General features: G+C 74.7%; 93 protein-coding genes and 1 pseudogene (1 of these 94 cut by a window edge). 52 read left to right on the top strand and 42 right to left on the bottom strand.

From position 1 onward, the window contains the following. Positions 1–58: 58 nt before the first annotated feature. Complete coding sequence (locus ACZ7RU_RS28470) at positions 59–937, top strand: geranyl diphosphate 2-C-methyltransferase (RefSeq protein ID WP_470343822.1); 879 nt, start codon at positions 59–61, stop codon at positions 935–937. Between the two features lie 126 nt (positions 938–1063). Here the strand turns inward: ACZ7RU_RS28470 and ACZ7RU_RS28465 are convergent, their stop codons facing one another. Further along, positions 1064–1708 (bottom strand): dihydrofolate reductase family protein, encoded by a 645-nt coding sequence (locus ACZ7RU_RS28465; RefSeq protein ID WP_470343821.1) that lies wholly within the window; start codon positions 1706–1708, stop codon positions 1064–1066. A 299-nt stretch (positions 1709–2007) separates the two neighbouring features. Between ACZ7RU_RS28465 and ACZ7RU_RS28460 the strand changes: the two genes are divergently transcribed. Next, entirely contained in the window at positions 2008–3078 is a 1071-nt protein-coding gene (locus ACZ7RU_RS28460; protein WP_470343820.1) for a phosphatidylinositol-specific phospholipase C domain-containing protein, read from the top strand. A gap of 100 nt (positions 3079–3178) precedes the next feature. Next, a complete protein-coding gene (locus ACZ7RU_RS28455) occupies positions 3179–3529 on the top strand; it encodes a 5-carboxymethyl-2-hydroxymuconate Delta-isomerase (RefSeq protein WP_470343819.1) in 351 nt (116 codons plus the stop codon). A 69-nt stretch (positions 3530–3598) separates the two neighbouring features. Here the strand turns inward: ACZ7RU_RS28455 and ACZ7RU_RS28450 are convergent, their stop codons facing one another. Continuing rightward, a complete protein-coding gene (locus tag ACZ7RU_RS28450) occupies positions 3599–5206 on the bottom strand; it encodes an alpha/beta hydrolase (RefSeq protein WP_470343818.1) in 1608 nt (535 codons plus the stop codon). Between the two features lie 145 nt (positions 5207–5351). Here ACZ7RU_RS28450 and ACZ7RU_RS28445 point away from each other — a divergent pair, with 145 nt between their 5' ends. From ACZ7RU_RS28445 to ACZ7RU_RS28435, 3 genes are all read left to right on the top strand, one after another. Beyond that, positions 5352–6704, top strand: a complete 1353-nt coding sequence (locus ACZ7RU_RS28445; protein WP_470343817.1) for an MFS transporter — start codon at positions 5352–5354, stop codon at positions 6702–6704. 176 nt (positions 6705–6880) lie between these two features. Next, entirely contained in the window at positions 6881–7717 is an 837-nt protein-coding gene (locus ACZ7RU_RS28440; protein ID WP_470343850.1) for an SAM-dependent methyltransferase, read from the top strand. Positions 7718–7809: 92 nt separating this feature from the next. After that, complete coding sequence (locus ACZ7RU_RS28435; RefSeq protein WP_470343816.1) at positions 7810–9444, top strand: purple acid phosphatase family protein; 1635 nt, start codon at positions 7810–7812, stop codon at positions 9442–9444. A 63-nt stretch (positions 9445–9507) separates the two neighbouring features. Here ACZ7RU_RS28435 and ACZ7RU_RS28430 read toward each other — a convergent pair whose 3' ends face one another. The 5 genes from ACZ7RU_RS28430 to ACZ7RU_RS28410 all read right to left on the bottom strand — a co-directional run bounded on the left by ACZ7RU_RS28430 (position 9508) and on the right by ACZ7RU_RS28410 (position 14252). Further along, on the bottom strand, positions 9508–11040 hold the full coding sequence (locus ACZ7RU_RS28430; protein ID WP_470343815.1) for a cytochrome P450: 1533 nt from the start codon (positions 11038–11040) through the stop codon (positions 9508–9510). A gap of 89 nt (positions 11041–11129) precedes the next feature. Then, complete coding sequence (locus ACZ7RU_RS28425; protein WP_470343814.1) at positions 11130–11747, bottom strand: GTP-binding protein; 618 nt, start codon at positions 11745–11747, stop codon at positions 11130–11132. Further along, positions 11728–12090: a DUF742 domain-containing protein gene (locus ACZ7RU_RS28420; RefSeq protein WP_387755754.1), complete on the bottom strand. Its 363-nt coding sequence runs from the start codon at positions 12088–12090 to the stop codon at positions 11728–11730. The genes ACZ7RU_RS28425 and ACZ7RU_RS28420 overlap by 20 nt, the downstream gene beginning before the upstream one ends. Before the next feature lie 78 nt (positions 12091–12168). Beyond that, entirely contained in the window at positions 12169–12555 is a 387-nt protein-coding gene (locus tag ACZ7RU_RS28415; RefSeq protein WP_470343849.1) for a roadblock/LC7 domain-containing protein, read from the bottom strand. A 17-nt stretch (positions 12556–12572) separates the two neighbouring features. Continuing rightward, positions 12573–14252, bottom strand: coding sequence for an ATP-binding protein (locus tag ACZ7RU_RS28410; protein WP_470343813.1), 1680 nt, complete (start codon positions 14250–14252; stop codon positions 12573–12575). A gap of 541 nt (positions 14253–14793) precedes the next feature. Here ACZ7RU_RS28410 and ACZ7RU_RS28405 point away from each other — a divergent pair. The 4 genes from ACZ7RU_RS28405 (at position 14794) to ACZ7RU_RS28390 (ending at position 18127) form a co-directional block, all read left to right on the top strand. Then, positions 14794–15789 (top strand): GlxA family transcriptional regulator, encoded by a 996-nt coding sequence (locus ACZ7RU_RS28405; protein ID WP_470343812.1) that lies wholly within the window; start codon positions 14794–14796, stop codon positions 15787–15789. A 42-nt stretch (positions 15790–15831) separates the two neighbouring features. Beyond that, a complete protein-coding gene (locus tag ACZ7RU_RS28400) occupies positions 15832–16611 on the top strand; it encodes an MBL fold metallo-hydrolase (protein ID WP_470343811.1) in 780 nt (259 codons plus the stop codon). Positions 16612–16886: 275 nt separating this feature from the next. Next, positions 16887–17426, top strand: coding sequence for a SigE family RNA polymerase sigma factor (locus tag ACZ7RU_RS28395; protein ID WP_470343848.1), 540 nt, complete (start codon positions 16887–16889; stop codon positions 17424–17426). Beyond that, on the top strand, positions 17423–18127 hold the full coding sequence (locus ACZ7RU_RS28390) for a hypothetical protein (RefSeq protein WP_470343810.1): 705 nt from the start codon (positions 17423–17425) through the stop codon (positions 18125–18127). The genes ACZ7RU_RS28395 and ACZ7RU_RS28390 overlap by 4 nt, the downstream gene beginning before the upstream one ends. A gap of 206 nt (positions 18128–18333) precedes the next feature. On the opposite strand, the gene ACZ7RU_RS28385 is transcribed toward ACZ7RU_RS28390, so the two are convergent. Together ACZ7RU_RS28385 and ACZ7RU_RS28380 are read right to left on the bottom strand one after the other, a co-directional pair. Continuing rightward, a complete protein-coding gene (locus tag ACZ7RU_RS28385; RefSeq protein WP_470343809.1) occupies positions 18334–20136 on the bottom strand; it encodes a vWA domain-containing protein in 1803 nt (600 codons plus the stop codon). Next, positions 20133–21197: an ATP-binding protein gene (locus ACZ7RU_RS28380; RefSeq protein ID WP_470343808.1), complete on the bottom strand. Its 1065-nt coding sequence runs from the start codon at positions 21195–21197 to the stop codon at positions 20133–20135. Before ACZ7RU_RS28380 ends, ACZ7RU_RS28385 begins: the two co-directional genes overlap by 4 nt. Before the next feature lie 181 nt (positions 21198–21378). Here ACZ7RU_RS28380 and ACZ7RU_RS28375 point away from each other — a divergent pair, with 181 nt between their 5' ends. The 5 genes from ACZ7RU_RS28375 to ACZ7RU_RS28355 all read left to right on the top strand — a co-directional run bounded on the left by ACZ7RU_RS28375 (position 21379) and on the right by ACZ7RU_RS28355 (position 25228). Further along, positions 21379–22314, top strand: coding sequence for a class I SAM-dependent methyltransferase (locus ACZ7RU_RS28375; protein ID WP_470343807.1), 936 nt, complete (start codon positions 21379–21381; stop codon positions 22312–22314). Continuing rightward, entirely contained in the window at positions 22298–22882 is a 585-nt protein-coding gene (locus ACZ7RU_RS28370; protein ID WP_470343806.1) for a GNAT family N-acetyltransferase, read from the top strand. Before ACZ7RU_RS28375 ends, ACZ7RU_RS28370 begins: the two co-directional genes overlap by 17 nt. A gap of 91 nt (positions 22883–22973) precedes the next feature. Continuing rightward, the gene (locus tag ACZ7RU_RS28365) at positions 22974–23387 is read left to right on the top strand and encodes a hypothetical protein (protein WP_470343805.1); all 414 of its coding nucleotides are present in this window, start codon (positions 22974–22976) and stop codon (positions 23385–23387) included. 15 nt (positions 23388–23402) lie between these two features. Next, positions 23403–24623, top strand: a complete 1221-nt coding sequence (locus ACZ7RU_RS28360) for a sensor histidine kinase (protein ID WP_470343804.1) — start codon at positions 23403–23405, stop codon at positions 24621–24623. After that, positions 24620–25228: a response regulator transcription factor gene (locus ACZ7RU_RS28355; RefSeq protein WP_470343803.1), complete on the top strand. Its 609-nt coding sequence runs from the start codon at positions 24620–24622 to the stop codon at positions 25226–25228. The genes ACZ7RU_RS28360 and ACZ7RU_RS28355 overlap by 4 nt, the downstream gene beginning before the upstream one ends. 67 nt (positions 25229–25295) lie before the next feature. Here the strand turns inward: ACZ7RU_RS28355 and ACZ7RU_RS28350 are convergent, their stop codons facing one another. Beyond that, on the bottom strand, positions 25296–26288 hold the full coding sequence (locus ACZ7RU_RS28350) for an alpha/beta hydrolase (RefSeq protein WP_470343802.1): 993 nt from the start codon (positions 26286–26288) through the stop codon (positions 25296–25298). Positions 26289–26430: 142 nt separating this feature from the next. Here ACZ7RU_RS28350 and ACZ7RU_RS28345 point away from each other — a divergent pair, with 142 nt between their 5' ends. Together ACZ7RU_RS28345 and ACZ7RU_RS28340 are read left to right on the top strand one after the other, a co-directional pair. After that, positions 26431–28509, top strand: coding sequence for a hypothetical protein (locus tag ACZ7RU_RS28345; protein ID WP_470343801.1), 2079 nt, complete (start codon positions 26431–26433; stop codon positions 28507–28509). Between the two features lie 117 nt (positions 28510–28626). Then, on the top strand, positions 28627–30075 hold the full coding sequence (locus ACZ7RU_RS28340) for a WGR domain-containing protein (protein WP_470343800.1): 1449 nt from the start codon (positions 28627–28629) through the stop codon (positions 30073–30075). A 93-nt stretch (positions 30076–30168) separates the two neighbouring features. Here the strand turns inward: ACZ7RU_RS28340 and ACZ7RU_RS28335 are convergent, their stop codons facing one another. Continuing rightward, positions 30169–31185, bottom strand: a complete 1017-nt coding sequence (locus ACZ7RU_RS28335) for an NADP-dependent oxidoreductase (RefSeq protein ID WP_470343799.1) — start codon at positions 31183–31185, stop codon at positions 30169–30171. Positions 31186–31461: 276 nt separating this feature from the next. Here ACZ7RU_RS28335 and ACZ7RU_RS28330 point away from each other — a divergent pair, with 276 nt between their 5' ends. Beyond that, a complete protein-coding gene (locus tag ACZ7RU_RS28330) occupies positions 31462–31773 on the top strand; it encodes a Uma2 family endonuclease (RefSeq protein ID WP_470343798.1) in 312 nt (103 codons plus the stop codon). Between the two features lie 61 nt (positions 31774–31834). Here the strand turns inward: ACZ7RU_RS28330 and ACZ7RU_RS28325 are convergent, their stop codons facing one another. From ACZ7RU_RS28325 to ACZ7RU_RS28305, 5 genes are all read right to left on the bottom strand, one after another. After that, positions 31835–32875 (bottom strand): LLM class flavin-dependent oxidoreductase, encoded by a 1041-nt coding sequence (locus tag ACZ7RU_RS28325; RefSeq protein ID WP_470343797.1) that lies wholly within the window; start codon positions 32873–32875, stop codon positions 31835–31837. A gap of 209 nt (positions 32876–33084) precedes the next feature. After that, positions 33085–33474, bottom strand: a complete 390-nt coding sequence (locus ACZ7RU_RS28320; RefSeq protein ID WP_470343796.1) for an SCO5389 family protein — start codon at positions 33472–33474, stop codon at positions 33085–33087. Positions 33475–33586: 112 nt separating this feature from the next. Beyond that, positions 33587–35131 (bottom strand): MFS transporter, encoded by a 1545-nt coding sequence (locus ACZ7RU_RS28315; protein ID WP_470343795.1) that lies wholly within the window; start codon positions 35129–35131, stop codon positions 33587–33589. A 224-nt stretch (positions 35132–35355) separates the two neighbouring features. After that, a complete protein-coding gene (locus tag ACZ7RU_RS28310; protein WP_470343794.1) occupies positions 35356–36753 on the bottom strand; it encodes an NAD(P)/FAD-dependent oxidoreductase in 1398 nt (465 codons plus the stop codon). A gap of 62 nt (positions 36754–36815) precedes the next feature. Continuing rightward, on the bottom strand, positions 36816–37748 hold the full coding sequence (locus ACZ7RU_RS28305) for a PaaX family transcriptional regulator (protein WP_470343793.1): 933 nt from the start codon (positions 37746–37748) through the stop codon (positions 36816–36818). Positions 37749–37983: 235 nt separating this feature from the next. Between ACZ7RU_RS28305 and ACZ7RU_RS28300 the strand changes: the two genes are divergently transcribed. The 4 genes from ACZ7RU_RS28300 (at position 37984) to ACZ7RU_RS28285 (ending at position 41827) form a co-directional block, all read left to right on the top strand. Continuing rightward, on the top strand, positions 37984–38895 hold the full coding sequence (locus ACZ7RU_RS28300; protein WP_470343792.1) for an SDR family oxidoreductase: 912 nt from the start codon (positions 37984–37986) through the stop codon (positions 38893–38895). Positions 38896–38906: 11 nt separating this feature from the next. Further along, entirely contained in the window at positions 38907–39788 is an 882-nt protein-coding gene (locus ACZ7RU_RS28295) for an amidohydrolase family protein (protein WP_470343847.1), read from the top strand. A 9-nt stretch (positions 39789–39797) separates the two neighbouring features. Next, on the top strand, positions 39798–41306 hold the full coding sequence (locus tag ACZ7RU_RS28290) for an acyl-CoA synthetase (RefSeq protein WP_470343791.1): 1509 nt from the start codon (positions 39798–39800) through the stop codon (positions 41304–41306). Positions 41307–41368: 62 nt separating this feature from the next. After that, positions 41369–41827 carry a MaoC family dehydratase gene (locus tag ACZ7RU_RS28285; protein WP_470343790.1) on the top strand — a complete coding sequence of 153 codons (459 nt, stop codon included), beginning with the start codon at positions 41369–41371 and terminating at the stop codon, positions 41825–41827. A gap of 63 nt (positions 41828–41890) precedes the next feature. Here the strand turns inward: ACZ7RU_RS28285 and ACZ7RU_RS28280 are convergent, their stop codons facing one another. The 8 genes from ACZ7RU_RS28280 to ACZ7RU_RS28245 form a co-directional block, all read right to left on the bottom strand. Then, positions 41891–43066, bottom strand: coding sequence for a 4-hydroxybenzoate 3-monooxygenase (locus tag ACZ7RU_RS28280; protein WP_470343789.1), 1176 nt, complete (start codon positions 43064–43066; stop codon positions 41891–41893). 32 nt (positions 43067–43098) lie between these two features. Next, positions 43099–44277: a bifunctional 3-oxoadipate enol-lactonase/4-carboxymuconolactone decarboxylase PcaDC gene (pcaDC, locus tag ACZ7RU_RS28275; protein WP_470343788.1), complete on the bottom strand. Its 1179-nt coding sequence runs from the start codon at positions 44275–44277 to the stop codon at positions 43099–43101. Next, positions 44274–45605, bottom strand: coding sequence for a 3-carboxy-cis,cis-muconate cycloisomerase (gene pcaB, locus ACZ7RU_RS28270; RefSeq protein WP_470343846.1), 1332 nt, complete (start codon positions 45603–45605; stop codon positions 44274–44276). The genes pcaDC and pcaB overlap by 4 nt, the downstream gene beginning before the upstream one ends. Before the next feature lie 76 nt (positions 45606–45681). Next, positions 45682–46269 (bottom strand): protocatechuate 3,4-dioxygenase subunit alpha, encoded by a 588-nt coding sequence (gene pcaG / locus ACZ7RU_RS28265; protein WP_470343787.1) that lies wholly within the window; start codon positions 46267–46269, stop codon positions 45682–45684. After that, positions 46269–47009, bottom strand: coding sequence for a protocatechuate 3,4-dioxygenase subunit beta (gene pcaH, locus ACZ7RU_RS28260; protein ID WP_470343786.1), 741 nt, complete (start codon positions 47007–47009; stop codon positions 46269–46271). The genes pcaG and pcaH overlap by 1 nt, the downstream gene beginning before the upstream one ends. A 71-nt stretch (positions 47010–47080) precedes the next feature. Then, the gene (locus ACZ7RU_RS28255) at positions 47081–48280 is read right to left on the bottom strand and encodes a thiolase family protein (RefSeq protein WP_470343785.1); all 1200 of its coding nucleotides are present in this window, start codon (positions 48278–48280) and stop codon (positions 47081–47083) included. Then, positions 48277–48918 carry a CoA transferase subunit B gene (locus tag ACZ7RU_RS28250; RefSeq protein WP_470343784.1) on the bottom strand — a complete coding sequence of 214 codons (642 nt, stop codon included), beginning with the start codon at positions 48916–48918 and terminating at the stop codon, positions 48277–48279. Before ACZ7RU_RS28250 ends, ACZ7RU_RS28255 begins: the two co-directional genes overlap by 4 nt. Continuing rightward, on the bottom strand, positions 48915–49673 hold the full coding sequence (locus tag ACZ7RU_RS28245; protein WP_470343783.1) for a CoA transferase subunit A: 759 nt from the start codon (positions 49671–49673) through the stop codon (positions 48915–48917). The genes ACZ7RU_RS28250 and ACZ7RU_RS28245 overlap by 4 nt, the downstream gene beginning before the upstream one ends. 102 nt (positions 49674–49775) lie before the next feature. On the opposite strand from ACZ7RU_RS28245, the gene ACZ7RU_RS28240 reads away from it, so the two are divergent. Then, entirely contained in the window at positions 49776–51428 is a 1653-nt protein-coding gene (locus tag ACZ7RU_RS28240) for an IclR family transcriptional regulator domain-containing protein (RefSeq protein WP_470343782.1), read from the top strand. Here ACZ7RU_RS28240 and ACZ7RU_RS28235 read toward each other — a convergent pair. Then, complete coding sequence (locus tag ACZ7RU_RS28235; RefSeq protein ID WP_470343781.1) at positions 51388–52524, bottom strand: LacI family DNA-binding transcriptional regulator; 1137 nt, start codon at positions 52522–52524, stop codon at positions 51388–51390. The genes ACZ7RU_RS28240 and ACZ7RU_RS28235 overlap by 41 nt on opposite strands. Before the next feature lie 198 nt (positions 52525–52722). Between ACZ7RU_RS28235 and ACZ7RU_RS28230 the strand changes: the two genes are divergently transcribed. The 5 genes from ACZ7RU_RS28230 to ACZ7RU_RS28210 are packed head-to-tail and all read left to right on the top strand — an operon-like array spanning position 52723 to position 58072. Beyond that, the gene (locus ACZ7RU_RS28230; RefSeq protein WP_470343780.1) at positions 52723–54375 is read left to right on the top strand and encodes an ABC transporter substrate-binding protein; all 1653 of its coding nucleotides are present in this window, start codon (positions 52723–52725) and stop codon (positions 54373–54375) included. Continuing rightward, entirely contained in the window at positions 54375–55328 is a 954-nt protein-coding gene (locus tag ACZ7RU_RS28225) for an ABC transporter permease (protein ID WP_470343845.1), read from the top strand. Before ACZ7RU_RS28230 ends, ACZ7RU_RS28225 begins: the two co-directional genes overlap by 1 nt. Then, positions 55325–56194, top strand: coding sequence for an ABC transporter permease (locus ACZ7RU_RS28220; RefSeq protein WP_470343779.1), 870 nt, complete (start codon positions 55325–55327; stop codon positions 56192–56194). Before ACZ7RU_RS28225 ends, ACZ7RU_RS28220 begins: the two co-directional genes overlap by 4 nt. A gap of 31 nt (positions 56195–56225) precedes the next feature. Then, positions 56226–57257: an ABC transporter ATP-binding protein gene (locus ACZ7RU_RS28215; protein WP_470343778.1), complete on the top strand. Its 1032-nt coding sequence runs from the start codon at positions 56226–56228 to the stop codon at positions 57255–57257. Then, a complete protein-coding gene (locus tag ACZ7RU_RS28210) occupies positions 57254–58072 on the top strand; it encodes an ABC transporter ATP-binding protein (protein WP_470343777.1) in 819 nt (272 codons plus the stop codon). The genes ACZ7RU_RS28215 and ACZ7RU_RS28210 overlap by 4 nt, the downstream gene beginning before the upstream one ends. A gap of 101 nt (positions 58073–58173) precedes the next feature. Here ACZ7RU_RS28210 and ACZ7RU_RS28205 read toward each other — a convergent pair whose 3' ends face one another. Then, positions 58174–58848 (bottom strand): TetR/AcrR family transcriptional regulator, encoded by a 675-nt coding sequence (locus ACZ7RU_RS28205; RefSeq protein WP_470343776.1) that lies wholly within the window; start codon positions 58846–58848, stop codon positions 58174–58176. A gap of 242 nt (positions 58849–59090) precedes the next feature. Between ACZ7RU_RS28205 and ACZ7RU_RS28200 the strand changes: the two genes are divergently transcribed. The 5 genes and pseudogenes from ACZ7RU_RS28200 to ACZ7RU_RS28180 all read left to right on the top strand — a co-directional run bounded on the left by ACZ7RU_RS28200 (position 59091) and on the right by ACZ7RU_RS28180 (position 64808). Then, entirely contained in the window at positions 59091–60353 is a 1263-nt protein-coding gene (locus tag ACZ7RU_RS28200; protein ID WP_470343775.1) for an MFS transporter, read from the top strand. A gap of 79 nt (positions 60354–60432) precedes the next feature. Continuing rightward, positions 60433–62256: a glycoside hydrolase family 3 protein gene (locus ACZ7RU_RS28195; protein ID WP_470343774.1), complete on the top strand. Its 1824-nt coding sequence runs from the start codon at positions 60433–60435 to the stop codon at positions 62254–62256. Next, a complete protein-coding gene (gene surE, locus ACZ7RU_RS28190; protein WP_470343773.1) occupies positions 62253–63314 on the top strand; it encodes a 5'/3'-nucleotidase SurE in 1062 nt (353 codons plus the stop codon). The genes ACZ7RU_RS28195 and surE overlap by 4 nt, the downstream gene beginning before the upstream one ends. A gap of 19 nt (positions 63315–63333) precedes the next feature. Further along, positions 63334–64221, top strand: a pseudogene (locus ACZ7RU_RS28185) (carboxylesterase family protein); the annotation flags it as partial. Positions 64222–64358: 137 nt separating this feature from the next. Beyond that, complete coding sequence (locus ACZ7RU_RS28180) at positions 64359–64808, top strand: carboxylesterase family protein (RefSeq protein WP_470343772.1); 450 nt, start codon at positions 64359–64361, stop codon at positions 64806–64808. A 102-nt stretch (positions 64809–64910) separates the two neighbouring features. Here ACZ7RU_RS28180 and ACZ7RU_RS28175 read toward each other — a convergent pair whose 3' ends face one another. From ACZ7RU_RS28175 to ACZ7RU_RS28165, 3 genes are all read right to left on the bottom strand, one after another. Continuing rightward, positions 64911–65441, bottom strand: a complete 531-nt coding sequence (locus ACZ7RU_RS28175) for a hypothetical protein (protein ID WP_470343771.1) — start codon at positions 65439–65441, stop codon at positions 64911–64913. A 205-nt stretch (positions 65442–65646) separates the two neighbouring features. Beyond that, the gene (locus tag ACZ7RU_RS28170; protein ID WP_470343770.1) at positions 65647–66255 is read right to left on the bottom strand and encodes an ester cyclase; all 609 of its coding nucleotides are present in this window, start codon (positions 66253–66255) and stop codon (positions 65647–65649) included. A gap of 135 nt (positions 66256–66390) precedes the next feature. Continuing rightward, the gene (locus ACZ7RU_RS28165) at positions 66391–67134 is read right to left on the bottom strand and encodes an SDR family oxidoreductase (RefSeq protein WP_470343769.1); all 744 of its coding nucleotides are present in this window, start codon (positions 67132–67134) and stop codon (positions 66391–66393) included. Between the two features lie 151 nt (positions 67135–67285). Here ACZ7RU_RS28165 and ACZ7RU_RS28160 point away from each other — a divergent pair, with 151 nt between their 5' ends. Then, positions 67286–68230 carry a LysR family transcriptional regulator gene (locus tag ACZ7RU_RS28160; RefSeq protein ID WP_470343768.1) on the top strand — a complete coding sequence of 315 codons (945 nt, stop codon included), beginning with the start codon at positions 67286–67288 and terminating at the stop codon, positions 68228–68230. Between the two features lie 21 nt (positions 68231–68251). On the opposite strand, the gene ACZ7RU_RS28155 is transcribed toward ACZ7RU_RS28160, so the two are convergent. Next, a complete protein-coding gene (locus tag ACZ7RU_RS28155; protein ID WP_470343767.1) occupies positions 68252–68647 on the bottom strand; it encodes an ArsR/SmtB family transcription factor in 396 nt (131 codons plus the stop codon). A 143-nt stretch (positions 68648–68790) separates the two neighbouring features. Between ACZ7RU_RS28155 and ACZ7RU_RS28150 the strand changes: the two genes are divergently transcribed. Both ACZ7RU_RS28150 and ACZ7RU_RS28145 read left to right on the top strand, forming a co-directional pair. After that, complete coding sequence (locus tag ACZ7RU_RS28150) at positions 68791–70770, top strand: heavy metal translocating P-type ATPase (protein ID WP_470343766.1); 1980 nt, start codon at positions 68791–68793, stop codon at positions 70768–70770. Between the two features lie 236 nt (positions 70771–71006). Next, complete coding sequence (locus ACZ7RU_RS28145) at positions 71007–72914, top strand: glycoside hydrolase family 5 protein (RefSeq protein WP_470343765.1); 1908 nt, start codon at positions 71007–71009, stop codon at positions 72912–72914. A gap of 127 nt (positions 72915–73041) precedes the next feature. Here ACZ7RU_RS28145 and ACZ7RU_RS28140 read toward each other — a convergent pair whose 3' ends face one another. The 4 genes from ACZ7RU_RS28140 to ACZ7RU_RS28125 form a co-directional block, all read right to left on the bottom strand. Then, positions 73042–74511: a condensation domain-containing protein gene (locus ACZ7RU_RS28140; RefSeq protein ID WP_470343764.1), complete on the bottom strand. Its 1470-nt coding sequence runs from the start codon at positions 74509–74511 to the stop codon at positions 73042–73044. Next, positions 74508–87731: a MupA/Atu3671 family FMN-dependent luciferase-like monooxygenase gene (locus tag ACZ7RU_RS28135; RefSeq protein WP_470343763.1), complete on the bottom strand. Its 13224-nt coding sequence runs from the start codon at positions 87729–87731 to the stop codon at positions 74508–74510. The genes ACZ7RU_RS28140 and ACZ7RU_RS28135 overlap by 4 nt, the downstream gene beginning before the upstream one ends. A 102-nt stretch (positions 87732–87833) precedes the next feature. Then, positions 87834–89120 carry an MFS transporter gene (locus ACZ7RU_RS28130; protein ID WP_470343762.1) on the bottom strand — a complete coding sequence of 429 codons (1287 nt, stop codon included), beginning with the start codon at positions 89118–89120 and terminating at the stop codon, positions 87834–87836. A gap of 188 nt (positions 89121–89308) precedes the next feature. Beyond that, the gene (locus ACZ7RU_RS28125; protein ID WP_470343761.1) at positions 89309–89767 is read right to left on the bottom strand and encodes a PaaI family thioesterase; all 459 of its coding nucleotides are present in this window, start codon (positions 89765–89767) and stop codon (positions 89309–89311) included. A 398-nt stretch (positions 89768–90165) separates the two neighbouring features. Here ACZ7RU_RS28125 and ACZ7RU_RS28120 point away from each other — a divergent pair, with 398 nt between their 5' ends. The 8 genes from ACZ7RU_RS28120 (at position 90166) to ACZ7RU_RS28085 (ending at position 97978) form a co-directional block, all read left to right on the top strand. Then, positions 90166–90885 (top strand): Phenylacetic acid catabolic protein, encoded by a 720-nt coding sequence (locus ACZ7RU_RS28120; protein WP_401103502.1) that lies wholly within the window; start codon positions 90166–90168, stop codon positions 90883–90885. Positions 90886–90933: 48 nt separating this feature from the next. Further along, a complete protein-coding gene (locus tag ACZ7RU_RS28115) occupies positions 90934–92052 on the top strand; it encodes a radical SAM protein (RefSeq protein WP_470343760.1) in 1119 nt (372 codons plus the stop codon). Positions 92053–92143: 91 nt separating this feature from the next. After that, positions 92144–92398 carry an acyl carrier protein gene (locus tag ACZ7RU_RS28110; RefSeq protein ID WP_387755827.1) on the top strand — a complete coding sequence of 85 codons (255 nt, stop codon included), beginning with the start codon at positions 92144–92146 and terminating at the stop codon, positions 92396–92398. Further along, entirely contained in the window at positions 92395–93645 is a 1251-nt protein-coding gene (locus ACZ7RU_RS28105; RefSeq protein ID WP_470343759.1) for a beta-ketoacyl-[acyl-carrier-protein] synthase family protein, read from the top strand. The genes ACZ7RU_RS28110 and ACZ7RU_RS28105 overlap by 4 nt, the downstream gene beginning before the upstream one ends. Beyond that, the gene (gene fabI, locus ACZ7RU_RS28100) at positions 93645–94457 is read left to right on the top strand and encodes an enoyl-ACP reductase FabI (protein ID WP_470343758.1); all 813 of its coding nucleotides are present in this window, start codon (positions 93645–93647) and stop codon (positions 94455–94457) included. The genes ACZ7RU_RS28105 and fabI overlap by 1 nt, the downstream gene beginning before the upstream one ends. After that, on the top strand, positions 94454–95446 hold the full coding sequence (locus ACZ7RU_RS28095; protein WP_470343757.1) for a beta-ketoacyl-ACP synthase 3: 993 nt from the start codon (positions 94454–94456) through the stop codon (positions 95444–95446). Before fabI ends, ACZ7RU_RS28095 begins: the two co-directional genes overlap by 4 nt. Beyond that, positions 95443–96360, top strand: coding sequence for an alpha/beta hydrolase family protein (locus ACZ7RU_RS28090; protein ID WP_470343756.1), 918 nt, complete (start codon positions 95443–95445; stop codon positions 96358–96360). Before ACZ7RU_RS28095 ends, ACZ7RU_RS28090 begins: the two co-directional genes overlap by 4 nt. 34 nt (positions 96361–96394) lie before the next feature. Next, the gene (locus ACZ7RU_RS28085; RefSeq protein WP_470343755.1) at positions 96395–97978 is read left to right on the top strand and encodes a long-chain-fatty-acid--CoA ligase; all 1584 of its coding nucleotides are present in this window, start codon (positions 96395–96397) and stop codon (positions 97976–97978) included. 91 nt (positions 97979–98069) lie between these two features. On the opposite strand, the gene ACZ7RU_RS28080 is transcribed toward ACZ7RU_RS28085, so the two are convergent. The 3 genes from ACZ7RU_RS28080 to ACZ7RU_RS28070 all read right to left on the bottom strand — a co-directional run bounded on the left by ACZ7RU_RS28080 (position 98070) and on the right by ACZ7RU_RS28070 (position 101179). Next, complete coding sequence (locus ACZ7RU_RS28080; RefSeq protein WP_470343754.1) at positions 98070–99158, bottom strand: branched-chain amino acid aminotransferase; 1089 nt, start codon at positions 99156–99158, stop codon at positions 98070–98072. 160 nt (positions 99159–99318) lie between these two features. Continuing rightward, on the bottom strand, positions 99319–100095 hold the full coding sequence (locus ACZ7RU_RS28075) for an NAD(P)-binding domain-containing protein (protein ID WP_470343753.1): 777 nt from the start codon (positions 100093–100095) through the stop codon (positions 99319–99321). 64 nt (positions 100096–100159) lie between these two features. Continuing rightward, complete coding sequence (locus tag ACZ7RU_RS28070) at positions 100160–101179, bottom strand: alpha/beta hydrolase (RefSeq protein ID WP_470343752.1); 1020 nt, start codon at positions 101177–101179, stop codon at positions 100160–100162. Between the two features lie 167 nt (positions 101180–101346). On the opposite strand from ACZ7RU_RS28070, the gene ACZ7RU_RS28065 reads away from it, so the two are divergent. After that, positions 101347–102024: a TetR/AcrR family transcriptional regulator gene (locus tag ACZ7RU_RS28065; protein ID WP_470343751.1), complete on the top strand. Its 678-nt coding sequence runs from the start codon at positions 101347–101349 to the stop codon at positions 102022–102024. A 178-nt stretch (positions 102025–102202) separates the two neighbouring features. Here ACZ7RU_RS28065 and ACZ7RU_RS28060 read toward each other — a convergent pair whose 3' ends face one another. After that, positions 102203–103078 carry a universal stress protein gene (locus ACZ7RU_RS28060; protein ID WP_470343750.1) on the bottom strand — a complete coding sequence of 292 codons (876 nt, stop codon included), beginning with the start codon at positions 103076–103078 and terminating at the stop codon, positions 102203–102205. 10 nt (positions 103079–103088) lie between these two features. Continuing rightward, on the bottom strand, positions 103089–103481 hold the full coding sequence (locus ACZ7RU_RS28055) for a DUF302 domain-containing protein (RefSeq protein WP_470343749.1): 393 nt from the start codon (positions 103479–103481) through the stop codon (positions 103089–103091). A 193-nt stretch (positions 103482–103674) separates the two neighbouring features. Here ACZ7RU_RS28055 and ACZ7RU_RS28050 point away from each other — a divergent pair, with 193 nt between their 5' ends. Further along, the gene (locus ACZ7RU_RS28050) at positions 103675–105732 is read left to right on the top strand and encodes a GAF domain-containing sensor histidine kinase (RefSeq protein WP_470343748.1); all 2058 of its coding nucleotides are present in this window, start codon (positions 103675–103677) and stop codon (positions 105730–105732) included. Between the two features lie 159 nt (positions 105733–105891). On the opposite strand, the gene ACZ7RU_RS28045 is transcribed toward ACZ7RU_RS28050, so the two are convergent. After that, complete coding sequence (locus ACZ7RU_RS28045; protein ID WP_470343747.1) at positions 105892–106107, bottom strand: hypothetical protein; 216 nt, start codon at positions 106105–106107, stop codon at positions 105892–105894. Between the two features lie 340 nt (positions 106108–106447). Here ACZ7RU_RS28045 and ACZ7RU_RS28040 point away from each other — a divergent pair, with 340 nt between their 5' ends. After that, on the top strand, positions 106448–107065 hold the full coding sequence (locus tag ACZ7RU_RS28040; protein ID WP_470343746.1) for a TetR-like C-terminal domain-containing protein: 618 nt from the start codon (positions 106448–106450) through the stop codon (positions 107063–107065). Between the two features lie 112 nt (positions 107066–107177). Here ACZ7RU_RS28040 and ACZ7RU_RS28035 read toward each other — a convergent pair whose 3' ends face one another. Next, positions 107178–108542: an FAD-dependent oxidoreductase gene (locus ACZ7RU_RS28035; RefSeq protein ID WP_470343745.1), complete on the bottom strand. Its 1365-nt coding sequence runs from the start codon at positions 108540–108542 to the stop codon at positions 107178–107180. A gap of 450 nt (positions 108543–108992) precedes the next feature. Between ACZ7RU_RS28035 and ACZ7RU_RS28030 the strand changes: the two genes are divergently transcribed. From ACZ7RU_RS28030 to ACZ7RU_RS28020, 3 genes are all read left to right on the top strand, one after another. Next, positions 108993–109751 (top strand): FHA domain-containing protein, encoded by a 759-nt coding sequence (locus tag ACZ7RU_RS28030; protein WP_470343744.1) that lies wholly within the window; start codon positions 108993–108995, stop codon positions 109749–109751. After that, on the top strand, positions 109748–111142 hold the full coding sequence (locus ACZ7RU_RS28025) for a serine/threonine-protein kinase (protein WP_470343743.1): 1395 nt from the start codon (positions 109748–109750) through the stop codon (positions 111140–111142). The genes ACZ7RU_RS28030 and ACZ7RU_RS28025 overlap by 4 nt, the downstream gene beginning before the upstream one ends. A 225-nt stretch (positions 111143–111367) precedes the next feature. Next, entirely contained in the window at positions 111368–111730 is a 363-nt protein-coding gene (locus tag ACZ7RU_RS28020; RefSeq protein ID WP_470343742.1) for a hypothetical protein, read from the top strand. A gap of 127 nt (positions 111731–111857) precedes the next feature. On the opposite strand, the gene ACZ7RU_RS28015 is transcribed toward ACZ7RU_RS28020, so the two are convergent. Continuing rightward, positions 111858–113360: an FAD-binding oxidoreductase gene (locus ACZ7RU_RS28015; RefSeq protein ID WP_470343741.1), complete on the bottom strand. Its 1503-nt coding sequence runs from the start codon at positions 113358–113360 to the stop codon at positions 111858–111860. Positions 113361–113659: 299 nt separating this feature from the next. Between ACZ7RU_RS28015 and ACZ7RU_RS28010 the strand changes: the two genes are divergently transcribed. Further along, positions 113660–114310: a pyridoxamine 5'-phosphate oxidase family protein gene (locus ACZ7RU_RS28010; RefSeq protein ID WP_470343740.1), complete on the top strand. Its 651-nt coding sequence runs from the start codon at positions 113660–113662 to the stop codon at positions 114308–114310. Positions 114311–114566: 256 nt separating this feature from the next. Continuing rightward, positions 114567–114843 carry the 5' portion of a styrene monooxygenase/indole monooxygenase family protein gene (locus ACZ7RU_RS28005; protein ID WP_470343739.1) on the top strand. It continues 962 nt past the right edge of the window, so only the first 277 of its 1239 coding nucleotides appear in the window; the start codon lies at positions 114567–114569; its stop codon lies off the right edge, out of view.

Below are 114843 nucleotides of genomic sequence, written 5' to 3'. Positions count from 1 at the left end.
TGCCGGCGGCACATTCCCCTTGATGAACGATTCTTGACCATCCGCTAGGAGCTGACCCATGTCCGTGACCGACGACATCACCACCCCCGGCAACGCCATCCCCGGCCCGGCCACTCCGTACCAGGGCGACATCGCACGCTACTGGGACCACGAGGCCCGTCCGGTCAACCTCCGCCTGGGTGACGTCGACGGCCTCTACCACCACCACTACGGCATCGGTGCGATCGACCAGGCCGCGATCGGCGACCCGGCCGACAGCGAGCGCGAGAAGAAGGTGATCGCTGAGCTGCACCGCCTGGAGTCCGCCCAGGCGGAGGTGCTGCTCGACCACCTCGGCGACATCCGCGCCGACCAGACCCTGGTCGACGCCGGCTGCGGCCGCGGCGGCTCGATGGTGATGGCCCACCAGCGCTTCGGCTGCCGGGTCGAGGGCCTGACCCTCTCCACCCAGCAGGCGGAGTTCGGCAACAAGCGCGCCGCCGAGCTCGGCATCGGCGACCTCGTCCGCTCCCGGGTCGCCAACATGCTGGACATGCCCGTCGAGACCGGTACGGTCGCGGGCTCCTGGAACAACGAGTCCAGCATGTACGTCGACCTGCACGACCTGTTCGCCGAGCACGCCCGGGTGCTGAGCGTCGGCGGCCGGTACGTGACCATCACCGGCTGCTGGAACCCCCGCTACGGCCAGCCGTCGAAGTGGGTCTCGCAGATCAACGCCCACTTCGAGTGCAACATCCACTCCCGCCGGGAGTACCTGCGGGCGATGGCCGACAACCGCCTGGTGCCGCAGGCCGTCATCGACCTGACCCCGGACACCCTGCCCTACTGGGAGCTGCGGAACACCACCTCGCTGGTGACCGGCATCGAGGAGGCGTTCATCGAGTCCTACAAGGACGGCTCCTTCCAGTACGTGCTGATCGCGGCCGACCGGGTCTGATCCGGCGGCCCGGGCCGGACCGCCCCGGCCCGGTGGTGAGGAACCACGACGGCGGCCTCCCCGCACCCGCGGGGAGGCCGCCGTCGTCCGTGCTGGGCCGGCCTGTCCGGGGCCGGCTACGGCTCGCTACGGCCGGGTGAAGGTGAGGTGGGTGACGCCGCTCGGCGAGGCCACCGCCTCGGTGCGGAAGCGCCGCTCCAGCCCCTCGAGTCCGGTCCAGAGCGGCTCGCCCCGGCCGAGCAGCACCGGCACCACGACCACGTGCAGGTGGTCGATCAGATCGGCCGCCAGGAAGGCCCGGACGGTGCTCGGGCCGCCGCCGATCCGCACGTCCAGGCCGCCGGCCGCCTCCCGGGCCCGGCGCAGCGCCTCCTCGGGGGAGGCGTCGACGAAGTGGAAGACCGTCCCGCCGTCCATCTCCAGGGAGGGGCGCGGGTGGTGGGTGAGCACGAAGACCGGGGTGTGGAACGGCGGGTTCGGCCCCCACCAGCCCCGCCAGTCCTCGTCCTGCCAGGGGCCGCGCTGCGGGCCGAACTTGTGGCGGCCCATGATCTCCGCGCCGATGCCGTCGCCCCAGGTGCGGGCCATCGCGTCGTCCACGCCGGTGCTGCCGCCGTCCTTGCCCTGCATCCGCCGGAACGTCCGGGTGTGGAAGAACCAGGTGTGCAGCCGGTCGGCGGCGTGGCCGAACGGCGCGTCCAGGCTCTGGCCCTCGCCCGTGCCGTAACCGTCCAGGGAGATCGAGAAGTTGTGGACCCGGACCAGGGACATCGTTCCTCCGCCGCGCTGTGTCTCGCGGGTGCCTCGGGTGCGGACCGCCCGCACCCCCGCGCGCGGGCCACGCTAGCCGGGGGCGCCGGCGTCCCGACGTTCCGTCACCCGCTCCGGGCGTGGCGGGAGCGGTGGACGGGGAACGGGTGGAGGAAGGGGAGGGGAGCGGGGGAGAAGCGGTGCAGCCGTCACGCTATTGTCGTGCCTTCTTCATCCTGAGCACGCCCGGGCGGGCGATGCTTCGTCAGGCTGCCCGGGAGCCGGGCGGCCGGCATCCACGACTTGGGGGGACCGTTCCGATGACCGTACGCCGCACCCTGACCGGATTCCTGGCCGCGGGCCTGATGGCCGCCGCGGCGGCGCTGGTCCCGACCGCCCCGGCGGACGCCACCACCAGCGGGCCGGGCGACCTGCCGTTCGGTTCCGCCACCACCGTCGGCCTCCACAACACCTACGACCCGGCCGCCTTCCCGTACCTCGCCCAGGGCCTGGACACCGGCACCGGGATGATCGAGCTGGACGTGTGGCCGAACGTCGTGACCAAGAAGTGGCAGGTCAGCCACTCCAACCCGTTCGGCAACTCCAACAACTGCACCGCCGCCGGCACCCCCGCGCAGCTCTACAGCGGCAGCACCGACCAGGACCTGGGCAGCTGCCTGGACGACGTCCGGGTCTGGCTCGCCGCGCACCCGGGCGCCGGGCCGCTGGTGGTCAAGCTGGAGCTCAAGCCCGGCTACTCGGCCAACCTCGGGATGGGCCCGGACCAGCTGGACGCGCTGATCGCCCAGCACCTCGGCTCCGCCGTGCTGCGCCCGGCCGACCTGCTGGCCAGGCCCGGCGGCGGGTCGTACGCGAGCGTCGACGAGGCGGTGCGGGCGGGCAACTGGCCGAGCCGCTCGGCGCTGGCCGGGAAGGCGCTGCTGTACGCGATACCGGGCACGGTCGAGCTGGACAACCCCTTCGACACCCTGCACACCGACGTCGAGCAGGGCCGGCACCTGCGCGACCTGGCGGCGGCCGGCCGGATCGGCCAGGCCCAGGTGTTCCCGTCCGTGCTGGGCGCCGCCACCGGCGACCCGCGCGGCCGGTACACCGGCGCGGACGCCTCGATCCGGCCCTGGTTCGTGGTCTTCGACGGCGACGCCTCCACGTACGTCGACACCGTCGACACCGCGTGGTACGACAGCGCCCACTACCTGCTGGTGATGACGGACTCCCACCTGGTCGCCCCGGCGATCAGCGGCACCGACCCGACCGCCGACCAGGCGCGGGCCCGTACCGAGCAGTTGGCGAAGGCGCACGCGAGCATCGTCTCCAGCGACTGGCGCAGGCTCGCGTCGGTGCAGTCGCTGGTGCTGTCGCGCGGCTGAGCGGGGACGCTCCGGGCCCCGGCGCCGCACCCCGCGCCGGGGCCCCGGCGCGTGTCCGGTACCCTCGGCCGCGCCCGGAAGACGACTCCTGGAGGTTCCCGTGCCGCAGATCCTGGTCGACCACTCGGCCGAACTCGACTTCGACCGGGCGGCCCTGGCCGCCGAGGTCCACCAGGCGATCACCGAGGTGATCGACACCACCGTGGCGGACTGCAAGACCCTCTTCCGCCCGGCCGGCGGGTACCGGGTCGGCGACGGGACCGGCGGTGAGGCCGTGGTCCTGGTCGAGGTGAAGATCCTGGCCGGCCGCAGCACCGAGCAGCGCGCCGAACTGAGCGCCCGGGTCCTCGCCGCCCTGCGCGCCCGGATCGCCCGGCCCGCCGCCATCGGCGTCCAGGTCACCGAACTCGACCGGGACACCTACCGCATCGTCCACCACCCCGGCCACTGAGCGAACCCGGGAGGACGGCGGCGGCGCCGGGCCCGCGGGCCCGGCACCGCCGGTGGGGTGCGGCCCGGATCAGTCCGTCGGGCAGTGGATGCCCGCGGCCGGCACGGTGCCGTCCACCAGGAAGGCGTCCACCGAGGCACGGACGCACTTGCTCGCGCCGTACCCGGTGTGGCCCTCGCCGTCACGGCTGAGCAGGACGGCGTTGCCGAGCTCGGCGGTGAGCTTCTCGGCCCAGGCGTACGGGGTGGCCGGGTCGCCGGTGCTGCCGACGACCACGATCGGGGTGGTGGCGGCGGACTTGATCACGTGCGGCTTCTCGGTGGCGCGGAACGGCCAGATCCGGCAGTCCGGGTCGAACAGCCCGGCCATCGGGTCGTGCTTGCTGATCAGCGGGGCCTTGGCGGCGAGGTCGGTCAGCGCGGCCTGCAGCTGCTCGCCGGCCGGGGCGTCGGTGGCGCCGTCGGCGCAGTGGATCGCGGTGTAGGCGTCCGCCGAAGAGCGGTAGTGGCCTTCCTTGTCACGGCCGTTGTAGCTGTCGGCGAAGGCGAGCAGGTTGTCGCCCTTGCCGCGGACCATCGCCCACCCGATGCCGTTGCGCAGCGTGGGCCAGGCCTTCTCGCCGCCGTAGAGCAGGCCGAGCACGCCGTTCCAGGCCGCCGAGGAGCCCAGGGTGCGGCCCTTCTCGGTCGTGAGCGGCTTGTCCTTGAGCCCGTCGAGGAACGCGGCGAGCTTCTGCGGGGCCTGCTCCGGGTCCTTGCCGAGCGGGCAGTCGGTCTTGGTGACGCAGTCGGCGGCGAAGGCCTTCAGGGCCCGCTCGAAGCCGGCCTGCTGCTCGATGTTGTGCTGGATCAGCGAGGTGGAGGCCGAGGTGGCGCCGTCCAGGACGAGTCGGCCGACCCTGTCCGGGAACTCCTCGGCGTAGAGCGAGCCGAGGTAGGTGCCGTAGGACATGCCGAGGTAGCTGAGCTTCTGGTCGCCGAGGGCGGCGCGCAGCACGTCCATGTCCCGGGCGGTGTTGCGGGTGCTGACGAACGGCAGGACCTGCGCGTACTTGGCCTGGCAGGCGTCGGCGAGCTGCTTGCCGTGGTCGGAGCCGGGCTGGTCGGTGTTCAGCCAGGCGTCCCGTGCCTGGTCGTCGAGGCAGTTGAGCGGGCTGGTGCCGGTGGTGCCGCGCGGGTCGAACCCGACGATGTCGTAGCGGTCGTGCACCGGGCCGTCGAAGCCCTTGGGTTCGTAGGTGACCGAGCTGACGCCGGAGGCGCCCGGGCCGCCGGGGTTGAGCAGCAGCGAGCCGATCCGCTGGTCGGGCTTGGCGGCCGGGTTGCGGACCACGGCGACGTCCAGGGTGCCGGTGGCCGGGGCGGTGTAGTCGAGCGGGACCTTGAGGGCGGCGCACTGGAGCGCCGAGGTGTCCTCCTCGTTCTTCGGGTCCTTCGCGCAGGGGCCCCAGGCCAGCTGCTGGCCGTAGAAGGCCTTGAGGGCCGGGTCGGCGGCGCCGGTGGGCTTGACCGTCGGCGTCGGTGTCGGGTTGGCGCTCGGCGTCGCGGCGGTGGCGGCCGGGGTGGTCGCGGGTGCGGCGGTGGTGCCGCTCCCGCCGCTACAGCCGGCCAGCAGGGCGGCGGTGGCGACGGCCGCGACGGCGGCGGGCAGGGCACGCCTCGGGGTTCGGGTGATCATGGAATGCACGGCACAGGAATATCACCCGGCTGACACATCAGTCACATGGGATTCTCGGAACCCTCCCGGCGTCGAACCGTGCGACGGCGGACACCGGTTGCGACGCATGATTCCGCGGCGGTCCGAACGGTGCCATGCTGAGGTCATGACAGAAAGCAGTGCGGTGGCCCCGCTCCGTGATCAAGTGGAAGTCGGCGGCCGGCGGCGCGAGTTGGCCGCGGCGACGGTCGGATCGGTGGTCGAGTCCTTCGACTGGAGCATCTACGCCGTCCTCGCGCCCTACTTCGCGGCGGACCTCTTCGGGCACGGCAAGCACGGCGTCAGCGACGTGCTCGGCGCGTACGTCACCTTCGCGGTGGGCTTCGTCGCCCGCCCGGTCGGCTCCTACCTGATCGGGCGGCTCAGCGACACCCGGGGACGGCGCTTCGCGCTGAGCTTCGGCATGGCCGTGATCGCCGTCGCCAGCCTGGGCATCGCCGCCATCCCCGGGCGGGAGACGATCGGGGTCTGGGCCGCGGTGCTGGCCGTACTCGCGCGGGTGGTGCAGGGCCTCGCCTTCGGCGGGGAGGCGCCGAGCGTGGCCGCGTACGTCACCGAGACCGCCCCGCCGCGGCACCGCTTCGCGTTCAGCTCGGTCTCCTACGGTGGGATCGTCCTCGGCTCGCTGCTCTCCTTCGGGGTGCTCACCGTGCTGATCCGCACCATCGGCAAGTCCGGTCTGGAGAACGGCGGTTGGCGCTGGGGCTTCGTGATCGCCGCGCTGCTGGGGCTCGCCGCCGTCTGGGTGCGGCGGTGGGCGCCGGAGAGCGCGGAGTTCCGCCGTGCCCGGGAGCGCGCGCGGCGCACCGCCCGCCCGCCGTTCCTGCGGACGCTGCGCGACCACCGCTGGGCGGTGCTCACCGTCTTCCTCAACACCCTGGGCGGGACGGTCGGTTACTACTTCGCGCTGGCCTACCTGCCGCAGTACGCCGCCGCCTACCACGTGATCAGCAAGGAGGAGGCGGCCTCCTTCATGACCGTGGTGCTCGGCGTGGTGCTGGTCACCATGCTGCTCACCGGCGCCGCCGCCGACCGCTTCGGCCTGCTGCCGGTCGCCCGGATCGGCTTCGGCCTGCCGATCCCGCTGGTCGGCATCCTGCTCGCCGGGCTGCGCCAGGGCTGGCTGCCGTTCCAGGTCGTCGCCGTGCTGCTGGGGATGCTGGTGGCGACGGTGCTCGGCACGCTCAACGTCTTCACCGGACTGCTGTTCCCGACCGAGGTGCGGGCGGTCGGCCTCGGCGTGGTCAACGCGTCCACCATCGCCGCGTTCGGCGGCACCTTCCCGCTGCTCGCCGAGTGGCTGAGCGACCGGCACTGGCTGGGCGTCATCCCGGCGTACGTCACCGTCTGCACGGCGGGGCCGGCCCTCGCGCTGCTGACCGCGATGAAGGCGCCGTCCTTCGCCGCGGCCGTCCGGGAGGCCGACACGCCGGTTCGGCGGACACCGGGAACCGCCTGACGGACAGTCATCCGCTGTGGTTGAGTGGTCCGGACCATCGCTGAACGGGGAGGGCGAGCGTGGACACCGACGCATCGGGTACCGACACACCGGGCACCAACGCACCGGACGGCTACATCCCGGACGGCTTCGGAGCGGACGGCTTCGGAGCGGACGACCGCGACCTGGCGGCCGACCTGTCGGAGAGCTGGCTGACCGAGGCCGGGTTCGAGGAGCCGCCGCAGGTGGACCTGCGCACCGACCGGGCGCACTCCGCCCGGGTCTACGACTACCTGCTCGGCGGCAAGACCAACTTCCCGGCCGACCGCGAGGTCGGCGACCGGGTCATCGCCGACCTGCCCGGTGTGCGCGAGGACGCCACCGCCGCCCGGGCCGTGATGCACCGGATGGTCCGCCGGCTCGCCGAGGTGCACGGTGTCCGCCAGTTCCTGGACGTCGGCACCGGCATCCCCACCGCGCCCAACCTGCACGAGGTCGTGCAGGCCGTGGACCCGGCCTGCCGCGTGGTCTACGTCGACAACGACCCGATCGTGCTGGCCCACTCGCGCGCCCTGCTCACCAGCGCCCCCGAGGGTCGCACCGCCTACGTCCAGGGCGACCTGCGCGACCCGGAGCGGTTCCTGGCCGACCCGGGGCTGGCCGCCACCCTGGACCTCGGCCGGCCGGTCGCCCTGACGCTGATCAACATCGTCCACTTCCTGTCCGACGAGGCCGCGCACCCGCCGGTCCGCAAGCTCCTGGACGCCCTGCCCGCCGGCAGCTTCCTGGCGCTCTCCGCCGGTACCGCCGACATCGCGCCGGAGCGCATCGCGACCGCCGGCCGCCGCTACGCGGAGGCCGGGATCTCGCTCCACTTCCGTTCCCGCGAGGGCGTCGAACGCTTCTTCACCGGGCTGGAGTTGGACGACCCGGGAGTGGTATTGATCAACCGTTGGCACCCGGAACTCGCCGAGGATCCGGCCCAGGTCGAGGGCGAGGTCTCGGTCTACGGGGGAGTCGGCCGCAAGCCGTAGAAAACCGAAGCTCTGTCAAAACGATCGTCTTTACGTGTACATGTCATTAAGGTGACTGCTTGTCGATCCCCCACTCGGCAGGCGGAGTTTTCATGACCATCGCACGCAGGTCCATCCTCAAGGGCACATCGGCGGCCGGAGCCGCCCTGGTGGCCGCGGGTTCGGCGGCGGCCGCGCAACCCGCGGCCGCCCGACCGGCCGACGACGAGCCCACCAGCCCCCTCCTGCAGACCACCCCGCACCGCGCCGGAACGGCCGGAGTGAGCGGACTGCACCTCCAGTTCGGCACCGACGCCGGTACGGAGATGACCGTCTCCTGGATCACCCCGCAGTCCGTGCGCCGCCCGCAGGTGCGGTACGGCTCACCGGACGGCGGCCTCGGCCGGGTCGTCCAGGCCGAGACCCGCACCTACCGGGACTCGATCGACAAGACCGAGGTGTACGTCCACCACGCGCGCCTCACCGGCCTGCGCCCGGGTGCCACCTACCTCTACAGCGCCGGGCACGACGGCGCCGTCCCCGAGACCGGCACCTTCACCACCGCCCCGCGCGGCCGCGCCCCCTTCACCTTCACCAGCTTCGGCGACCAGGCCGCGCCCAACCTCCGCCGCCGGATCACCTTCCCCGACGGCATGCCCTCCCCGCTCGGCAAGTACCCGGTGTTCATGAGCAGCCAGGTCGGCACCGCGGCCTCCGCCGACATCGTCGCCGCCGTCGAACGCGTCGGCCCGCTGTTCAACCTCGTCAACGGCGACCTCTGCTACTCCTCCTACGCCGGCCGGCACGGCCAGAGCCGCACCGCGACCTGGGCCGACTGGTTCATCAGCAACAGCCGCTCCACCCGGCTGCGGCCCTGGATGCCCTGCGTCGGCAACCACGAGAACGAGGGTGGCAACGGCCCGATCGGCGCCACCGGCTACCAGGCCTACTTCTCCCTCCCCGACTCCTCGGCCTCCTCCGACGAGGAGACCCGGGGCATGTGGTACGCCTTCACCGTCGGCTCGGTGCGCTTCATCAGCCTTGCCAACGACGACGAGGCCATCCAGAACTCCGGCGACGTCTACCTGCGCGGCTACTCCGGCGGCGCCCAACGGCGCTGGCTGGAACGGGAGTTGCGGGCCGCGCGGGGCAGCCGGGCGATCGACTGGATCGTGGTCTGCATGCACCACCCGATGATCTCCAGCTCGAAGCACGGCTCCGGCAGCGACCTCGGCCTCCGGGAGGCCTGGGGCCCGCTGTTCGACGCCTACGGGGTCGACCTGGTGGTGTGCGGACACGAGCACTACTACGAGCGCTCCCACCCCGTCCGCGGCACCCTGCCCAACGACACCCGCACCCCGGTGCCGACCGAGACCCGCACCGACCTGGTCGACACCGGGCGGGGCACCGTCCACATGATCATCGGCGCCGGCGGCAACGCCGCCACCACCCAGGACGACCTCTTCGAGCAGCCCAAGGGCCGGGTGGTCGTCGGGCTGGAGGACCCGAAGCCGGGGGCGCCCTACCGGGAGTCGGTCTGGCTCACCGAGGACGCCCCCTGGGCCGCCGTCCAGGACCGCGAGCACAGCCACGGCTTCGCGGCCTTCGAGGTCGATCCGGGCGACCGGCGCGGCGGCACCACCACCATGAAGGTCACCTACTACACCTTCGACGGGCCGCACGGCGACCTCATCCCGGTGGACACCTTCACCCTGTACCGGCGCCGGACCGACGGGCGCGACGGCTGATCCCGGGGCCGGGGCCGGGGCCGGGGCCGGGGCGTGAGAGCTGAGGCCTGGGGGACGGGCCGTTCAGCGGCGGAACAGGCCGGTCAGCACGTCCCACCAGCCGCGGCGCTGCGCCGGGACCGCCGGGGCCGCCGCCCCGGCCGGCCCGGCGCGCTCGGCACTCCGGGCCGCCGGGACGGCCGGGTCCGGCGCCTGCCCCGACTCGGCCTCGGCCACCGCCTTCGCCTGGGCGGCCTCCGCCTGCTCCGCCTCGGCCACCGAGAGCGGGTCCGGTTCGATGTCCCGGGCGGTGAACTCCACCGGCAGCGCCGTCAGATGACGGGAGATCCAGCCCGAGCTCCAGGTCAGCTCCTCCTCGGGAACCGCGAGCCGGACGTCCGGCAGCAGGGTGAGCAGGATGTCGATCCCGGCCTCGGCGACGTGCCGCCCGATGTCCTGGCCGGGGCACTCGTGCGGCCCGGCGCCGAAGGACAGGTGGGAGCGGTTGCCGTACAGCGGGGCCGCCAGATCGGGCCGGACCACCGGGTCGACGTTGCCCGCCGCGAGCCCGAGCAGCAGCAGGTCCCCGGCCCGGATCTGCCGGCCGCCCAGCTCGGTGTCGGCCGTCGCCCAGCGGCCGGCCACCAGGGACATCGGCGGGGAGTCCCAGAGCACCTGGTCCAGCGCCTCGCCCAGGGTCATCTGGCCGCCGGAGAGGTGGGCGCGGAAGCGCGGGTCGGTGAGCACCATCTTCAGCGAGTCGGCGATCAGGTTGACGGTGGTCTCGTTCGCGGCCAGCAGCACCACCCGCAGGTGCTCCATCACCTCGTCCTCGGACAGCCCGGCCGGGTGCGCCAGCAGACGGCTGGTCAGGTCGTCGCCGGGGCTCTCGCGCCGGATGGCGATGGTCCGGCGCAGCCCGGCGACCACGTACTCGTTGCTGGCGATCGCCGTCTCGGTGCCCTTCATCAGGTCCCGGGCGGCGGTGACCAGCTGCGGACCGTACTCGTCCGGCATGCCGAGCAGCTTGGTCATCACCAGCATCGGCAGGTGCTCGGCGAACTGGGAGATCAGCTCGGCCCGGCCGGTCGGTCCGACCACCTGGACCAGGTCGGTGGTGAAGCGGCGGACGTGGCGGCGGATGCCGCGCCGGTCGAAGCCGTTCAGGCCGTCCAGCAGCGCGCCGCGCAGCCGGCGGTGCTCGTCGCCGTCCGCGAACACGCAGATCGGCTGCCAGGCGACCACCGGCAGCAGTGGGGAGTCCGCCGGGACCTCGTTGTTGCGGAAGGCGTTCCACAGGCGCGAGTCCCGGGAGAACAGCGAGGGGGTGCGCATCGCGGCGATGTTGGCGCCGTGGCCGAGCACCAGCCAGGCCCGGTGGTCGCCGTGCAGCAGTACCGGGGCCACCTCGCCGTACTCGGCGCGCAGCTTCTCGTACAGGGCCGCCGGGTCGGCCTCGGCCTCCGGACCGTACAGGCGGCGCAGGCCGCCGGGGCCGGTCGGGGCGACGCCGCCGCCCGCGTGGGCCGGGCAGCCGGGCGGCGGGGCGGCGGCCGGCGCGGGGGCGGTACGGGGTGCGGGTTCGGCGCCGACGGGTTCGGGGATCGGGGGGGTCACGGGCTCTCCGGTCGCGGGTGGGGTTCGGTGACGGGCATCGGGTCGGCGGGCTGCGGGGGCCGGCGCTCGGCGGGCACGGCTCCGGTGGGCTACGGGGCCGGCGGGGCGGCCAGCTCGTACAGGTAGTGCATCAGGGTCATCAGGGTGTCCCGGCTGGACTCCCGGCTGCGCGCGTCGCAGGCGACGATCGGCACCTCGGGCGGCAGGTCGAGCGCGCCCCGCAGCTCGTCGAGCGGGACGGACGGCGCCTCCGGGAAGCCGTTGACGGCCACCACGAAGGGCACGCCGCGCTCCTCCAGCCGACCGATCACCTCGAAGCTGACCTCCAGCCGGCGGGTGTCCACCAGCACCACCGCGCCCAGGGCGCCCTCGAACAGGCCGTTCCAGAGGAACCAGAACCGCTCCTGGCCCGGGGTGCCGAAGACGTACAGCACGAGCCGGTCGCTGATGCTGATCCGGCCGAAGTCCATGGCCACGGTGGTGGAGGTCTTCTGCTCGACCCCGGTCGGGTCGTCCACCCCGATCCCGGCCTGGGTCATGGTCTCCTCGGTGGTCAGCGGCCGGATCTCGCTGACCGCGCCGACCAGCGTCGTCTTGCCGACGCCGAAGCCGCCGACGACCACCACCTTGACCGCCGTGGTGACGGTGTCCGGCAGCAGGTCCGTACCGGCCGGCCCGACCACCGGGTCAGAGCCGCTGAAGTCCATGGATCACCGCCTCCAACAGGGCACGGTCGGGGAGCTCCGCCGCGGGCACGGCGGCGCTGCGGGCCTCGATCAGCCCGTCGTCGAGCAGGTCCGCCAGCAGGACGGTGACCACGCTGACGGGCAGCTCCAGGTAGGCGGAGACCTCCGCGACCGAGAGCGGGGAGCGGCACAGCCGCAGGATCGCGGCGTGCTCCGGCTGGTGGGCGGGGGTCGGCTCCGCGAGGGAGACGATCAGGGTGACCAGGTCGAAGACCCCCGGCCCGGAGGGGCCGCTGCGGCCCCGGGTGATGACGTACAGCCGGTCGGGCTCGGGGCCGTCCCAGCCACCCTGCTCGGCCGTCATGCCACCGCCTCACTGTGTTCGTTCATGTGCCCGCCCCGCCGCCGGAGCCCGGTGCGGCGGGCCGGGCCGGATGCCGGGTCACACGACCGCCTCGGGGTTGCGCGGCGGTGTGGACAGGTGCTCGCCGATCCGGGCGACCAGGTCGCGCATCTGGTGGCTCACCAGCCCGGCGTCCACGCCCTCGTCGGCGAGCACCGCGAGGTAGGCGCGGTCACCGGCCGCCATCAGGTAGAAGTAGCCGCCGTCCACCTCGATCACCACCAGGCGCATCGAGCCGTCGCCGTGCGGGAACTCGTGGCCGATCGCGCCGGCCAGGCTCTGCAGCCCGGCGCAGGCGGCGGCGAGGCGGTCGGCGGTGTCCGGGTCGGTGCCGTACTGGGCGATCCGCAGGCCGTCGGCGGACAGCACGATGACGTGGCGCACGCACGGGACGCTGTGCGCCAGGTCGTTGAGGATCCAGTCCATGTTGCTGCGGTGCGGAATCACTGCTCGCCTTTCCCTGCCGTCTCTTCACTGGTGTGTGCGGCGCTGGTGTGTCCGGCACCCGTCTGTCCGGTGCCCGCGGTGCGGCCGGTGTCGGTAGCCCATCCGGGATCCGTGGCGCGTCCGGGGATTCCCGGCTCCGTCGGGCCCGGCGCTCCCGTCGGGCCCGACGGCCCCTCCGGTCCCGGCCCGGTGCCCTTGATGCCGTCCATGAACGCCTCCAGCCACAGGCCCGGCTGCTTGGGCTCCTTGGGCTCCCTGACGGGGCGCGGCGCCTGGGCCGGCGGCCCGGGCACGGGCCCGGCGGGCCGCGCGGCGGCCCGGGCGCCGTAGCCGCCCCGGGGCACCATCGGGCGGCTACGGCGGCGCTGCGGCAGGCCGTTGGGCGTCCACTCGGTCACGATCACCTCGTCGTCCCCGGCGCCCGGGCCGGACGGGCCCCACGGGTTGGTCGAGCCGTAGGACGGCCCGACGCCGGCCGAGGTCGTCCGGGTGCCCCACGGACGGCCCGGGGCCGCGTGCCGGGGCGGGTTCGCGGGGAGCGGGCGGGGGCCGGAGAAGGCGCCGATGCCGTGCGCCCGGCCGGTCGGCGGCGCGGTGGTGAGCAGTTCCTGCGGTACCACCAGCACCGCCCGGACGCCGCCGTACGCGGAGCGGCGCAGCGAGATCTGGAAGCCGTACGCCTGGCAGAGCCGGCCGACGATGGCGAAGCCCAGCCGGGGGGACTCGGTGAGGTCGTCGAAGTCCTTGGAGACCATCGCCTCGCGGATCGAGCGCTCGGCGCGGATCCGGGCCTCGTCGGTGAGGCCGAGGCCGCCGTCCTCGATCTCGATCGCCATCCCGCTCTGCACCTCGGAGGCGCTCAGGTGCACGTGGGTGTGCGGCGGGGAGTAGCGGGTGGCGTTGTCGAGCAGTTCGGCGACGGCGTGGATGAGCGGCTCGACGGCCGGTCCGGTGACCGAGATCTGGGCCACCGGGTGCAGGTCGACCCGCTGGTACTCCAGGATCCGGGACATGCCGCCGCGCAGCACGCTGTAGAGCGCGATCGGGCGGGTCCACTGTCGGCCGGGGCGGGCGCCGGACAGGACGGCGATGCTGTCGGCCAGCCGGCCGGTCAGCGCGTTGCCGTGGTCCAGGCGCAGCAGGTCGTCGAAGACCGCAGGGTCGTTGCCGTGCCGGTCCTCCATCTCCCGCAGGTCCTTGGCCTGCCGGTGGATGATGGCCTGCACCCGGCGGGCGATGTTGACGAAGGCGCGCTCGGCCGAGTCGCGCCGGCTGACCTCGTCGTCGACGGCCTTGGCGACGGCCTCGGTGACGGCGACCAGGGAGCGGCGGAACCTCGGGGAGACGGGGGCGTCGCCCTGCTCGAGCGGGCGGGTCAGCACGTCGAAGGAGTACCCGTACCGGGCTCCGGCGACCACCCTGCGCATCTCGACCCGGGCGAGCCGGTCCAGCTCGTCCTCCTGCCCGGCCAGCCGGCGTTGCAACTCCTCCACCTGCCGGGTGTGCCGGTCGCGCGACTCGCTCAGCGCCCGCCCCCGGCGGGCCGACTCGGCGGCCACCACGGCCACCAGCACGGTGCCCGTCGCCCCGCACCACAGCACCCCGGCCCGGGCCCCGGCGGACACCACCAGCGCGGCGACCGCCACGGCCGCCGCCATCACGGCCGTCGGCAACAACCAGCCGAGCAGGGGCGCTCGGCGCCGTCTGGCGGGTGACGATCCAGCTCGAAGCATTCAGCATCCTCAAACGATCGGAACGGTACGGGGGGACAGGCGGGGGCCGGCTCCGGAGGCGTGGTGGTGCAGCATAGCCAAGTTCAGGACATCCTGACCGAAAGTCAAAAATACCGTCCTGCAAACGACTTGTCGCAAACTGCCGGACAACACCGACATCTCGCACACCAGTCGTAACCCGGGACGGCCGCCGCCCTCCCACCAGGCTTCTCGCCCCGCCGCCCGCGCGCCGCCGACCAGCCCCGGATTCGCTCATGTGGAGGGTTTCCGCTCCAAGTCCCTGCACCGTTCGCCGAGTTCGTGCTACGGCGGTGGCGCCGGTCAATGGGTGGTGCGGCAATCACCCGGAAGGGGATCCGCGGCCGGGACCGGGCAGGCGGGGGGCCCGCCGCCCTGCCGCTCCGGCCGTGGCCGATCGCCGATGGCCGGATGTGACAGAACCCCGGCATTGCGGACACGGCCCGGGCGGCGGAAGGATCGGGGCATGCCCGAACCGCGTACCGTCGTCATCGCCGCGTTCCCCGGGGTCGAGTTGCTGGAGGTGACCGGCCCCGCGGAGGTGTTCTCCGTCGCCTCCCGACTGGTGGAAGGCGACGCACCCGCCTACCGGGTCGAGATCGCCGCCGTGCGGGCGGGCCGGCTGCCCACCGCCGCCGGGATCAGCCTGGTCGCCGGCCGGTCGCTGGCCGAGGTGGGCCCGGGTGTCGACACCCTCCTCGTGGCCGGCGCCATGGACCACGCCGGCGGCCGGTACCAGGCCGTCGTCGACCCCGACGTCGTCGGATGGCTGGCCACGGCGGCTCCGGCCGCACGGCGCGTCGGCGGCGTCTGTGCCGGCGTCCACCTGCTCGCCGAGGCCGGACTCCTCGCCGGCCTGCCCGCCACCACCCACTGGCTCACCGCCGACCAACTGGCCGCGCGGTACCCGGACATCGCGGTCGACCCGGAACCGATCTTCATCCGCGCCGGGCGGATCTGGACCTGCGCGGGCGTGACCGCCGCCATGGACCTCGCCCTCGCCATGGTGGCCGAGGACCACGGACCGGCGGTCGCCCTCGACGCGGCCCGCGCCATGGTGATGTACGTCAAACGCCCCGGCGGACAGAGCCAGTTCAGCGTGCCGCTCTCGCTCCAGGCGAGCTCCGACGACCGCATCGACGAACTCCGCCGCTGGATCGACGACCACCTCGCCGAGCGGATCCCGGTCGAGGCGATGGCCGCCCGGATGAACCTGAGCGTGCGCCACTTCGCCCGGGTCTTCCGCGACCGCACCGGCCGCACCCCGGCCGACTACCTGGAGGCGGTCCGGGTGGAGGCGGCCCGCCGCCTCCTGGAGGAGACCGTACGCAGCCTGCCCGACATCGCGGCCGCCAGCGGACTCGGATCGGTGGAGACCCTGCACCGGGCCTTCCGCCGACGCCTGGGCGCGACCCCGGCCGAATACCGGCGCCGGTTCCGCCCGCACGCCACCGCCCGCTGAACCCCCCCACCACCCGCACCCCTCTCCCTCAGGAGCACCCAGTTGTCCCGCACCGAGGTCATCCCGATACCCGTCCTGGGCCGGCACGCCGTCAACGCCTACCTGCTGCTCGGCCGCCACCCGGTCCTCGTCGACGCCGGAACCCCCGGCAGCGCCCGGCGGATCACCGATCAGGTCGCCGCCCACGGCGTCGACCCGCAGGACGTCCGCCTCGTCGTCGTCACCCACGGCCACATCGACCACTTCGGCTCCGCGGCCGAGCTGCGCCGCCTCACCGGCGCCCCGATCGCCGCCCACGCCGCCGACCTGGGCCCCTACCGCACCGGCCGGGTCCGCGAACCGTACCTGCCCACCGGCCCGATGGGGCGGCTGATGGCCCGCAACCCGAAGCTCCACGAACAGGCCGAACCCTTCGAACCGGACCTCCTCGTCCACGGCGAGACCGCCCTCGCGGACTTCGGCGTCGACGGCCGCATCATCCCCACCCCCGGCCACACCGCCGGCTCCGTCTCCGTCCTCACCGACGACGGGGACCTGGTGGCCGGCGACCTCATCGCCAACTCCTTCATGGGGCTCATCCAGGGCCGCCCGGCCAACCCGCCCTTCCACGACGACCCGCTCGCCAACCTCGCCAGCCTCCGCGCGATGCTCGACCTCAAGCCCACCCGGCTCCACGTCGGCCACGGCACACCCCTCGACCCGACCCGCGCCGACCGCTGGGCGACGGCCGAACGCCGCAGGCTCGACCGCCGAGCAGCCCGCGGCCGCCTGCGGACCAGACCCCAGACCCCGGACTCGGAACCGGCCGCAGGAGGCCGGTGACCGGAACGCGGACGGGGGCCTCCTCCGGTCACCGTGATCAGCCGGCAGGTGATTCCTCGCTCGGCGACGGAGCGCGAGAACGAGCGCGGCCCGTTCTCGTGGACAGTGCCGTGCAACCCTTGCGCCGGCGCGGCGGTGAGTAGGGCAGAGCGATGGTCCGGTCGGGCCGTCGCGTGGACGCGAAGAGGAATCGGATGACCGCGAGCGCATTGAACATTCCGGTGGAGGACCGGCCCAGGCCTGTCACGGCATCGGCTTCCGCGGGCGGTCCCGGACTGCGGGAGCTCGACTTCGAGGCGTTCGCCGCCACACGCTGGAGGCGGCTGGTGCGCACCGCCTACCTGCTCACCGGCGACCACCACGAGGCCGAGGACGTGGTGCAGGCGACGTTCGCGAAGGTCTTCAGGAACTGGTCCCGGATCAGCCGCCTGGACGAGCCGGACGCCTACATCCACCGGGCCCTGGTGAACAACAACCTGAGCCGTCACCGGCGGCGCCGGGTCAGGCAGCTGCTCACGCCCGTCCTGCCCGACCGGGCGGCCACCGCGGGCGGTGGGCACGGCGACGTCGAGGAGCGCTCGGTGCTGCTCCAGGCGCTGGCCGAGCTGCCGCAGCGCCAGCGGGCCGTGGTCGTCCTGCGGTACTGGGAGGACATGAGCGAGCGCCAGGTCGCCGAGGTGCTCGGCTGCTCGCTGGGCAACGTGAAGAGCCAGGCCAGCCGAGGCCTGGAGAAACTGCGCGGCCACCCGGCGCTGGCCTCGTACGCGGCGGACACCGGTTCAACGATCGACGGCACGAACGGAGGCAACAGGTGATGGACACCGAGGACATGGTGCGCGGGGCTCTGCGGGACGAGGCGGCCCGGGTCGAGGTGGCGGACTGGTCCGCCGGGCCGGTGCAGGCCCACGTGCGCCGCCAGCGGCGGGGGCGCCGGGTGGCGATGGGCGCGTCGGTGGTGGCGGTCGCGCTCGCGGTGGTGGCCGGTACGGGCGCGGTCCTGTCCGCGAACCGCGGAGCCCAGGCCGTCGGGCCGGCCTCGCAGGCCCTGCGGGAACCGGCCGGGCCCGCTCCCGAGGCCGTGGTGGTGGAGCCCGGTCAGCAGCTGCCGTTGGGCCGCGAGGGCTGGTGGATGCAGCTGAAGGACCAGGAGATCTGCATCCACGACGCCCCCGTGTACGGAAACTCCCCGGGGTGCGCCGGGTACTCGTGGGCGGGGGGATCGACCGAGATCACCATGCAGTACTACGGGAACCCCGGGCAGTTCCAGGACGCCCTGTACAACCTCGTCTACCACGGGCCCGGGCAGGTGGCCCGGATGGCCATCGAAGTGGACGGCCAGTCGCACTGGGCCACCGTCGCCTCGCTTCCCGGCACCCCGGGCTACGCCACCGGCTACGTCTGGGGGCCCAGCCAGAAGACCCCCGAGTACCCGAAGGCGTACCCGATCATGGGCATCAAGCTCGCCGCGTACGACGCCCAGGGGACGGTACTGGCGAGCAAGACCGTGTCGCCCTGACCCACGCGGGTCGGGGTGTCGGCGAGCGGCCGTCGGAACAGAGGGGCCGCCGCCGGTGGGCGGAGCCCGCCAGGACAGGGCAGGACAGGGCAGGGCGACGGTGACGCCCACGCCCTGGCCGGGCTCCGCGCCGCCCACGGCGGCTTCGAGCTGGCCGAGGGCGCCACCCTGCGCGATGCCACCCGGCAGGCGGAGGTGAGCACGCCTCAGCTCATCCGGAAGACCGGCCCGCGCGGGGTGAACGGCAGTGCGGCGCCCCGGGGGACGAGGAAGGCGTGCTCGCGGCGCAGCCGCAGCACGTCGCACTCGCCGTCGGTGATGACCAGGACGGGCGCGCCGGGCGGGAAGTCGTCGGCCCGTTCCAGCAGGTCGATGCCCGGCTGGAGGACGGTGCCGCCGCGCCCGTGCACCCGCAGCCGCCCGGCGATCTCCTCGACCGGGAGGTAGCCGGCGTCGTGCGGGGCGGCGTCGCAGTGCACCACCCGGGCGGCCGGGACGTCCCGGGCGGCGGCGTAGGAGGCGATCGCGCCGAGCGCCTTGCCGAGCAGCGGCCGGCTCATCGAGCCGGAGGTGTCCAGGACGACCCCGAAGGTGCAGCGCGGCACCTCCTCCTCGGGGCGGTAGCGGCCGGCCCGGGGGATGTCCGGGGTCGCGGACTGCCGGCGGGCGGGACGGGAGTAGCTGCGCACCGGCTCGGGGCTCGGCACGAACTCGTCGAACCAGCGCGCCAGTCGCGCGTCCCAGGGGAGCGGCGGGTGGGCGAGAGCGCGGATCTCCTCGACCAGTCCGGCCGGGAGGAGGCCGCGTTCGCGTCGGTGAAGCTCGAAGCCCTGCTGGAGGCCGCGCCGGTAGAGGTCGTCGAGGTCCACGTAGTCGCGCGGGCCGCGGTCCAGCGGTGCGCCGAGGACGTCCGGGCGGTTCTTCCCGGCCAGGGTGGCGAGCCGGCGGATCCGGCGCTGGTCGCGGACGATCCGGTCGTACACCTCCTCGGCCGACAGGCCCGTCAACTGCGGGTCGTGCAGCAGGCCTTCGGGCATCTCGCCGACGCCCATCTCCAGCAGCCAGCCGTTGATGACGTAGTCGGCGGCTACGTTGAACAGGAACGGGTCCCGCCCGCCCCGGCGCTCGCCGTGCCGCAGGGCGGCGTGCAGCATCTCGTGGCCGAGGATGAACCGCCACTCCTCGTCGGTGTACCGGCGCAGCGGGTTGACGTAGACCTCCCCGGCGTCGGCGTTGACGGCGGCGATGGCGATGTCGTGCGCGCGGGCGAGTTCGGCGTCGGCCACCAGGGTCAGGCCGGCCGCGATGCCGCCGAGCAGCGGGTACGAGGAGACGAACCAGTTGAGCGCCCTGGTCCAGGGGCGTTCGGGCAGGCGCTGGCCGGTCTTCTCGTCGATCCGGCCGCCGGCCCGGTCCATCGCGGCGGACACGGTGCGGGTGAGCGCGGCCGCGAAGGCGCTCTCCCAGTCCTCGGGTGCCCGGCCGTGGCCGTGCCACTCGACCAGCAGCTGGTCGCGATCGGCCGTGCCGGCGGTGCCGGCCGTGCCGGCGGCGTCGGCCGGCGGCAGGCCGTCGCGGCGCCAGCGGGCGGCCAACTCCTCCTCGTCGCCGCCCGGGTACTCCTGCGGGAGTACGACCGGGGCGCGGCCGACCGGGAAGGTGGCGAGGAAGCGGTTGACCACCGCGCAGCGGGCGGCGGCCGCGTGGTCGTCCGGCTGGACCCGGGCGCCGCGGGCGGCCGGGACGTGGCCGAAGCCGAGGTGCAGCAGGCTGTGCGCCAGCACCCAGGCCCACTCCTCGGGATCGGCCCGGCGGCGCGGGTTGACGTGCACGGTGCCGTTGGAGTCGGCCACCGCCCAACCGCCCGGCGGGGCGACCCCGCAGGTCTCCGTGCGGCAGAACTCGGCGGGCAGGGCGGCGAGGGCGGGATTGCGGCGCAGCAGCCGGACGCCTTCGGCGAAGGACTCGGCGCCCGGATCGGGCTTCCCCTTCGCGGCGGCGGGCTTCACCGGCGGGCCTCGACCAGGCGCGGCATGTCCCGGGCGGCCTCGATCAGGAACCAGGAGGGCAGCACCGGATTGCCGTCCGCGCCGTCGGCGATCACCGTCTGGGCGACCTCCACCGAGATCTCGGCCAGCTGCACCAGCAGCGACTTGGCCCGGAAGGCGGTCTGCCGCTGCGCCCCGGAGGCGTGCTCCTTGCTGGCGGGCAGCTCCTTGACCAGGCGGCCGCGGAAGGAGTCGGCCAGGTAGTAGAGCAGGTCGCGGTCCTCCACCCGGTGCGGCCAGCGGGCGTCGCCCTTGAGGATCGCCTCCAGGCCGTACGAGTTGCGGACGATCTTCGCGTAGCCGCAGAAGGCGACCGCGTGCTGGGCGGTGAGCAGGCCGTACGCGATGACCTTGAGCGTCTCCTCGTCCAGCGTGGGGCCGAAGGAGTGCAGCGCGTCGGAGAGCATGTGCCAGGCGCGCGGGGTGGAGAACGGCTCCTCGGTCTTGGGCGGGGCGGACCACAGGTGGTCGGGCCGGTCGGTGAGGTGGTCGACGACCCAGGGGTGGATCCCGGCGCCGGCCGCCCAGCGCAGCCAGTCCTCGGCGCTGGCCCGCAGATGGACGTGGATCATGCGGTTGACCAGCGCGGACGCCATCGGGCGGGCGAGCGCGCCGTCGGTGGCGCGGTTGCCCGCGCCGATCACGATCGAGCCGGGCGGCAGCTCGTACGAGCCGATCCGGCGGTCCAGGATCAGCGAGTAGAAGGCCTTCTGGACGTCCGGCGAGGCCGCGTTGAGCTCGTCCAGGAACAGGCAGTACGGCTCGTCGCGGGCGATCTGCTCGGGCGGGCAGAACCGGGAGCGGCCCTCGGGGGTGAGCTGCGGGACGCCGATCAGGTCCTCCGGGGCCAGCTGGGTGCCGACCAGGCTCACGCACTCCAGGCCGAGCGAGTCGGCGAACGCCCTGACCAGGGAGGACTTGCCGATCCCGGGGGCGCCCCAGAGGAACACCGGGCGGACGGTGGCCAGGCCGAGCAACAGCTCGGGGATCTGGGCGGGCGAGACGCTGACTGCTCCCTGCACGGGGCTCCTTCGCGGTACGGCGGACGACCGGCCCAGTGTGCGGGCTGTAGTTCACCGGGCGCACCGGATTTTCGGCGGCGGGGAGGGGCGGGGCACCGGTGGCGAACCGAGGCAACGGATGTTGCGCGACAGAGCAACGACCGTTGACGTCGCTCGCCGCCGGTCCGTAGAGTGCCGGGCCATGGACACGGGTGATCTCGGGCGACGGGTGGCGGCGGATGTGGCTCATGGGGGCGGAGTCGAGGGCCTGCGGCGGTTGTCGGGGGTGATCGAGGCGCTGGAGGAGCGGCGGACGGAGCTGGTGGAGGAGCTGCGGCGCGGACGTGAGGCGACCTGGGAGGAGATCGGGCGGGCCTGCGGGATGACGCGGCAGGGGGCGACCCGGCGGTGGGCCGGACGGCTGCGGGCGCGGTCGTTCGGGGTCGCGGCGGACGCGTACCAGCACGGCCGGCCGGGCTATCCGCAGGCGCTGATCGGCTCGGCGGTGCCCCGGGACGCCCGCCGGGTGCTCGATCTGGGCGCCGGGACGGGCAAGTTGACCGGGCTGCTGGTCGAGGCGGGCCTGGACGTGGTGGCGGTCGAGCCCGACGAGGGCATGCGGGCGCGGCTGGCCGCGGCGGTGCCGAGGGCGGCGGTCCGGGCGGGCTCGGCCGAGCACATCCCACTGCCGGACGCCGGCGTGGACGCGGTGGTGGTGGCGCAGGCCTGGCACTGGTTCGACCCGGCGGTCGCGGTGCCGGAGATCGCCCGGGTGCTCGCCCCCGGCGGAACGCTCGCCCTGGTGTGGAACGTCCGGGACGAGTCCGAGCCCTGGGCCGCCGCCCTGGGCGTGCTGATGCACCGTTCGGCGCCGCAGCGGATCGACACCCGCCCCGTCCTCCCGGCGCCGTTCGGCGCGCCCGAGCGGCTGGAGATCCGCTGGGAGCACGTCACCACCCGGGCCGGGATCGTCGACATGGTCGCCTCGCGCAGCTATGTGATCGCGCTGCCGGAGGAGGAACGGGTCCGCCTGCTGGCCGACGTCGAACAACTGCTGGCCACCCACCCGGACCTGGCCGGCCGGGAGGAGATCGCCCTGCCGTACGTGACGAGGTGCACCCGTGTCCGTCTCGGCTGAGCGCGGGCGGCGGCCGGTGCTGCTGCGCCGCCTCGGCGTCGCGGACGCCGGACCGTACCGGGCCTTCCGCCTCCGGGCGCTGCGCGAGACGCCGAGCGCCTTCACCTTCAGCCACGCCGAGGAGGCGGGCAGGCCGATGTCCGTGACGCTGCGCCGGCTGGCCGGGGCCAAGGACGGGCCGGGCGCCCTGATCGGCGCCTTCGACGGCCCCGGCGCCCTGGTCGGCACCGCCGGGCTGAAAGTCCCGCAGCGCAGCCAGGAACGGCACAAGGGCACGCTGTACGGCATGGCGGTGGCCCGCGCCGCCGCCGGCCGGGGGATCGGCCGCGCCCTGGTGCGGGAGGTGCTGCGCACGGCGGAGGACGGGCGGTTGCGGCAGGTGCTGCTGACCGTCTCGGAGGGCAACGAGCCGGCCCTGCGGCTCTACACCGCCTGCGGCTTCGAGGTCTGGGGGCGGGAACCGAGGGCCGTCCTGGTCGACGGCCGGGCGGTCGCGAAGCTGCACATGGTGTGCCTGCTGGATGGGTCACGGGCGGAGGCGGCCGGGGCCCTGACGACGATCGACTGATCCACTGACGACGGTCCGCTGACAATTGTCACGGTGCAGGGGTGCGTGAACACACTGCCTGTGACGCGGGCCCGCGACCAGCATGGATGCCATGACCTCCACCGACCTGCATCACCCCGACACCCGTCGGGCCTTCCGCACCCTGCGGCGGCTCGTGCTCGCATACCTCGGCCTCAGTGTCGCCACGCTGGCGGCCGCGATCACCCTTCGTGACCACCACGCGCTGGTCAACGAGGCGGTGCTGGTCCGCGGCACCATCGTCGTGGCCAGCGCCGCCCTGACCCTCCTGCTCACCGCCCGGGCCGCCAACGGCTCCCGGGGCGCGTTCCGGCGGCTGCGTATCCTGTCGGCCGTCATGCTCGTCGCCATCGCCGTGATCATCGCCCTGCCAGGGACGTTCCCGGTGTGGATGAAGGTCGAGCAGGGCATCTGCGGTCTCGCCCTCCTGGGTGTGGCCGCGACGGTCAACGGACGGCACCTGCGTAGCCTGTTCGCCGGGCGCTGAGGAGGAGGACGCGAGGTGATCGGCCGTGATCGCGCAGGCGACGAGCGCGAGAGGACGTTCCCCGGCGAGGAGGCATGGTCGAGCCCGGTCCAGCGCTGGGGCCCGGGCTGGCGCCGCCTCCTGCTGGCCAGCGGGATGATGGTCTTCCCCGGGCTCACCGCAGTGGCCGTGGGCAACACCGTCTCCGGGACGGCCGCGTTCGCCGGGTACGCCGTGGTCGTGGCGTTCTGCCTCTGCTACGGGCTCCTGGCCCTCGCCGCCGGGCTGGGCCGACGGCGCTGGACGCCGCCGCTGTTGGCGGTGATGACGGCGCTGTTCCTGGCCGCGCTGCCGTTTGCCCACGAGAACGCCTTCTTCCTCGCCACCGTGGTCGTCTCCGCGGTCGCGATCCAGTGGCGCGTGCACGCCGTCCGGGCGGTGGCGGCCGGCACGGTGGCCGCGCTGGTGGTGCCCTGGGCGGTGCGCCCCTGGCACACCGGGCCCGGCGGATTCCAGGCCCTGGCCCTGCTGTTCACCTCGCTCACCTGCGGCGCCTTCGCCGAGATCGCCACCACCAACAGCGCCCTGGTCGCCGCCCGGGCCGAGGTGGCGCGGCTCGCGTCGGAGGCCGAGCGCAACCGGATCGCCCGGGACCTGCACGACCTGCTCGGGCACTCGCTCACCGCGATGACCGTCAAGGCCCGCTTGGCCCAGCGGCTCGCGGGCCAGGACCTGGACCGGGCGGTGGCGGAGATGTCGGCGGTGGAGACGCTGTCTCGCCAGGCGCTGTCCGACGTCCGCGCCGCCGTCAGCGGCTACCGCGAGGTGACCCTGGCCGGCGAACTCGCCCGCGGACGCGAACTGCTGCGCGCCGCCGGGGTGGTGGCCGACATGCCGTCGGCGGCGGACGCGGTCGCGCCGGGGGAGCGCGAGCTGTTCGGCTGGGTGCTGCGGGAGGGGATCACCAACGTGGTCCGACACGCCCGCGCCGAGCGCTGCTCGGTGCTGCTCACCGCCGGCTCGGTGGAGATCCGCGACGACGGAACCGGGGGCGGACACGGCGCCGATGATGGTACGGGTGACGGCAAGGGCCTGACCGGGCTGCGGGAACGGGTCACGGCGGCGGGCGGTACGGTCGAGGCCGGCCCGCTCGACCCGCGCGGGTGGCGGCTGCTGGTCACCGTCCGGCCGGACGGCTCGAACCCTGGCGGTCCGACCACCGACGGGCCGGCACCCGGCGACGAAGGGACGACATGACGATCCGCCTGCTGCTCGCCGAGGACCAGGAGCTGGTCCGCACCGCACTGCGCACCCTGCTCGACCTGGAGGACGACTTCGCCGTGGTCGCCGCCGTCGGTCGCGGCGACCAGATCGCGGAGGCGGCCCGGGAGCACCGGCCGGACGTGGCCCTGCTCGACATCGAGATGCCGGGACTGGACGGCCTGGCGGCCGCCGCCGTACTGGCCCAGCAGGCGCCGTGGTGCCGGGTCGTGATCCTGACCACCTTCGGACGCGCGGGTTACCTGCGCCGGGCCATGGAGGCGGGTGCGGTCGGCTTCGTGGTCAAGGACGCCCCCGCCGAGGTGCTCGCCGACGCAATCCGCCGGGTCGCGTCGGGGGATCGGGTGGTTGACCCGGAGTTGGCCGCTGCCACCCTCGCAGCCGGGGCCTCCCCGCTCACCGCCCGGGAACGCGATGTGCTGAACGCCTCCCGCTCGGGCGCCGGGGTGGCCGAGATCGCCGCCAAGCTGTACCTGTCCGAGGGGACGGTCCGCAACTACTCCTCCTCGGCCATCGCCAAGACCGGCACCCGCAACCGGACCGAGGCGCTTTGGGTCGCCGACGAGCGCGGCTGGCTCTGAGCGAGGGAGCGGCCGGCGACCGCGCGGAGTGGTGTGGAGAGGTGGAGCACCGCGCGCAGCGGCCGGCTCACCGGTGGAGGACGCGCCGCAGCCAGCGGGTGCGGGCGTCGTGGGCGTCCCGGCTGATGGCGGCGTGCGGGGCGAGGGTGTCGAAACCGTGGCAGGCGCCGGGCCACACGTGCAGTTCGGCCTCGCCGCCCGCCCGCCAGATCGCGTCGGCGTAGGCGACGGCCTCGTCCCGGAAGGTCTCGGCGGACCCGACCTCGACGTACGCCGCGGGCAGTCGGGACAGGTCGGTGGCGCGGGCCGGGGCCGCGTACGGCGAGAGGTCGGCGGCACCGTACCGGTGGCCGAGCACGGCCTGCCAGGCGGTGGCGTTGGAGGTGCGGTCCCAGGTGTCGTGGCCGGCCAGCTGGCGGCTGGAGAAGGTGTCGCCGCGGTCGTCGAGCATCGGGCTCAGCAGCAGCTGGCCGACCGGTGCCGGACCGCCGCGGTCGCGGACCAGCAGGGCCAGCGCCGCGGCGAGCCCGCCGCCGGCGCTCTTGCCGCCGACGACCACGCGCCGCGCGTCCACGCCCAGCTCACCCGCGTGCTCGGCCACCCGGACGAGGCCGTCGTAGCAGTCCTCGACGGCCCCGGGGAAGCGGGTGCGCGGAGCCAGCCGGTACTCGACGGATACGACCGCCAACCCCAGGGGCAGCGCCCAGCCGCGCAGCAGCCGGGGCAGGACGGACCAGGCGTTGCCCGTCACCATCCCGCCGCCGTGCAGGTAGTACAGCGCCGGCAGCTCCTCGCGCACCCCGGCGGGCCGCGCGCTGACGAGCGTGACCTCGCCCGTGCCGTCGGCCCGTGGCACGCGCAGCTCCGCCACCTCGAACCGGCCGCCGTCGCTCAACTGGTCCGGCGTCGGGCGGGGCCGGGCGGCGAGGTCCCGTTCCTGCCAGGCCGCCAGGCGCTCCGGGGTGAGCACCTGGCGTGCCCCGTCGCCGGCCGCCGCCAGTGCCGCCCGCACCTGCGGATCCAGCGGAGGCACGCCCCCGGTCGCCCCTCCACCCGTCATCAGGACCCCCTCGCCGAGCGGCGCCCGGCGGCGCCGCGCTCGGTGCCCAGCCTGCCAGCCCCACCCGTGCGGACCCGTAGCGCCCCCCGAACCGCCCGGGACCTCGGCGGCGTTGTCGGTCCCGACTGGGAGCATCCCGCCCATGGACCCCACCACCGCCCTCGCCGGGCTCGACGCCCACCCCTGGGCCGACCTCTCGCACGCCTACGGCCCCGCCGAGGACCTTCCCGACCTGCTGCGCGCCCTCGCCGAGGGCGACGACGGCGCGGCCGAGGAGGCGGTCTCCGAGCTGTACGGGAGCATCCTCCACCAGGGCACGGTGTACCCGGCCAGCGTGGCCGCCGTGCCCTACCTGGCCCGGATCGCCGCCGCCGGGATCCGGACGGCCGACGTGCTCGGCCTGCTGGGAGGGCTGGCCGAGAGCGAGGACGAGTGGGAGGTCCCGGACGGTGCCGTCCGGGCCGCGGTGGCCGCCCGACTGCCGCTGCTGCTTCCGCTGTTGGCCGACCCGGACGAGACCGTCCGGCTGACCGCCGCCTGGGCTGTCGGCCACACCGGGGACAGCGGGACGGCGCCGGCCGCCCTGTGGGAGCGCTGGGCGGCCGAGGAGAGCCCTGACGTGGCCGCCGAACTGCTCGTCGCCCTCGGGCGGGTGGACCTCGGCGCGGCCGCCGCCGAAGCCCGGGTACGGCTCGGCGAGGAGACCCCGGTGCCGCTGCGGCTGGCCGCCGTCCTGGTCGGCCTCAGGAACGAGGAGCCCTGGGAGGCCGCCCACCACACGGCCGTGCTCGGCCTGCTGCCGGCCCGCGAACTCACCGTCGACCGCTACAGCGTCCACCACGAGGAGCTGCTGCTCGCGGTCGTCGACACCCTGCTGGAACGCGACACCGAGGCCGACCGCGAGGCCGCGCTCACCCTGTTGGAGGCCGCACTGCGCGACCCGCGCCCCGAGGTGCGGGCGGAGGCCCTGTGGGCGGCCGACCACGCCTGCTACGTCTCGCGCGCCGCCCCGCCGCGGCTGATCCCGGCCGTCGCCCCGCTCGCCGCCCAGGACACGGCGGCGAGCCTGCTGGCCAAGCTCGGCCCGCTCGCCGCCGAGGCCGCGCCGGTGCTCCTCGAACTCGCCACCCGGCCCGACGACAGGGCGGCCGACCAGGCCCTCGCCGCACTGGTGAGGATCGCCCCCGGCCAGGCCGCCCCGCTGCTGGCCCGCGACCTCGAACGGCGCCCGGAGGCCCGCCGCGCCGCGGGCGACTCCCGCGCCCCGGCGTTCCCCTTCACTCCGGAGCTGCTCGCCGCCGTCCGCGGCCGGCTCGCCGTCGAGGGGCTCGGCGACAACGAGACCGCCGACCTGGTCCACCTGCTGCGCCGGTGGGGCCCGCGGGCCGTCGAAGCCCTGCCGGAGCTGTGCGCGGTGCTGCCCCGCTTCCCGTACGCCGCCTCCGCCGTCGCGGCCGTCGTCGGAGACAGGCCCGAGGCCCGCGAGCGGGCCGCCGAGGCGCTGCGGGCGAACGCCGGTCCGCTCCAGGTGGCACGCGCCCACCACGACGTCACCGGGGAACCCGCTCTGCTGTTCGCCGCCGTCGCCGAACGGCTGTCGGCCTCGCGCGAACGGGCCGAGGCGGCGCAGGCGGCCGCCGGCCTGGGCGCGGCCGCCGCCGGGCTGCTCCCGCACCTGCTGGCGGCGGTGAGCACGGAGCCGGAGCCGACCGTCCCGCAGCTGGACGCCGACATCGCGACCGCCCGCGCCCTCTGGCAGATCGACGGCGACGCCGAGGAGGCCGTCCGGATCCTGGCGTCCGTCCTCGACCGCACCGCCGGGAACGGGCCGTGGTACCGCTGGACGACGGTCCGCGCGCTGCGCGCCGCCGCCTCCCTCGGGGCGGCCGCCCAGGACCTCGTCCCCCGGCTGGAAGCGCTGCTCGACCAGCCGCAGGAAGCCGCCGGCGCCGCCCGGGCCCTGCTCGACATCGTCGACCCCGGCACCCTCGACCCCGGCCGCCTCGCCCGGGCCGCGCTCCACTCCGTCGAGACGGGCGCCGACGTCACGGGCGGTTGCGAGGCCCTGCACGCGCTGGGGGCCGCGGCCCGGGACACCTCGCTGTTCCGGTACGTCGGGGACCTCGTCGAGCGCGACCGCCGGATCGTCACCTCCGGCCTCGCGTACGACATCATCGGCGAGGACGAGCGGCTGCGCGCCCTGCTGGCCGGACTGCGCTGACCCGGCCGGCCGCGCCCGCGACGGGCGCCGACTGTCGGTTCGGGGTTGTAGCTTTCGGGGTGTCGGCGGGGCCCGCCCGCCGGCACCCCGTCTCCGTCGCCCGAAAGGGGCTTCGCCGTGTCCGTCGCCGTGGAAGAGCAGGTCACGTACCTCGAACTGTCCGAGGACGAGGGGAGCGCGCACAAGTTCTACGAGGTGCGGCTCGCCGGCCAGGTGGTGACCGTGCGGTACGGGCGGATCGGCGAGCCCGGGCAGAGCAAGGCGACCACGTACCCGAGCCCGGAGAAGGCGGCCGCGTCGGCGGCCAAGAAGATCGGCGAGAAGGTCCGCAAGGGCTACGCCCCGGCCGTCCAGGGTGTGCGCCAGCGCCGGGCGGTGACCAGGCGGCAGATCGTCAGCAGCCGCTCGACCGCCCGTCAGGCGCCGCTGCTGTGGCGCTTCCGCTCCGGCTCGCCCGCCTTCGGGATATTCGTCGGCGAGGAGCACGCCTGGGTCGGCAACGAGCGCGGCGACGTCTACACCCTCACCCACGACGGCGAGGTGACGGCCCGCTACGGCCTGCCGGACGGCGTCAAGTGCATCGTCGCGGACGACTGGTGGATCTACGCCGGCTGCGACGACGGCAAGGTGTACGACCTGGGCGGCAAGGTCCCGCGGGTCGCCTACGAGATCGCCCAGGACGTCGACATCTTCTGGCTCGACATCCACGACGGCGTGCTCGGCGTCGCCGACGAGCGCGGCGGGCTGACCACGGTGGACCACGAGGACGAGTTCCAGTGGCGCCGCCAGGCCGACGGCCGGTCCGGCTGGATGGTGCGCTGCGACGCCGACGGCGTCTACCACGGCCACTCGCGCGGCGTCGCCCGCTACGACAACCGCAGTGGCGACCAGCGGTGGCACGCCCCGACCAACGGCGAGGTGCTGTTCGGCTGGCAGGAGGCCGACGAGGTGTTCGCCGGCACCGGCCGCGGCTGGGTGCACCGGCTGCGCAAGTCCGACGGCGCCGAGGTGGCCGCCTACCGCTGCGACGCCGCCGTGTTCTCCTGCGCCGCCTCCCCGGACGGCGAGTACGTCTTCGCCGGGGACAACCACTCCTCGGTGTACTGCTTCGCGGCCGACGGCACCCGGCTGTGGAAGCTCGCCACCGGCTGCGGCTCGGCGTACAGCATGCAGTACCGGGACGGCCGGCTCTACCTGGTGACCACCGACGGCTCGCTGGCCTGCCTGGACGCGAGCGAGCAGGCGGTGCGGGCGGCCGAGGACGGCACGCTGCCGAGGACCGCCGAGGTCAAGGGCGCGGGCTGGGAGCCGGTGCTGGCCGGCGCCGGGCTGGAGACGGTGGAGGCGGCCACCGTCCGGACCGGTGGCGAGGTCGAGGTCGAGTGCGTGCAGGACGGCGCCCGGCTGCGGATGCGGGTGGTCTCGCGGGGCTACGACCCGTCGTGGCGGGTGCAGTTCCCCAAGGACATCCGGATCGCCGGGGCGCGCTACCTGGTCGCCGAGGTGCGGGAGTCCGCCTCGGGCGGCTTCTACCGGGCGCGCGGCGAGATCAAGCGCCTGCTCTGACCGGGGCGGGGCCGGGGAAGCGGGGATCGGGCCCCGGGGATCGGGCCCCGGGCGGGCCGTACGGGGGTGACGGCCGCCCGGGGAGGCCGTCCGTCAGACGAGCCGCAGCACCAGCTTGCCGGTGTTCTCACCGCGGAACAGCATCCCGAAGGTCTCCGGGAAGTCGTCCACGGTGCCCTCCACCACCTGCTCCTTGACCTTGATCCGGCCCTCCGCGATCCAGCCGGCGATCTCGGCGGCCGCCTCCGGGTATCGACGGGCGTAGTCGAACACCACGAAGCCCTCCATCCGGGCCCGCCGCACCAGCAGCGACAGGTAGTTGGACGGGCCCTGCACGGCGCCCTCGTTGTTGTACTGGCTGATCGCGCCGCAGACCACCACCCGGGCGTGCATCGCCAGTCGGGTCAGCGCGGCGTCCAGGACCGGGCCGCCGACGTTGTCGAAGTAGACGTCGATGCCGTCCGGGGCGTGGGTGCGCAGGGCCTTGCGGACGTCCTCCGCGCGGTAGTCGATCGCGGCGTCGAAGCCCAGCTCCCCGGTGAGCAGCGCGCACTTCTCCGGGCCGCCCGCGATCCCGACCACCCGGCAGCCCTTCACCTTGGCGATCTGGCCCACCAGGCTGCCGACCGCCCCGGCGGCGCCGGAGACGACGACCGTCTCGCCCTCCTTGAGCGCCCCGACCTCCAGCAGCCCGAAGTACGCCGTCATCCCGGGCATCCCGAGGGCGCCCAGGTACGTCGACAGCGGCGCGAGCGCGGGATCGACCGTGAGCGCGCCCTTCCCGTCCGACACCGCGTACTCCTGCACCCCGAACGCCCCGACCACGTGGTCGCCGACCCGGAACTTCGGGTGGTTCGACGCGACGACCTCCACCACCGAGCCCGCGCGCATCACCTCGCCCACCCCCACCGGCGGCAGGTACGACGGCCGGTCGTCCAGCCACCCCCGCATCGCCGGATCCAGCGACACGTACCGCGTCCGCCCCAGGAACTCCCCGTCCCCCGGCTCCGGCACCGCCTCCTCCACGTGCGCCCAGTCCTCCGGACGCACCTCCCCGACCGGCCGACTGGCAAGGCGGATCTGACGGTTGACTCCGGTGGCTCCGGCCATGACGTCTCCTGGTCACTCGGGCTCGACGGCTGAACGCGCCGATTCTAAGCAAGCGCTTATTCAATTGACCAGAGCAGGGTGCGCTCGGAGACGGACATGGACTTCGCCCCGTGGAAACGGAGATCATCGAGGGGCTCGCCATCCAGGTGGCGCACTCCTGGGCGCACCAGGCCACGGTGGACCTGCTCCGGCAGCAGCTCGCCCCGGCCCTCAGGGCCGAGAGGCCTGTTCGCCGGTTCCGGCGACCTGGCCCTGCCGGGCACGGTGGACCGCTACGTGCCCGACCTGGCCGTCGTGCCGGCCGAACGCGCCGGGGTCGACGGGGCGTTGTCGCCGGACCGGACGCTCCTGGTCCTGGAAGCGACCGAGCCCCCGAGCGCCGACACCGACCGGACCGTGAAGCGCCGCCGCTACGCCCGGTTCGGTGCGCCGCTCCACCTCCTGGTGGACCGGCAGGAGCGGGCCTGCGCGCTGTTCTCCCAGCCGGGGGCGCTCGGTTGCACCCGGGTCGAGGGGCCGCACCCGTTCGGGGTGCCGGTGCGGCTGCCCGAGCCGTTCGAACTCGAGCTGGAGACCGGCGAGTTCTGAGTCAGGAACGGGCCCGGTCGCGGCTCGATCCGCCGGGCATCCCGCGCGGGCCGGCCGTCGCTCAGCCCTGGTGCTCGGGTGACCAGCCGAGGGCCGGCCCGAGTCGGGTGGCCAGGTCGGTGAGGATCTGCACGTAGTCCTCGTACGCGAAGGTGAACGGGAGGGCGAAGGCGACCTCGTCCACCTCGCGGTAGCCGGCGTGGGCGTGCAGCCGCTCGACGAGTTCCTCGGTGGTCCCGACCAGGTCGGGGGCGAACAGCAGTCGGGCGGGGCCCTGCGGGGCGAGGGTGCGCGGAGTGCGGGCGAGGGCGTAGGCGTGGTACCTGGCGCGCTGTTCGGGGGTGGCGCTGTCGGTGGGGATGACCACCAGGCCCTGGGAGACCCGGGCGTGTTCGCCGTCGGGGTGGCGCTCGCGGAAGGCGCGGATCCGGGCGGCCTGGAGGGCGGCGAAGTCGAACGGGCCCTCGTCGTCCGCGTCCTCCGGCTTGACCACGCTGCTGGTGAGGAGGTTGATCCCCTGCTCGCCGGCCCAGCGGGCCGAGCGCAGGCTGCCGGCGCCGTACCAGAGGCGGGAGGCGAGGCCGGGGGAGTGCGGCTGGACCCGGGGGGAGTACACCTCGATGCCCTCGGTGCCGGAGAAGCCCGAGGCGTCCTCGCCGCGGACCAGGGCGAGCAGCCGTTTGGCGCGCCGGGGGCCGAAGTCCTCCTGCTCCCCGGTGTCGGGGTACAGCGTGCCGCGCACGTGCTCGTAGTGGGTGGGCGGGCCGACGCTGAAGCCGGGGTTGAGCCGGCCGCCGGAGAGCACGTCCACGGTGGCCAGGTCCTCGGCGAGGCGCAGCGGGTTCTCCCAGCCGAGCGGGGTGACGGCGGTGCCGAGCTGGATGCGGCTGGTGCGCTGGGTGGCGGCGGCGAGTACGGCGAGCGGGGAGGAGATGCCGTACTGGAGGTGGCGGTGGCGCAGCCAGGCGCTGTCGAAGCCGAGCCGCTCGCCGAGGGTGATGAGACCGAGGGTGGCCTCGTGGCCGCGGCGGGGGTCCGCCTCGTCGAAGAGTCCGATGGTCAGGAAGCCGAGTTTCCGCAGCGGGCGAGGGGTCGGCGACATGGCGGGCTCCGCGGGGTGAGGCGGTCGGGTGGGCGCGTTCCGAACGTACGCAGGCGCCGCGCCGCCCGACAAGATCGGCGCGCGATCCGGACACCGGCCGGCAACGGCCCGCAACGGCCCGCAACGGCCCGCAACGGCGCGCAACGCGGCGACACGTACGGCGGCCCCCGCCCGTCGAGAGAGGTGGGGGCCGCCGGGGCCGGGCGCCGTCAGCAGCTGCGCAGCTCCGGGCTCTGGTTGCGGATCTGGTTGTGCAGCGAGGTGAACTCCCGGTACGCCGCGCCGTCCTCGGCGCCGGGGCGGAAGGCGCCGACCCGGTGGCAGTTGACGAAGGCGAGCTTCACCCCGAAGTGGTTCTCCAGACTGCCCCGGATGGCGTTGCTGGCGAGCGCGCGCAGCAGCTGGGCGCGCTGCTCGTCGCTGGGCGTGGTGTTGTCGGTGGTGAACTCCTCCTGGCCGGCGGCGAGTTCGGTGCTGAGCCCGGCGACGACCTGGTAGGCGTACGGGAGCGAGGTGCGGACGGTGTCGAGGAAGTCGGTCTCGTCGACCCGGCCCTGCTGGGCCTGGGCGAGAAGGGCGGGGGAGACGTCGAGCGACATGGGTGTCCTCTTTCGGGGCGCGTCGGGGTTCGGTGGGCGGCGTTCACCCGCAACAGTTAGCGAAGATGAAAACCATTGCAAGGAAGACTCTCCCGGCCGCCCTGACGCCCTGTCAAGCACCACCCCCCGAAGGGTTGACGGCGGGCGGCACCGGCACCCGGCTCGCCTTGATCACGAGCACCGCGATCGCCACCCCGAGCGTCGCGAACACCAGGCCCAGCTGGAACGCGCTCGCGATGCCGTGCACCAGCACCTGCGAGGAGTACGGCGCCGGGAGCCGGCCGGTGGCCCGGAACTGGGCGGCCTGCTGGGGGGTGGCCTGCCGGAGGAACGCCCCGGCCTGCTGCCGGGCCTCGGTACGGCTGGCCGTGCCGTACACCGTGACCAGGATCGACAGTCCGAGCGAGCCGCCCACCTGCTGGGTGGTGTTGAGCATGCCGGTGGCCGCGCCGGTCTCGTGCGGGGCGACCCGGGAGACGGCGGTCAGCATCACCGGGACGAAGATCGAGCCCATGCCGAAGCCGAACATCAGGGTCGGGCCGAGGATGCCGCCGACGTAGCTGCTGCCGATGTCGATCCGGGTCGCCCAGACGACCCCGCCCAGCACCAGCAGCGAGCCGGCCATCAGGAAGGGCTTGGCGCCGAACCGCGTCTGGCTGCGGGCGGCGAACTGGGCGGCGGCGACGATGGCGACGCTGATCGGCAGGAACGCGAAGCCGGCCCGCAGCGGGCTGAAGCCGAGGATCTCCTGCACGAACAGGGTGATGAAGAAGAAGATGCTGAACATCGTCGCGGCCATGCAGAGCATCAGCCCGTACGCGCCCGAGCGGTTGCGGTCGCGGAGCAGGTGCAGCGGGGTGATCGGCTGGGGCACCCGGCGCTCGTGGAGCAGGAAGCCCGCCAGCAGGACGACGGCGAGGCCGAACGCGGTCAGCGTCACGGTGTCCGTCCAGCCGTGGTCGGAGGCGCGGATGAACCCGTAGACCAGCGAGACCATTCCCGCCGTCGCGGAGAAGGCGCCGGTCAGGTCGAAGCGGCCGGGGTGGCGTTCGGACTCGTTGATGTAGAGCGGCGCCAGCAGCGCGATCGTGATGCCGATCGGCACATTGACGAAGAAGACCCAGCGCCAGGACAGCCAGGAGGTCAGCATGCCGCCGAGCAGCAGCCCGATCGCGCCGCCGGCCCCGGCGACCGCGGAGAACACGCCGAAGGCCCGGTTGCGCTCCGGGCCCTCCCTGAAGTTGGTGGCGATCAGCGCCAGCGCGGTCGGTGAGGCGATGGCCCCGCCCAGGCCCTGGAGCGACCGGGCGGCCAGCAGCCAGCCGGAGGACTGCGCGACGCCGCCGAGCAGCGAGGCCAGGCTGAACACCAGCACCCCGACGACGAACACCCGCCGCCGCCCCAGGATGTCGCCCGCCCGGCCGCCGAGCAGCAGCAGCCCGCCGAAGGTGAGGGTGTAGGCGTTGATGACCCAGGACAGCTCGGTGGTGTTGAACCGCAGCGCCTGCTGGATGTGCGGCAGCGCGATGTTCACGATCGTGATGTCGAGGACGACCATCAGCTGGGTCGCCGCGATGACGGTGAGTGCTATCCCCGGGTGCTGGCCCCGACGTGCGGTCGCGGGCGCAGCCTCGGCCAGGGCGCGCGAGGTGGCCATGGCAGGACCCCCAATGGGTGCGGGGGTGAACGACGGGCAAACGACGGGCAGAGGACGGATTCGTTCACCACTGTCGACGGTATCCCCGGGAGATAGGGAACACAATCGTTCATTACGGACATGCGACGACGGCGAACCCGTCCCGCACCTGCCCGCCCGCCCGCCCGCCCGCGCGCCCGCCGGTCCGCCCGCTTGCACGCCCGGCCGCCCGCGCCCGCCGGCCGTCAGCTGTCGAAGCCGAGGCCGAAGCGGTCGAGGGTGCGCAGCCAGAGGTTGCGGCGCCCGGCGTCGGCGTCGGCGCGGGTGAGGGCCCACTGGGTGATGCCGATGCCGATCGAGCGGGCCGGTTCGGGCGGGAAGGGCAGCGGCTTGCGGCGGACCATCTCCAGCGCGGTGCGCTCGGTGCGGGCGCCGTCGAGCAGGTCGAGCATCACCTCGGCGCCGAAGCGGGTCGCGCCGACGCCCAGGCCGGTGAATCCGGCGGCGTAGGCCACCCGGCCGTCGTGGGAGAGGTCGAAGAAGGCGCTGAACCGGGTGCAGGTGTCGATGGCGCCGCCCCAGGCGTGGCTGAACCGGACGCCCTCCAGCTGGGGGAAGGTCCGGAAGAAGTGCCGGGCGAGGGTGGCGAAGGTCTCCGGCCGCTGGTCGCGTTCGGCCCGGACGCGGCTGCGGAACTGGTGCACTACGTCGTAGCCGCCGAACAGGATGCGGTTGTCGGCGGACAGCCGGACGTAGTGGAAGTGGTTGGCGCTGTCGGAGAAACCCTGGCGGTTGCGCCAGCCCACCGCGGCGAGCCGCGCCTCGCTCAGCGGCTCGGTCATCAGCGCGTAGTCGTAGACCGGCACGGTGTACGGGCGGTGGCGGCGCAGCAGCGAGGGGAAGGCGTTGGTGGCGAGCGCGACGCGGCGGGCGGCGACCCGGCCGTAGGGGGTGCGGACGGTGATGCCGCGCGGGGAGCCGGTCAGGCTGGTGGCGGGGGTGTGCTCGAAGATCCGTACGCCCTGGTCGAGGCAGGCCCGCTTGAGGCCCCAGGCGAGGCGGGCGGGGTTGAGCATGGCGACGCCCTGACGGTCCCAGACGGCGCCGAGGAAGGTGGGGGAGTCGATCTCGGCGCGGGCGGCGTCGCCGTCCAGGACGTCGAGCCGGCTGCCGTGGCGGGCGGCGAGTTCGGCGAACTCGTGCAGTTCGCCGACCTGGTGGGGCTCGGTGGCGACGACGAGGGAGCCGGTGCGCTCCCAGTCGCAGTCGATGCCGTGGCGGTCGAGGGTGTCCTCCATGGCCTGGAGGTTGGCGGCGCCGAGCCGCTCCAGGGCGTGGAGTTCGTCGGGCCAGCGCTGGTGGCCGTTGGCGAGGCCGTGGGTGAGGCTGGCCTCGCAGAAGCCGCCGTTGCGGCCGGAGGCGGCCCAGCCGGCTTCCCGCGCCTCGACGAGGACGACGTCGAGCGAGGGGTCGCGCTCCTTGGCGATGAGCGCGGTCCACAGCCCGCTGTAGCCGCCGCCGACCACGAGCAGGTCGCAGCGCACGTCGCCGACCAGGGCGGAGGCGGCCGCGGGCCGGGCGGGGTCGTCGAGCCAGAACGGTACGGGCTGGGCGTCCTGGAGGGCGCGGACGGGGTCGGCCATGGCGGTGGCTCCTTCGGTGCATGGCGTCGGTGCGCGGAGGGTCGGGCCTCCGTGTGCCGCCATCAGACCGTCGCGCGGGGCTCAACGTCAATGGTGTTGACATAAGGACCCTGGCCGGCGGGCGGCCCCTCGGTCCGGTCCGACCCGGTGCGGCCCGACTCGGTACGGTCCAAGTCGATCCGGTCCAGGATCTCGGCCGCGATCGCCTCGGCACCCGGCCGGTAGCGGTGCGCCAGGGCGTGGAACAGCCGCTCGGCCGCCTCGGCGGGCCAGTCGGCGGGCAGGTGCTCGGCCGGCAGGTGCGGGTCGCTCCGGACCAGGTCCAACCAGTCGGTGTGCAGCAGGAGTTGGCGGGCCAGGTCGTCCTCGGCCGGTACGGTGGCAGCCGCGTCGGCGGCGGCGCTCCAGCGGTCCAGGAAGCCGCGGTAGCCGTCGGCGATCGCCGGGACGTCGAAGGCGGCGAGCAGGTCGCCGGCGTCGGTGGGGGCGGCGGCCCGGCCGTGGAAGACCCGCAGGTGGCCCTCCAGCCCGAGCCCGTCGACCAGGGCGGCGACGTCCACCCGGCCGGGCGCCGTCCACAGGCCGCTCTGCAGCGGGGCGAAACCGCCCCAGACCAGCCGGGAGCGCAGGTCGTGGCGTTCCCGGCGCCAGGCGTCGGGGAGGGAGAAGCCGACGACCGTCCAACTGCCGTCCCACTCCCGGTTGACGGCGCCGGTGCGCCAGATCCGGTCCTGCCCGTCGGCGAGCACGGCCTTGGCGCGGTCGGTCAGGGCGAAGTACGTTTTACGCCCCCGGCGGTGACGTTCCAGCAGCCCCCGGCCCACCATGCGGGTGAGGGTCGAGCGGACGGCCTCCTCGCTGACCCGGACCCGGGCGAAGGCGTCGATCACGCCCCCGGAGGACAGTGCGACGTCCCGGCCGAGCACGTGGATGCCGAAGAAGCTCAGCATCAGGGACTGCGGTCGCGGCGCGGCGGTGTCCTGGTCGGCGGGCACGGTCTTCCTCCTGGTGTTCGGGCGCGGTCGGCGCGGATCGGGTGGATCAGGCGGATCGGGCGTGGGTCGGGCTGATCGGGCAGGTCGGGCTGGTCGGGAAACAGCCTAGCCAGGATCAATGTTCGGCACTCTGTTGACCGTCGAAAGAATTCTGCCTAGTTTCTTCAGCAGCCGCCGGTGGCGATGCCTGGTCGCGAACACGCGCCTCCGCCCCGGCCCGGCGAAAGGACTTCCCATGGATCGCATCGATCTCTCCGGCAAGGTGGCCGTCGTCACCGGCAGCGGACGCGGCCTCGGCCTCGCCTACGCCAGGGCGCTGGCCGCCGCCGGCGCCTCGGTGGTCGTCAACGACGTCGACCCGCAGGCCGCCGCCGACGCCGTCGAACTGATCACCCACGACGGCGGCCGGGCCGCCTCGCTGGCCGTCCCGGTCGGCACCGCCGAGGCCGCCGAGGCGCTGGTCGCCTGCGCGGTGGAGCACTTCGGACGGCTGGACACGATGGTCACCAACGCCGGGGTACTGCGCGACAAGGTGCTCTGGAAGATGACCGACGAGGACTTCGACACCGTCGTCCGGGTCCATCTGCGCGGCACCTTCACCTGTGTGCGGGCCGCCGTCGAGCGGATGCGCGAGCAGGGCGAGGGCGGCCGGATCATCGTCGCCGGATCCCCCGCCGGGCAGCGCGGCAACTTCGGCCAGACCAACTACGCCGCCGCCAAGGCCGGGATCGCCGCCATGGTGCGCACCTGGGCGATGGAGCTGGCCCGGGCCGGCATCACCGCCAACGCCGTCATCCCGGTCGCCGCGACCGCCATGACCAAGACCATCCCGGTCTTCGCCCCGCACATCGAGGCGCTGGAGCAGCACGGCACCCCGTTCCCGGACGCCCTGCGCAAGGGAGAGGGCTTCGGCACCGCCGAGGACGTGGCCGGGCTGGTCTCCTTCCTCGCCTCCGAGGCCTCCGCCGGGATCACCGGCCAGTGCATCGGCGTCGGCGGCGACAAGCTCGCCCTGTGGTCGCACCCGGAGGAGGTCGCGGTGGCGTACGCCGACGGCGGCTGGAGCGCGGAGGCGATCGCCGCCGCCTGGCCGGTCTCGGTCGGGCGCGTGCCGCAGACCTACGGCATCCCGGCGCCGCGGCTGTGAGCGCCCCGACGATCGACCCGGACGCGCTCGTCGCGATCGACGTGCACACCCACGCCGAGGTCTCCGCCAAGGGCGGGGCCTCGCTCTCGGCCGAACTGGACGCCGCCGCCGGCGCGTACTTCAAGGCCGGGCACCGCCACCCCACCCTGCCGGAGATCGCCGCCCACTACCGGGAGCGGCGGATGGCCTGCGTCGTCTTCACCGTGGACGCCGAGTCCGCCACCGGCACCCCGCCGGTCCCGAACGAGGAGATCGCCGAGGCCGCCCGGGAACACCCCGACGTGATCATCCCCTTCGCCGGGGTGGACCCGTACAAGGGGAAGGCCGCGGTGCGCCAGATCCGGCGCCTGGTCGAGGAGTTCGGGGTCAAGGGCTTCAAGTTCCACCCGAACATCCAGGCCTTCCACCCCAACGACCGGCTCGCCTACCCGCTGTACGAGGCGATCGAGGAGGCCGGCGCGATCGCCGTCTTCCACACCGGCCAGACCGGGATCGGCGCGGGCGCCCCCGGAGGCGGCGGCATCCGGCTGAAGTACTCCAACCCGATGGACGTGGACGACGTCGCCGCCGACTTCCCCGGGATGCGGATCATCCTCGCCCACCCCTCCTTCCCCTGGCAGGACGAGGCACTGGCGGTGGCCACCCACAAGCCGCAGGTGTACATCGACCTCTCCGGTTGGTCGCCCAAGTACTTCCCGCCCCAGCTCGTCCGGTACGCCAACAGCCTGCTCCAGGACAAGGTGCTGTTCGGGTCGGACTACCCGCTGATCTCCCCGGACCGCTGGCTCGCCGACTTCGCGGCGCTGCCGATCAAGGACGAGGTCCGCCCGAAGATCCTCAAGGAGAACGCGGCCCGGCTGCTCGGCCTGGCGCCGGCTGGCGACGGGAGGTGAGGGGAGCCGATGCGCACACCCGCACGCAACCAGGGCATCGGCTCCTGGCCCGGCCGCCGCGCCCGCCGCACCCCCCGGCGCACCGCGCTGGTCCACGAGGGCGCGGCCGTCGACTACGCCCGGCTGTACGAGCGCTGCACCCGCCTGGCGCAGGCACTGCGTCAGGCGGGGGTGCGGCGCGGCGACCGGGTCGCCTTCCTCGGCCCGAACCACCCCTCCTACCTGGAGACACTGTTCGCGGCCGGCCTGCTGGGTGCCGTCCTCGTGCCGCTCAACACCCGCCTCGCGGTGCCCGAACTCCGGTACCAGCTGGCCGACTCGGGCAGTTCGCTGCTGCTCACCGTCCGGCAGGGCCGTGACACCGTAGGGCTGTTGGCCGACGGCGTCGAGGTCTGGCAGGCGGAGGGGGAGGCGTACGAGGAACTGCTGGCCTCCGCGCCCGGGGAGCCGGTCGACGAGGAGGTCGGCCCGGACGACCCCTGCCTGATCATGTACACCTCGGGCACCACCGGCCGGGCCAAGGGCGCCGTCCTCACCCACGGCAACATCCTCTGGAACAGCCTCAACGTGCTGGTCGACACCGACCTCACGAGCGAGGAGGTGGCCCTGGTCAGCGCACCGCTGTTCCACACCGGCGCGCTGAACATGAGCTGTCTGCCGGTGCTGCTCAAGGGCGGCACCGTGGTCCTGGAACCGGCCTTCGACGCCGCCCGGACCCTGGACCTGGTCGAGCGCCACCGCGTCACCTGCATGTTCGGGGTGCCGACCATGTACGACGCGGTGGCCGCCGCCCCCGGCTGGCCGCGGGCCGACCTGTCCAGTCTGCGGAACCTGCTGTGCGGCGGCGCCCCGGTGCCCGCCCGCACGGCCCGCGCCTACCTCGACCGCGGCCTCGCCTTCGTCCAGGGCTACGGCATGACGGAGGCCTCGCCCGGCGTGCTGATCCTGCACCGCGCCGACGCCCGGTCCCATGCCGGCACCGCCGGGGTGCCGCACTTCTTCACCGACGTCAGGGTGGTCGACCCGCTCGGCGAGGAGGCCGCGCCGGGGGAGGAGGGCGAGGTGCTGGTCGCCGGGCCCAACGTCACCCCCGGGTACTGGAACCTGCCCGAGGCGACGGCGGAGTCGTTCCGCGACGACGGCTGGTTCCGCTCCGGCGACATCGCGGTGGCCGACGAGGGCGGCTACGTCCGCCTGGTCGACCGCGTCAAGGACATGATCATCTCGGGCGGGGAGAACATCTACCCGGCCGAGGTCGAGGACGCCCTGCTGGAGCACCCGGCCGTCGCCGAGTGCGCCGTCATCGGGGTGCCCCACCCGGTCTGGGGCGAGGTGGGGCGGGCCGTGGTGGTCCTGCGCGAGGGCGCTACCGCCGGACCGGCCGACCTGCTCGCCCACCTGGACGGGCGGCTGGCCCGCTACAAGATCCCCAAGTCCGTCGTCCTCGCGCCCGAACTGCCGCGCAACGCGACCGGGAAGCTGCTCAAGGGCCCGATCCGGGCGCAGTTCTCCGACTGACCTCTCCCACACCCCTTCCGCTGTACATCCTCTTTCCCGTACGTCCCCCAAGGAGCACCACCATGTCCACCACCGTCCACGGCATCGAGGAGATCAGGGCCCAGGCCGGCGCCGACCTCGGCCGCACCGCCTGGCGCGACATCGCCCAGCCCCGCGTCGACCTCTTCGCCGACGCCACCGACGACCACCAGTGGATCCACACCGACGTCGATCGGGCCAAGGGCGGCCCGTTCGGCGGCACCATCGCGCACGGCTACCTCACCCTCTCGCTGCTCATCCCGCTCTGGAGCGAGCTGCTGGTGGTCGAGGGCGTGTCGATGGCCGTCAACTACGGTCTGAACAAGGTCCGTTTCCCCGCCCCGGTGCCGGTCGGCGCGAGGATCCGCGCCCACGGCGCGATCGTCTCGGTCGAGGACGTCAAGGGCGGCGGCGTGGAGGTCGTGGTCGACCTCACCGTGGAGATCGACGGCTCCGCCAAGCCCGCGTGCGTGGCCCAGGTGGTCTACCGCTTCTACGCCTGAGCACGGGAACCCCGAAGGGGGCGGCCGCTCTTCGGAGCGGCCGCCCCCTTCGGGGTGTCGGCGTCAGACCACCGGCAGCCCGACGTAGTTCTCCGCGAGTGAGGCCGAGCCGGCCGGGGAGGAGGCCAGGTAGCGCAGGTGGGAGAGCCGGAGCCTGCGGTCGAACTCGCCCTCGCCCGGCGCCGGGTGGAGCAGCGTGGTCATGGTGTACGAGAAGTGCTCGGCCCGCCAGACCCGGCGCAGCGCCGTCTCCGAGTAGGCGTCCAGCAGCGATTCGTCCCGGTCGAGGGCCCAGCGGCCGATGGCCCGCGCGAGCAGGGTGACGTCCGCGACCGCGAGGTTGAGGCCCTTGGCGCCGGTGGGCGGGACGATGTGGGCGGCGTCGCCGGCCAGGAACAGCCGTCCGTGGCGCATGGGTTCGGCGACGAAGCTGCGCATCGGGGTGATGGACTTCTCGGTGACCGGGCCGCGGGCGAGGCGCCAGTCGGTGTCCACCGCGAAGCGGGTGTCCAGCTCGTCCCAGATCCGCTCGTCGGGCCAGTTCTCCACCGTGTCGTCCGGGTCGACCTGGAGGTAGAGCCGGCTGACCTCCGGGGAGCGCATGCTGTGCAGGGCGAAGCCGCGCTCGTGGTGGGCGTAGATCAGTTCGTCGCAGGACGGCGGGACGTCGGCCAGGATGCCCAGCCAGGAGAACGGGTACGTCCGCTCGCTGACGGTCAGCAGGCCCTCGGGCATCGAGTGGCGGCCGATGCCGTGGAAGCCGTCGCAGGCGACCACGAGGTCGCAGTCCAGGGTGTGTTCGGCGCCGTCGTGCCGGTAGCGGATGCTCGGCGCGGCGGTGTCGATGCCGTCCACCGACAGTGCCTCGGCCTCGAACAGTACGGTGCCGCCGGCCGCCTCGCGCAGCGCGATGAGGTCCTTGACCACCTCCGTCTGGGCGTAGACCGTCACGGACCGGCCGTCCGTGAGCGAGGGGAAGTCGATCCGGTGCGAGCGGCGGTCGAAGCGCAGCTCGATGCCGTGGTGCGGCAGGCCCTGACGGTCCATCCGCTCGCCGGCGCCGGAGGCGCGCAGCACGTCGACGGTGGCCTGTTCGAGGATGCCGGCGCGTTGGCGGCGCTCGACGTAGCCGCGGTCGCGCAGCTCCAGGACGACGTTGTCGACGCCCTGGGTGTGGAGCAGGTGGGAGAGCAGGAGTCCGGCCGGGCCGGCGCCGATGATGCCGACGCTGGAGCGCATGGGGTGTGCCTTCCGGTGGTTGGGGGCGGTGGTCAATGGTCGGAGGAACCGGCGTCCGTGAGGTCTGCGAGGTCCGCGAGGACGCGCTGGGCGGTGGCGAAGGCCGCGTTGGCGGCCGGCACCCCGCAGTAGACGGCGGTCTGCAGCAGCACCTCGCCGATCTCCTCGGGGGTGAGGCCGTTGCGGACGGCGGCGCGGACGTGCAGCGCCAGCTCCTCCAGGTGGCCGCGGGCGGTGAGGGCGGTGAGCGTGACGCAGCTGCGGGTGCGCCGGTCGAGGCCCGGGCGGGTCCAGATCTCGCCCCAGGCGTAGCGGGTGATGAAGTCCTGGAATCCGGCGGTGAAGCCGGTGGTCCCGGCGACGGCCCGGTCCACGTGGGCGTCGCCCAGCACCTGGCGGCGGACGGCGGTGCCCGCGCGGTGGCGGGACCGGTCGTCGTCGGGGGCGCCGAAGTGGCCCAGCAGGGCGGTGAGGACGGCCCGCGGCTGTTCGACGGGCGCGAGGTGGGCGGCGTCGGGGAGCTCCAGCAGCCCGGCGACGGGGATGCCGTCGGCGAGTTCCCGGGAGTGCGCGGGCGGGGTGGCCGGGTCGCGGCGGCCGCCGATCACCAGGGTCGGCGCGGTGATCCGGGGGAGTTCGGCGCGCAGGTCGTACCCGGCGAGCGCCTCGCAGCAGGCGGCGTAGCCGCCGCGGGCCGTCCGGCGGAGGTCCGCCACCAGCGCGGCGGCGGCCGGGGAGCCGGCGAAGGCGGGGGTGAACCAGCGGGCCAGCGCGGTCGCGGCCAGCGCCTCGGTGCCCTCGGCACGGACCAGCGCTGCGCGCTCGTGCCAGCCGCCGGCCGGGCCGAACCGGGCGGAGGAGCAGACCAGGGCGAGCGCGGTGACCCGCCCGGGGTGGTGAGCGGCCAGATGGGCGCCGATCGCGCCGCCGAGCGAGATGCCCGCGTAGCCGAAGCGCCGTACGCCGAGACGGTCGGCGAGGCCGAGCACGAGGCCGGCCAGGTCGGCGACGGTGGCGGTGCGGTGGGCGGGCAGCAGGTCCGCCGGGGTGCCGCCGTGCCCGGGCAGGTCGAAGCGGACCACCCGGTGGTGGCGGGCCAGCGCGGGCAGTTGGGCGTCCCAGACGGACATCGAGGTGCCGAGCGAGGGGCCGAGGATCAGCACCGGCGCGTCCGGCGGCCCGTCGATCCGGTGGTGCAGGCGTACGGTCACGAGGGGTTCTCCTGGGCGGGGGAAGCGGGCCGGCGCAGCAGCGCCCGGTCGACGAGCGGCCCGGCGGCGCCGAGGTACCGGGCGGGGTCGGTGAGGTCGTGCAGCCGGTCGGCGGTGGTCAGGCCGTACAGGGCGGGCTCGTTCGCGAGCACCTCGGCGAGGTCGGACTCCTCCTCGGCGGCTCGGCGGGCGGCCCGGCGCAGCAGGTGCCTGGCCGGGCCGCGGCCGATCAGCGCGGCGAGTTCGCCGACCAGGCGCTCGCCGGCCACCAGGCCGCGGGTGAGCAGGAGGTTGTCGCTCATCCGGTCCGGGAACACCCGCAGGCCCTCGCAGAGCCGGGCGGCCCGGGCGGCCGCTCCGCCGGCCAGCCGGAGCAGTTCGCGCAGCGGCTGCCACTCGGCGTGCCAGGCACCGGCCGGGCGCTCGTCCTCGGCGGCGAGCGCCCCGAGCAGGACGGCGGCGAGCGGCGGGGCCTGCCGGGCGGCCGCGGCGATCAGGGTGGCGCCCACCGGGTTGGCCTTGTGGGGCATCGCGGAGGAGCCGCCGCCCCGGCCCTCGGCGAGTTCGCCGATCTCGGTGCGGCTCAGGACCAGGACGTCGGCGGCGAGCTTGCCGAGCGCGCCCGTGGTGAAGGCCAGCGCGGTGGCCAGGTCGGCGATCGGGGTGCGCAGCACGTGCCAGGGCAACTCGGGCTCGGCCAGGCCGAGTTCGCGGGCGTACGCGGAGACCAGGGCGGCCCCGTCGGGGGCCTCGAAGGCCGCCAGGGTGCCGGCCGCGCCGCCGAGCTGGGCGGGCGGGCGGAGCGCGGCGAGCCGGTCGGCGGCGTCCAGGACGAGGGCGCGCCAGCCGGCCGCCTTGAGCCCGAAGGTGGTCGGGACGGCGTGCTGGGTGAGGGTGCGGCCGGCCATCGGGGACAGCCGGTGCTCGGCGGCGAGCCGGCCGAGCAGTTCGGCGGTCCGGTGCAGTTCGGCGGTGATCACCGGCAGGCAGCGGGCGGCGACCAGCATGGTGGCGGTGTCCAGGACGTCCTGGCTGGTCGCCCCGCGGTGGACGTACGGTGCCGCCTCGGCGGGGACGGCCCCGGTGAGGTCGGCGACCAGGGGGATCACCGGGTTGCCGCCCGCCCGGGCGCGCAGCGCGAGGCCGCGCAGGTCGAAGCGCTCGGCGCGGGCGGCGGCGGTCACGGCCGCGGCGGCCTCCACCGGGGCCTGCCCGAGGCCGGCCTGGGCCCTGGTCAGGGCGGCCTCGGCGTCCAGCAGCGCCTGGAGGAAGGCCCGGTCGCCGGTGGCGGCCTCGACCGCCGTACCGGCGCGGACGGGGGAGAGCAGGCCGAGGTCCGCGCCGTCCGGGGCGCCGTCCGGGGCGGTCTCGGCGGAGAAGCCGGCGGAGGACTCGGCGGGGGTCTCAGCGGAAGTCAAGGAACACCGTCTCCTCGGGGCCCTGCAACCGCACGTCGAAGCGGTACGTGCGCGGGGCGCCCTGGTGGGCGAGCAGGGCGCCCCGGCGCTCCGGGGCGAGCCCGGCGAGCAGCGGGTCGGCGTCGGCGGCGGGCCCGGGCAGGTAGATCCGGGTGTACAGGTGGTGCAGCAGCCCGCGCGCGAAGACGCACAGCGACAGGTACGGCACCCCGCCGGGCGGCAGGGTGCGTACGGCCCAGCGGCCGTCGGCGTCGGTGGCGACCCGGGCGAAGCCGGTGAAGGTCACCCCGTCGCGCCCGGCGAAGCCGCCGGTGGTCGGGTCGCGGCGCAGCGAGCCGGGGGCGCCGGTGCGGCTGCCGTCCGGGGCGGGCTGCCAGACTTCCAGCAGCGCGTCGGGGACCGGCGCGCCCGCGCCGTCGTACACGGTGCCGTGGACGGTCAGCGCCTCGGGGTGCCCGGCGGGCGCGGGCTCGGCGCCGCCGGGGAAGGGCAGCGCGTAGCCGTAGAAGGGGCCGACGGTCTGCGAGGGGGTCGGGGGCAGCGGGGGTCGTACGGGTGTCTGCGGCGAGGGCATCAGCGGCCTTCCTCGAACGGGGTGGCGCCGGGGCCGTCCAGGACGACGTCCCAGCGGTAGCCGAGCGACCACTCGGGCACGGACAGCTCGTGGTCGTAGTCGGCGACCAGGCGGGTGCGGGCGTCGGCGTCGGTGACGGACTGCAGGATCGGGTCGTACGGCAGCAGCGGGTCGCCCGGGAAGTAGAGCTGGGTGACCAGGCGCTGGGTGAACGCGCTGCCGAACAGCGAGAAGTGGATGTGGGCGGGGCGCCAGGCGTTGGTGTGGTTGCCCCACGGATAGGCGCCGGGCTTGACGGTGGTGAAGCGGTAGTGGCCCCGGTCGTCGGTCAGGCAGCGGCCGGTGCCGGTGAAGTTGGGGTCCAGCGGCGCCGGGTGCTGGTCGCGCTGGTGGGCGTAGCGGCCGGCCGCGTTGGCCTGCCAGATCTCCACCAGCTGCCCGGTGACGGGCCGTCCGGCGCGGTCGAGCACCCGGCCGGTGACGGTGATCCGCTCGCCGAGCGGCTCGCCGGTGTGCTGGCGGGTCAGGTCGTGGTCGAGGTCGGTGACGTCGGTGCGGCCGAAGGCGGGGCCGGAGAGCTCGACCGCCTCCGGGTCGTGGACCGGCACGAGCGGCTGCCGGGGGTGGCGCAGCGCGCTGCTGCGGTAGGGCGGGTAGTCGCGGTCGGGGTGGTGCCCGGTGGCGGGTCCGGCGGCGTGCGCGGCGATCTGGGCGGAGATCTCCTGCTGGGTGGGGGGCACGATGGCTCCTCTCGTGGGGCGATCAGCGGACGGGGACGGCCGGTCGGCGGCCGGCGGTCGAGGGCCGGCGGTCAGCGGTCGAGCACGAGCGCGAGCCCCTGGCCGACGCCGATGCACAGCGCCGCGACGCCCGTACCGCCGCCGGCGGCCTTCAGCTGGTGGGCGACCGTCCCGGCCAGCCGGGCCCCGGAGGCGCCGAGCGGGTGGCCGAGGGCGATGGCGCCGCCGCGCGGGTTGAGGAGGGCCGGGTCCAGCTCGGGCCACTCGGCGAGGCAGCCGAGCACCTGGGCGGCGAAGGCCTCGTTGAGCTCCAGGGTGGTGAGGTCGGCGAAGCCGCGGCCGGAGCGGGCCAGGGCCCGCCGGACGGCCTCGACCGGCCCGAGCCCGAAGTACTGCGGCTCGATCCCGGTGACGGCCGCCGCCCGGACCCGGGCCAGCGGCTCCCGGCCGAGCCGGCGCAGGCCCGCCTCGTCGGTCAGCAGCACGGCGGCGGCGCCGTCGTTGAGCGGCGAGGCGTTGCCCGCGGTGACGGTGCCCCGTTCGGTGCGGAAGGACGGTCGGAGCTTGGCCATCGCGGCCGGGGACGCGTCCGTACGCACGGACTCGTCCCGGTCGACCACCCGGTCCGGGCGGCCGGGGACGGTGACGGGCACGATCTCGGCGTCGAACAGGCCCTGTTCCCGGGCGACGGCGGCCTTGCGGTGGCTGGCGAGGGCGAACGCGTCCTGCTGCTCGCGGGTGATGCCGTGCTTCTCCGCGATCAGCTCGGCGGACTCCCCGAGCGGGACGGTCCACTCCGGCGCCATCCCCGGGTTGACCATCCGCCAGCCGAGCGTGGTCGAGTACAGCTCGGTGTGCCCGGCGGGGAAGGCGCGGTCGCTCTTGGGCAGCACGTAGGGCGCGCGGCTCATCGACTCCACGCCGCCGGCGATCACCGTCGAGGCGTCACCGAGGGCGATCGCCCGGGCCGCCTGGACGACGGCCTCCAGGCCGGAGGCGCAGAGCCGGTTGACGGTGACGCCTGGCACGGTGACCGGCAGCCCGGCCAGCAGGGCGGCCATCCGGCCGACGTTGCGGTTCTCCTCGCCGGCGCCGTTGGCGTTGCCGAGGTACACGTCGTCGATCGTGGCCGGGTCCAACCCGGGTGTCCGGGCCAGGAGTTCGCGGATCGTGAGGGCGGCGAGGTCGTCCGGGCGGACGGCCGACAGGGCGCCGCCGTAGCGGCCGACCGGGGTGCGGACGGCGTCGACCAGGTAGACGTCCCGGGTCATCGGGGCACTTCCACGCGCACCGGCGCGGCGGTCCGGGCGAGCAGCTCCCCGGTGCTCACGCCCGGCGCGGTCTCCACCAGGACGAGCCCCTCGGGCGTCACATCCAGCACGCCGAGGTCGGTGACGATCCGGTCCACGCAGCCGCGGCCGGTCAGCGGCAGGGTGCACTCGGGGACGATCTTCGGCGAGCCGTCCCTGGCGGTGTGCTCCATCAGCACGATCACCCGCCGGGCGCCGTGGACCAGGTCCATCGCCCCGCCCATGCCCTTGACCATCTTTCCGGGGATCATCCAGTTCGCCAGGTCCCCGGTGGCCGACACCTGCATGGCGCCGAGCACCGCCGCGTCGAGGTGGTCGCCGCGGATCATGCCGAAGGAGAGCGAGGAGTCGAAGGAGGACGCGCCCGGGAGCACGGTCACCGTCTCCTTGCCCGCGTTGATCAGGTCCGGGTCCACTTCCTGCTCGGTCGGGTACGGGCCCACCCCGAGCAGGCCGTTCTCCGAGTGCAGGACGACCTCCACGCCTGGCGGCAGGAAGCCCGGGATCCGGGTGGGCAGGCCGATCCCGAGGTTGACGTACCAGCCGTCGGCCAGCTCGCGGGCGGCCCGGGCCGCCATCTCGTCGCGGTTCCAACTCATGCGCTGCGCACCGTCCTTCGCTCGATGCCCTTGGCGGCGGCCTGATCCGGCGTCAGGGCGACGACGCGCTGGACGAAGACGCCGGGCAGGTGGACCGCGTCGGGGTCCAGCTCGCCGGGTTCGACCAGTTCCTCGACCTCGGCGACGGTCACCCGGCCGGCCATCGCGGCGAGCGGGTTGAAGTTGCGGGCGGCCCTGGCGAAGACCAGGTTGCCGTGCCGGTCGCCCCGGGCCGCGCGGACCAGCGCGAAGTCGGTGGTGATGCCGCGCTCCAGCACGTACTCGCGGCCGTCGTACGCGCGCACCTCCTTGGGCGGGGAGGCGACGGCGACGGCGCCGTCCGGGGCGTAGCGCCAGGGCAGGCCGCCCTCGGCGACCAGGGTGCCGACGCCCGCCGGGGTGAAGAACGCGGGGATGCCGCAGCCGCCCGCGCGCAGCCGCTCGGCGAGGGTGCCCTGCGGGGTGAGTTCCAGCTCCAGCTCGCCGCTGAGGTAGCGGCGGGCGAACTCCTTGTTGTCGCCGACGTACGAGCCGGTGACCCGGCTGATCCGGCCGGCGGCCAGCAGTACGCCGAGGCCGCCGCCGTCCACGCCGCAGTTGTTGGAGACCACGCTCAGGCCGGCGGAGCCGCGTGCGTACAGCGCCTGGACGAGCACGTTCGGGACGCCGCTGAGGCCGAAGCCCCCGACGGCGAGCGAGGCGCCGTCCCCGATGTCGGCGACGGCCTCCTCGGGTGAGGCCACCAGTTTGTCCATTCCTTGCCCCTGTTCGCCTGGTGAACTATCGTTCGGAATCTTGGGTGCGCAGAGTGTGCGTCCAGGCCTAATGCCTGTCAATGGGCGGACGAGGAGAATCCGTTGGAGCCCGAAGCCGACGCGGCGCCCACCGCCGCGCCCACCGCCGCGCCCGAGGAGTCCGTCGGCCCGCTGGAGCGCGGGCTCGCCCTGCTGCACGCCATGGCCGTCGATCCGGCCGCCCGCCAGCGCCCCGGCGACCTGGCCCGCGCCACCGGCCTCGCCCGCTCCACCGTCGACCGGATCGCCACCACGCTGGTCGGACTCGGATACCTGCGCTCCGACGGCCGGGACCTTGTCCTGGCCCCCCGGGCGGCCGGGTTCGGCGACGCCTACCTGGCCGGCAGCGGCCTGCCGGAGCGCCTCGGCCCGCTCGCCGTCGAACTCGCCGACCGCCTCGACGAGTCCGTGTCGATCGCCGTCCCCGACGGCGACGGCGCCCGCTTCGTCGTCCAGGCCACCCGCCGCCGCACCATGGCCGTCTCCTTCCGCATCGGCGACCTGCTGCCCGCCGAGCGCTGCGCCCCGGGGGCGCTGTTCGCCGCCGAGTGGGAGGACGGCCGGTGGGCCGGGTGGCCGGGGCACCGCGCGGACGAGGGCTTTGCGGTGCCGCCCTCGAACGCCCCGGACCCGGCCGCGTTCCGGGACCGGGCGCGCGGCGCCGGGGCGCGGGGCTGGTCGGTGGACGACCAGCTGATCGAGCCGGGGCTGGTCGCCGTCGCGGTTCCGGTGCGCGACGCCGAGGGGGCGACGGCCTGTGCGGTCAGCGTCGTCAGCCACACCAGCCGGCACACCGCCGCCTCGCTCGTCGACCACGCCCTGTCCCGGCTCCAGGACGCGGCACGGGAGATGGAGCGGCTTCTCGCGCTCCCGGCGCCGCCGCCCGCCGCACCGTCGGCCGTATCCGTGGCGGCGCCGTCGGGGCGGCGGCTCAAGGAGGAGCTCGGCTCGGGCTTCCTCCAGTCGCTGGCCCGCGGGCTGGACGTCCTGCTCGCTCTCGGCACCGCGCCCGGGAGCCACCCGCTCGCCGCCGTGGCCCGCGCCACCGGCCTGCCCCGCGCCACCGCCCGCCGGGCCCTGATCACCCTGCGGCACCTCGGGTACGTCGGCGCCGACGGCGAGCGGTTCCGCCTGCTGCCCCGCGTCCTCGGCCTCGGCTACGCGCGCCTGGCGGGCCGGTCCCTGGCCGAGATCGCCGAGCCGCACCTGATCGACCTGGTGCTCCGGGTCCACGAGTCCGCCTCCCTGGCCGTCCTCGACGGCCCGGACATCCGCTACGTCGCGCGCGTCCCCACCGCCCGGATCATGCGCCTCGACCTGGCCGTCGGCACCCGGCTGCCGGCCTGTCCGACGTCCATGGGGCGGGTGCTGCTCGGCGCCCTGCCCCCGGCCGAACTCGCCGCCGCCCTGGCGCAGGTGACGCCCACGCGGCTCACCGAGGCCACCGTGACGGACCCGGCCGACCTGGCCGCCGCCGTCGCCGAGGCCGCGCGGGACGGCTACGCGGTGGTCGACCAGGAACTGGAGGAAGGGCTGCGCTCGGTCGCCGTCCCCGTCCACGACGGCCGGGGCCGGGTGGTCGCCGCCGTCAACGTCGCCCTGCACGCGGGACGGGGCACCGTGGAGGAGGCCCGGGAGGCCCTGCTGCCGCCGCTGCGCGAGACGGCCCGCGCGATCACCGCCGACCTCGCCCTGACCGGCCGCTGGACGGGGTAGCGGCCGGCCTGAGGGCGGCGGTAGGCCTGAGGGCGGCGGTGGTCGGGCTGGGAGCGCCGAGGGGGCCGCTGGAGGCGCGGACCTCCAGGCGGGTCGGGACTACGGCGCCGGTCGGCTCCCGGCTGCCGCTCTCCAGGGCGGCCATCAGCAGCTCGATGCCCTTCTCGGCGACGAGCGCGGGCTGGAGGCTGAGCGTGCTGACGGGCGGGTGGGTGTGGGCGGCGGAGCTGTCCTCGCTCGCGCAGACCAGCAGCAGGTCGTCGGGGACGCCGACCCCCGCGCGCCGGATCGCGTCCAGGACGAGCGGCGGGCTGGCCTCGGCGAGGACGAAGAGGGCGTCGGGGCGGGGGCCGGGGCCGTCCAGCAGCCGTTCGACGGCGCCGACCACCGGGCCGTCGCCGGGCCCGTCGGTGGTCACGAGCCGGGGCGCCGAGCCGTGCTCGCCGCACCACCGCCGGTAGGTGTCCGTGACGGCGGTGTGGAAGCGGGTCGGCGTGCCGGGCAGGACGACGGCGGTCCGCCGCGCGCCCTGGTCCCGCAGGTGGTCGAGCACCTCACGGACCGCGCCGTCGGCGTCCACGTCCACCCAGTGGGTGCCGGGGCGGCCCTCGACGGAGCGGTCGGTGAACAGCGGGATGCGGGCCGCGACGAAGTCCTCGACGAGCGGGTCGTCGTCGAGCGGGTCGGCGACGATGGCGGCGTCGAGCGGCAGATCGGACCACTCGTCCGGTCCGCAGCGGGCAGGTAGCAGAACGAGGGCGTAGCCGCGCTGGAGGGCCGCGGTGGCGGTGGCGCTGGTGAGTTGGGCGAAGTAGGGGGAGGCCATGTACGACCCGGGGTCGCGGGCGTACTCGCCGACGGCGTAGCCGATCAGCCGGGCGTGGCCGGCCCGCAGCAGCCGGGCGGTGGCGTTGGGCCGGTAGCCCAGGCGTCGGGCGGCGTCCCGGGCGCGCTCCCGCACGGTGTCGGACATCCGGCCGGTGCCGTTGAGCGCGGCGGAGACGGTGGTCTTGGACAGGCCGGCCTCGCGGGCCACGTCGACCAGGCGGATCCGGGGGGTGGCGGCCGGGTCGCCGCGGCGCGGGGTGTCGGTCATGCGCCGATGGTGCCAGTCCGGACGGGTGTTCGTCAGTAGCGGCGGCAGCCCTCGCACGAGCCGGCGGGGCGGTGGCCGCGACCTCTGGAGAATCGTTCCCGCAAAGGCTTGTAGGAAGGGCTTGTGCGGGAACGTTCCCGCATCAATACTCCACTGCAACTCCCAGCCCCCACGACTCAGAAAGGGGTGGGCTTCGCCGTGCGCCCTCTTCCGCGCCGCCCCGCATCCACCACCCTGCTCGCCGGAGCACTCCTCATCGCGATGACCGCGACCGCCTGCTCCGGAGCCACCGCCAAGCACGCCGGCAACGCCGACGGCACCTCCGGCTACCAGGTCACAGCGCTCACCCCGCCGGCCAAGGGCCCGATCCCGTCGTTCAGTTGGTCGCTCTACGCGGAGCCGCAGTCGCTCGACTACGCGCTCGCCTACGACTACCCGCCGAACACCGTGCTGGCCAACGTCTGCGAACAACTCTTCCGGGTCACTCCGGACTTGAGGATCGAACCGGCCCTCGCCCTGAAGTCCGCCAACCCGGACCCGCTGACCTGGGTGTACACCCTGCGCGAGGGCGTGAAGTTCCACGACGGCGCCACGATGACCGCGGACGACGTGGTCGCCTCGCTGAACCGGCAGATGGACCCGGCCACCGGCTCCTCCTGGGCCAGCGCGTTCAAGAACGTCGCCTCGGTCACCGCGTCCGGCCCGCTGGAAGTCACCATCAGGCTAACCAAGCCCGACGTCCTGCTCGACGAACTGCTCGCCGCCTCGCCCGGCACCATCGAGAGCGCCGCCTACCTCGCCAGGGCCGGCAAGGACTACGGCAGTCCCCAGGGCGGGATCGACTGCACCGGCCCGTACGCGGTCGACGCCTGGGCCCAGGGCGAGCACATCACCCTGAGGAAGAACCCGGACTACTGGGACGACTCCCTCGCCCCGAAGGCCGACAGGGTGAAGTTCGTGTTCATCGCGGACGCCGCCGCCCGCGCCAACGGCTGGCTCTCCAGTGCCGTGGACGGCGGCTACATGGTGCCGTCCAGCTCGCTGACGCAGCTCCAGGGCTCCTCCCAGGGCAAGGTCCACTTCGGCCCCAACACCGCCGCCGCCGACCTCGCCGTGCTCGACCTCCAGGGAACCCTGGGTGATCTGAAGGTCCGTCAGGCGCTCTCCATGGCACTGGACCGCGACGGCATCATCAAGTCCGCCGCCGGAGGCATCGGCGTCCCCGCCAAGGCCCCCGCCGCGCAAGGGGCCTGGGCCCTGGTGCCGGAGCGCACGGCCGGCTACTACGCCGCCCTGCCCGCCCCGGTCCACGACGTGGACGGTGCCCGCAAGCTCGTCCAGGAGGCGGGCGCGAGCGGCCGGAAGGTGGTGATGGCGACCAGCTCGCTCTCCCCCGAGATCAGCGTGGTCGGCAACGCCGTCCAGGCCGCCGGCCGGCAGATCGGCCTGGACGTCGAACTCCGGCCGGTCTCCCCGGACGCCTACTCGGCGCTGTTCACCGACCCCGCCGCCCGGGCCGGCCTCGACCTCGTCGTCACCAACGGCTACGACAACACCCCGGACCCGCTGGAGTTCTACCAGTCCCTGCACACCGGTGACTTCGGCAACTACGCCAACTGGTCGAACCCCGAGTTCGACGCGCTCTACGACCAGGCCGTCGCCGCCACCGACCCCGCCGCCCGCGCGGACCTCACCGCCCGGCTCCAGCAGATCGCCGTCCGCGAACTGCCCTCCATCCCGCTGTACGAGGCGCCCTTCTCCGTCTTCCTCGGCAGCAGGGTGACCGGCGCCCCCGCCGGCATCGCCCAGCTCTACTATCCGTGGGCCGCGACGATCGGCGCCGCCCGCTGATGGCCAGATACCTGCTCGGCCGGCTCCTCGGGCTGGCGGCGGTGCTGCTGGTGACCTCCTTCCTGGTCTTCAGTGCCGTGCACCTCGCCCCCGGGGACCCGGTGTCCTTCCTGCTCAAGGGCCATCCGGCCACCCCGGAGGCCCGGGCCGCGATCGCCGCCCAGTACCACCTGGACCAGCCCTTCCTCGTCCAGTACCTGGACTGGCTCGGGGACGTGCTGCACGGCGACTTCGGCCGCTCGGTGCAGTTCCGCCAGGACGTCGGCCCGCTGATCGGCTCCCGGCTGCCCGGCACCGCGCTGCTGATCGGGTACGCGGCCGTCCTGGTCTGCGTCGGCGGCGTGCTGACCGGCGTCCTGGCGGCGCTGCGCCCCGGCCTCGTCGACCGGGTGGTGCTGATCGGCACCGGCGTGGCCACCGCCACCCCGCCGTTCGTCACCGCGATCGGCCTGGTCTCGCTGTTCGCCGTCCAGCTCGGCTGGTTCCCCGGACCGGGCTCCACCGGCACCGGACTCGGCGGCCGGCTGCACCAGCTGACGCTGCCCGCCGTCGCCCTCGCCGTCACCCTCGCCGGGCTGCTGGCCCGGGTGACCCGCTCGGCGATGCTGGACGAACTCGCCCGCGAGCACGTGGAAGTGGCCCGCTCGCGCGGTGTCCCCGAGCGCGTGGTGGTCCGCCGGCACGTGCTGCGGGGCGCCCTCGGCCCGATCGTCACCGTCGGCGGGACGACGCTGGTCGGGCTGCTGGTCAGCACCTCGATCGTGGAGACGGCGTTCAACGTGACCGGCGTCGGCCAACTGCTGGTGCAGTCCGTGACGGCCAAGGACTTCCCGGTCGTCCAGGCCGTCACCCTGCTGACCGTCCTCGGCTTCGTCCTGGTCAACCTGGCCGTGGACCTGCTCGTCCCGCTGATCGACCCGCGGGTGTCCCCGGCCCGGGGAGGTGCCGCATGACCGCCGCCACGCTCACCGAACCGGGCCGCCGCCCGCTGCTGCGCCGACTCCGACTGCTGGGCAACGGACCGCTGTTCACCGTCGGCGTGCTGCTGCTCGGCGCGCTCGTCCTGGTCGCCGCACTGGCGCCGCTGATCGCCCCGTACCACCCGGAGGCGCTGGACCTGCAGTCCTCGCTGCTCGGCAGCAGCGCCGACCACCTGCTCGGCACCGACCAGTCCGGGCGGGACGTGCTCTCCCGGCTGCTGTACGGCGCGCGCACCGGACTGCTGGGCCCGCTGCTGGTGGTCGGCCTCTCCACGCTGCTCGGCCTGCTGCTCGGTACGGTGGCCGGCTGGCGCGGCGGCTGGGTGGACGCCCTGCTGTCCCGGGCGCTGGACCTGGTCTTCTCCGTCCCCGGGCTGCTGGTGGCGATCATGTTCGTGGCCGTCAGCGGGCCGGGCCTGACCGCCCCCGTGATCGCCATGGCCGTCGCCTACACCCCGTACGTGGGCCGCCTGGTGCGCGGCCTCGCCCGGCAGGAGAAGGCCCGGCCGTACCTGGAGTCCTACCGGGTGCAGGGCTGGTCCGGGTGGACGATCTGCACCCGGCACCTGCTGCCCAACATCGCCCCGACCGTGCTCGCGCAGTCGGCGATCAACTTCGGGTACGCCCTGATGGACCTCGCGGCGCTCTCCTTCCTCGGCTTCGGCGTGCAGCCGCCGACCGCCGACTGGGGCGCGATGATCAACGACGGCGGGTCGGCGCTCCAACAGGGCGCCATGCTGCCGGCGCTCGCGCCCTCGGTGTGCATCGTGCTGGCCGTGGTGGCCTTCGGCATCGTCGGCGAGGGCATCGCCGACCGGCTCGCGCGACGGGAGCGCTGAGATGAGGAGTGCTGGGAAGAGGAGCGCTGACATGACGAGCGCCGACAGGAGGAGTGCCGGCACGACGGGTGCGGATCCGGAGGACGCCGGGACGTCCCCGCCGCTTCTGGAGATCGACCGGCTGAGCGTGCGACTGCCCGCCGGCCGGGCCGCCCGGCCCATCCTGGACGGCGTCTCGCTGAGCGTCGCGCCGGGGGAGACGGTCGGCCTGGTCGGCGAGTCCGGCTCCGGCAAGTCGGTCGCCTGCCGCAGCGTCCTCGGACTGCTGCCCGAAGGCGCCCGCACCGAGGGGCGGGTCCGGGTCCGCGGACACGACGTGCTCGCCCTGGACCGCGCCGGACTGCGCGAACTGCGGGCCCGTCGCGTGGCCATGGTGTTCCAGGACCCGCGCGCCGCCGTCAACCCGCTGCACCGGATCGGGGACTTCCTCACCGAGGGCCTGCGCGCCTTCGGCGTCCCCGTCGACCGGGCCACCGCCCGGGCGGCCGAACTCCTCGACGCCGTCGGCATCCCGGACCCGCGCGCCGCGATGCGCCGCCACCCGCACGAGTTCTCCGGCGGCATGCTCCAGCGGGTGGTCATCGCGGCCGCGCTCGCGGGCGAGCCCGAACTGCTGATCGCCGACGAACCCACCACCGCCCTGGACGTCACCACCCAGGCCGAGGTGATCGCCGTCCTCACCCGGCTCCAGGCCGAGCGCGGCACCGGACTGCTCTTCGTCACCCACGACCTGGAACTCGCGGCCGCCGTCTGCGACCGGATCCACGTCATGTACGCCGGGCGGATCGTCGAGACCCGGGCGACCGAGGACCTGTTCGCGCACCCGCGCCACCCGTACACCGCCGGGCTGCTCGCCTGCACCCCGCGGATCGACCCGGACGCCCCGCCGCCCAGGCCCGTCCCCGGCCGGCCGCTCTCGCTCGCCGAGGCGCCGCCCGGCTGCGCGTTCGCCGCGCGCTGCGCCTTCGCCGAACCGCGCTGCTCGGCCGAACCGCCCGCGCTCCGCCCGTACGGCGACGGTCTCGCCGCCTGCCTGCGGGCCGACGAAGGGATCCTGCCGTGAGCGACTCGACCGGCCTGGTGGTCAAGGGCCTCCGCAAGGGTTTCGGCGGCCGCACGGTGGTGGACGGGGTCTCCTTCGTCCTCCCGCCGGGCGGCTCGCTCGGGATCGTCGGGGAGTCCGGGTGCGGCAAGACCACCACCGCCCGGATGCTCGTCGGGCTGGAGCGGCCCGACGGGGGGACCGTCCACCTGGACGGCGTGGACCGCTCGGCGCGGCCCCGGGGTCGCGCCGAGCGGCTGGCCCGGGCCCGGGGCGTCCAACTGGTCTTCCAGGACCCGTACCTGTCGCTCGACCCGCGGATCCCGGTCGGCGGCTGTGTCGAGGAGGTGCTGCGGCTGCACCTCGCGCTCGACCCGGCCGGCCGCCGCCACCGGGTCGCCGAACTCCTCGACCAGGTCGGCCTCGGCCGGCGCGAGGCCGCCGCGCTGCCCCGCCACCTCTCCGGTGGACAGCGCCAACGCGTCGCCATCGCCAGGGCGCTGGCCGCCGAGCCGAAGGTGCTGATCCTGGACGAGGCGGTGGCCGCGCTCGACGTCTCGATCCAGGCGCAGATCCTGGACCTGCTCGCCGGGATCCGCCGGGAGTCCGGGATCGCCTTCCTGTTCGTCAGCCACGACCTCGCGGTGGTGCGGCACCTGACCGACGAGGTGGCGGTCCTGCGGAACGGGCGGGTGGTCGAGACCGGGCCGACCGTCCGGGTGCTCACCGAGCCCGAACACCCCTACACCCGGCTGCTGCTGGACTCCGTCCCCCGGCGCGGATGGGACCCGGGCCGGATCGCCGAGGGCCGCCGGGCCCTGGCCCGGGGCGCCTGAGGCGCGGGGACCCAGGGCCGCCGGGCCCCTTCGGACCGCCGGGCCCCTTCAGTGGGGGGAGGGGCCCGGCACCCCGGGGTGCGTTCGGGCGGGCCGACCGGTCAGTCGGTCGGCCGCGGCGGCAGGGCCGCCCCCGCCGTGGACAGCCCCCGGTACAGCCGGTCCAGGTACCGGCGCAGCTGCTCGGTCATGTCCACCGACTCCGGGTCGAGCACCCACTGCAGCTGCAGCCCGTCCATGACCGCCAGCAGCTGCCGCGCCTCGGACGCGCAGTCGGTGTCGGGGCGCAGCTCGCCGCTGTCCACCCCCCGCCGCAGCGACTGCGCGGCATCGGTGACCAGGGTGCGGTAGCGGCGGGTGAAGAAGGCGTGCGCCGGGTGGTCCGGATCCCCGGACTCGCCGACCAGGGCGTTGAACATCCGGGTGCGGCCAGGCCGGCGGCTGTTGTAGGCGGTCAGGCCGAGCAGCCGGTGGAACCACTCGGCGACGGTCGCGCACTCCTCCGCGAAGAACCGCTCGGTGTCGTGCTCGTCGCTGGCCTCCAGGACCGACACCAACAGGGCCTCCTTGGTACGGAAGTGGTGCAGCAGACCGCCCTGGGTGATGCCGACGTCCTTGGCGATCCGGGCGAGCGAGGTGGCGTGGAAGCCCCACTGCGCGAAGTGCTCGACGGCGGTGTCCAGGATGCGCGAGCGCCGCTCGTCGCCCACCGCGTACGTGCCGCGTGCCGAACCCCTGCCCGTACCGCGGGTCGCCGACCCGTCCTTGACGTCCATGACTGTCACCCTAGCCACTGGACCGCGTACTCACGTCCGCTGTGACCTGGGTCACAGAGTGAAAACCTACTACCTGCTCGGTTTTCATGGTTCGCTGTGTGCGCACCCCGGGCCGGCGCCCTGAGCCGCCCGGTCGGCCGGCCCCCACCCGCGCCGCCGACCGGAGCCGAGCCGCGCCGTCCCCCGGGCCCCCTCCCCAGACTTCCCGACCCACGGGACCGTGGCCACCCAGGAGGCCGGTCATGACCACCACCGACACCGCCGTCGGCAGTACGAGAGCAGCGGACCCCCTGCCCCCGCCCCCCGGGGGCGGCCGCCGGCTCGGCCGGCTGCTGCCGGTGCTCACCCTCGGCAACGCCGCGATGTACCTGGTCTACCTGGGCATCGGGCAGGTCCTGCTGCCCGCCCAGATCGAACTGCTCGACCCGGACGGCAAGGTCGGCAGCCTCGGCCTGGTCTCCGGCGTCGCCGCCGTGTTCGCCACGCTCTTCAACCCGCTGGCCGGCCTGCTCTCCGACCGTTCCCGCCGCCGCAACCCGTGGATCCTCGGCGGCGGCCTTGCCGCCTTCGGGGCCCTCGCCCTGCTCGGACAGGTGCGCACGATCCTGCTGGTCACCATCGCCTGGTGCCTGGTCCAGGCCGCGATGAACGTCTACCAGTCCGCACTCACCGCGGTCGTCCCCGACCGCGTCCCGGCCGACCGCCGCGGCCTCGCCTCCGCGATGGTCGGCATCGGCACCCCGATCGGCTCGGTCGTCGGCGTCACCCTGGCCACCCGCTACGTCCCGGACTCCATCGGCACCGGCTACCTGGTGATCGGCGCGGTGCTCGCGCTGACGGCCGTGCTGTTCACCGTGCTGGTCCGCGAGCAGAAGTCGCCGCCGGTGGAAGCCGTGCCGCTGCGCCGCCAACTCGCCGCCTTCGCCGCGACGCTGCGGGTCGCGGACTTCCGCTGGGCCTTCATCGGCCGGTTCCTGATGATGCTCGGCTTCTTCGCGGTCTCGCTGTTCCAGTTCTACGTCCTGCAGGACCACATCGCCCTGCCCGACGGCCTGGACGCGGCCGGCGCCCAGGCGGTGCTGGCGCCCGTCGACGCCGTCGCGACCCTGGCCGCCACCGCCCTCGGCGGCTGGCTCTCCGACCGGATCGGGCGGCGCAAGCCGTTCGTCGCGGTCTCCTGCGTCCTGGCCGCCGTCACCATGGCCGTCCCCGTGGTGATGCCCGACTGGACCGGCATCCTGCTGTTCACCGTGCTCGCCGGGATCGCCTTCGGCTGCTTCATGGCCGTGGACACCGCGCTGGTCACGCTGGTGCTGCCGAGCGCCTCCGACGCCGCCCGCGACCTCGGCGTGCTGAACATCGCCAACGCCGGACCGCAGATCATCGCCCCCTTCGTGGCCTCGCTGGTGGTCGGCGCGGCCGGCTACGACGCCCTCTACCTGGTCGGGGCGCTGATCATCCTCGGCGGGGCGCTCGCGGTGGCCCCGATCAAGACCGTCCGCTGAAGCCCCGTCCGCTGAAGCCCCGTCCGCTGAAGCCCCGTTTACTGCATCCCGCCCCGGAAAGACCCTGGAGACCCCGCCCGTGCGCACCACCGCCCCCGCCCACCGCCTGGACGCCCACCCGTACCAGGACCCGTCCCGGCCCGTCGACGAGCGGGTCGCCGACCTGCTGGCCCGGATGACCCTGGAGGAGAAGGCCGGCCTGCTCTTCCACACCGTGATCCCGATGCACCAGGACGGCCGCCCGGTCGAGGCGGCGGACGGCGACGACCTGGACTTCCCCGCCGACACCACCGGACTGATCCGCGACCAGGGACTGAACCACTTCAACCTGGTCGGCACCGCCGGCCCCCGGCAACTCGCCGAGTGGCACAACGCCGTACAGGAGATCGCCGCCGGCACCCGGCTCGGCATCCCGGTCACCGTCTCCACCGACCCCCGGCACTCCTTCACCCTCACCGTCGGCGCCTCCATCCAGGCCGGCGCCTTCTCCGCGTGGCCCGAGGCGATCGGCCTCGCCGCCGTCCGCGACCCCGAACTGGTCCACCGCTTCGCCGACATCGCCCGCCAGGAGTACCTGGCCGTCGGCCTGCGGGTCGCCCTGCACCCGCAGATCGACCTCGCCACCGAGCCCCGCTGGTCCCGCCAGACGGGCACCTTCGGCGCCGACGCCGCGCTCACCTCCGAGCTCGTCCAGGCCTACATCCGGGGCTTCCAGGGGGAGCGCCTCGGCCCGGACAGCGTGGCCACGATGGTCAAGCACTTCCCCGGCGGCGGCCCGCAGAAGGACGGCGAGGACCCGCACTTCCCGCACGGCAAGGAACAGGTCTACCCCGGCGGCCTGCGCGACCTGCACCTCGCGCCGTTCCGCGCCGCGATCGCGGCCGGCGCCGCGCAGATGATGCCGTACTACGGCCAGCCGATCGGCACCGACTGGGAGGAGGTCGGCTTCGGCTTCAACCGGGGCGTGGTCACCGGCCTGCTCCGCGAGCAGCTGGGCTTCACCGGCATCGTCTGCACCGACTGGGGGCTGCTGACCGACGACGAGATCTTCGGCGAGCCGCACCAGGCCCGGGCGTGGGGCGTCGAGCACCTCACCGTCGCCGAGCGCGCGGCCAAGGCGCTGGACGCGGGCGTCGACCAGTTCGGCGGCGAGGAGTGCCCCGAGGTGCTCGTCGGCCTGGTCCGCTCCGGCCGGATCGCCGAGGAGCGGATCGACCGCTCCGTCCGGCGCCTGCTGCGCGAGAAGTTCGTCCTCGGGCTCTTCGACGACCGGCGCTACGTCGACCCGGACGCCGCCGAGCAGACTGTCGGCCGGCGCGAGTTCCGCGCCGCCGGCGCCGCCGCCCAGCGCCGCTCGCTCACCGTCCTGGTCAACCGCGACCGCACCCTGCCGGTCACCCGCACCGGCCCCCGGCTCTACACCGAGGGCCTGGACCGCGCGACCGTCTCCCGCTACGGCCGCCTGGCCGCCACCCCGGCCGAGGCCGACCTCGCCGTGCTGCGGCTGTTCACCCCGTACGAGTACCGGGAGAACCGCTTCGAGTCGATGTTCCACTCGGGCCGCCTCGACTTCCCCGAGGCCGAGTCGGCCGCGATCCTGCGGGTGCTCGACACCGTCCCCACCGTCGTACTGATCAACCTCGAACGGCCCGCCGTCATCCCGGAGATCGCCGAGCGCGCCGCCGCCGTGGTCGCCGACTACGGCGCGAGCGACGAGGCGATGCTCGACGTCGTCTTCGGCCGGGCCCACGCCGAAGGGCGGCTGCCCTTCGAACTGCCGCGCTCGATGGCCGCCGTCGAGGCCTCCCGCCCGGACGTCCCGCACGACACCGCCGACCCGGTCTTCCCGTACGGCGCCGGCCTCGACCTGGGGCTGCCCGCCCCGGAAGGACAGGACGCATGAGACCCGTGGCCCGAAGACTCCTCGCCGTCACCGCCGCCGCGGCCGTGCTGGCCGGCGGCGTCACCGCCTCGGCCGCCGAGCCCGCCGCGTCGGCGGCCCGCCCGCTGGCCGGTCTGCGCGTGCTGCTCACCAACGACGACTCGATGCGGGCCGCCAAGGCCTCGAACTCCGACGGCCTCGGCCTGTACGAGCTGCGCCGCGCGCTCTGCGCGGCCGGGGCCGACGTCGTGGTGATGGCGCCCTGGCAGGTGCAGTCCGGCAGGGGCACCGCCGTCAGCAACAGTGGCACCCTCACCCTGAGCCACCGCACCGACCTCCCGGACGGCTACCGGGACGACTGCGCGGGGGCACCCTCCGGCGCCCCGGTCTACGGGGTCTGCCTCGCCGCGGGCCCCTGTGCCCCGGACAGCCCGAGCGCCACCCCGGCCGACACCGTGAAGCTCGCCCTGCGGGCCGGCCTCGCCGCCAGGGCGGGCTGGACGGACGGCCCCGACCTGGTGGTCACCGGCATCAACTCCGGCCCCAACGTGAGCGCCCAGGTCAACGACTCCGGCACGGTCGGCGCCGCCCTGGCCGCCGTGGAGGAGGGCGTCCCGGCCGTCGCCCTCTCCTCGGCGGGCGACGACAGCGGCGCCTACTTCCCGGCCGCCGACTACCGGGCCACCGCCGACTTCGCCGCCCGACTGCTGGCCGGGCTGCGCACCCGGGGCCTGTTCACCACCCGCTTCGCGCTCAAGGTCGACTACCCGGACATCACCGGCGGCCGCCCCGCCGGGGCCGCCCGCTGGACCACCGTCGGCCACGGCCGCGAGGTCTGGCACGCCTACGAGCCCGCCGGCGCCGACGGCTTCGCCGTGACCCTCGGCTTCTGCGAGCACCGTCCCGCCGACGCCTGCACCGAGACCGACCCCGACGCCGACGCGCTCGCCCTGCTGCGGGACGGCCGGATCTCCGTCACCCCGGTCACCCCCGACCGGACCTACGGCGCCCGCACGGCCGACCCCCGGGAGCTGAACCGGCTCCGGCACTACATCGACCACGAGGCGCCGCGCCCGTGAACCGCACAGGAGAGCACGCATGAGCACCGCAGGACCTCAGCAGCACCCGGTCGTCCCCACCGGCCGGGGCCCGGTGCGCGGCGAGCGCCGCGCCGACGGCGGCGTCCGCTTCCTGGGCATCCCGTACGCCCAACCACCGGTCGGCGAGCTGCGGTTCGCCGCGCCCGTACCGCCCCGGCCGTGGACCGAGGTGCTGGACGCGACCGAGTACGGGCCGACCGCGCAGCGCCGTCCGTTCGGCGAGGTAACCACCATCCCCGAACCGACCGTCCCCGGCGCGGGCATCCTCAACCTCAACGTCTTCACCCCGGCCCCCGACCCGGCGGCCGGACTGCCGGTGCTGGTCTGGATCCACGGCGGCGGCTTCGTCGCCGGGTCCTCGGCGAGCCCCTGGTACGACGGCGCGGCCTTCAACCGGGACGGCGTGGTCGTGGTGTCGATCGGCTACCGGCTCGGCATCGAGGGCTTCCTGCACCTGGCCGACGCCCCCGACAACCGGGGCGTACGGGACTGGATCGCCGCGCTGGAATGGGTACGGGACAACATCGCCTCCTTCGGCGGCGATCCCGCCAAGGTCACCGTCGCCGGGCAGTCGGCCGGCGGCGGCGCCGTCCAGACGCTGCTCGCGACGCCGGCCGCCCGGGGGCTGTTCCGCGCGGCGATCTCGGTCTCCGGCGCGGTGATGCGCCCGCAGGACCGGGCCACCGGCGAGGCCGTCAGCCGGGCCTTTACCGCCCGCACCGGCGTACCCGCCACGGCGGCCGCCCTCCGGGACGCCACCGACACCGAACTGCTGGCCCTCCAGGACGCGCTGGACTCCGCCGGGCCGGATCCCGACGGGCTGCCCGCCCTGCTCCTCGCGCCCTTCGCCGACGGCGAGTTGGTGCCGGTGCCGGTGCCGGAGGCGATCGTGGACGCGGACGTCCCGCTGCTGCTCGGCTTCACCGCGCACGAGTTCGCCGCCCGGCGGCGGAGGAAGCCCCGAGGGCGGAGGAAGCCCCGACCCCGCCCCCGGAGGGCGAACTGCTCGGTCTGCTCGATGCGTTGGGCCTGGACGCCAGCAGCCGGGCCGCCCGCTTCCTCGCCGAGCGGCCGGGCGCGTCCGGCGGGGACGCGATCACCGACTGGCTGTTCCGCGCCCCCGCCCTGGCGATCGCCGAGGCCCGCGCCGAGCGTCAATGGCCTACCTGGCTCTACCAGTTCGACTGGTCCGGCGCCGCCGCCGGCCGCACCGGCCAGGCCTACCACTGCAGCGACCTGCCGTTCGCCTTCGACCTGCTGCACGCCGAGGGTGTCGAGGCCGCCCTCGGCGCCCACCCGCCGCAGCCACTGGCCGACGCCGTCCACGGAGCCTGGGTCGCCTTCGTCCGAGACCTCGACCCGGGCGCCGCCTGGCCCCCGTACCAGGACGGCCGCGCCACCATGCGCTGGCACACCGAACCCCGGGTGGAGCGCGACCCGCTGCGCGCCGTCCGGGAGATCTGGCTCGGCTGACGGGCCGGGGGAGTGCGGGTACGGTCCGGAGCCGCTCCCGGGCCGTACCCGCCCACCCGCCGACGCGGCCCGCCCGGCGACGCGGGAGTCCCGCCCGCCGGCCTACCGCGCCACGCGGCGGCGGCGCCGGTAGTAGGCGAACGTGAGGGCGAGCACCAGCGGCCCCCAGAGCACGAACAGGCCGCTGACGGCCGCCGCGAGCAGCCGCCACCAGCCGTTGACGAACGGGACGTCCGAGAAGCCGGCGAGGTGGAAGGCGGCGAGCACCCAGTCCACGGTCAGCGCGGTGAGGGCGAGGCCCGCGATCGTGGCGGGGACGAGCACCGCGTACGGGCGGATGTGCCTGCCGCCGAGGACCGGGACCCAGTGCGGCACCACCTCGCCCGAGCGCCGCACCAGGCAGGAGCAGAGCAGCGCGAACACCTCGGACAGGACGCTCAGCGTGCTGACGTAGCCCACGCCGGCCCACAGCGGAAGTTCCATGCGGGGCACGTCCATCCCCATCAGGAACCCGAACCCGATGGGCAGGCGCCAGAGGCACACCGGCAGGCCGAGCCAGGGGATCGCACGGGCGGTGCGCTCGGCCCAGCGGGGGACGGGAAGTTCGGTCGGGTGGATCGTTCTGCTGGTCACGTGTCCAGCGTGCCGAGCGGGCGGCGGGCCGGAATCGCGCGTGCGGATGGTCCGCCTCCCCCGCCCGGGGGAGGCGGACCATCCGCACGTGGGGACGGGAGGTCTGCCCGTCGGGGGGCAAGCGTCGACGTCACTGGGCCCGGACGATGACCACCGGGCAGGCGGAGTGCTGCGCGCAGCGCGTGCTCACCGCCCCCGGAGGGCGTCAGGCGTTGACGCCCAGTTGGGCCATCAGGGTCGCGTTGTCCTCGATGTGCCAGTCCTCGACGATCCGGTCGGTGCCGACGTGCTGGATGTCGATGGCGTTGAACTCGACGCGCTGGCCCTGGCCCGGCACCCCGTCGAAGGTGCCGGTGAAGTGGCCGCGGAACACCAGCCGGGCGGTGATCTTGTCGCCGGAGATCAGCACGTCGGACAGCTCGCAGGTCAGGTCCGGCACCGCGGCGCGGAAGTTCTTCGAGGCGAAGACCGGCCCGGCGGGGCCCTGCGGACGGCCCGCCGGCAGGGTGTTGTCCCGGAACTGCGGGCTGACCGCCGCGTCCAGGTACCGCTGCTGCCCGGTGTTCCAGAAGGTGTACAACTGCTGGGCCAGGTGGACCTCCTGGGCGGCGCGCCGGGCGCCGATCGAACGGTCCACGGTGAGCGCCTTCGGCTGGACGAGGCCGGGCGTACGGTCGATCAGGCGCTGCGGCCAGTCGCGGGCGGAGTCGTGGCGGCCGCCGTCGTGGGCGGGGGCGGCCGCGGCGGTGCCGCCCGCCAGGCCGGCCACCGCCGCGAGGACGGCGGCGGTACGGATCAGGGTGCGCGAACGCATGGGAACAGCTCCTCGGATCAGGTGGTCACGCCCGCGGATCCGGGCGTGCGGGGGTGGCCGGCGGGCCGGACGTCGGGCGACTCGGGGCCGGGCGGGTCGGAGGCAGGGCGGGTCGGAGGTCAGCCGGGCCGGGGGTCAGGCGAGTCGGCCGCCGCCGTCGACGTGCAGCACGGTGCCGGTGACGTACGGGTTGTCGATGGCGTAGAGGACGGCCTTGACCAGGTCCTCCGGAGTGCCGACGCGCCGGGCCGGGTTGCGCTCGGCCACGCCGCGCAGGAACGCCTCCTTGTCGGCGCCCAGGCCGTCCCAGGAGCCGGTGTCGACGATGCCGGGGGAGACGGCGTTGACCCGGACCGGCGCGATCTCCACCGCCAGCGCCTGCACCAGGAAGGCCAGCGCGCCGTTGGTGGTGGCCATCACCGTGCGCGCGGGGGCCGGGCGCCACGCGGCCACACCGGAGAAGAAGGTGAACGAGCCGCTCTCGGAGACCTGCCCGACCAGGTGCTTGGCCAGCAGCAGCGGGCCGATCACCTTCGCCGCGAACGCCCGCTGGACGTCGGCCGCTTCGAGCTCGCGCAGCGGGCCGTTGGCGGGCATCGCGGCGGTCGAGACCAGGTGGTCGAAGCGGCCGGCCCGGGCGGCGAAGGCGGCGATCGACTCCTCGTCGGCGATGTCCAGGGCGATCACCTCGGACGGGCCGGTCAGCTCCCCGGCCGTCCACTCCAGCTTGCGCGGGTCCGGGCCGGCCAGCACCAGGGAGGCGCCGGCCGCCGAGGCGGCCTTCGCCAGCGCCTGCCCGGTGCGCGAACCGGCGCCGACCACGACGAGCCGTCGGCCCTGGAGCGAGGTGGCGACGGGCGTGGGAACGGAAACGGACATGGGGAACTCCTGGGGATCGTCGGGGTGTCAGGGCGTGTCTGACGCGCCTTGGGCCGCTCGCTGCTTTCCGCGGCGGCCACACCACGACCCTCTCCCGACCAGCCCTGATGAGTCCAAGGCTTGTTTTCTACCCCAGCGATAAAATCCGTTCATGGCAACACCGACGCTCAGGCAGCTCGAATACCTGGCCACCGTGGTCGACACCGGATCGTTCACCCGTGCGGCCGAACAGCTGCACGTCACCCAGCCCGCGCTGTCCCACCAGATCAGGGCCCTGGAGGGCGCCCTCGGCGGACCGCTGCTGGAGCGCCTGCCGCGCTCCGTACGGCTCACCCCGATGGGCCGGGCGGTCCTGCCGCACGCCCGCGCCGCGCTGGCCGAGGCCGAACGCCTGCACGCGGCGGCCCGCCGGTCGGCCGGCCTGGAGGAGGGCGAACTGGAGGTCGCCGTCGTCTACTCGGTCAGCCTCGGCATCCTGCCGCCCGTGCTGCGCGACTGGCACCGCCGGCACCCCGGCGTGCGGATCCGGCTGCGCGAGTACTCCCACACCGACCGGCTCCAGGAGGCCATGGCCGCGGGCCGCGCCGACCTCGCCATCGGCCCCGCGCCGACCGGCTGGGAGGGGCCGATCCGGGAGCTCGGCGTCGAGGAGTTCACCGTCGTGCTGCCCGCCGACGACCCGCTGGCCGACCGCCGCACCGGCACCGTCGCGCTGGCCGAACTCGCCGACCGGGACTGGGTCCACTACGCCCCCGACAACGGCCTCGCCGACCTGCTCGACCAGGTCTGCGCCCGGGCGGGCTTCCACCCCCGGGCGGCGATCCGCGCCGAACAGACCTCCGCCGCACCGCTGTTGGCGGCGGCCGGGCTCGGGCCGGCGCTGGTGCCGGCCAACATCGTCCCGGCCCGCTTCGAGGGCGCCCTGCTGCGCCCGGACCCCCCGATCCTGCGCACCCTCACCGCCTACACCCGTACCCGTCCCGACCCGCTCACGGTGGCCTTCGCGGACCTCCTGGCCCGGCAGGCGCGGGTCAACCCCGTCGTCTCCAGCCGGTCGGCCGGGTCCGAGTCCGAGCCCGACGGGACGCCCGGCTGAGCCCGGACCGGGCCGCGGTGCTCAGCGCGCTGCCCCACCGACCGGCTGGTCCGCGTCGTCGAGGTCGACGGCGTCGCTGAGGCCCAGGCGCAGGTGCTCGATGTGGTAGACGGCCTGGTCGAGCAGTGCGGCGACGTGGTTGTCGTAGAGCGCGTAGACGACCTGGCGGCCGTTGCGCTGCCCGACGACCAGGCCGAGGTTGCGCAGCAGGCGCAGCTGGTGGGAGCAGGCGGACTGCTCCAGGCCGACCTCGGCGGCGAGTTCGGTGGCGGCGCAGGGGCCCTCGCGCAGCCGGGAGAGGATCAGCAGGCGGGACGGTGTGGCCAGGGCTTGCAGGGTGGTGGCCACCCGGGCAGCGCTGGTGGCGTCCAGGCGCGTGTGCGGGACGGCGGTGGCGGGGGCGGCTCCATGACCCATGCGGACCATCCTACAACTCATAGATGAAGAAGCGTTCATATGTTCATGTATCGTGAGTGAGCCATCGGCCCGCCGTGCCTTTGCGCTCGCCCCGCCCATGTCCGCCTACGCCTGCCCGCGCCTGCCCTGAAGGGTCCTTCCGCATGTCCTCCACCACCCTGGCCGAGCGCCCCGCGCCCCCCGCCGCGCCGCGTCCCGACACCGCGCCCCGGCGGCGCACCCGGGTGCTGTCGCTGCCCGAGGCCCGCTGGGCCGCCGCCGCGACGGTGCTCTTCCTGGTCGCGCTGCCGCTCCAGCTGACCGGCGCCCCCGCCTGGGCCTGGGGCCCGCTGTACGCCCTCGCGTACGCCACCGGCGGCTGGGAGCCCGCCTGGGCCGGGCTCCGGGCGCTGCGGGAGCGGACCCTCGACGTCGACCTGCTGATGATCGTGGCCGCCCTCGGCGCCGCCGCCGTCGGGCAGGTCATGGACGGCGCACTGCTGATCGTCATCTTCGCCACCTCCGGCGCCCTGGAGGCGCTGGCCACCGCCCGGACCGCCGACTCGGTGCGCGGACTGCTCGACCTCGCCCCGGCCACCGCCACCCGGCTGTTGCCCGGCGGCGGCGAGGAGACCGTGCCGACGGAGGACCTCGCCGTCGGCGACACCGTCCTGGTACGGCCCGGCGAGCGGATCGGCGCCGACGGGCGGGTGCTCGACGGCGCCGGCGAGGTCGACCAGGCGACCATCACCGGTGAGCCGCTGCCGGTCGCCAAGCGGCCGGGTGACGAGGTGTTCGCCGGCACCCTCAACGGCACCGGCGCGCTGCGGGTGCGGGTCGAACGGGACGCATCGGACACCGTGATCGCCCGGATCGTGCAGCTGGTCGAGGAGGCCTCCGAGACCAAGGCCCCCACCCAGCTGTTCATCGAGAAGGTCGAGCAGCGCTACTCGATCGGCATGGTGCTCGCCACCCTCGCGGTCTTCGCCGTCCCGCTGGCCTTCGGCGCGGCCTTCACCGGCTCGCTGCTGCGCGCCATGACCTTCATGATCGTCGCCTCCCCGTGCGCGGTGGTGCTGGCCACCATGCCGCCGCTGCTCTCCGCCATCGCCAACGCCGGTCGGCACGGCGTCCTGGTCAAGTCCGCCGTCGTGATGGAACGGCTGGGCCAGGTCGACGCCGTCGCGCTGGACAAGACCGGCACCCTCACCGAGGGCACCCCCCGCCTCACCGACCTCCGGCCGCTCGCCGGCTCCGGCCTCTCCGAGGAGCGGCTGCTGGCGCTGGCGGCCGCCGCCGAGCATCCCAGCGAGCACCCGCTCGCCCGCGCCGTCGTCGACGCCGCCCGCGGCCGCGGCCTGACCCTCCCCGCCGCCGATGACTTCACCTCCACCCCCGGCGTCGGCGTCACCGCCACCGTCGACGGCCGGGTCGTCGCGGTCGGCACGCCCACCCGTCTGATCAACGGCCGCACCGACGCCGCCTGCGCCGAAGCCGCCGCGCTGGCCGCTGAACTGGAGGAGACCGGGCGCACCGCCGTCGTGGTCGAGTCGGACGGCCTCCCGGTGGGCGTGCTCGGCATCGCCGACCGGCTGCGCCCGGACGCCGCCGCCACCGTCGCCTCCCTGCGGGCGCTGACCGGCACCGCGCCGGTGCTGCTCACCGGCGACAACCCGCGCGCCGCCGCCCGCCTGGCCGCCGAGGTCGGCATCGGCGACGTCCGGGCCGGGCTGCTGCCGCAGGACAAGGTCGCCGCCGTCCGCGAGCAGGAGGCGGCCGGGCGCAGGGTGCTGGTGATCGGCGACGGCGTCAACGACGCTCCCGCGCTGGCCGCCGCCCACGCCGGAGTCGCGATGGGCCGGGCCGGTTCCGACCTTGCCCTGGAGACCGCCGACGCCGTCGTCGTCCGTGACGAACTCGCCACCGTCCCGGCCGTGGTGGCGCTCTCCCGGCGGGCCCGCTCCCTGGTGGTGCAGAACCTGGTGATCGCCTCGGTGTTCATCACCGTCCTGGTGGTCTGGGACCTGGTCGCCACCCTCCCGCTGCCGCTGGGCGTGCTCGGCCACGAGGGCTCGACCGTCGTCGTCGGTCTCAACGGCCTCCGACTGCTGCGCGAGGCCGCCTGGACCAGGGCGCAGGCGTGACGGGCTGAAAGGCGGGTACCCCGGCAGGGATCCCAGGGCGGCCTCACCCGAGCTGCGGTGCGTGTCGACGGCGTACGGACCGGCACGGCCGCACCGGGGGGAGGACGCCGAGGACTGAGTGCCGTCCCGGCGCGCGCCCTTCCCGAACATGAGGATCCGTCATATTCTCACTCCTCGCCGACGGTGCCGTCAGCGCCGGGCGACGCCCGGGCCACCTCACCACAGCGGGGACGACGATGAAGAGTCCTACGGCCCGACTGCTCGCCCTGGCCGTGGCCCTGCCGGTGCTCGCCGTCCTGGCGGCGGGCCCCGGGGTCGCGGCGCCGGACGACGGGGGTGCCCGGTCGGCCGCGTCCTGGACCGGCCCGCTGAGCACCCGGGGGCGCTACATCGTGGACGCCCACGGCGATCGGTTCAAGCTCAAGTCCGCCAACTGGGCCGGCGCCCAGGGCACCTGGCAGGGCAGCGGAAGCACCGACGACCCGGCCGACAACCAGGCCGGACAGGTGTCGCACAACATCCCGCTGGGCCTGGACCGGGTGCCGGTGGACCGGCTGCTGGCCGACTTCCGCGGGCTGGGCGTCAACAGCATCCGGCTGCCGTTCGCCAACGCGATGATCCACGACACCGTCCCCGTCCCGGACTCCGCCGTCGCCGCCAACCCGCAACTGCGCGGCCGGACCCCGCTCCAGGTCTTCGACGCCGTGGTGGCCGCGCTCACCGCCGACGGCTTCGCGGTGATCCTCAACAACCACACCACGAGCTACCGCTTCTGCTGCGGCCTGGACGGCAACGAGCGCTGGAACAGCGGCCAGTCGACGGCCCGATGGGAGGACGACTGGCTGTTCATGGTGAACCGCTACAAGGCGGACAAGCGGGTGGTCGGCGCCGACCTGCGCAACGAGGTCCGCCGGGACCTCTGGGACGACCCCAACTGGGGCCTCGGCGACGCCCACGACGAGTACGCCGCCTTCGAGGAGGCCGGCAACCGCATCCTCCAGGCCGCCCCGGACCTGCTGGTCGTCATGGAGGGCATCAACTGGTACGGCGTCCCCGCCGCCGGGTTCAGCCACGGCCGCCCGATGCTCACCCCGGTGCGCAACCTCTCCAACACCCTGGTCGACTCCGGCAAGCTGGTCTACTCCGCGCACTTCTACGGCTACACCGGCCCGGCCAACACCGGTGCGGGCAGCGGCCCGGGAGCCACCGACGACCCGCGCTACCAGGACTTCACCCCCGAGCAGCTCGCCCAGGTGGTGGACGACCAGGCGCTGTTCGTCACCCGGGCCGGGCAGCACTTCACCGCCCCGGTCTGGATCAGCGAGTTCGGCGCGGGCGGCCGGGGCTCGACCGACGCCGAGGAGCAGGCCTGGCTGCACGCGTTCACCGACATCCTGGTGCGCGGCGACACCGACTTCGCCGTCTGGCCGCTGGTCGGCTGGGCCGACGGCGCCGGCCGGCCGCTGGACACCTGGGCGCTGCTCTCCTACGGCCCCGACGGCAGCCGCACCGGCCTCACCGACCCCGGCGACTGGCGGGCCGCCGACTGGACCAGGCTGATCGGCGCCCCGGCGGTGAGCGGCCCGGTGCCAGCGGTGGACCACTGGAACATGCTCGACCTCGACCACACCGACCGGAACCTCTCCCGGCGGATGCTCGCCCGCCCGGACTGGAGCCCCGGCAACCGCAAGGGCGACTGCCCGGACGGCCAGCGCCTGACCGCCCTGAGCCGCGGCGACAGCCGGGCCCTGTGCACCGACGCGGGCGAGCCGGCCGCCGGCAGCGGGGACTGGACCACCGTCACCGACGAGCGCTACGTCACCGGGGGCGACTGGGCCTCCGGCTACGACAAGCTCCAGTGCCCCGACCGCGCCTTCGCCGTCGGCTACGGCGTGCGCGGCAACGGCATGGCCGCCCTGCTGTGCGCCCCCGCGGCGGCCCCGCTGCCGCTGACCGGCCGCACCCTCTGGTTCGACCGGGGCGACAACCGGCCCGCCACCGGCGGCTCGGTGGCCAGCGACTGGGCGCCGGGCCGCTACAAGGGCCAGTGCGCGGACGGCGAGTACCTGGCCGGCGTCGCCTCCACCTGGCAGCGGCTCCAGTACGGCGCCCCGGCCGCCCTGCTCTGCCGCCCGCTCAGCTGACCCGGCACCTGAGGAGGGCTAGAGCCCCGGACGGCCCGTCGGTCACGGCCGCCGCGAGCAGCGGTCGTCGGGGGACCGCGACCGGGCCCCGGCGGGCGGTATCCCGCCCGCCGGGGCCCGGTCGGCGTCACGCGAGCGGGACCGCCAACTGCCGGGCCAGGTCCGCCACCAGGGCGTCCAGCCAGCCCCGGACGGTGTCCGGGTCGAACAGGTCGGCGTCGTACTCCGCCAGGCCCGCGTAGCCGTCGGCGTCCGGGGTGAGGGAGAACGCGAAGTCGGCGCGGGCGGACGGCCCGGGGATGTCCTCGATCCGGGTGGTCAGGCCGGGGAGGTCGAGGGCGATGGGCGGGGTGCTCTGGACGGCGAGCAGGATCTGCGGGTGCCAGGCGGGCAGTGGGACGCCGCGCTCCCGCAGCGCGTCGACCAGCAGGCCGAAGGGCACCACGGAGTGGTCGAGGCCGGAGGCGATCGCGGCGGCGGCCCGGTCCACCAGCTCCCCGAACCCGCCGTCGGCCCGGCTGGGCACCAGGACCGGCATGCTGTTGGTCAGCAGGCCGACCACCTGCTCGTCCGCCGGCCGGGTGCGGTTGGCGTTGGAGAGCAGCAGGAACGTCTGCGGCGCACCGCCGAGCGAGCCGAGCAGCCGGGCGAACGCGGCCACGATCACCGCCGAGGCGGTGGTGGAGCGCGCGGCGGCGTAGCGCCCGACCGCCTCGCCCAGCGCCGCCGGGATCCGGAACGCGGCGGTCTCCCCGCGCCCGGAGCGCCGCTCGGGGCGCGGCCGGTCGGTGGGCAGGTCCACCGCGAGCGGGGCACCGCCGAGCACCCCGACCCAGTGGTCGACCGCCGCCGCGACGGAGGCCCGGGTGACCACCGTCCGCTCCCAGCAGGCGTAGTCGGTCATCCGGCCGGGCTCCTCCGGCAGCGGTCCGCCGGTCCGGTAGAGCGCGGCCAGGTCGGCCAGCACGGTGGCCAGCGACCAGCCGTCGACCGCCATGTGGTGGATGACCAGCAGCAGCACCCACTCCCGCTCCGCCGGGCGCAGCAGCCGGGCGCGCAGCAGCGGGGTCGCGGCCAGGTCGAACGGGCGGGCGATCTCGGCGTCCAGGGCCGCGGCGAGCGCCGCGTCCCGTTCGGCGGGCGAGAGCGCGCGCAGGTCCTCGACCGGGACGTCCAGCGGGGTGTTCGGCAGCACCTGCTGGAGCACCCCGAGATCGGTGTCCGCGAAGCGGGTCCGCAGGCTCTCGTGCCGCTCGACCACCGCCGTCAGCGCGGCGGCCAGCCGCTCGGGATCCAGCGGCCCGCGCAGGGTGATCCGCTGGGTGATGTTCCACACCGCCGGATCGGCCGAGCCCGCGTGCGCCCTGCACATCCGTCGTTGGCCCACCCCGGCCGGCGCGGCGGCCAGGGCGGCCCCGGCGCCGGTCAGGGTGGTCAGCAGCCGGTCGCGGTGTGCCCGGACGAGGCCGGTGACCTCCTCGTCGATCGCCCCCGCCGGGGCGAGGTAGTTGAGCCGCTCGCCGGTGGTGCGCAGCACGATCTCGCGTTCGTCGAGCAGCTTGAGCAGCCGGTCCCAGCCCTCCTGCGCGGCGCTCACAGGGTGCCCTCCTCGTACGCCGGGGCCTGGGCCTGCTCGGCGGCCGGCCGGTGGGCGGCCATCGCGCGGACGGTCGGGCGGCGGAAGAAGTCCAGGACGCCGATCCGCAGGCCGGTCGCCTCGCGGACCCGGTTCAGCAGCCGGGTGGCGGCCAGTGAGTGGCCGCCCAGGTCGAAGAAGGAGGTCTCCACCCCGGCGGGGCGGCCGAGTTCCTCCTCCCAGAGCCGTTGCACGGTGCGCTCCAGTTCGGTGGCCGGCGCGGCGGCGGGCTCGTCGGCGCCGAGCGGGCGGGGCTGGGGCAGGGCGGCGGTGTCCAGCTTGCCGTGCGCGGTGAACGGCAGGGCGTCGACGGCGGCCCAGAGCCCGGGGACCATGTAGTCGGGCAGCAGGTCGGCCAACTGGTCGCGGACCCGGGGCAGTTCGGCGGCCGCGCAGCCGACGTACCCGGCGAGCACGGTGCCCGCGGCGGTGCGGCGCGCCGTCACGGCGGCGGCGCGCACGCCGGGCAGGCCGAGCAGCACGGTCTCGATCTCGCCCGGCTCGACCCGGTAGCCGCGGACCTTGACCTGGCGGTCGGCCCGGCCGAGGTACTCCAGCCGGCCGTCCGGCCGCCACCGGCCGAGGTCGCCGGTGCGGTAGCTCCGGCCCTCGGGGGTGTCGGCGAAGACGGCGGCGCTCTCCTCGGCGCGGCCGGCGTAGCCGATGCCGACCTGGACGCCGAGGGCGTGGATCTCGCCGACCGCTCCGGCCGGCACCCGGCGCCCGGCGGCGTCGCGCAGCACGATCCGGCTGCCCGGGGTCGGGCGGCCGATCGGCGCGTACTCCGGGCCGTCCGGCTCGATCTCGCCGGCCGTCAGCGCGTGGGTCTCGGTCGGGCCGTAGTGGTTGATCAGCCGGCAGCCGGGGTTGCGGCGCAGGAAGGCCCGCAGCCCGGGGGTGAGCAGCACCTGCTCGCCGCCGGAGATCAGCTCCCGCAGGTGCGGCACCGGCTCCTCGCCGAGCGCGTCGGCCAGCGCGGCCAGCGGCGTGTACGGCAGGTGCAGTCGTTCGGCCCGGGTGGCCCGGACGACGGTGGCCAGCGCCGTCACGTCGTAGCGGGTCTCCTCCTCGATCAGCAGCAGGGTGCCGCCGCCGGCCAGCGTGGTCAGGATCTCCTGGACGCTGACGTCGAACCCGCAGGAGGCGTACTGGAGCGTACGGGCCGCGGGGTGGTCGGCGACGTTCCAGGCCACGATGTGCGCCAGGGCGAGGGAGTGCATCAGCACGCCCTTGGGGCGGCCGGTGGAGCCGGAGGTGTACAGCAGGTACGCCGGCGCCTCGGCGGAGGGGGCGGGCAGCGGGGGCAGCCCGGCGGGGGCGGCGCCGGCCGGGGCGGTGCCGGTGAGCACCGTCGGTACGGTCAGGCCGAGTTCCGCCGGGGCGTCGGCCGAGGTGGTGAGCAGGACGGCCGGCGCGCTGTCCTCGACGATCAGCCGGCAGCGCTCGGGGCCCTGCAGCACGTCGACCGGTACGTGGACGGCGCCCAGGCGCAGGACGGCCAGCAGGGCGGCCACCTGGTCCACCGAGCGGGGCAGCAGCACGCCCACCCGGTCGCCCTCGCGGACGCCGGCCGCCAGCAGCCGGCCGGCCAGTTCGTCCGCCCGGGCCAGCAGGGTGCGGTAGTCCGTGGTGGTGCCGTCGGCGGCGACCACCGCGGTCCGGTCGGGCCGGCCGGCCGCGGTCGCGGCGACGGTGGCCAGCGGGTGCGCGGGGTCCTGGGCGGCGGGCGGTCCGCACTCCAGGGCGGTGTCGGCCTCGTCCGCGGCCACGGCGGTGAGTTCGACGAGCGGGCGCTCCGGGTCGGCGACCGCGGCGGTGAGCAGCCGCTCGAAGGCGCCGAGCAGCCGGTCGACGGTGGCCCGGTCGAACAGGGTCTCGGCGTACTCGACGTGGCAGCGGATGCCGTCGGGCAGGCTGGTCAGGAAGAGCGTGAGATCGAAGGCGGAGCGGTCCGCGACGTGGTCCAGCGGACGGGCCGTCAGCCCGGGCAGGTCCAGTTCGAAGACGGCGTGGTTCTCGAACTCCACCATGACCTGGAACAGCGGGTTGCGGCTGGTGTCGCGCCGCGGGTTGAGGTCCTGCACCAGCACCTCGAAGGGCAGTTGCTGGTGCTCGTAGGCGTCCAGCGCGGTGGAGCGGACCCGGCCCAGCGCCTCGGCGAAGGCCGGCTCGCCGGAGAGGTCCAGGCGCAGCGCCAGCGTGTTGACGAAGAACCCGACCAGGTCCTCGGTGCCCTCGGCCCGGTTGGCCACCGGGGTGCCCAGCACGATCTCGTCCTGGCCGGCGAACCGCTGGAGCACGCCGGCGAAGCCGGTCAGCAGCACCATGAACAGGGTCGAACGCCGGGACCTCGCCAACTCCCGCAGGCCGTCCGCCAGTTCGGCGGGAAGGTGGTGGACGAAGGCGCGGCCTCGGCCGTCCGGGACCGCCGGGCGCGGGCGGTCGGTGGGCAGGGCCAGCACCGGCAGGTCGCCGCCGCCGAACACCTTGCGCCAGTAGGCGAGGCTCTCCTCGTACTCGCCGGCGGCCACCCGGGCCCGCTCCCGGGCGGCCTCGGCGGCCGGGCCGGTGGCGAGTACCGGCAGCCGGGCGGCCCGGTCCTCCCGGGCGGCCAGGTACAGCTCGCCCAGCTCGCGGGTGATCACCACGGTGGACAGTGTGTCGATCACGATGTGGTGCATCGACAGCACCAGGACGTGCCGGTCCGCCGACTGTGCCAGCAGCAGGGCCCGGAACAGCGGGCCCTCGGCCAGGTCGAAGCGGTGCTCGCCCTCGGCGGCGACCAGGTCGGCGACGGCGTCCGGCGAGGTCCCGTCGGCGGTGACCCGTTGCAGCACCGGGCCGGTGGGCGGCGCCAGCACCTGCTGGAACGGTTCGCCGTCCTGCTCCCGGAAGACGGTGCGCAGCGCGACGTGGCGTTCGACCAGCCCGCGCAGCGCGGTGTCCAGCGCCTCCGGGTCGAGCGGGCCGTCCAGGGCGATCGCCTTGACCTCGTTGTACTGCCCCCCGTCGGGCAGCATCCGGTGCAGGAACCACATCCGCTGCTGGGCGTAGGACAGCGGGGCGCCGCGCAGGGTGTCCCGGCGCAGGACGTCGAGCTGCGGCAGGCCGGCCGCGACCAGGTCGGGGGAGAGCCCGAAGTCCACGAAGGCGGCGATCTCGTCCGCGCCGGCCGCCCGCAGCTCGGACAGCACTCCCTGGACGCTCTGCGGGGTGCCGATCAGCGCGCGGGAGGCGCAGTACCGCTCGTACGCGCGCTCCAGGACGAACTCCAGGTCGTCCTCGCGGGCGTTCTCGTAGTCCAGGGTCAGGCCCAGGCTGTTGGCCATCTGCCCGAACAGGGAGAGGGAGGAGCGCAGGTAGTTGCAGAACGGGCGGTAGGCCTGTTCGCGGGCGGTGGCCAGGTCGGTGCCCAGGTAGGTGTGGACCAGCACGACCACCCGGCCGGCCTCCGGGTCCAGGCCGTGCTCGGCCCGGGTGCGCCGGTAGACCGCGATGTTCTCGGCCAGCTGGGCGACGTCCTGGGTCATCAGGTTGGTGATGACGCCGAGGTCGTTGCGGGCCGCCTCGCGGAAGCTGTCCGGGTTGCCGACGATCGCGGTGAACATCGGCGGCAGGTCCTGGAGCGGGCGCGGGTGCAGGGTCACCTCGATCGGCTCGCCGTTGCCGTTGCGGCCCTGGTACGGCTCGCCGCGCCACAGTGCCCGGACGGTCTCGACCTGCCGGTGCATCAGCTCCTTGTGGCTGCCGTAGCGCTCGGGGAAGAACAGGAAGTCGTTGGGGTGCCAGCCGCTGGCGCAGCCCAGGCCGACCCGGCCGCCGGACAGGTTGTCGACCACCGACCACTCCTCGGCCACCCGCACCGGGTGGTGCAGCGGCAGCACGGCGCAGCCCGCGTTCAGCCGGATCCGGGTGGTCTCCCGGGCCAGGGCGGCGGCCAGCACCGAGGGGTTGGGGAAGATGCCGCCGAAGGAGTGGAAGTGGCGCTCGGGCAGCCAGACCGAGTGGAAGTCGTGCCGGTCGGCGAAGCGGGCGCTCTCCAGGACGATGCGGTACTTCTCGTCCTCCGGGGAGTCCAGCGGGTAGTCGCCGAAGAAGTAGAGGCTGAAGTCCACCGGCCGCTGCGGGTCGCTGACCGGCTGGTACGGAACCGCTTCGGCGTGGGTGCGGACGGCCTCGGCGGGGACGGGGAGCTCGGTGGCCGGTCGCGGGGCGGGCAGCCGGACGCCGGGCGAGGCCGGGAAGAAGCCGCCGCGCCGCAGGTCGCGCAGCGACTCGCGGACCGCGTCGACCACGAACTCCAGGTCGCCGTCGGTGTGGGCGGTGGAGAGGAAGAAGTTGCGCCACTCCCACACGTAGACCCCGCGGGTCAGCAGGTGCGGGAAGAGCAGCTCCATGTCGGCCCGGGGCTCGAACCGGAAGAGCGAGCCGAAGTGCGCCAGGCGCAGCGGGAACTCCTCCTCCTCGAAGAAGCCGTTCAGGGTGGCCGCCAGCTCGTCGGTGCGGGCGTTCAGCCGCTCCTGGAGGCCGGGGCCGGCCGCCTTGAGGTGGCGCAGCACCGCGCCCGCGGCGGTCATCGCCAGCGGGTGCTGGATGTAGGTGCCGCCGAAGAAGGTGGTGTCCCCGGGCGGGTAGCTGTCGTCCCCGTAGTCCCAGTGCCCGCCGTCGATCCCGTCCAGGATGTCGGCCCGTCCGGCGATCGCGCCGATCGGGTAGCCGCCGCCCAGCACCTTGCCGTAGGTGGACATGTCCGGGGTGACGCCCCAGAAGCCCTCGGCGCCGCGCAGGTGGGGCCGGAAGCCGGTGAGCATCTGGTCGAAGAGCAGCACGATGCCGAGCCGGGCGGTCAGTTCGCGCAGCGAGCGGACGAAGTCGACGGGCTGGCGGCCCGGGTGGCGGCTCTGCACCGGCTCGACCAGGACGGCGGCGATCCGGTCGCCGTGCTCCTCGATGACCTTGAGGCTCTCCGGGTCCCCGTACCGCAGCACCAGCAGGTCCGCGACCGCGCTGCCCGGGATGCCGATGGACACCGGCACGGTCTCCCGGTCGGCGCCGTGGCCCAGCGTGCGGCCCAGGGTGTGGTCGAAGTGGCCGTGGTACGAGCCCTCGAACATGACGATCTTGTCCCGGCCGGTGTACGCGCGGGCCAGCCGGATCGCCCCGGCGTTCGCCTCGGTGCCGGAGTTGGCGAAGGCGACCCGCTCGGTGCCGGTCAGCTCGGCCAGCAGCTCGGCGGCCTCGCCGGTCTCCGGGCCGCGCGGGCCCAGCCGCAGGCCGGAGGCCAGGTGCTCGCGGACGGCCTCGGAGACGAACTCCGGTTCGTGGCCGAAGAGCAGGACGCCGAAGCCCATGGTGATGTCGACGTACGGGTTGCCGTCGACGTCCTCCAGCCGGGAGCCCCGGGCCCGGCGGGCGGCCAGCGGGTAGAGCATCTCCTTGGTGCCGGAGCGGAAGCCGACCACGGCGCGGCTGTCCGCCAGGGTACGGCGGTGGCGGCGGGTGATCGCCTTGGAGGCGGTGGTGCGGGCGGTGAAGCGGGCGACCAGCTCGTCCACGTGGGCGCGCTGCTGGTCGGTCAGGCCGCCGGAGGCCATGCCGGACTCGCGGGAGACCGTCACCCGGGGGCCGTGCACCTGCGGGGCGGCGGGCGCCTCGGTGGGCGCCTCGGCGGGGGCCGGGCTCTGCGCGACGGGGGCGGCGGGCGCCTGGACGGCCGTCAGGGCCGGGGCGGCGGGCGCCGGCGCCGGGGGGAGTGCGGGTGCGGGCGTGCCGCCGGCCAGCAGGCCGAGCTGGTCGCGCATCAGGTCGGAGAACTGGCCGAGTAGCGAGAGCTGGCGCTCGATCAGACCGGTGCCGTCGGTGATCGGGGCGGCGGGCGCCTGCGGGGCGGTGGGCGCGGCGGGGGCCTGCGGGGCGGTGGGCGCCGCGAGGACGGGCTGCGGCGCCGGGGCCGGAGCCTGGACGGCCGGGACCGTCCGGACGGCCTGGACCGGAGCCGCAGCCGCCACCGGGGCCGTCACGGGTACGGGCTCGGGCACCGGCCCGGGTGCCGCCACGGGCTCCGGCTCGGCGGTCGGCAGCAGCGCGGCCAGCACCGCCGGCTCCAGCCGGGAGGCGATCAGCCCGGCCAGCCGGGCCGGCGTGTCCGCCGCCTCGAACAGCTCGCGCATCGACACCCGCACCCGGAACGCGCGCTCCAGGTCCCGGATCATGTTGATCATCGAGAGCGAGTCGGCGCCCAGGTCGAAGAACGGCTCGTCGGCGCCGACCGAGGCCTCGTCGTACCCGAGCTGGCGGGCCGTCCGCTCGACGACCTGCCGCAGCACGGCCTGCTCGGCCAGCTCCTCGGGGCTCGGCGCCGGTGCGGCGGCCGGTGCCGGGACCGGCGCCGGGGCTGTCGCCGGAGCCGGGGCGGTCTGCTGGGGTGGTTCCTGGCGCATGGCGGGGTCCTCGGTGGTCGGCCGGGCAGGGGCGGTGAACCAGTGGCGGCGGCGCTGGTAGACGGTGGTGGGCAGCGGGACGCGGCGGGCCGGGCCGTCCGGCCAGTCCCGGGCGGCGGCGAAGCGGGCCCAGTCGAGCGGGACGCCGTGCGCCCACAGCGCGGCCGCGGCGGCGTCGAACTGCTGCTCCGGGGACGCGCCGCGCCGGCCGCCGGCGACGAAGTGGCGCTGCGGCAGCTCCCGGCGGCCCATGCCGGTGAGCGTCGGGTGCGGGCCGATCTCCAGGAAGAGTTCGTGGTCCTGCCCGTCCAGGGCGGCGAGGACCCGGTCGAACCGGGCGGTCTCCCGGGTCTGCCGGAGGAAGTAGTCGGGCGTCGGGACGGTTCCGGGCGCCAGCACCTCGCCGCCGAGGTTGCTGACCAGCGGTACGGCCAGTGGCCGCAGGCGCAGCCGGGCCAGCTGGTCGCGGAAGGGGTCGAGCATCGGGTCGAGCAGGCGGGAGTGGAACGCCCGGTCACCGGCCAGCCGCTCGGTGGCGACCCCGTCGGCGGCCAGGACGGCCTCGGCGGCGGCGATCTCGCGCTGCGGACCGGCCAGCACGCACTGGCCCCGGCCGTTGACCACGGCCAGGTCCACGCCGGGCAGCCAGTCGCCGAGCCCGGCCAGCCGGTCCAGTCCGGCCCGGACAACCGTCATGGCGCCCGGCTCGGTCAGCCGGTGCATCAGCCGGCCGCGCAGCGCGGTCAGGAACATCCCGTCCGCGAGGTCGAGCGCGCCGGCCGCGTGGAAGGCCGCGTACTCCCCGGCGCTGTGCCCGGCGACCGCGGCCGGCCGGACGCCGAGCTCCTGCCAGAGCCGCAGGTAGGCCGCCTGGAGGGCGAACAGCGCGGGCTGCGCCGCCTCGGTGGTCCAGGTGTCCTCCGTGCCCTGCGGTGCGGCGTCCAGCAGCAGCGGCAGCAGCGGTTCGTCCCAGTTCTCGCGGTGTAGCCGGTCGCACTCGTCCAGGACGGCGCGGAACACCGGGAAGGCGCGGTGGAGTTCTGCGGCCATGCCCCGGTACTGGGCGCCCTGGCCGGTGAAGAGCAGCACCGGCCGGACCTCGCCGCGCCCGGTCTCGCGGTGGACGGCGCCGGCGGTGGGCCGGCCCGCCAGGAAGGCGTCCAGGCCCTTGCGCAGGGCGGCCGGGTCGGGCCCGGTGACGGCCAGCCGGTGGCGCAGCGCGCGCCGGCCGGCGCCGAGGGTGAGCGGCAGGTCGCCGGGCGCGAGGGCGGGTTCGGCGTCCAGCCGGTCGCGGACCAGCGCGGCCAGCTCGGCCAGGCCCTGGGCGGTGCGGGCCGACAGCGGCAGCACGGTCGGGGCCGGGCGCGGCTCGGGCACCGCCGCGGCGGCGGCCGGGGCCTGCTCCAGCACCAGGTGGGCGTTGGTGCCGCCGACGCCCAGCGCGCTGACCCCGGCCCGGCGCGGGGCGGGGCCGTCCGGCCAGTCCCGGCGTTCGGCGGCGAGCCGGAACGGGCTGTCGGTCAGTTCCAGCGCGGGGTTGGGGCGGGTGAAGTTGACCAGCGGCGGGATGGTGCCGTGCCGCAGTACCAGCAGCGCCTTGATCAGGCCCGCCATGCCCGCGCAGGTGTCCAGGTGGCCGATGTTGGGCTTCACCGAGCCGAGTGAGCAGAACCCGGCGGCGTCGGTCCGGGCGCGGAACGCCTGGGCCAGTGCCCGGAACTCGATCGGGTCGCCGAGCGGGGTGCCGGTGCCGTGGGCCTCGATGTAGCCGATGGTGTCGGCCGGCACGCCCGCCAGGTCCAGCGCCCGGCCGACGACGGCCGCCTGCCCGTCCACGCTGGGCGCGGTGTAGCCGACCTTCCGTCCGCCGTCGTTGTTGACGGCCGAGCCGAGGATCACCCCGTGCACGGTGTCGCCGTCCGCCAGCGCCCGGTCCAGGCGCTTGAGCAGGACGGCGGCGACGCCGTTGCCGCCGACGGTGCCGCCGGCGTCGGCGTCGAAGGCCCGGCAGGAGCCGTCGGGGGAGAGGATCGACCCCTCCTCGTAGCGGTAGCCGGCGGCCTGCGGCACGTGCAGGGCGGCGGCGCCGGCCAGGGCCAGTTCGCAGTCGCCCGCCAGCAGCGACTGCACGGCCAGGTGCACCGCGACCAGCGAGGTGGAGCAGGCCGTCTGCACACCGATCGCCGGACCGGTGAGGCCCAGCCGGTAGGCGACCCGGGTGGCGGCGAAGTCCGCCTGGTTGCCGATCGCGGTCTGCAGGGCGGCCACCGGCTCGGCCGGGTCGGCGGTGGCGGCCAGGGTGTGCTGGTAGTAGTTGCGCAGCGCGTACAGGGTCATCCCGGTGCCGGCGAAGACCCCGACCCGGCGCTCCGGGTCCGGCGCGTCGTAGCCGCCGTCCTCCAGGGCCTGGCGGCAGATCTCCAGCAGCAGGCGCTGTTGCGGGTCCATCAGCGCGGCCTCGGTGCCGCTGATGCCGAAGGCCTCGGCGTCGAACCGGTCGACGTCGGTGAGCGCCCCGGTGACCGGGACGAAGTCGGGGTGGCGGTACTCCTCCGGGCGCAGCCCGGCCGCCGCCAGCTCCTCCTCGGTGAACCGGGTGGTGCTCCGGACGCCCTCGACGATGTTGCGCCAGTACTGCTCGGGGGTGTCGGCGCCGGGGAGGCGCAGTGCCAGGCCGACGATCGCCACCCGGCGGTCGTCGCCCGGACCGGCGGGGACGGAGGCGGCGGAGGCGAGCGGAGCGGCGGGCGTGGCCGGCCCGGCGGCCAGGTGTGCGATCAGGGCGTCCACGGTGGGGTGGCGGAACAGCTCGGTGGGCGCCGGGGGCGTGGGCAGCGCGGCGCTGAGCGCTCCGTGCACCCGCATCAACTTGAGGGAGCCGATGCCGAGTTCGGCCAGCGGACGGCCCGGGTCCAGCGGGCCGTCGAGGACCGTCTCGAAGGCGTCCAGGACCAGCCGGCGCAGCCCGGACGGAGCGGAGTGCTCGGGGACGGACGGTCCGGCGGGCCGGGCCGCCGGGGCCGCGGTGGACGGCGTCGGCACGGCTGTGGTGGACGGCGTCGGCGCGGCGGCGGCGACCGGGCGGGGCGCGGTGGCGAGCAGCCGGCGCCGGGCGGCGGGGGAGGCCGGGTCCGGACCGGCGTACCGGTGGCCCGGGGCGCCGGCCAGCAGCAGGGCGGCCAGCCGGCGGCCGTGCGCGGCGCTCAGCACGGCGATGCCCCGGCCGGCGGCGGCCTGCTCGTTCTCGGTGTCGCGGTTCATGCCGATCCCGCTCCACAGGCCCCAGGAGATCGTCCAGGCCCGGGTGCCGGTCTCCCGGCGCAGCCGGTCGACGGTGCTCTCCAGGTAGCGGTTGGCGGCGGCGTACCCGGTGGAGCCGACCGCCTCCTGGAGGCCGATCATCGAGGAGAAGGCGACGAACTGCGCGCCGGGCCGCTGCCGGACCAGCTCGACGAGGTGGTCGGTGCCCTCGGTCTTGGTCCGGACGGCGTCGCGCCAGCCCTCGGTGTCGGTGTCGGCGAGGAGGGCGAGCCGGTAGCCGCCGGCCAGGTGGAGCACGCCGTCCAGCGGTGCCCGCCACTCCCGTTCGGCCTCGGCGAGCACCTCGGCCAGCTGTCGACGATCCGTCACATCGGCCTGGCGGTAGGTGACCTGACCGCCCTGGGTGGCAAGTCGGCGCAGTGCGGCCCGGCGCTCGGCCGCCTCGGCGGTCGGGGCGTCCAGGTCGCTGCGGCCGACGATCAGCAGCCGGGAGCCGTACTCGCGCAGCAGTCCGGGCAGCAGCTCGGCGGCGATCCCGCCGAGGCCGCCGGTGACCAGGTAGTGGGCGCCGGGGGTGAGCAGCGAGCAGCCCTCGTCGGCCGGTCCGGGGGCGGCCTCGGCCGGTGCCAGCCGGGGCACCCAGGGGCGGCCGGCGCGCCAGGCCGACTCGGGTTCCGGGCGGGGGTCGGCGAGCAGGGCGAGCAGCGCGGCGGCCTGGTCCGCGGCCGGCGCGTCGCCCGGCAGGTCGAGGTGCCGGGCGGCGGGCACCAGTTGCTCGGCCCGAGCCCCCGCGGTCAGCGCCGCGGTCAACGCGGCCCGTGGCCGGGGGAGTTCACCGGGGAGCACGGCGTGCAGCCCGGCGCTGACGGAGACCAGCTCGCGGACCGGTGCCCGGGCCGGGAGCGCGCGGAGCAGGGCGAGCAGCGCCTCGTCCGGCGGCGTCGTGCCGTCGGCCGTCGCGCTCCACAGGTAGACCAGCCGGTCGGCCGGGCGGTCCCCGAGGGCCCGCAGCCACTCCTGGGGGTCGGTGGTCGGCGGCCGGTCCACCGCCAGGGCGTTCGGCAGGGCGGCGGTCAGGGCCTCGGTGAGGGTGCCGGGGCCGGACGGGCCGAGCAGCAGGATCGTTTCGTCAGCGAGCGCGCCGTCCTCGGCCCCCGGTGCGGGGCGGGCCTCCCAGTCGAGCCGCCGTACGCAGTCCGGCAGCGTCCGGGAGTTGGCCTCCGCCAGGTCCAAGGCCACGACGTGGTCGTCGAGTTCGCCGTCCAGCAGTCGGCGGCGCAGCGCGGTGCGCTGGATCTTGCCGCTGGTGGTGCGCGGGAAGTCGGCCACCGGGACCGGAAGCACCAGGGCGGGGGCCGGCTGCCGGCGGGCCGCCAGCAGCTGCCGCACCTCGGCGGCGACGGGCGGCGCGGGGGCGTCCGGGTCGCTGGGGACGTAGGCGATCACCAGCTGCTCGGTGCCGGTGCGCTCGTCCGGCACCCCGAAGGCCGCGACGTGCCCGGAGCGCACCCCCGCCACGGAGGCCACCACGTCCTCCAGCTCGTGGCAGAAGTAGTGCACGCCGTTGACGATGATGATCTCCTTGCGACGGCCGGTGAGCACCACCTCGCCGTCGGCCAGGAAGGCCAGGTCCCCGGTGTCGAACCAGCCGTCGCCGACGAAGGCCTCCTGGTTGGCGGCCGGGTTGTTCAGGTACCCCGGCGTCACCCGGCCGGAGTGGACCTGGAGCCGGCCGACCCGGTGCTCGGGCAGCACCCGCCCGTCGTCGTCGGTCACCCGCATCCGGGCGCCGGGCGCGGGCCGGCCCATGCTGAGGAAGCCGGTGCCGCGCTCCGCCGAGGCCGGGTCGACGGGCTCCAGCCGGCCGGTCAGCGAGCCGGTGCGCACCAGCCGGCGGGCGCCGTCCTCGTGGTAGCGCTTGTAGGTGATCACGGTGCAGGTCTCGGCCATGCCCCAGCCCAGCAGCAGGTGCTCGGGGCGGACGCCGAACGGGGCGGTGGCGGCCAGGAACTCGTCCAGCACCGCCTCGGTGCACTGCTCCCCGGCGTTGATCAGCGACTTGACCGAGGAGAGGTCCCAGCGGCGGCCGGGCCCGGCGGCCCGGACGGCCTCGGCGACCAGCCGGAAGCCGAAGTTGGGCGACCAGGAGTGCGCGGCCCGGTAGCGCTCCAGCGCGTCCAGCCAGACCAGCGGGTCGGCGAGGACGAGTTCGGTGGGCACCTGCACCTGGTCGGCGGCCAGCACCACGTCGCGCAGGTGGAACATCAGCAGTCCGGCGACGTGGTCCAGCGGCAGCCAGTTGACCGTGGTGTCGGCCGGGTCGCAGCCCTGGGCGACGGCTCCCGCCACGTACTCCAGGATGCCGCGGTGGGTGATCTGCACGGCCTTGGAGCGGCCGGTGCTGCCGGAGGACAGCTGGAGGATCGCCACGTCGCCCGGAGCGGGGGCCTGCTCGGGAGCGGGCGCGAGGGCGTTCGCGCGGGTGTGCTCGACGGTGTTCTCGGGGGCGTTCTCAGGGGTGTTCTCAGGGGTGTTCTCGGAGGCGGACGGCCGGTCGACCGCGACCACCCGCAGGCCCGGCGCCTCGTACAGCTCCCCGAGCCGCTCCAGGCCCGCCACCGCCGGCCCGCAGGCGAGCACCGGCGGCTCCTCCAGGGTCTGCCAGGCGTGCCAGAGCTTCTCCAGGACGGGGTTGCGCTCGTGGTAGTCCGGCGGGCGGGCGACCGTCACCGGCTGCACCCCGCCCAGCAGGCAGGCCCACAGGGTGGGGAAGTAGAGCTCCGGGTCCGGGACCTGGAGGATCACCCGGTCCCCGGACCGCAGCCCGGCGCGGGCCAGGGTGGCGAGGATCTCGCGGGACCGCTCCAGGAGCCGACGGTACGTCAGTCTGGTGGCCTCGCCGCCCGCCCGGACCAGGTGCAGCCCCCGGTCGGGGTGCAGCTCGGCGGCGCGCAGCAGAGCCTCGGGCAGGGTCCGGGGCGCGCGCGGCCCGGCGTCGGGCAGCGGCGCGCCGACGGCCTCGGTGCCGGGGCCGTCGATGTCGGGATCCTCGGCGCCGGGATCCTCGGGCGGGGCCGTCGGCTCGGCCGGGGCGGCGCCGGCCGGCGCCGAGGCCTCGCCGAACGGCCGCCAGCGGTCGGTGAGTTCGCGCAGGTGGCGGAGGGCGGGGCCGGGGGCGGCGGGCGGCCGGGTGAGCGCCGCGGCCAGGGCGGTGGCGTCGGGTTCGCCCTCGGCGGTGCGGACGATGCCGTCCAGGAGGTGGACTTCGGCGCTCGGGTCGGCGTCCAGCAGCGCGGCGGCGGCCCGGCGGCGCAGGGCCTCGGGATCGCCGTCGACGGCGGGGACCAGGTAGGCCAGCAGACCGGGGCGGCCGTTCTCGTGCTCGACGGGCAGCAGGGCGCAGTCGGCGATCTCGGGGCGCAGCAGCAGTCGGGCTTCCAGGGTGCGCAGCCGGCCGTGGTCGGGACCGGTGGGGCTCATGACGTTCGGCACCTTTCGGATCGGTGCCGGGGCGCGGGTGTGGGCCGCCCCGGGTGAGGGAGGGGGAGCGGAGACGGATGGCGCGACGTGGGGGCCGGGCGGTCAGCGGCGGCGGGTGCGGGCGACCAGCACCAGGAAGGCGAGCGCCAGCACGATCGGGACGGCGTGCGAGACGCCGACCACGGTGAGCGGGCTGAGCAGGGTGAGCAGCGAGCCGCTCAGCAGCATCCCGGTGCCCATGCCGATGTTCTCGGCGGAGGCGAGGATGCCGAACGCCTCGCCGCGCCGCTCGTCGGCGAGGGCCTGGATCCGGGTGGTGTAGGAGATCTCGGTGAAGCCGTCGCCGAGGCCTGCGCCGATCGCGACCACCAGGAAGAGCGGGGTCGGCAGGTCGGTGAAGATCAGGATGAAGCAGACGGACATCAGGCAGGTGCCCAGCGCGAAGCCGCGCTCGCCGGGCTCGATGCCCCGGCGCAGCATGAACCGGGAGACCAGTTGCTGGGCGCAGAGGTTGCCGACCGCCCAGGTGGCCCAGAAGGTGCCGAGCAGGGCGGCCGGGTTGCCGGGGGAGGACTGGTTGGCGAAGACCGGAAGGCTGATGTTGTGGGCGGCGGAGCCGAAGGCGTCCAGCAGCCGGATCCCCGCCATGGCGCCCACCACCGGAGCGGCCCGCAGGACGACCAGGGCCTGCCACCGGGAGCCGCGCTTCCCGGCCTTCGGCGCGGGTTCGTCCGGCTGGGCGGCCCCGGGCTCGTCCGACCGGTCCGCGGGCTCCTGTACCGGTGCGGCCCGGGTGGGCAGGGGCAGTCGGATCACCAGTGCCCCGAACAGGACGAAGCTGGCCGCGTCGATGAGCAGCGCGGCTCGGAACCCGGCCCAGGCCACCACCACGCCGGCGGAGGCGAAGCCGAGCACCATCGCGGTGGAACGGCAGCTCGCCATCAGGCTGTTGGCGCGGGCCCGGCGCTCGGCGCCGACCATCTCGGGGATGCTGGTCCGCAGGGCGACGGCGGCCACCGCGGCGGCGCCGCCGAGGACCAGGGCGAGCGGGTAGAGGACGGGGATGCGCAGCGGGGCCGGGACGAGGGCGACGACGACCAGCGCCAGCGCCTGGGCCAGGGCGCAGCCCGTCATCAGCCTCCGGCGCTCCAGCCGGGCCACCAGCCGCCCGGCGACCAGCCCGCCGACGACGCCGCCGCCCAGTCGCAGCACCAGGTACCCGGCCGTGCCGAGGGCGTTGCCGGCCGCCTCGTAGGCGAACAGGCTCAGGGCGACCAGGTCGAGCTGGCTCCCGTACGTGTTCAGGGCGTCGCCTGCGGCCAGCCGGTAGAAGACCCGGGGCAGCCTGCTCGCGGCCTGGTGCGGTGCTTCCAATGCGGTGTCCGACACCGTGGTCCCCCCGGGCATCCCGTATGGCCGTTCAGTGTGACATTGCACCGCAACCTAGAGGTGGCCGGGCCGGAGATCAATGCCTAGATCGTTTCCTGTCCGAAAGATCGCGAGTTCGGCCGACTTGCTGTCACCTTTCGCGCCACCCTGGCGAGTTGTTGGCGTACGGACAGGGGGTGGGGGTGGCGTCAGGCCGTCCCGGGGCGGGCCGGCGGGATCGCGTAGGTCAGCGTGGCGCTGGCCACCAGCACGTCGTCGGCGTCCAGCAGCTCGGCCAGCACCACGCACAGTCGGCGCCCGAACTTGGCCGTCCTGGCGTGCACGCGCAGCGCCCCGGGCCGCGGCCGGTTCAGGAAGCTGATCTGCAGCGAACTGGTCAGCGCCATCAGGGTGGGCCCGAGCCGGGCGTTGATCAGGAGGAACGCGGCCAGGTCGCACAGGCCGGCCTGCTCCGGGCCCGAGACGGTGCCGCCCGGGCGGGTGCGCAGCCGGTCGCCGTCCACCGCCATGGTCAGGGTCCGGCCGTCCACCTCGGTCACCCGGCAGGCGGCGTAGTCGGGGAACTGGCCGGCGATCAGGTCGTTCAGCCGATCGGGGCCCAGGAGGACGTCGACGGTGGCGACCGCCGTGTTCGAGTCGGTGGTCATGGGGCTCAGCGTAATGGTCGGCCCGGCGGTACGCCCGGGACGGTCCAGGCCTGCTTCCGGCCAGCTTCGTTTGCCGTGGTCAACCCCCAAGATCCGTTACGGAAAAGGGAATTGCGCATGTCGCGCAGGTGCCGACGGGACCGGAACCAGCCGCTCCGGCGGTGCCGGATGGCCGAATCCGCCCGGCATGGTTCAGAAGGGACCTTGTTCGGCCCAAAATGCAGCACCTACGCTCCGAGGAAGTTCAGCGGAGCCGACGCGGCGCTCCGCCGGCCGCTGGGGGGCGGCGTCTTTTCCTTGTGGTCGTCATCGAGGGCCTCGGCGGAAGCGGGCCCCCGGCCGCTCACACCCGACCATGTCCTGCTTCAGCGTCCTTCTTCAGAACGGGGTGTTGCGCCATGGGTATTTCCATTCTGGACGACGAGGCGGTGGTGGTCCGCACTCCCGACGAGTTCCTGGCGATGCCGGAGGAGTACCGGGAGATCGCGATCCGCGGCATGGTCGTCAACACCGAGGGGGAGCTCTCCGGCGGCGACGACTACGTGCAGGTCTTCCTGCCGCTGGCTCCCGACGCGGAGGAGCGGCAGGTCTGCGCCGAGCGCGCCGCCGAGGAGTACGACCACTACAAGATCGGCAAGCGGGTCCTCGCGGAGATCGGCGTGGACACCGGCTACATGGAGACCCAGACCCTGGCCGAGCGGAACCTCTTCCGCGCCCAGGAGTTCCACACCTGCACCACCTGGGCCGAGCGCGGGATCTTCTCCTACATCGGGGAGGAGACCGCGATGGTGATGATCTCCGAGTTCGCGCAGAGCAGCTACCGGCCCTGGGCGGACGCCGTCCGCACGATCATCCTCGACGAGAAGGTGCACATCGCCCACGGCGCCCGGGTGTGCCGCAACCTCGCCGCCACCGACGACGGCCGCGAGCAGCTCCAGCAGGCCCTGGACCGGCTGTGGCCGACCTTCATCCGGATCTTCGGCAGCCCGCGCTCCGAGCGCGCCAAGCTGGCCGTCCGCTTCGGCCTGCGGCAGACCACCAACGGCCAGGCCTGCGACTTGTGGCGGGAGAAGGTCACCCCGCGCATCAAGAACCTGGGACTGCGCCTCCCGGAGTAGCAGGAACAGCAGCACGCCGATCCCGCGACTCCCGAGGAGCCCACCGTCATGGCAACACCCGTCACCATCGAACAGCGCCCGCTGAGCCGACGCGAGGCCAAGGCGCGCACCGCCGAACTCATCGCCGACCGGCCCGACCTGGCCGAACGCCTGCACCGGCTGCGCCGGCTGGGCCGCGAGGTCCGCTCCTGCGAGGTCCACCTCACCAACACCTGCAACATCCGCTGCAAGGGCTGCTGGTACTTCGAGGGCGGCTTCGACACCGCCGTCAAGGAACTGTCCGACCTGGACCGGATCCGGGCCTTCGCCCGCAAGCTCGCCGACGACGGCGTCAACCAGGCCACCCTGATCGGCGGCGAGCCCACCCTCGTCCCGCGCCGGGTCGAGGCCTTCGTCGAACAGCTGCCGTACATCACCATCTCCACCAACGGCCTGCGCCCGATGCCCAAGCAGGGCTTCGAGAAGATCGCCATCGCGGTCAGCATCTTCGGCGGCGGCCCGCTCGACGACGACCTGCGCGCGATCCGGGTCAACGGCTCGAAGTTCACCGGCCTGTTCGACACCGCGCTCTCGCACTACCGCGACGACCAGCGGGTGCTGTTCATCTACGCGCTCTCCGAGGCCGGCGTCGAGCACATCGAGCCCACCGTGCGGAAGATCGCCGAGAACGGCAACATCGTCACCTTCAACTTCTACAGCGAGCACGGCACCGAGACCCCGCTGAAGATCGCCAACGAGCAGCGGGTGCTGGACGAGGCGCAGCGGGTCAAGGACCTGTACCCGCACGCGGTGGTGAGCCACCCGTACTTCATCCGGACCCTGGTGACCGGCCGCACGCACTGGGGCGGCAGTTTCGGCTACGACGTCTGCCCCAGCCTCAGCGTCGACGCCCCCGAGCACGAGGACCGCGTCGCCAACGGCAACCCGGTCATCCCCGGCTTCAACGTCTGGGGCGCCGACTACGAGTCGCTCCAGTTCTGCTGCACCTCCGGCGACTGCGGCGGCTGCCGGGACAGCCAGGCCGTCTACAGCTGGCTGGTGGTCAGCGCGAACCGCTTCCTGGACGACGCCGCCCGGCTGGAGCAGTGGCTGGACATCGCCGAGAGCTACTGGCGGCAGTGGCACTGGGCGCCGTACCACGCCTCCAAGGCCGGCACCACGGCCTGAGCCCGCGCCGCCTGCCCGCGCCGCCCGACCGCACGCACCACCCGTACGTCCCCCGCACCGCCACCGCCGCCCCGCGCGGACGAGGAGAGCCATGCCCGACACACTGGACCGCAGCGCCATCGAGAACTTCGTCGTCGACGCCCTGGTCGACCTCGGCGTCGAACGCGAGAGCATCGTCGACGACGCCGCGCTGGACGAGCTGGAGATCGACTCGCTCGACATGGTCGAACTCAGCCAGTCCATCCGCAAGCAGCTCGGCGTCCCGGTCAAGCCCAAGGACTTCGACCAGCTGTACACCGTCGGCGAGGTGCTCGCCCTGTGCCGCCGGAAGGCCGGGCTGGAGTGAGGCCCCGGGCCGTCGTCACGGGCCTGGGCGCGGTCACCCCGCTCGGGGTGGGCGCCGACGAGCTGCACCGGCGCGCGGTGGCCGGCGAGAGCGGGCTCACCGACGGGCTCGGGCTGTGCCGGGACTTCCGGCCCGCCGACCACCTGTCGCGCCAGCGGATCCGCCGCACCGACCGCTTCACCCAGCTCGCCCTCGTGGCCGCCGCCGAGGCCCTGGCCCAGGCGGGATGGACGGACGGCCCGCTGCCGTACCCCGCCGAGCGGATCGCCTGCGTCGTGGGCTGCGCGCTCGGCGGGACGGCGAGCTTCGAGACCCAGAGCGAGGTGCTCCGGCAGCAGGGCGGGGAGTTCGTCTCCCCGCTCATGGTGCCCGCCATGATGGCCAACGCCGCGGCCTCGCAGATCGCCCAGCGCCACGGCCTGCGGGGCGAGGCGCTCTGCCTGGCCTCGGCGTGCAGCAGCGCCACCCAGGCGATCGGCACCGCCCTGCTGCTGCTCGCCGCCGGAGCGGCCGACGCGGTCGTCGTCGGCGGCGCCGAGGCCTCCACCTCCGACCTCGTACGGGCCGCCTTCCGGACCGCCGGGGCGCTGTCCGAGAGCGGCCGCTCGGTGCCCTTCGACCGAGACCGGGACGGCCTGCTGATCGGCGAGGGCGCCGGAATCCTGGTGCTGGAGACCGAGGCAGGCGCCGCCGCCCGGGGCGCCACCGTGCTCGGCGAGGTCCTCGGCTACGGCGCCACCTGCGACGCCCACCACCTCACCGCCCCCGACCCGACCGGCGAACCCGCGGCCCGCGCCGTCACCCTGGCACTCGACGCGGCCGGAATCACCCCGGGACAGCTCGGCTACCTCAACGCCCACGGCACCGGGACCGTCCTCAACGACCGGTCGGAGTGCGACGCCCTGCGACTGGCCCTCGGACCGGCCGTGGAGGAGGTCCCGCTCTCCTCCACCAAGTCCTGCACCGGCCACCTCTTCGGCGCGGCCGGCGCCGTCGAGGCCATCGCCACCCTCCAGGCGCTGCGCCACGCCACCGCCCCGCCCACCGTCGGGCTGCGCGAACCGGACGAGAAGCTCGGCCCGCTCAACCTGATCCGCCAGGCCACCCCGCTCGCCGGCCCCACCCTGCCGGGCGGGCGCCGGGCGGGGCTCTCCACCTCCTTCGGGTTCGGCGGCCACAACGCGGCCCTGGTGCTGGCGGCGGCCGCCGCCCCGGGGACCACCGGTACGACGAAAGGCCAGGAGTGATGCTCGGCTTCCACGGACGCCGCTATCTGATCACCGGGGTGCTCAACCAGGACTCCATCGCGTGGCACACCGCCAGGGCACTCCAGGAAGCGGGCGCGGAAGTCCTGCTCACCGGCTTCGGCCGGGCCCGGCGGATCACCGAGAAGGCGGCGGAGGTCCTGCCCCGCCCCACCGAGGTGCTGGACCTGGACGTCACCCGGCCCGAGGACTTCGCCCGACTCGTCAAGGAACTCGAACAGCGCTGGGGCGGGGTCGACGGCGTCCTGCACGCCGTCGCCGCCGCCCAACAGACCGCGCTGAGCGGCAACTTCCTCACCACCCCGCCGGAAGCCGCCGGCCTCGCGCTGCGCACCGCCGCCGTCTCGCTGCACTCGCTGGCCACCGCGCTCGCCCCGCTGCTCAGTGCGGACGGGCGGCGCGGCAGCGTCGTCGGACTGGACTTCGACGCCAGCGGCGCCTGGGCCGGCTACGACTGGATGGGCGTGAGCAAGGCGGCGCTCGGCGCGGTCTGCCGCTACCTGGCGATGTACCTCGGCCCGTCCGGCATCCGGGTCAACCTGGTCGCGGCCGGCCCGGTCGAGACCGTCGCCGGACAGGCGATCAGCACCTTCGACCGGATCGCCGACCGCTGGCAGGCCGAGGCCCCGCTCGGCTGGGACCGCACCGATCCGGCCGTGGTGGTCGGACCGGTGCTGTTCCTGCTCTCCGACCTCGCCGCGACCGTCAGCGGGGAGATCCTGCACGCCGACGGCGGCATGCACGCCGTCCGGATGGGCACCGGCCCGGCCTTCGCCGACGGAGGTGCGGCATGACGGCCGCCATCGTCGGCGTGGGCGCCGCCCTGCCCGAACGCGTCGTCCCCAACGAGCACTTCGAGCGGATCGGCGCCTCCCCGGAGTGGATCGTCAAACGGACCGGCATCCGGGAGCGCCGCTTCCTGGCGCCGGACGGCCGACTCGCCGACCTCGCGGTGGCCGCCGCCGAGCAGGCGCTGCGCGGCTCAGGGCGGACCGCCGCGAGCATCCGGCACGTCGTGGTCGCCACCATCACCCCGGACCGGGTCACCCCCGGGGTGTCGGTGGAGGTCGCCGCCCGGCTCGGCCTGCCGCAGGCCGTCGCCTTCGACCTGCACGCCGCCTGCGCCGGGTTCGTCTACGGCCTGGACCACGCCGCCGCGCTGATCGAGACCGGCCGGGCCGAGGCGGTGCTGGTCTGCGGCGCCGACGCGCTGACCCGGATCACCGACCACGAGGACCGCGGCACCGCGGTGCTGCTGGCCGACGGCGCGGGCGCCGCCGTGGTCGCCGACGTGCCCGGCGCGCCCGAGCCGTGCTTCTCGCTGGGCAGCGACGGCGAGCAGATCCCGCTGCTCTACGCCGACCGGGAGGACCGCAAGCTGCGGATGGACGGCCGGGAGGTCTTCGACCACGCGGTGGAGAAGATGTCCGCCGCCACCCGGGAGGTGCTCGCCCGGCGCAGCCTGACCTGCGAGGACCTCGACCTGTTCGTCGCCCACCAGGCCAACGCCCGGATCGTGCGCGCGGTCGGCAAGGAGGTGGGGCTGCCCCCGGAGCGGCTCTACCTGAACGTCCACCGGGTCGCCAACACCTCGGCGGCCTCGATCCCGCTGGGCCTGACCCACGCCCGCGAGGAGGGCCTGCTGGACGGCCCGAAGCTGCTCGGTCTCGCCGCGTTCGGCGCGGGCATCACCTGGGGCGCCGGGGTGATCGGCTGGCGGCCGGGCGCCGGTGCCGGGTCCGGGTCCGGGGCCGGGTCCGTCGACCGGGAGGCGCGGGCGTGAAGACCCCCCGGTTCCCCGTGATCGCCGAGATCGCCGCGCCGGACGGGGCCCGGCTCACCGTCCGGGCGCTGGCCCGGCCCGAGCCGGCCGCGCCGGTGGTGATCGTCCTGCCGGCGATGGGGACGGCCGCCCGGCACTACACCCCGCTGGTCCGCGCCCTGCACGCGGCCGGACTGAGCGTGGCCACCTGCGACCTGCGCGGCCACGGCGAGAGCCGGCCGGAGCCGCGGCGCGGGGTCGCCTTCGGCTTCCGCGAACTGGTGGAGCACGACTTCGGGGCAGTGCTCGACGCTGTGGCCGGGGCGTTCCCGGGTGCGCCGCGGTTCCTGCTCGGGCACAGCCTGGGCGGGCAGCTGGGCCTGGTGCACTGCGGCGTCTTCCGCCCCCGGCTCGCCGGCGCGGTGCTGGTGGCCAGCGGATCGGCCTGGTACCGGACCTTCGGGCTCCGGGCGGGCCTGCGGCGGCTGGCGCTGAGCCAGTTCTCGATCGTCGCCTCGGCGGCGGTCGGCCACTGGCCGGGCGAGCGGTTCGGCTTCGGCGGCCGCGAGTCGGCCCGGCTGATGCGGGACTGGGCGCGGCAGATGCGCACCGGCCGCTACCGGGTGCGCGGCGCGGTCGCCGACTACGAACGGGCGCTGGCCCGGGTCGACCTGCCGGTGCTCGCGGTGGACGTGCAGGGCGACGAGCTCGCGCCGCCGCGGGCCGTCGACCACCTGTGCGCCAAGCTGCCGTCGGCCCGGGTGGAGCGCTGGAGCTACACCGCCGAGCGGGCGGACGGCCGCGAGCTGGACCACTTCCGCTGGATCCGGCACAACCGCGGGCTGGTGGAGCGGATCGCCCCGTGGATGCTCGCCACCGCCGCGGGAACCGCCGCGACCGCCGCTCCGCGCGGCGGCGTCCGTCCGACCGTATGACGATGAGACCGAGCCTGTACCGAGGAGCGCCCGCATGCCCGCCGTCCCCGACCCGTCCGACAGAAGCACCGACCTGTTGCCCGACGGCCCCGGCCTCCCCTGTCCCGACCTGCCGCACGCCGTCCCCGACCTGCTGGCCGCGACCGCCGCACGCTGTCCGGAGCGCCCCGTCCTGCGGCTCGACGAGCAGGTGCTGAGCTTCGCCGACCTGGAGGCGCGCAGCGCCCGGGCCGCGCACTGGCTGGTCGCCCTCGGCGTCGGGCCCGGCGACCGGGTGGCCGTCCTGCTGCCCAACGTGCCGGAGTTCGCGGTGCTGTACTACGGCATCCTGCGCGCCGGGGCGGTGGTCGTCCCGATGAACCCGCTGCTGAAGTCCCGGGAGATCGAGCACTGCCTCGCCGACGCCGGGGCCGCCGTGCTGCTCGCCTGGCACGCCGGCGCCGAGCACGCGGTCGAGGGCGCCCGGCGCACCGGCACCCGGCTGGTCACCGTCGAGCCGGCCGCCCTGGCCGCGACGCTCGCGGACCAGCCGGCCGGGCCGCCGGAGACCGGGGGACGCGGGCGACGCGGGGGAGAGGACACCGCGGTCATCCTCTACACCTCCGGCACCACCGGTGCTCCCAAGGGCGCCGAGCTGACCCACCGCAACATCGTGTGCAACGTCCGGGCCGGGGTCCAGGTGCTGGGGCTGGTCGAGGGCGACGTGATCTTCGGCGGGCTGCCGCTGTTCCACTCCTTCGGCCAGGTGATCGGCCTCAACTGCGCGGTGTCCGTGGGCGCGTGCATGACCCTGGTGCCGCGCTTCGACCCGCTCGTCGCGCTCTCGGTGATCCGGCGCGACCGGGTGAGCGTCTTCCTCGGCGTCCCGACCATGTACACCCTGATGCTGACCCACCCGCAGCGCGCCGGGTACGACGTCTCCTCGCTGCGGGTCTGCCTGGCCGGCGGCGCGCCGATGCCGCCGGAGGTGCTGCGCGGCTTCGAGGCCGACTTCGACTGCGTGGTGCTGGAGGGCTACGGCCTGTCCGAGTCCTCGCCGCTGGCCTGCGCCAACCGGAGCGACCGGGAGCGGATCGCGGGCACCATCGGCATCCCGATCGAGGGCGTACGGATGCGGATCGTCGACGAGTCCGGTACGGAGGTGCCGGACGGCACGGTCGGCGAGGTGGTGATCGAGGGCCACAACGTGATGAAGGGCTACTGGCGCCGGCCGGACACCACCGCGCAGACCGTCCGGGACGGCTGGCTGTACACCGGGGACCTCGGCACCCGCGACGCGCGGGGCGACTTCCGGATCGTCGACCGCCGCAAGGACCTGATCATCCGGGGCGGCTTCAACGTCTACCCGAGGGAGGTGGAGGACGTGCTGTACGAGCACCCGGCGGTGGCCGAGGCCACGGTGATCGGCGTCCCCCACCCCGTCCACGGCCAGGAGGTGGCCGCCGCCGTGGTCCTGCGCGAGGGCGCGTCGGCGACCCCGGAGGAGATCCGCGGTTTCGTCCGGGAGCGGGTGGCCCCGTACAAGTACCCGCGGCTGGTCTGGACGGTGGACGCGCTGCCCAAGGGACCGACCGGAAAGATCCTCAAGCGTGAGGTCGTGGTGCCCGAAGGCAGTTGAGCTGGGCCGGCCGCCGATACCCGGTCGCGGGTCGTGGCCGTCGGTCGTGGCCGCCGGGCCGGGCGGCCCGGTCGGGCCGCCCCCCCGGTGGTCAGACCACCCGGCGCATCCAGCCGTGGACGTCCTCGGCGCGCCCGTACTGGATGTCCAGCATGTGCTCGCGGAGCGCGAGGGTCTGCTTGCCGGGCGTGCCGTTGCCGACGGTGAACTCGTAGCCCTCGCCCTTGAAGCCGACGATCGGGGTGATCACCGCGGCCGTCCCGGCGGCGAACACCTCGGTGACCGTGCCGTCGGCGGCACCGGTCCGCAGCTCGGAGAGGGTGATCGAGCGCTCCACCCGGGTCAGCCCGAACTCGCCCGCCAGGGCCAGGATCGAGTCCCGGGTCACCCCGTCGAGGATGTTGCCGAGCGCGGGGGTGACCAGCTCGCCGGCCGAGGTGACCAGGCACAGGTTCATCGTGCCGGACTCCTCCAGGTCGCCCTCGCCGCCGGTGTCGTCCAGGAACAGCACCTGGTCGCAGCCGTGCTTGCGGGACTCCAGCTGCGCGGCCAGGCTGGAGGCGTAGTTGCCGCCGCACTTGGCGGCGCCGGTGCCGCCCCGCCCGGCGCGGGTGTAGTTGCTGCTGACCCAGAGCGTGATGCCCGTGACACCGCCGGCGAAGTACGGGCCGGCCGGACTGGCGATCACCGAGTAGGCGATCTCCTCGGCGGGCCGCACGCCGAGGAAGGCCTCCGCGGCGAACATGAACGGCCGCAGGTAGAGGCTCTTCTCGTCACCGGAGCCCGGCACCCATGCCTCGTCCGCGCGGACCAACTCCTCGACGCTGGCGAGGAAGTCCTCCTCCGGCAGCACCGGCAGGGCGAGCCGCTCGGCGGAGCGGGCGAAGCGGCGGGCGTTGAACTCCGGGCGGAACAGCCAGACGCTGCCGTCGGCGTGGCGGTAGGCCTTCAGCCCCTCGAAGATCTCCTGGGCGTAGTGCAGCACGGCGGCGCTCGGGTGCAGCGAGTACGGCACCAGCGCGGAGACCTTGCGGTCGTGCCAGCCCTCGGCGGGCGTCCAGGTGGCCGAGGCCATGTGGTCGGTGAAGAACCTGCCGAACCCCGGCGCGGCGAGGATGGTGCGTCGCTCCTCCTCGGGGACGGGATCGGTCGTCCGGGACAGAGGGAAAGCGCGACTCATCGTCAACTCCTCGAAACCGCTGTGGAATCTGTGCGAACCGACGCCAATGACCGGCGTCATACCCGTCATGCTAACGGTCGTCAGCCGGACGGGATACGGCGCGACCCGACGAGCGGGGAGCCGCCGGCCCCGAGGGGACCGACGGCTCCGGGGATCCGTCCTACCGGTGGCCGGCGTGGAGGTCGGTGACGAGCCCGTCCAGGGCGGTCCGCAGCGCATCGGAGTTCGCCTGGTCGAACCAGGTGGTACGGATGCGCTCGTTGCTCCCGCCCGGCGTCTCGTGGTCGGCCGCGAGACGCTCCAGCGAGTGGGCCCCGTCACCCAGCGAGCGGCCCACCTCCTGGAAGACGCCGCGGACGAACCGGTCGGCGTCCTCGGCGGGGACGCCCTGGTCGGCTGCCCAGGAGACCAGCGTGGTGAGGAACGCGTAGTGGGTGGTGAGCGTCGAGGTCAGCGCGGACAGCACGTTGAGCGCCGCCTCGTCCGCCACCGGCAGGGCCCCGCCCAGCCGTTCGAAGAAGGCGTCCACGTCGGGGTGCGAGGGGTGGACCACGGTGACCGAGCGGCGCTCGCGGATGGGCGGCAGTGGAATGGCGTGGGTCACCGTCGCGTCGGTGGCCAGCACCCGGCGCAGCTCCTCGGTGCCTACGCCGGGGATCACGTTGACCACGATCCGGTCGCCGGGCACCTCCAGCCCGGCCAGGGCCCCGCGCCAGTCCTGCCGGCGCAGCGCGACGATCACCAGGTCGGATCCGTCCACGACCTCCTGGTTGTCGGCGCACACCCGCACGCCCTCGTACCGTTCGGCCAGCTCGGCGGCGGTCCGGGCACCCCGCGGGGAGAGCAGGACCTCCGGCCCCGCCTCCTCCCCGTGGCGCAGCCCCATCACGATCGCCCGGCCGATCTCGCCCACTCCGATGATGCCGATGCGCTTCACGATGACTGCCTCCGTCGGTTCCGATGGTCCGACGGATCAGACTGTCATACCCGTCGCGGCGCCCTCACTGGGCTGTAACCCCCGCGGTGCCCGCGCCGAGGGCCGAACCGAGGAACCCGATGATCTCGGTCCGGGCGGCCGCGGCCTGCGGCACCAGGCCCGGCAGGCTGAGGAACGCGTGCGGGGCGCCCGGGTACTCGGTGAGCCGCACGGAGACGCCGGCCGACCGCAGCCGCTCGGCGTAGCGGCGGCCGTGGTCGGCCACCGCGTCGTGGGTCGGCACCACCACGAGCGCCGGGGCCAGGCCGTCCAGGCCGTCCAGGCCGTCCGCGTACAGCGGCGAGAGCGCGCGGGCGTCGGTGCCGGCCGGGGCGGCGAGCCGACGGAACAGCTCCAGCTTCGGCATGACGTGGGTGGCCTCGCCGTACTCGACGGCCGAGGGACAGGCGAACATCGACGCGGTCACGTCCACGGCGGGGTTGACCAGCACCTGCGCCCTGAGCGGCAGTCCGGCCTCTGCGGCCCGGATCGCGGCCAGGGCGCAGACCAGCCCGCCGCAGCTCTCCCCGAGCACGGCCGCACGCGCCGGGTCGACGCCCCACCGCCCGGCGCTCCGCAGCACGTGCCGGAGGGTGTCCCAGCCGTCCTCGACCGCCGCCGACAGCGGGGTCGTGTGGTCGAGCAGCCGGTGCTCGACCGAGACGACGACCGCGCCCAGGTCGGCGGCGACATGGCTGTTGATCCAGTCGCTCTGCGGGGCCGTCCCCACGAAGGCGCCGCCGTGGACGTGCAGGACGAGCGGCAGCGCGGTGCGGCCGGCCTCCGGTCGGCCGTCCTCGGCCGACGGCCGGTACACCCGGACCGGCAGGTCCCGGCCGGGCAGCGCCACCCGCTCCCAGCGGATCGCGACACCGGGGGCGGGCTCCCCGGTCGCCACCCGGGCCGCGGCGGAGGCCCGGAAGCGGTTCTCCGCCTCGCGGTAGGCGACCAGCTCCTCGGCGGATATCGCCGAGAAGTCCGGCTCAGGCGGCTGCGCGGCGCTCATGGCGCCTGCGGCATTCATGGCTTTCGTGGCGTCGCTCATGTCTCCTGCTCCCCTTCCCCGGCCGGCGGCCGGGCGCGTCGTGGTGGTCGTGCGGGGTGGAACGGGCTCGCGATCTCATTATGCACGCGCCGCGTGCAATGGCGAGTGCATCGCCGGGTGCACTCCTTTGACCATTCGTTACACTGACTCCCGACGAGAGGGGTGGCATGGCAGGCCGCAGACGTTGGTCGACCGAGGAGATCCTGGACGCGGCAGCGGACCTGCTGCGCACGGGCGACGCCGAGTCGTTCAGCGTGCGCAGACTCGCCGCCGCGCTCGGCACCGACTCCTCCAGCCTCTACCGGCACTTCCGCAACAAGACCGAACTGCTGCGGTCGCTCGCCGACCGCATCCTGGTGGCCGCCCTGGACGGCTACCGGCCGGAAGGCGACTGGAAGCAGCGCATCACCACCCTGGCCCTGCGCCTACGGGAGGCCTTCGGCCGGCAGCCCCAGGTGGCCGCGATCTGGGGGCGCTACGCCTCGGGCGGCGCCGGCTCACGGCTGGCCATGGAAGAGGTGCTGCAAGCCCTGCGCTCGTCAGGCCTGCCCGACGAGCGGATCCCGGCCTGCTACCACCGGATCATCGTCCTGCTCTCCGCCCTGATCGCCGCCGAGGCCGGAATCGGCAGCATCACCTCCGAGGAGTACGACCAGGGCATGGAGCAGTTCCGCGTCGCCGTCCTCGGCGCCGACCCCGACCGCTTCCCCGCCCTCGCCCACTTCGCCCGCGACATCCGCCCCCTGGGGGTGGACCGCCAGGCCGCCTTCGAGGAGATCCTGGCCGCCCACCTCGCCCAGATCGAGACGGAGATCGAGGCCCAGATCGAGGCCGAGACCCGCTGACCGCGGGCTGCCCCTCCCGGGAGGGGCCCGGGATGGACCCTCCCACGGCGGGAGGGTCCACGATGGGCCCGTGCGCGTCCAAGACCTCCTCACCATCGGCCGCTTCGCCCGCCTCTGCCGGCTGAGCGTGAAACAGCTCCGCCACTACCCCTCGGTCCTCCCGCGCCCGTAGCCCGAGTCAGGTGTGCGGGACGAGGGCCACGGGGCACTGCACGTGGTGGATCGCGGCGTGGGCGACGGGGCCCAGGTGGGCGCCGATCAGGGTGCGGCGGATGCGGCGGCCGACGACGAGGAGGCGGGCTCCGGTCGCCGCGTCCACCAGGGCGGCGGAGCGGCTGCCCTGGATCAGGTCGGCGGTCACGGACACCTCGGGGTGGCGCTCGCGCCAGGGGTCCAGCTGTTCGGCGAAGCGGGTCCGCTCGACGGCGGAGAGTTCGCCCTTCAGTCCGCCGACGGCCTGGAGCGCCATGTACTCGCTGGCGACCGGCGGGGACCAGATGTGCACCACCCTCAGCGGGGCCCGGCGCCGGACGGCGGCGTCGAAGGCGAAGGCCAGGACGTCGTCCATCGGGTGGGTCAGGTCGAGGCCCACCAGGACCGGGCCCTCGGGCTCGGCCGCCTCCGCCCGGACGAGCACCACCGGGCAGCTCGCCCGGCGCAGCACCTCCTGGCTCACCGAGCCGACCAGGAAGCCGCGCACCGCGCCGAGGCCGCGTGAGCCCAGGACGAGCAGGGCGGCCGAGTTCCCGGCCGCCTCCAGGGCCTCGGCCGGGTCGGTCGGGACGATCGACGAGGTGACCGGCCCGGGCCCGGCGAGCGGGCGCACCTCCTCGGTCCTGAGCGCCAGTCGGTCCATCGCGTGTCGGTAGGTCTCCTCGCTGCCGACCACGTCCTGGCGCGGCCACGGCCAGGCCTGGAGGACATCCAGCGGGCAGGCGCGGCGCCGGGCCTCGTGGGCGGCCCACTCGATGGCGGCGAGGCTTTCGGGGGAGCCGTCGTATCCGACGACCACGAGTTCGGTGGGGACGGGTTCCGTGGCGGCGGGCTCGGTCATGGTCTGCTCCTCATCCGCGCAGGGTGTCCAGGGCGGCGTTCAGCCGCTGCGCCGCCTCGTCCGCGACGCCGCCGAGCCCGCCCCCGGGGCCCGCCAGGGTGACCATCGTCTGCGGGTCGACGGCCTCCACCACCGTGGCACCGCCGTCCGCCCGGACCACCACGTTGCAGGGCAGCAGCAGCCCGATGCGGCGGTCGGCCTGGAGCGCGCGGTGGGCGAGGGCGGGGTTGCAGGCGCCGAGGATCAGGTAGTCCTCGATCTCCGCGCCGATCTTCTCCCGCAGGGTCGCCCGGACGTCGATGGTGGTCAGGACGCCGAAGCCCTGCTCCTTGAGCGCGGCGGTGACCGCCTCCACCGCCTGTGCGAACGGCTGGTCGAGCCGTACGCCGAGACCGTAGTCCATGGTTCCTCCGTAGGACGTGAGAATCCGGGCGGCCCCAGTATCGGCGGGCGCCGGGCCGGCCGCCTCTCGGAGCGGACCGCACCGAGGGCGAACGGCCGCCACGCGGGCCGGCGGGGCCGCTGCCTCATGCGCCCGGGACAACGGGTGTCGCAGACTGCAGAGATCCGGAGGGGCCCGGCGAGGAGGGCGGAACATGGCTGCGGAGATCACGCGAAGAGCCTGGTGGCGGCCACGGTCCGGTCCGGCGGAGCGGCAACTGGCCGCGGCCGGGCTGTGCGCGCTCGTCTGCCTGGTGGCCGGCGGCCTGTGGGCCGGGTACGTGCTGAGCCACCTCGGCGCCGCCGGGGTCTCGGTGCCCGCGCACAACCTGGCGGTGCTCGGCTACGGCCTCGCCGCCGTCGCGGGCGGAGTGCTGCTGCACGCCCACCGGCCCGGGAACCAGCTCGGCTGGGTGCTGCTCGCGTACGGGCTGACGTCGATCGTCCCGCTCGCCGCCGAGGCCCCGATCTGGGTCGAGGGGGGCAGCCCGCACGCCGTCGGGGCGGTGGTGGTCCTGTCGTCGCTGTGCGACACCGTCAACGGCGCCCTGTGGCACGCGCTGCCGCTGTGGCTGCCGTACGGGAAGCTGCCGAGCGGCCGGTGGTGGTTCGCGATCGGGGCCGTGGCCCTGTGGCGGCTGCCCCCGGCCAGCTACTACGTCTCCGAGCCCACCGTGTTCGGTCGGCCCAACCCGTTCGCGGGCAGCGGCCTCGCGAACTGGCTGCAGGGCTTCAACGACCGGATGCTCGACACCCAGCTCGCCGTGTACGCCGCGCTGGCCGTCCTGGTGCTGCTCGTCCCGCTCGCCCGCACGCGCGGGGTGTCGCGGCGGCGCCGGCAGCACGTGCTGATCGGCCTCGGCGTCTACCTGCTGTGGGGCGGAGCCGAACTCGGCTACTACTTCGACCAGGGCACGGCCGCCTACACCGCGTTCGCGGTCACCTCGGCGCTGTGGACGGTCACCCTGGCCGCCGTCGTGGTCCGGGACGGGTCCTGGAGGCTCGACCGGTCCGCCCGGCGGGTACTGGTCGGCCTGCTGGTGGCCGCCGGGCTGGCCGTGGTCTTCGTGGTGGTGGCCTGTCTGCTCTCCACCATGCTGATGCCCGGCCGCGGCCTCGGGGCGCTGGTGGTGGTGGCCGCGGTGTTCCTGCTCGCGGTCGGCCTGCCCCGGGGCGTGCGCTGGGCCTCCGGCGTCGTCGACCACTGGTACTACGGCTCGCGCGCGCAGCCGTACCAGGTGCTGCGCAGCCTGGCCGGCCGGGTCAGCCAGACCGTCGACCCGCAGCAGGTGCCGACCGTGCTGTGCCGTACCGTCAGTGACGAACTCCGTCTGCCCGCAGTGGAGTTGACCGTCTCCACGCGCGGCGGCGAACGGTCGCTGGCCGCCGTCGGGAAGCTCTCCGGCGGTGGCGAGGACTTCCCGCTGGTGCACCGCGGGGAGCGGATCGGACGGCTCGCCGTGGCCCCGCGCCAGGGCCAGCGGGTGCTCGACGACAGCGACCGCGACGTCCTGCGCTCGCTCGCCGACCAGGCCGCGCCGGCCGTCGCCTCGCTCCAGCTGACGGAGGACCTGCGGGCCAGCCGCGAGCAGATCGTCGCGGCCCGCGAGGAGGAGCGCCGCCAGCTGCGCCGGGACATCCACGACGGCCTCGGCCCGATGCTGGCCGGGTTGCGGCTCCGCCTCCAAGCCGCCTCCGCGGTGGAGGATCCGGCGCTCTTCCCCGCCGTGCTGGACCGGGTCGCGGACGACCTGGCCTCGGCGGTCCGGGAGGTCCGGCGGATCACCGACCGGCTGGGGCCCACCGCGCTGGGCGACTACGGACTGTCCCTGGCGTTGAGCCGGCTCGCCGAGACGTTCAGCGGCCCGGACCTCGCCGTCACCACCCGACTGTCGCCCGACCCGCTGCCGGCGCTGCCCGCGGCCGTCGAGGTCGCGGTCTACCGGATCACCGCGGAGGCGCTCAACAACGTGCTGCGCCATGCCCGGGCGAGCAGCGCCGCGGTGTCCGTCCGGGTGGACGACGGGCAGCTGGGGCTCGACATCGAGGACGACGGACGGGGGCCGGCCCACGCTCTCCCGGAGCGCCCGGGGGTGGGGCTCCGGTCGATGTCCGAGCGGGCCGCGGAGATCGGCGGCAGGTGCACCGTGGACGCCCTGAGCCATGGCACCCGGGTGCACGCGGTGCTCCCGTGCCGTCCGGCCGGTGGCTGAGGGCACCGGGCGTGTCCGACGGCTCCGGTCGGGCCCGCGGCGCCGGGGTACGCACCTCGCCGCGTCGTCGGGAAGGACCCCGCACACGAGAGGGCCCCCGGCGACGGGTGGTGGCCGGGGGCGGGTCGGTGGTTCCGGGGGAGTCGGCGGACGGCGGGGTCAATGGCAGTTCGGGGGCGTGCAACGGCGGGGAGTGGGCTCGGAGGGGCTGACAAGGGCGCTGGAGCCGAGGCCGCGGTGCCGTTTCGAGCCCTGAGCGCCCTCGGTGCCCGGGACCGGGCACCGGCTCGCCCGGGCGGCCGCGACGCTCACCACGGCGAAGGCCGCGGCGGCGCCGGCGGCCACCAGTGCCGTACTGGCCGTTCTGTCGGTCATGGGGTTCCTCCACGGGGTTCCGCAGGCGGGTCCGCTCCGACCCGCACCTCCATGCCACCGCCGGTCCCGCCCCAACCGCATGGGGCCACGGTCCCGTCCCGGTCCCGTCGTGCGGGTGGGGTCGCCACGCGGGTCCGGTGGGCCGCGGCGACGCCCGGAAGACCGCGGGAACGGGTTCGTTCACTAACATCGACAGTAGCCCCCGGCTGTGTCGGGGCTTCAGGGAATCGTGCCGGAGGAAATGCCCCACCATTCGCGCGACCGGGATCTCCCGGAGAGCCGCGGGCGCGCGGGTGGAGCCACGGGACCGGGGAAAGGCGACTGAAGAAGGTGCGCGACCATGACCGCTGAGACGGACGCCGGGCACGGAACGGTGACGGGCGCCCCGCTGCGCCGGCGCGGCGAGGCGCTGGAGAGCGCCATCTACGAGGCGGTCCTCCAGCAGCTCACCACCGACGGCTACGCCCGGCTGACCATGGAGGGGGTGGCCGCCGCCGCGCAGACCGGCAAGGCCGCGCTCTACCGCCGCTGGCCGTCCAAGGAGGAGCTGGTCAAGGACGCGCTGCGGGCCAGCCTGCCGCCGTCCGGCCCGGCCCCCGACACCGGCAGCCTGCGCGGCGACCTGCTGGAGGTGGTCACCAGGCTGCGCGCCGCGATGTTCAGCGAGCTCGGCGCCGCCGTGCGGGCGATCATGAGCGAACTCGACCACCAGCGGGCGCACGCCTTCGTGGAGATCGTGCTGGAACGGGTGGTCCGGCCGACGACGGCGCTGCTCGCCGAGGTGCTGGACCGCGGCACCGCGCGCGGCGAGGTCCGGCCCGGGGCGGTCACCCCGCTGGTCACCGACCTGGTGCCGGCGCTGATGCTGTACCGGATCAAGATGTGCGGCGGGGACTCGGTGCAGCTCGACCCGGCGGAGATCGTGGACGAGTTGCTGCTGCCGATCGTCCGCCCCTGACGGACGCGCCGCCGGCGGCCGGCGAATCTCCCGGTGCGGCCGTCGGCCGAAATCCCGGGGGAGTGTTCCGGACGGAATTCCCACGGGATTTCGGCGACCACGCCCCCGAGGCTCAGGCGCCGCTGTGGCGGAGCATGTCCTCGCGCTCGACGACCTTCACCCGCTCGCGCTGCTCCGCCTCGCCGAGCGCGCGCTCGTGGGCGTCCAGCAGCTGCCAGCCCGCCCAGGTGGTGAAGCGGACGCCCTGGGCGCGCAGGTGCTCCTCGACGGCCGCCGGGTCCGGCTCGGCGGCGCCGGGCAGGCGGCCGGCGGCGTGGTCGTCCAGCAGGCAGGCGACGGTCTCGTTGGCGTCGCCCTTGGTGTGGCCGATCAGGCCGACCGGGCCGCGCTTGATCCAGCCGGTGACGTACGTGGCGGTGCGGTGCGAGCCGTCGCCGTCCAGGACCCGCCCGGCCTGGTGCGGGACGGTGCCCGAGGCCGGGTCGAAGGGCAGCTTGGGCAGCTCGTCGGAGTAGTAGCCGACCGCGCGGTAGACCGACTGCACGTCCCAGTCGGTGAACCGTCCGGTGCCGCGCACGTTGCCGGTGCCGTCGAGCTCGGTGCGCTCGGTGCGCAGGCCGACCACCCGGCCGTCCTCGCCGAGCACCTCCACCGGGGACTCGAAGAAGTGCAGGTACACCCGGTGCGGGCGGTCGCCGACGTCGCGGATCGCCCAGTTCTCCAGCGTCGAGGCGACCAGGTCGACGTGCTTGACCGCGCGGCGCTCGGCGATCGAGCCCTCGTCGTACTCGATGTCCTCGGGGGCGACGATCACCTCGATGGTGGGGGAGTGGTCCAGCTCGCGCAGCTCCATCGGGCTGAACTTGGCCTGGGCGGGGCCGCGGCGGCCGAAGACGTGCACCTCGACGGCCCGGTTGCGCTTCAGACCGTCGTGGACGTTCGGCGGGATCTCGGTGGGCAGCAGCTCGTCGGCGGTCTTGGCGAGGATCCGGGCGACGTCCAGGGCGACGTTGCCGACGCCGAGGACGGCGACCTTCTCGGCCTCCAGCGGCCAGGTCCGGGGCACGTCCGGGTGGCCGTCGTACCAGGAGACGAAGTCGGCGGCGCCGTAGGAGCCGTCGAGGTGGATCCCGGGTATGTCCATGGCCCGGTCGGCCATCGCGCCGGTGGAGAAGACCACGGCGTCGTAGAAGCGGTGCAGGTCGTCCAGGGCGAGGTCGGTCGGGTAGTCGACGTTGCCGAACAGCCGGACCTGGGGCTTGTCGAGCACCTGGTGCAGGGCCGTGACGATGCCCTTGATGCGCGGGTGGTCGGGCGCGACCCCGTAGCGGATCAGGCCGAACGGGGCGGGCATCCGCTCGAACAGGTCGATCGAGACACCGGGCTCCCGGGCGGCGTCGGACTTCAGCAGGGCATCCGCGGCGTAGATGCCGGCGGGGCCGGCTCCGACGATCGCGACTCGGATCGGGCGGGGCATGACGGGGTCCTCCGGTCGGGCGCGGCGCAAAGGTGGTCTGAACCTTTGTAGCAAACCCCACGGATGACCAGGGAAGTAGGTGGGGGTGATCTATGAGGCCATAGAGACGATCTATGGCCCCTGGCCCCTCGGGCGTCTCCGGCCCCGCGACCCCTGGGGCGCCGGGGATGTGGCCGTGCGGTGGGAGGTTGTCACAGAGAGCGGCGAAGCGGCGCCGCACTCCCCTAAGGCGTGTCTGACAATTCCCGCCGGGTGCGCGACGCCGGGGCACGCACCTCGCCGCGTTGTCGTCGGTCACCAATGGCCCCCAGCCTTCGGCCGGGAGGTGCCCCCACCGCAGTGGCTCCCTCCTCCGCCTTGCGATGCACGCACCCCTACGCCGCGCCCTGATCCGACGCGAATTGTCAGACACGCCTTAGCCTTGTCCCGTCCGATTGGGGGAGGGGACTCATGCACAGCATCATCGTGGTACCGCCGGACTGTCCTGGACCGCACGGTCAGTTGAGGGCCGAGCCGGGTGAGCGCCTGGTGTTCGGACGGAGCGTGGAAGAGGTGGGGAACGGGGGGATGCGACTGGCGATCGCCCACCACGGAGTGTCCCGGATCGCGGGCGAGATCGTCGCGTACGGGACGTTCTGGACGCTGAGCAACACCAGCCGCGACCAGACCTACGTGGTGGAGAACCCGGAGAACACCGGCGAGCACATCAAGGTGGCCCCGGGGCGGCTGGAGGCGCCCGTACCGTTCGAGTTCGCCCGGATCGTCCTGCCCGCCGCAGGAGATCTCGTCGGGTTCGAGGTGTGGGCGCCCCAGCACGACTACCTGGGCGCCAACCCCTGGCTCCCGAACGGGCAGTCCACCACGCCGGCCTTCTCCCTGGACCGCACGAAACGGTACTTCCTCGTGCTCGCCGCCCTGTGCGAACCGCGGCTGCGCGGGGCGCCGGCGCACGCCCCCGTTCCCACGGCGGACGAGCTCACCGAACGACTTCGACCGGTCTGGCCCGCGGTCAGTCGTACCGCGGTGCAGTGGAACGTCGACTACCTGGCGGTCAAACTCAGGTTCAAGGCCGCACCGGACACCGGGACTCCCGGGGGCCGACGGAACGGGATCAAGGAGTCCCTGGTCGCCCTGGCCCTGCGCTTCGACCTCGTCGACCCGAACGACCTCCGCGTCCTCGACCCGTCGTTCCCGGAGGCACGGCGATGACCGGACGGCCCGTCGCCGTCGTCGTGCCCGAGGGGTACCGGGTGGGCCCCTGGACGGTGGGCCCGCTGCTGGGGTCCGGGGCCTTCGGCACCGTCTACACGGCGACCCGCGCCGACGGGGCCGCGGGGGAGCGGACCGCCGCCCTCAAGTTCCTGCCGACCGGGACGTGCACACCGCGGCAGCTCGGGCACCTGCGGGACCTCGCCGAACGCGAGGTCGAACTGCTGAGGCGGGTGCGGGCACCGAGGCTGATCAGGATGCACGCCACGCTGACCGTCGACGACCCCGCCCGGCCGGAACTCGACGGTGCCACCGTTCTGGTCCTCGAACGGGCCGAGGAGTCCCTGGAGACCCTGCTCGACCGCGGCCCGCTCGGGCCGGACGGTGCGGCCCTGCTGCTCCAGGTCTGCGAGGGCCTTCACCAGCTGCACCACGAGGGGTGGGTGCACGGCGACCTCAAACCCGGCAACGTGCTCGTGATGGGGGACGGGTCCGTGCGGCTCGCCGACTTCAACGTGGCCTCCGAACTGGACGGGACGCACGCCTACGCGCCGGCCTTCTCCACCCCCGACTACACGGCGCCGGAGCTCCTGTGGGGCGAGGTCAGCGAACGTGGCCGGCACATCCGGCCCACGGCCGACATCTGGGCCTTCGGAGTCCTCGCGCACCTCGTGCTGGCCGGGTCCCTGCCCTGGGCCGGCGGCACGCCTTCGATCCGCCGGGACGCCGCCCTGCGGTACGCGCGCGGACGGGAGGAGCTGCGGCTGTCGACCGGACTCCCGGCCGCCTGGCGCGAGCTCATCGCGGACTGCCTGGCCCCCACCCACGAGGCACGGGCCGTCCACGACGCGGCGGCCCTGCTGCCCCGCCTCCGCGGCCTGCTCGAGCCCGGGGCCGGCCAGGACGCGGGAACGGCGCCCGGCCGTCGGCCCGTGCGCCGACGCGTGCTCGTCGTCGCCGTGCCGGCCGCCCTGGCCGCCGTGGGTGCGGCCCTGTACGCCATGTCGCCGGGACCCCCCTCGGCCACCCCCGGTCCGTCGCCCGCCGCGTCGGCCGCCGTCGCCACGTCCGTCGGCTACGACCGTTGCCTCCCGGGAAGCGTCTGCTTCTTCACCGAACCCGACGGTCAGGGAAGGATGTGCGCCTGGACGGGTGACGAGGTCGACTGGCAGGCCGGCGTCACCAGCTGTAGCTGGGCAGGTCAGCAGCCGCCACGCTCGGTCTTCAACAACGGGAACGACGCCACCTCGGGCGAGACGCTCGTCGACGTCGTCTACTTCGCCGAACGCCACCTCCGGGACCGCCTGGGATGCATCCCGGTGAAGACCCGGACGAACGTGGACATGTCGTCGGCGGCACCCCGGTCGCACGTCTGGACCGAGAGCTGCTGACCACCGGCGCGCCGGCGCGGACCTGCCCGCCGACCGGCCGGTCAGCACCCTGGAAAGTCATGGGTTCCCCGGAGCACGACCGCCCGGCACGATCGGTCAGCGGCTACTCCTCCGCCAGGGGATCCGAGAGGAACCACCAGCCATCGAGCTGCGCGGTCGTCTGGCGGGAGTCCCGTTCGACCATGGCGATCCGATCGGCAACACGACGACAGACAAGGGGAGAACATGCGCACCAAGCGGGCAGTACTCGCGGCATCCAGCTGCATGCTGGCACTCGGGGGAGTGCTGACGATCGGCACCGGGCCGGCGAACGCGGCCACGTGCACCGGGGCGCAGCCGCCTGTCCAGATCTCGGGAGGCAAGTCCTCGTACTCGGTGGACTGCGGAGCCACGACCACCCACGTGTCGGGCTGGCTCGAGGACACCTCCGCCGACGGGAAGTGTGTGCAGGTCAAGATCTGGTGGCCCGACCACCAGATCTACACCTACACCGACAAGGCCTGCGGCAAGGGCACCCGCAAGTACTTCGACCACAACGGCCGTTCGAACCCGACACCGCCGAAGGTCTACACCTACACCATCGGCTAGGGGGCCCGAACTTCCCCGGGTGGGGATGGTGTCCGAGTACTCCGATGCCATCCCCATCGCAGCACCCCGCCGCAGCACCCCACCCGTACCGGAGGACCGTCCCGCCGTCGGCCTTCCGCAGCGAGCTTCAGGCGGCCGTCACGGACTGGGGGAAGGCGAAGACCCCGTCCGGGTCGTAGCGCTGGGCCACCTCCTTCAACCGCGGCAGGTTCCCGCCGTAGTAGGCGCGGCCCCAGTCGGGCAGCGTGCCGTCGATGTAGTTGACGTAGGCGCCGCGCGCGCCGAGAGCGGCCAGCCCGTCGCGGATCCTGTTAACGGTGGTCCGGACCCGGTCCTCGCTGATCGACGTGGCGCCGGCGTAGACCTGGGCGGTGGCGAGCGAGGCGCGGTGGGGGAAGGCGGTGGCGCCGGGGGCGAGTTCACCGACGGCGCCGCCCAGGGAGTCGAGCAGCAGGTCGACGCCGGAGCGGCCGGTCATCAGCGCCGTGACCCCCGCCGGGTCGAGCGGCGCCGGTCCCAGCACCCGGGAGACCGCGACGAAGCCGGCCCGGGGCAGGATGCCGCCCTCCCAGGTGGGGTGGCACTGGGCGATGGTGTCGTTCGAGCAGCCCGCCATGAACTTCATGGCGCCGAGGTAGTCCCTGGGAGAGACGGTGCGCGAGGTCGGGGTGGTGCCGGCCGCCGTCACCAGGCGGTCGAGCAGGGGGTTCGCGCCGCTGGGGTCGCCCACGTAGCAGCCGACGATCCGGCAGCCGGGCGGCGTGCCGCCGGAGATCTGGCAGCTGGCCCAGAGCTCGTACGGGGCCCCGGCGACCCACTGCTGCCAGGCCCCCAGCACCTGGGTCACCGAGCCGGCCGGGAAGGCGAGCACGAAGACGGTCAGGCCGGGCGCGGGGGCGGTGGCGAAGCCGAACCGGGTGACGACGCCGAAGTTGCCTCCGCCGCCGCCGCGCAGCGCCCAGAACAGGTCGGGCTCCGTGCCGGGCGAGGCGGTGAGCAGGCGCGAGTCGGCGGTGACCACGTCGGCCGAGGCCAGCCGGTCGCAGGTGAGCCCGTACTTGCGGGTCAGTACGCCGAGTCCGCCGCCCAGGGTCAGGCCGCTGACCCCGACGGTCGGGCAGCTGCCGCCCGGGAGCAGCCGGCCGGCCTCGGCGAGCGCCGCGTACACCTCGATCAGGCGGGCGCCGGCGCCGATCTCGGCGGTGCCGTCGGGGTGCACCCGGACGTCGGCCATCCGGCGCAGGTCGATCACCAGGCCCCGGGCGGGGATGCTGTACCCGAGGTAGCAGTGGCCGCCGCCGCGGGCCGCGATCGGGATCCCGTGCCCCCGGGCGACGTCCAGGCAGGCCCGTACGTCGTCGGCGGACACGCACTGCGCCACGGCGGCGGGGAGCTGGCCGTCGTTCAGCGTGTTGTAGCCGAGCCGGGCGGTCCCGTAACCGGGGTCGGCGGGGAGGACCAGCCGGGTGCCCAGGCGGTCCCGCAGCGCCTGCCAGTCGGGCGGTGCGGCCGCCCAGCCGCGGTCGCGGGGCGGGAAGGCCACGAGCGCCCGGGCGGGGGTGCCGCCGGCGGCCACCGCCGTGGCGGCGGCGCCGAGGGCGGTGAGGAAGCGTCGTCGGTTCAGGTTCATGGCGGGCCCTTCTCCGTGCGACCGGCGACCGGCGCACGGGTGCTGTCCAGCCCGATCGTCACGCCGTGACGCCGGTCGGGCCTGCGGAGCTGAGCCTTCCGGCGCAGCGGGGGCGGGGGCCGGGAGATCCAGGCCCGGGGCCGGGGCGGGTGGAGCGGCGGCCCCGGGGCGGCCGACCGCACCGACACGCACGGGCCGCGTTGTTGCTCGACTTGCCGCAGGCCGGGCGCTTGGATGGACCGGCCTGGTCAACGCCCGGAAGCGGCCCGACGGCCTCCGGCAAGCCGAGGAGTCACCACGTGCACGACACCCCCGACCCCGCCGTCGTGGCCCGCCGGATCACCGAACGGCGCGAGCAGTTGGGCCTCAGCGAGGAGGCGCTGGCCAACCGGGCCGCGATGGCCCCCCGCTACCTGCGGTGCCTGCTGGACGCCGGGCCCGCGTTCGATCCGGCGGGCTTCGTCCGGATCGCCGCCGCCCTCGACAGCACCCGCGGCGAGCTGCTGTCCGGCCGCGCCGACGCCCCGCCCGGGCAGGGCTCCCCGGGCCCGCGTCCCCGGCTGCTCGCCCTCACCGAGCAGGACTGCTGGCAGCTGGTCGGCGGCCACGGGATCGGCCGGATCGCCCTGCCGGTCGAGCCGGGGCCGGTGGTGCTGCCGGTCAACTACGTGGTGGACGAGGGCTCCTTCGCCTACCGCACCGGCGAGCACGACGCGGCCGCCCCGGAGGAGGGGGCCGCGGTCTCCTTCCAGGTCGACCACATCGACGAGTACCTCGGGCGCGGCTGGAGCGTGCTCGCCGTCGGCCCGGCGCACTACGTGGACGACCCGGCCGAGCTGGAGCGACTGGCCGGCCTGCCCGGTGCGGCGCCCTGGGCGGGCGGGAAGCGGCCGCGCTGGGTGCGGATCCGCCCGGAGGAGATCAGCGGGCGGCAGCTGGTCTCGGGGTGAGGCTCCGGTCGTCGCGCCGGGCCCGCGTCCCAGCCGTCGCGGGGTCGGCCACCCGGGCCCGGACCGACGACGGCGGCCTTGTCCCTTGTGGTTGTGGTGAGTTGGAAGACGAGCGGGCGCGAGGCCGGGGAGTGCGCCGGGTGCGGCGGGCAGCGGTGCGGCCCGTGGACGGGCCCGGCGATGACTGGTAAGCAGACCGGTGGCGGCCGAGCCGTACCGGCCGCCGTCCGGGACGTACCACCAGGGGAGCAGGGCGATGCGCAGAGTTCTGATCGTCGGAGCCGGGCAGGCGGGGCTCCAACTGGCCCTGGGGCTCCAGGCCCACGGCTACGACGTGACGGTGCTGACCGACCGCGGCCCGGAGGAGGTGCGCGGCGGGCGGGTGACGTCCAGCCAGTGCATGTTCGATTCCGCGCTGCGCACCGAGCGCGCCCTCGGCCTGGACCTGTGGGCCGACCGGGCGCCCCGGATCGAGGGCGTCGGGCTGTCGGTCGCCGGGTCGCGGGCGGAGCGGCCGATCGACTGGGTCGGGC

The organism is Kitasatospora sp. NPDC114501 (genome assembly GCF_055633695.1).
This window is presented reverse-complemented; position numbering and strand designations above follow the sequence as displayed.

Bases quoted from the DNA above. Each gene is read 5' to 3' on its own strand.
- ACZ7RU_RS28470 (WP_470343822.1), top strand. From the start codon at position 59: ATGTCCGTGACCGACGACATCACCACCCCCGGCAACGCCATCCCCGGC.
- ACZ7RU_RS28465 (WP_470343821.1), bottom strand. From the start codon at position 1,708: ATGTCCCTGGTCCGGGTCCACAACTTCTCGATCTCCCTGGACGGTTAC.
- ACZ7RU_RS28460 (WP_470343820.1), top strand. From the start codon at position 2,008: ATGACCGTACGCCGCACCCTGACCGGATTCCTGGCCGCGGGCCTGATG.
- ACZ7RU_RS28450 (WP_470343818.1), bottom strand. From the start codon at position 5,206: ATGATCACCCGAACCCCGAGGCGTGCCCTGCCCGCCGCCGTCGCGGCC.
- ACZ7RU_RS28445 (WP_470343817.1), top strand. From the start codon at position 5,352: ATGACAGAAAGCAGTGCGGTGGCCCCGCTCCGTGATCAAGTGGAAGTC.
- ACZ7RU_RS28435 (WP_470343816.1), top strand. From the start codon at position 7,810: ATGACCATCGCACGCAGGTCCATCCTCAAGGGCACATCGGCGGCCGGA.
- ACZ7RU_RS28425 (WP_470343814.1), bottom strand. From the start codon at position 11,747: ATGGACTTCAGCGGCTCTGACCCGGTGGTCGGGCCGGCCGGTACGGAC.
- ACZ7RU_RS28420 (WP_387755754.1), bottom strand. From the start codon at position 12,090: ATGACGGCCGAGCAGGGTGGCTGGGACGGCCCCGAGCCCGACCGGCTG.
- ACZ7RU_RS28415 (WP_470343849.1), bottom strand. From the start codon at position 12,555: ATGGACTGGATCCTCAACGACCTGGCGCACAGCGTCCCGTGCGTGCGC.
- ACZ7RU_RS28405 (WP_470343812.1), top strand. From the start codon at position 14,794: ATGCCCGAACCGCGTACCGTCGTCATCGCCGCGTTCCCCGGGGTCGAG.
- ACZ7RU_RS28375 (WP_470343807.1), top strand. From the start codon at position 21,379: ATGGACACGGGTGATCTCGGGCGACGGGTGGCGGCGGATGTGGCTCAT.
- ACZ7RU_RS28365 (WP_470343805.1), top strand. From the start codon at position 22,974: ATGACCTCCACCGACCTGCATCACCCCGACACCCGTCGGGCCTTCCGC.
- ACZ7RU_RS28355 (WP_470343803.1), top strand. From the start codon at position 24,620: ATGACGATCCGCCTGCTGCTCGCCGAGGACCAGGAGCTGGTCCGCACC.
- ACZ7RU_RS28350 (WP_470343802.1), bottom strand. From the start codon at position 26,288: ATGACGGGTGGAGGGGCGACCGGGGGCGTGCCTCCGCTGGATCCGCAG.
- ACZ7RU_RS28345 (WP_470343801.1), top strand. From the start codon at position 26,431: ATGGACCCCACCACCGCCCTCGCCGGGCTCGACGCCCACCCCTGGGCC.
- ACZ7RU_RS28335 (WP_470343799.1), bottom strand. From the start codon at position 31,185: ATGGCCGGAGCCACCGGAGTCAACCGTCAGATCCGCCTTGCCAGTCGG.
- ACZ7RU_RS28325 (WP_470343797.1), bottom strand. From the start codon at position 32,875: ATGTCGCCGACCCCTCGCCCGCTGCGGAAACTCGGCTTCCTGACCATC.
- ACZ7RU_RS28320 (WP_470343796.1), bottom strand. From the start codon at position 33,474: ATGTCGCTCGACGTCTCCCCCGCCCTTCTCGCCCAGGCCCAGCAGGGC.
- ACZ7RU_RS28315 (WP_470343795.1), bottom strand. From the start codon at position 35,131: ATGGCCACCTCGCGCGCCCTGGCCGAGGCTGCGCCCGCGACCGCACGT.
- ACZ7RU_RS28310 (WP_470343794.1), bottom strand. From the start codon at position 36,753: ATGGCCGACCCCGTCCGCGCCCTCCAGGACGCCCAGCCCGTACCGTTC.
- ACZ7RU_RS28300 (WP_470343792.1), top strand. From the start codon at position 37,984: ATGGATCGCATCGATCTCTCCGGCAAGGTGGCCGTCGTCACCGGCAGC.
- ACZ7RU_RS28290 (WP_470343791.1), top strand. From the start codon at position 39,798: ATGCGCACACCCGCACGCAACCAGGGCATCGGCTCCTGGCCCGGCCGC.
- ACZ7RU_RS28285 (WP_470343790.1), top strand. From the start codon at position 41,369: ATGTCCACCACCGTCCACGGCATCGAGGAGATCAGGGCCCAGGCCGGC.
- ACZ7RU_RS28280 (WP_470343789.1), bottom strand. From the start codon at position 43,066: ATGCGCTCCAGCGTCGGCATCATCGGCGCCGGCCCGGCCGGACTCCTG.
- pcaG (WP_470343787.1), bottom strand. From the start codon at position 46,269: ATGCCCTCGCCGCAGACACCCGTACGACCCCCGCTGCCCCCGACCCCC.
- ACZ7RU_RS28255 (WP_470343785.1), bottom strand. From the start codon at position 48,280: ATGACCCGGGACGTCTACCTGGTCGACGCCGTCCGCACCCCGGTCGGC.
- ACZ7RU_RS28250 (WP_470343784.1), bottom strand. From the start codon at position 48,918: ATGAGTTGGAACCGCGACGAGATGGCGGCCCGGGCCGCCCGCGAGCTG.
- ACZ7RU_RS28245 (WP_470343783.1), bottom strand. From the start codon at position 49,673: ATGGACAAACTGGTGGCCTCACCCGAGGAGGCCGTCGCCGACATCGGG.
- ACZ7RU_RS28235 (WP_470343781.1), bottom strand. From the start codon at position 52,524: ATGACCGACACCCCGCGCCGCGGCGACCCGGCCGCCACCCCCCGGATC.
- ACZ7RU_RS28225 (WP_470343845.1), top strand. From the start codon at position 54,375: ATGGCCAGATACCTGCTCGGCCGGCTCCTCGGGCTGGCGGCGGTGCTG.
- ACZ7RU_RS28220 (WP_470343779.1), top strand. From the start codon at position 55,325: ATGACCGCCGCCACGCTCACCGAACCGGGCCGCCGCCCGCTGCTGCGC.
- ACZ7RU_RS28215 (WP_470343778.1), top strand. From the start codon at position 56,226: ATGACGAGCGCCGACAGGAGGAGTGCCGGCACGACGGGTGCGGATCCG.
- ACZ7RU_RS28205 (WP_470343776.1), bottom strand. From the start codon at position 58,848: ATGGACGTCAAGGACGGGTCGGCGACCCGCGGTACGGGCAGGGGTTCG.
- ACZ7RU_RS28200 (WP_470343775.1), top strand. From the start codon at position 59,091: ATGACCACCACCGACACCGCCGTCGGCAGTACGAGAGCAGCGGACCCC.
- surE (WP_470343773.1), top strand. From the start codon at position 62,253: ATGAGACCCGTGGCCCGAAGACTCCTCGCCGTCACCGCCGCCGCGGCC.
- ACZ7RU_RS28170 (WP_470343770.1), bottom strand. From the start codon at position 66,255: ATGCGTTCGCGCACCCTGATCCGTACCGCCGCCGTCCTCGCGGCGGTG.
- ACZ7RU_RS28165 (WP_470343769.1), bottom strand. From the start codon at position 67,134: ATGTCCGTTTCCGTTCCCACGCCCGTCGCCACCTCGCTCCAGGGCCGA.
- ACZ7RU_RS28160 (WP_470343768.1), top strand. From the start codon at position 67,286: ATGGCAACACCGACGCTCAGGCAGCTCGAATACCTGGCCACCGTGGTC.
- ACZ7RU_RS28155 (WP_470343767.1), bottom strand. From the start codon at position 68,647: ATGGGTCATGGAGCCGCCCCCGCCACCGCCGTCCCGCACACGCGCCTG.
- ACZ7RU_RS28150 (WP_470343766.1), top strand. From the start codon at position 68,791: ATGTCCTCCACCACCCTGGCCGAGCGCCCCGCGCCCCCCGCCGCGCCG.
- ACZ7RU_RS28145 (WP_470343765.1), top strand. From the start codon at position 71,007: ATGAAGAGTCCTACGGCCCGACTGCTCGCCCTGGCCGTGGCCCTGCCG.
- ACZ7RU_RS28135 (WP_470343763.1), bottom strand. From the start codon at position 87,731: ATGAGCCCCACCGGTCCCGACCACGGCCGGCTGCGCACCCTGGAAGCC.
- ACZ7RU_RS28125 (WP_470343761.1), bottom strand. From the start codon at position 89,767: ATGACCACCGACTCGAACACGGCGGTCGCCACCGTCGACGTCCTCCTG.
- ACZ7RU_RS28120 (WP_401103502.1), top strand. From the start codon at position 90,166: ATGGGTATTTCCATTCTGGACGACGAGGCGGTGGTGGTCCGCACTCCC.
- ACZ7RU_RS28115 (WP_470343760.1), top strand. From the start codon at position 90,934: ATGGCAACACCCGTCACCATCGAACAGCGCCCGCTGAGCCGACGCGAG.
- ACZ7RU_RS28110 (WP_387755827.1), top strand. From the start codon at position 92,144: ATGCCCGACACACTGGACCGCAGCGCCATCGAGAACTTCGTCGTCGAC.
- fabI (WP_470343758.1), top strand. From the start codon at position 93,645: ATGCTCGGCTTCCACGGACGCCGCTATCTGATCACCGGGGTGCTCAAC.
- ACZ7RU_RS28095 (WP_470343757.1), top strand. From the start codon at position 94,454: ATGACGGCCGCCATCGTCGGCGTGGGCGCCGCCCTGCCCGAACGCGTC.
- ACZ7RU_RS28085 (WP_470343755.1), top strand. From the start codon at position 96,395: ATGCCCGCCGTCCCCGACCCGTCCGACAGAAGCACCGACCTGTTGCCC.
- ACZ7RU_RS28080 (WP_470343754.1), bottom strand. From the start codon at position 99,158: ATGAGTCGCGCTTTCCCTCTGTCCCGGACGACCGATCCCGTCCCCGAG.
- ACZ7RU_RS28070 (WP_470343752.1), bottom strand. From the start codon at position 101,179: ATGAGCGACGCCACGAAAGCCATGAATGCCGCAGGCGCCATGAGCGCC.
- ACZ7RU_RS28065 (WP_470343751.1), top strand. From the start codon at position 101,347: ATGGCAGGCCGCAGACGTTGGTCGACCGAGGAGATCCTGGACGCGGCA.
- ACZ7RU_RS28060 (WP_470343750.1), bottom strand. From the start codon at position 103,078: ATGACCGAGCCCGCCGCCACGGAACCCGTCCCCACCGAACTCGTGGTC.
- ACZ7RU_RS28055 (WP_470343749.1), bottom strand. From the start codon at position 103,481: ATGGACTACGGTCTCGGCGTACGGCTCGACCAGCCGTTCGCACAGGCG.
- ACZ7RU_RS28050 (WP_470343748.1), top strand. From the start codon at position 103,675: ATGGCTGCGGAGATCACGCGAAGAGCCTGGTGGCGGCCACGGTCCGGT.
- ACZ7RU_RS28045 (WP_470343747.1), bottom strand. From the start codon at position 106,107: ATGACCGACAGAACGGCCAGTACGGCACTGGTGGCCGCCGGCGCCGCC.
- ACZ7RU_RS28040 (WP_470343746.1), top strand. From the start codon at position 106,448: ATGACCGCTGAGACGGACGCCGGGCACGGAACGGTGACGGGCGCCCCG.
- ACZ7RU_RS28035 (WP_470343745.1), bottom strand. From the start codon at position 108,542: ATGCCCCGCCCGATCCGAGTCGCGATCGTCGGAGCCGGCCCCGCCGGC.
- ACZ7RU_RS28030 (WP_470343744.1), top strand. From the start codon at position 108,993: ATGCACAGCATCATCGTGGTACCGCCGGACTGTCCTGGACCGCACGGT.
- ACZ7RU_RS28025 (WP_470343743.1), top strand. From the start codon at position 109,748: ATGACCGGACGGCCCGTCGCCGTCGTCGTGCCCGAGGGGTACCGGGTG.
- ACZ7RU_RS28020 (WP_470343742.1), top strand. From the start codon at position 111,368: ATGCGCACCAAGCGGGCAGTACTCGCGGCATCCAGCTGCATGCTGGCA.
- ACZ7RU_RS28015 (WP_470343741.1), bottom strand. From the start codon at position 113,360: ATGAACCTGAACCGACGACGCTTCCTCACCGCCCTCGGCGCCGCCGCC.